General features: G+C 61.4%; 100 protein-coding genes and 1 other RNA gene (2 of these 101 only partly in view). 52 read left to right on the top strand and 49 right to left on the bottom strand.

Features of this window, described 5'->3' with window-relative positions; genetic code table 11:
• Positions 1–2187, bottom strand: the 5' portion of a protein-coding gene (locus CD351_RS05500; protein ID WP_234027242.1) for a marine proteobacterial sortase target protein. The gene continues 66 nt to the left of window position 1, outside the view; only the first 2187 of its 2253 coding nucleotides appear in the window; its start codon is at positions 2185–2187; the stop codon falls past the left edge of the window.
• A gap of 207 nt (positions 2188–2394) precedes the next feature.
• Between CD351_RS05500 and CD351_RS05505 the strand changes: the two genes are divergently transcribed.
• Complete coding sequence (locus CD351_RS05505; protein ID WP_234027243.1) at positions 2395–3123, top strand: helix-turn-helix transcriptional regulator; 729 nt, start codon at positions 2395–2397, stop codon at positions 3121–3123.
• A 93-nt stretch (positions 3124–3216) separates the two neighbouring features.
• On the opposite strand, the gene rpoH is transcribed toward CD351_RS05505, so the two are convergent.
• Both rpoH and CD351_RS05515 read right to left on the bottom strand, forming a co-directional pair.
• Complete coding sequence (gene rpoH / locus CD351_RS05510) at positions 3217–4113, bottom strand: RNA polymerase sigma factor RpoH (RefSeq protein WP_111991670.1); 897 nt, start codon at positions 4111–4113, stop codon at positions 3217–3219.
• 132 nt (positions 4114–4245) lie between these two features.
• Complete coding sequence (locus tag CD351_RS05515) at positions 4246–5199, bottom strand: RluA family pseudouridine synthase (RefSeq protein WP_111991671.1); 954 nt, start codon at positions 5197–5199, stop codon at positions 4246–4248.
• Positions 5200–5215: 16 nt separating this feature from the next.
• On the opposite strand from CD351_RS05515, the gene CD351_RS05520 reads away from it, so the two are divergent.
• From CD351_RS05520 to CD351_RS05545, 6 genes are all read left to right on the top strand, one after another.
• The gene (locus tag CD351_RS05520) at positions 5216–5611 is read left to right on the top strand and encodes a Mov34/MPN/PAD-1 family protein (protein WP_111991672.1); all 396 of its coding nucleotides are present in this window, start codon (positions 5216–5218) and stop codon (positions 5609–5611) included.
• 155 nt (positions 5612–5766) lie between these two features.
• On the top strand, positions 5767–6420 hold the full coding sequence (locus CD351_RS05525; RefSeq protein ID WP_111991673.1) for a histidine phosphotransferase family protein: 654 nt from the start codon (positions 5767–5769) through the stop codon (positions 6418–6420).
• Between the two features lie 41 nt (positions 6421–6461).
• Complete coding sequence (locus tag CD351_RS05530) at positions 6462–7181, top strand: N-acetylmuramoyl-L-alanine amidase (RefSeq protein WP_111993613.1); 720 nt, start codon at positions 6462–6464, stop codon at positions 7179–7181.
• The gene (locus tag CD351_RS05535) at positions 7178–8116 is read left to right on the top strand and encodes a DUF4350 domain-containing protein (RefSeq protein WP_111991674.1); all 939 of its coding nucleotides are present in this window, start codon (positions 7178–7180) and stop codon (positions 8114–8116) included. Before CD351_RS05530 ends, CD351_RS05535 begins: the two co-directional genes overlap by 4 nt.
• A gap of 7 nt (positions 8117–8123) precedes the next feature.
• An RNA gene (gene rnpB, locus CD351_RS05540) (RNase P RNA component class A) lies at positions 8124–8552 on the top strand.
• A gap of 39 nt (positions 8553–8591) precedes the next feature.
• The gene (locus CD351_RS05545) at positions 8592–9416 is read left to right on the top strand and encodes a hypothetical protein (protein WP_234027244.1); all 825 of its coding nucleotides are present in this window, start codon (positions 8592–8594) and stop codon (positions 9414–9416) included.
• A gap of 87 nt (positions 9417–9503) precedes the next feature.
• Here CD351_RS05545 and CD351_RS05550 read toward each other — a convergent pair whose 3' ends face one another.
• The 3 genes from CD351_RS05550 to CD351_RS05560 form a co-directional block, all read right to left on the bottom strand.
• A complete protein-coding gene (locus tag CD351_RS05550) occupies positions 9504–13028 on the bottom strand; it encodes an autotransporter domain-containing protein (protein WP_111991676.1) in 3525 nt (1174 codons plus the stop codon).
• A gap of 233 nt (positions 13029–13261) precedes the next feature.
• Positions 13262–14572 (bottom strand): UDP-glucose/GDP-mannose dehydrogenase family protein, encoded by a 1311-nt coding sequence (locus tag CD351_RS05555; RefSeq protein WP_111991677.1) that lies wholly within the window; start codon positions 14570–14572, stop codon positions 13262–13264.
• Between the two features lie 64 nt (positions 14573–14636).
• Positions 14637–15443, bottom strand: coding sequence for a metallophosphoesterase family protein (locus tag CD351_RS05560; protein WP_111991678.1), 807 nt, complete (start codon positions 15441–15443; stop codon positions 14637–14639).
• Between the two features lie 381 nt (positions 15444–15824).
• Between CD351_RS05560 and CD351_RS05565 the strand changes: the two genes are divergently transcribed.
• Positions 15825–16736: a TorF family putative porin gene (locus CD351_RS05565; protein ID WP_234027245.1), complete on the top strand. Its 912-nt coding sequence runs from the start codon at positions 15825–15827 to the stop codon at positions 16734–16736.
• A gap of 153 nt (positions 16737–16889) precedes the next feature.
• Positions 16890–17327 (top strand): VOC family protein, encoded by a 438-nt coding sequence (locus tag CD351_RS05570; protein WP_111991679.1) that lies wholly within the window; start codon positions 16890–16892, stop codon positions 17325–17327.
• Positions 17328–17358: 31 nt separating this feature from the next.
• Here CD351_RS05570 and nhaA read toward each other — a convergent pair whose 3' ends face one another.
• Positions 17359–18615 (bottom strand): Na+/H+ antiporter NhaA, encoded by a 1257-nt coding sequence (gene nhaA, locus CD351_RS05575; protein WP_174214248.1) that lies wholly within the window; start codon positions 18613–18615, stop codon positions 17359–17361.
• A 96-nt stretch (positions 18616–18711) separates the two neighbouring features.
• Between nhaA and CD351_RS05580 the strand changes: the two genes are divergently transcribed.
• The 5 genes from CD351_RS05580 to CD351_RS05600 all read left to right on the top strand — a co-directional run bounded on the left by CD351_RS05580 (position 18712) and on the right by CD351_RS05600 (position 24941).
• Positions 18712–20139, top strand: a complete 1428-nt coding sequence (locus tag CD351_RS05580) for a glycosyl transferase family protein (RefSeq protein ID WP_111991681.1) — start codon at positions 18712–18714, stop codon at positions 20137–20139.
• Positions 20139–21332 carry a hypothetical protein gene (locus tag CD351_RS05585; protein ID WP_111991682.1) on the top strand — a complete coding sequence of 398 codons (1194 nt, stop codon included), beginning with the start codon at positions 20139–20141 and terminating at the stop codon, positions 21330–21332. The genes CD351_RS05580 and CD351_RS05585 overlap by 1 nt, the downstream gene beginning before the upstream one ends.
• Before the next feature lie 81 nt (positions 21333–21413).
• Positions 21414–22328, top strand: a complete 915-nt coding sequence (locus tag CD351_RS05590) for a sulfite exporter TauE/SafE family protein (RefSeq protein ID WP_111991683.1) — start codon at positions 21414–21416, stop codon at positions 22326–22328.
• The gene (locus CD351_RS05595) at positions 22328–23101 is read left to right on the top strand and encodes a TIGR02186 family protein (RefSeq protein WP_111991684.1); all 774 of its coding nucleotides are present in this window, start codon (positions 22328–22330) and stop codon (positions 23099–23101) included. The genes CD351_RS05590 and CD351_RS05595 overlap by 1 nt, the downstream gene beginning before the upstream one ends.
• A 160-nt stretch (positions 23102–23261) precedes the next feature.
• A complete protein-coding gene (locus CD351_RS05600) occupies positions 23262–24941 on the top strand; it encodes an ATP-binding protein (protein WP_111991685.1) in 1680 nt (559 codons plus the stop codon).
• Between the two features lie 12 nt (positions 24942–24953).
• On the opposite strand, the gene CD351_RS05605 is transcribed toward CD351_RS05600, so the two are convergent.
• The 5 genes from CD351_RS05605 to CD351_RS05625 form a co-directional block, all read right to left on the bottom strand.
• Positions 24954–26732, bottom strand: coding sequence for a TIR domain-containing protein (locus CD351_RS05605; protein ID WP_111991686.1), 1779 nt, complete (start codon positions 26730–26732; stop codon positions 24954–24956).
• Positions 26733–26756: 24 nt separating this feature from the next.
• Complete coding sequence (locus CD351_RS05610; RefSeq protein ID WP_111991687.1) at positions 26757–27494, bottom strand: 7-carboxy-7-deazaguanine synthase QueE; 738 nt, start codon at positions 27492–27494, stop codon at positions 26757–26759.
• 192 nt (positions 27495–27686) lie between these two features.
• Positions 27687–28607, bottom strand: coding sequence for a serine hydrolase (locus tag CD351_RS05615; RefSeq protein WP_111991688.1), 921 nt, complete (start codon positions 28605–28607; stop codon positions 27687–27689).
• Positions 28608–28618: 11 nt separating this feature from the next.
• The gene (locus CD351_RS05620) at positions 28619–31516 is read right to left on the bottom strand and encodes a valine--tRNA ligase (RefSeq protein ID WP_111993615.1); all 2898 of its coding nucleotides are present in this window, start codon (positions 31514–31516) and stop codon (positions 28619–28621) included.
• 53 nt (positions 31517–31569) lie between these two features.
• Positions 31570–32238 carry an enoyl-CoA hydratase/isomerase family protein gene (locus CD351_RS05625; protein WP_162627625.1) on the bottom strand — a complete coding sequence of 223 codons (669 nt, stop codon included), beginning with the start codon at positions 32236–32238 and terminating at the stop codon, positions 31570–31572.
• A gap of 133 nt (positions 32239–32371) precedes the next feature.
• On the opposite strand from CD351_RS05625, the gene CD351_RS05630 reads away from it, so the two are divergent.
• From CD351_RS05630 to CD351_RS05645, 4 genes are all read left to right on the top strand, one after another.
• A complete protein-coding gene (locus CD351_RS05630; RefSeq protein ID WP_111991690.1) occupies positions 32372–33484 on the top strand; it encodes an MlaE family lipid ABC transporter permease subunit in 1113 nt (370 codons plus the stop codon).
• 3 nt (positions 33485–33487) lie between these two features.
• On the top strand, positions 33488–34363 hold the full coding sequence (locus CD351_RS05635) for an ABC transporter ATP-binding protein (protein WP_111991691.1): 876 nt from the start codon (positions 33488–33490) through the stop codon (positions 34361–34363).
• 62 nt (positions 34364–34425) lie between these two features.
• Positions 34426–35373: an MlaD family protein gene (locus CD351_RS05640; RefSeq protein ID WP_111991692.1), complete on the top strand. Its 948-nt coding sequence runs from the start codon at positions 34426–34428 to the stop codon at positions 35371–35373.
• Positions 35374–35384: 11 nt separating this feature from the next.
• Positions 35385–35999: an ABC-type transport auxiliary lipoprotein family protein gene (locus tag CD351_RS05645; protein ID WP_111991693.1), complete on the top strand. Its 615-nt coding sequence runs from the start codon at positions 35385–35387 to the stop codon at positions 35997–35999.
• Here CD351_RS05645 and CD351_RS05650 read toward each other — a convergent pair.
• Genes CD351_RS05650 through crcB form a run of 5 tightly spaced genes read right to left on the bottom strand, consistent with a single transcriptional unit; the run spans position 35996 to position 39216 of the window.
• Entirely contained in the window at positions 35996–36694 is a 699-nt protein-coding gene (locus CD351_RS05650) for an ATP12 family chaperone protein (protein ID WP_111991694.1), read from the bottom strand. The genes CD351_RS05645 and CD351_RS05650 overlap by 4 nt on opposite strands.
• Complete coding sequence (locus CD351_RS05655) at positions 36691–36945, bottom strand: hypothetical protein (RefSeq protein WP_111991695.1); 255 nt, start codon at positions 36943–36945, stop codon at positions 36691–36693. The genes CD351_RS05650 and CD351_RS05655 overlap by 4 nt, the downstream gene beginning before the upstream one ends.
• Positions 36942–37601, bottom strand: a complete 660-nt coding sequence (locus tag CD351_RS05660; protein WP_111991696.1) for an HAD-IA family hydrolase — start codon at positions 37599–37601, stop codon at positions 36942–36944. The genes CD351_RS05655 and CD351_RS05660 overlap by 4 nt, the downstream gene beginning before the upstream one ends.
• Positions 37598–38803, bottom strand: coding sequence for an RluA family pseudouridine synthase (locus CD351_RS05665; RefSeq protein ID WP_111991697.1), 1206 nt, complete (start codon positions 38801–38803; stop codon positions 37598–37600). The genes CD351_RS05660 and CD351_RS05665 overlap by 4 nt, the downstream gene beginning before the upstream one ends.
• A complete protein-coding gene (crcB, locus tag CD351_RS05670) occupies positions 38800–39216 on the bottom strand; it encodes a fluoride efflux transporter CrcB (RefSeq protein ID WP_111991698.1) in 417 nt (138 codons plus the stop codon). The genes CD351_RS05665 and crcB overlap by 4 nt, the downstream gene beginning before the upstream one ends.
• Positions 39217–39423: 207 nt before the next feature.
• Between crcB and rpsU the strand changes: the two genes are divergently transcribed.
• From rpsU to gatB, 6 genes are all read left to right on the top strand, one after another.
• Positions 39424–39630 (top strand): 30S ribosomal protein S21, encoded by a 207-nt coding sequence (gene rpsU, locus CD351_RS05675; protein WP_034952298.1) that lies wholly within the window; start codon positions 39424–39426, stop codon positions 39628–39630.
• Positions 39631–39820: 190 nt separating this feature from the next.
• On the top strand, positions 39821–40423 hold the full coding sequence (locus CD351_RS05680) for an FKBP-type peptidyl-prolyl cis-trans isomerase (RefSeq protein ID WP_111991699.1): 603 nt from the start codon (positions 39821–39823) through the stop codon (positions 40421–40423).
• A 40-nt stretch (positions 40424–40463) separates the two neighbouring features.
• A complete protein-coding gene (gatC, locus tag CD351_RS05685) occupies positions 40464–40766 on the top strand; it encodes an Asp-tRNA(Asn)/Glu-tRNA(Gln) amidotransferase subunit GatC (protein WP_111991700.1) in 303 nt (100 codons plus the stop codon).
• 16 nt (positions 40767–40782) lie between these two features.
• Positions 40783–42264: an Asp-tRNA(Asn)/Glu-tRNA(Gln) amidotransferase subunit GatA gene (gene gatA / locus CD351_RS05690; protein ID WP_111991701.1), complete on the top strand. Its 1482-nt coding sequence runs from the start codon at positions 40783–40785 to the stop codon at positions 42262–42264.
• Entirely contained in the window at positions 42261–42425 is a 165-nt protein-coding gene (locus CD351_RS05695; protein WP_234027246.1) for a glutamyl-tRNA amidotransferase, read from the top strand. Before gatA ends, CD351_RS05695 begins: the two co-directional genes overlap by 4 nt.
• The gene (gatB, locus tag CD351_RS05700; RefSeq protein WP_111991703.1) at positions 42418–43914 is read left to right on the top strand and encodes an Asp-tRNA(Asn)/Glu-tRNA(Gln) amidotransferase subunit GatB; all 1497 of its coding nucleotides are present in this window, start codon (positions 42418–42420) and stop codon (positions 43912–43914) included. Before CD351_RS05695 ends, gatB begins: the two co-directional genes overlap by 8 nt.
• Before the next feature lie 43 nt (positions 43915–43957).
• Here the strand turns inward: gatB and CD351_RS15680 are convergent, their stop codons facing one another.
• The gene (locus CD351_RS15680; protein WP_162627626.1) at positions 43958–44662 is read right to left on the bottom strand and encodes a hypothetical protein; all 705 of its coding nucleotides are present in this window, start codon (positions 44660–44662) and stop codon (positions 43958–43960) included.
• Positions 44663–44746: 84 nt separating this feature from the next.
• Between CD351_RS15680 and CD351_RS16015 the strand changes: the two genes are divergently transcribed.
• Complete coding sequence (locus tag CD351_RS16015) at positions 44747–44878, top strand: hypothetical protein (RefSeq protein ID WP_255413045.1); 132 nt, start codon at positions 44747–44749, stop codon at positions 44876–44878.
• A gap of 28 nt (positions 44879–44906) precedes the next feature.
• On the opposite strand, the gene CD351_RS05705 is transcribed toward CD351_RS16015, so the two are convergent.
• The 5 genes from CD351_RS05705 to CD351_RS05725 all read right to left on the bottom strand — a co-directional run bounded on the left by CD351_RS05705 (position 44907) and on the right by CD351_RS05725 (position 54744).
• Positions 44907–47273, bottom strand: a complete 2367-nt coding sequence (locus tag CD351_RS05705; RefSeq protein ID WP_111991704.1) for a TonB-dependent receptor — start codon at positions 47271–47273, stop codon at positions 44907–44909.
• A 197-nt stretch (positions 47274–47470) separates the two neighbouring features.
• Entirely contained in the window at positions 47471–48850 is a 1380-nt protein-coding gene (locus CD351_RS05710; RefSeq protein ID WP_111991705.1) for an NAD-dependent succinate-semialdehyde dehydrogenase, read from the bottom strand.
• Positions 48851–49019: 169 nt separating this feature from the next.
• Entirely contained in the window at positions 49020–49322 is a 303-nt protein-coding gene (locus CD351_RS05715; RefSeq protein ID WP_111991706.1) for a hypothetical protein, read from the bottom strand.
• Between the two features lie 178 nt (positions 49323–49500).
• Positions 49501–52350 (bottom strand): pitrilysin family protein, encoded by a 2850-nt coding sequence (locus CD351_RS05720; RefSeq protein ID WP_111991707.1) that lies wholly within the window; start codon positions 52348–52350, stop codon positions 49501–49503.
• Positions 52351–52512: 162 nt separating this feature from the next.
• Positions 52513–54744, bottom strand: coding sequence for an acylase (locus CD351_RS05725; protein WP_111991708.1), 2232 nt, complete (start codon positions 54742–54744; stop codon positions 52513–52515).
• 221 nt (positions 54745–54965) lie between these two features.
• Here CD351_RS05725 and clpB point away from each other — a divergent pair, with 221 nt between their 5' ends.
• The 3 genes from clpB to CD351_RS05740 all read left to right on the top strand — a co-directional run bounded on the left by clpB (position 54966) and on the right by CD351_RS05740 (position 63622).
• Complete coding sequence (clpB, locus tag CD351_RS05730; protein ID WP_111991709.1) at positions 54966–57542, top strand: ATP-dependent chaperone ClpB; 2577 nt, start codon at positions 54966–54968, stop codon at positions 57540–57542.
• Positions 57543–57984: 442 nt separating this feature from the next.
• Positions 57985–61461 (top strand): TonB-dependent receptor domain-containing protein, encoded by a 3477-nt coding sequence (locus tag CD351_RS05735; RefSeq protein ID WP_111991710.1) that lies wholly within the window; start codon positions 57985–57987, stop codon positions 61459–61461.
• A 163-nt stretch (positions 61462–61624) separates the two neighbouring features.
• Positions 61625–63622: a S9 family peptidase gene (locus CD351_RS05740; protein ID WP_111991711.1), complete on the top strand. Its 1998-nt coding sequence runs from the start codon at positions 61625–61627 to the stop codon at positions 63620–63622.
• Positions 63623–63767: 145 nt separating this feature from the next.
• Here CD351_RS05740 and CD351_RS05745 read toward each other — a convergent pair whose 3' ends face one another.
• Positions 63768–64325, bottom strand: a complete 558-nt coding sequence (locus CD351_RS05745; protein ID WP_111991712.1) for a hypothetical protein — start codon at positions 64323–64325, stop codon at positions 63768–63770.
• A 270-nt stretch (positions 64326–64595) separates the two neighbouring features.
• Between CD351_RS05745 and CD351_RS05750 the strand changes: the two genes are divergently transcribed.
• On the top strand, positions 64596–67544 hold the full coding sequence (locus CD351_RS05750) for a TonB-dependent siderophore receptor (RefSeq protein ID WP_111991713.1): 2949 nt from the start codon (positions 64596–64598) through the stop codon (positions 67542–67544).
• 142 nt (positions 67545–67686) lie between these two features.
• Here CD351_RS05750 and CD351_RS05755 read toward each other — a convergent pair whose 3' ends face one another.
• From CD351_RS05755 to CD351_RS05765, 3 genes are read right to left on the bottom strand one after another with little or no spacing between them, the layout of a single operon-like run.
• Positions 67687–68595, bottom strand: coding sequence for a class I SAM-dependent methyltransferase (locus tag CD351_RS05755; RefSeq protein WP_111991714.1), 909 nt, complete (start codon positions 68593–68595; stop codon positions 67687–67689).
• Between the two features lie 2 nt (positions 68596–68597).
• Entirely contained in the window at positions 68598–70319 is a 1722-nt protein-coding gene (locus CD351_RS05760; protein ID WP_111991715.1) for a putative 2OG-Fe(II) oxygenase, read from the bottom strand.
• Positions 70301–71032 (bottom strand): 2OG-Fe(II) oxygenase family protein, encoded by a 732-nt coding sequence (locus tag CD351_RS05765; RefSeq protein ID WP_111993616.1) that lies wholly within the window; start codon positions 71030–71032, stop codon positions 70301–70303. The genes CD351_RS05760 and CD351_RS05765 overlap by 19 nt, the downstream gene beginning before the upstream one ends.
• A gap of 152 nt (positions 71033–71184) precedes the next feature.
• On the opposite strand from CD351_RS05765, the gene CD351_RS05770 reads away from it, so the two are divergent.
• Together CD351_RS05770 and CD351_RS05775 are read left to right on the top strand one after the other, a co-directional pair.
• A complete protein-coding gene (locus CD351_RS05770) occupies positions 71185–72354 on the top strand; it encodes an acetyl-CoA C-acetyltransferase (protein WP_111991716.1) in 1170 nt (389 codons plus the stop codon).
• A gap of 30 nt (positions 72355–72384) precedes the next feature.
• The gene (locus CD351_RS05775; protein ID WP_111991717.1) at positions 72385–73170 is read left to right on the top strand and encodes an SDR family NAD(P)-dependent oxidoreductase; all 786 of its coding nucleotides are present in this window, start codon (positions 72385–72387) and stop codon (positions 73168–73170) included.
• A gap of 107 nt (positions 73171–73277) precedes the next feature.
• On the opposite strand, the gene CD351_RS05780 is transcribed toward CD351_RS05775, so the two are convergent.
• The 4 genes from CD351_RS05780 to CD351_RS05795 form a co-directional block, all read right to left on the bottom strand.
• Complete coding sequence (locus tag CD351_RS05780; RefSeq protein ID WP_111991718.1) at positions 73278–74168, bottom strand: M23 family metallopeptidase; 891 nt, start codon at positions 74166–74168, stop codon at positions 73278–73280.
• Positions 74169–74232: 64 nt separating this feature from the next.
• The gene (locus tag CD351_RS05785; protein WP_111991719.1) at positions 74233–74346 is read right to left on the bottom strand and encodes an enoyl-CoA hydratase; all 114 of its coding nucleotides are present in this window, start codon (positions 74344–74346) and stop codon (positions 74233–74235) included.
• Positions 74347–74377: 31 nt separating this feature from the next.
• Entirely contained in the window at positions 74378–74491 is a 114-nt protein-coding gene (locus CD351_RS05790; RefSeq protein ID WP_007163261.1) for a hypothetical protein, read from the bottom strand.
• Between the two features lie 29 nt (positions 74492–74520).
• Positions 74521–74634, bottom strand: coding sequence for an enoyl-CoA hydratase (locus CD351_RS05795; protein ID WP_111991720.1), 114 nt, complete (start codon positions 74632–74634; stop codon positions 74521–74523).
• Positions 74635–75097: 463 nt separating this feature from the next.
• Between CD351_RS05795 and CD351_RS05800 the strand changes: the two genes are divergently transcribed.
• Entirely contained in the window at positions 75098–75967 is an 870-nt protein-coding gene (locus CD351_RS05800; RefSeq protein ID WP_111991721.1) for a crotonase/enoyl-CoA hydratase family protein, read from the top strand.
• 56 nt (positions 75968–76023) lie between these two features.
• The gene (locus tag CD351_RS05805) at positions 76024–76524 is read left to right on the top strand and encodes a MarR family winged helix-turn-helix transcriptional regulator (protein ID WP_111991722.1); all 501 of its coding nucleotides are present in this window, start codon (positions 76024–76026) and stop codon (positions 76522–76524) included.
• A 113-nt stretch (positions 76525–76637) separates the two neighbouring features.
• Here CD351_RS05805 and CD351_RS05810 read toward each other — a convergent pair whose 3' ends face one another.
• From CD351_RS05810 to CD351_RS05840, 7 genes are all read right to left on the bottom strand, one after another.
• Entirely contained in the window at positions 76638–77639 is a 1002-nt protein-coding gene (locus CD351_RS05810; protein ID WP_111991723.1) for a type II secretion system F family protein, read from the bottom strand.
• Between the two features lie 19 nt (positions 77640–77658).
• Entirely contained in the window at positions 77659–78630 is a 972-nt protein-coding gene (locus CD351_RS05815) for a type II secretion system F family protein (protein WP_111991724.1), read from the bottom strand.
• A gap of 150 nt (positions 78631–78780) precedes the next feature.
• Positions 78781–80064, bottom strand: coding sequence for a pilus assembly protein CpaE (locus CD351_RS05820; protein WP_111991725.1), 1284 nt, complete (start codon positions 80062–80064; stop codon positions 78781–78783).
• Between the two features lie 2 nt (positions 80065–80066).
• On the bottom strand, positions 80067–80711 hold the full coding sequence (locus CD351_RS05825; RefSeq protein WP_111991726.1) for a CpaD family pilus assembly protein: 645 nt from the start codon (positions 80709–80711) through the stop codon (positions 80067–80069).
• A gap of 23 nt (positions 80712–80734) precedes the next feature.
• Positions 80735–82426 carry a type II and III secretion system protein family protein gene (locus CD351_RS05830; protein ID WP_234027247.1) on the bottom strand — a complete coding sequence of 564 codons (1692 nt, stop codon included), beginning with the start codon at positions 82424–82426 and terminating at the stop codon, positions 80735–80737.
• 92 nt (positions 82427–82518) lie between these two features.
• The gene (cpaB, locus tag CD351_RS05835) at positions 82519–83619 is read right to left on the bottom strand and encodes a Flp pilus assembly protein CpaB (RefSeq protein ID WP_111991728.1); all 1101 of its coding nucleotides are present in this window, start codon (positions 83617–83619) and stop codon (positions 82519–82521) included.
• Between the two features lie 98 nt (positions 83620–83717).
• Positions 83718–84209: a prepilin peptidase gene (locus CD351_RS05840; RefSeq protein WP_234027248.1), complete on the bottom strand. Its 492-nt coding sequence runs from the start codon at positions 84207–84209 to the stop codon at positions 83718–83720.
• A 151-nt stretch (positions 84210–84360) separates the two neighbouring features.
• On the opposite strand from CD351_RS05840, the gene CD351_RS05845 reads away from it, so the two are divergent.
• The 3 genes from CD351_RS05845 to CD351_RS05855 all read left to right on the top strand — a co-directional run bounded on the left by CD351_RS05845 (position 84361) and on the right by CD351_RS05855 (position 86741).
• Positions 84361–85371 (top strand): alpha/beta fold hydrolase, encoded by a 1011-nt coding sequence (locus CD351_RS05845; protein ID WP_111991730.1) that lies wholly within the window; start codon positions 84361–84363, stop codon positions 85369–85371.
• The gene (locus CD351_RS05850) at positions 85371–86495 is read left to right on the top strand and encodes an FAD-binding oxidoreductase (RefSeq protein ID WP_111991731.1); all 1125 of its coding nucleotides are present in this window, start codon (positions 85371–85373) and stop codon (positions 86493–86495) included. Before CD351_RS05845 ends, CD351_RS05850 begins: the two co-directional genes overlap by 1 nt.
• A gap of 69 nt (positions 86496–86564) precedes the next feature.
• On the top strand, positions 86565–86741 hold the full coding sequence (locus tag CD351_RS05855) for a YegP family protein (RefSeq protein WP_111991732.1): 177 nt from the start codon (positions 86565–86567) through the stop codon (positions 86739–86741).
• Between the two features lie 71 nt (positions 86742–86812).
• Here CD351_RS05855 and rnhA read toward each other — a convergent pair whose 3' ends face one another.
• Genes rnhA through ispH form a run of 3 tightly spaced genes read right to left on the bottom strand, consistent with a single transcriptional unit; the run spans position 86813 to position 89265 of the window.
• Positions 86813–87256, bottom strand: a complete 444-nt coding sequence (gene rnhA, locus CD351_RS05860) for a ribonuclease HI (RefSeq protein ID WP_111993617.1) — start codon at positions 87254–87256, stop codon at positions 86813–86815.
• A 17-nt stretch (positions 87257–87273) separates the two neighbouring features.
• The gene (gene thrB, locus CD351_RS05865; protein WP_111991733.1) at positions 87274–88257 is read right to left on the bottom strand and encodes a homoserine kinase; all 984 of its coding nucleotides are present in this window, start codon (positions 88255–88257) and stop codon (positions 87274–87276) included.
• A 24-nt stretch (positions 88258–88281) separates the two neighbouring features.
• Positions 88282–89265: a 4-hydroxy-3-methylbut-2-enyl diphosphate reductase gene (gene ispH / locus CD351_RS05870; RefSeq protein WP_111991734.1), complete on the bottom strand. Its 984-nt coding sequence runs from the start codon at positions 89263–89265 to the stop codon at positions 88282–88284.
• Positions 89266–89394: 129 nt separating this feature from the next.
• Between ispH and CD351_RS05875 the strand changes: the two genes are divergently transcribed.
• From CD351_RS05875 to tatC, 9 genes are all read left to right on the top strand, one after another.
• Complete coding sequence (locus tag CD351_RS05875) at positions 89395–90042, top strand: hypothetical protein (RefSeq protein ID WP_111991735.1); 648 nt, start codon at positions 89395–89397, stop codon at positions 90040–90042.
• A 160-nt stretch (positions 90043–90202) separates the two neighbouring features.
• Entirely contained in the window at positions 90203–91954 is a 1752-nt protein-coding gene (gene argS, locus CD351_RS05880; protein WP_111991736.1) for an arginine--tRNA ligase, read from the top strand.
• A gap of 20 nt (positions 91955–91974) precedes the next feature.
• A complete protein-coding gene (locus CD351_RS05885) occupies positions 91975–92643 on the top strand; it encodes an SPOR domain-containing protein (protein ID WP_111991737.1) in 669 nt (222 codons plus the stop codon).
• Positions 92644–92776: 133 nt separating this feature from the next.
• Positions 92777–93799, top strand: coding sequence for a beta-N-acetylhexosaminidase (nagZ, locus tag CD351_RS05890; protein WP_111991738.1), 1023 nt, complete (start codon positions 92777–92779; stop codon positions 93797–93799).
• 68 nt (positions 93800–93867) lie between these two features.
• Positions 93868–94653: a ScpA family protein gene (locus CD351_RS05895; protein WP_234027283.1), complete on the top strand. Its 786-nt coding sequence runs from the start codon at positions 93868–93870 to the stop codon at positions 94651–94653.
• Positions 94650–95327 (top strand): SMC-Scp complex subunit ScpB, encoded by a 678-nt coding sequence (scpB, locus tag CD351_RS05900; protein ID WP_111991740.1) that lies wholly within the window; start codon positions 94650–94652, stop codon positions 95325–95327. Before CD351_RS05895 ends, scpB begins: the two co-directional genes overlap by 4 nt.
• An 89-nt stretch (positions 95328–95416) precedes the next feature.
• Positions 95417–95656, top strand: coding sequence for a twin-arginine translocase TatA/TatE family subunit (locus CD351_RS05905; RefSeq protein ID WP_111991741.1), 240 nt, complete (start codon positions 95417–95419; stop codon positions 95654–95656).
• A 43-nt stretch (positions 95657–95699) separates the two neighbouring features.
• The gene (gene tatB / locus CD351_RS05910) at positions 95700–96101 is read left to right on the top strand and encodes a Sec-independent protein translocase protein TatB (protein ID WP_111991742.1); all 402 of its coding nucleotides are present in this window, start codon (positions 95700–95702) and stop codon (positions 96099–96101) included.
• Positions 96102–96110: 9 nt separating this feature from the next.
• A complete protein-coding gene (tatC, locus tag CD351_RS05915) occupies positions 96111–96959 on the top strand; it encodes a twin-arginine translocase subunit TatC (RefSeq protein ID WP_111991743.1) in 849 nt (282 codons plus the stop codon).
• Between the two features lie 102 nt (positions 96960–97061).
• Here the strand turns inward: tatC and CD351_RS05920 are convergent, their stop codons facing one another.
• From CD351_RS05920 to CD351_RS05930, 3 genes are all read right to left on the bottom strand, one after another.
• Positions 97062–97283, bottom strand: a complete 222-nt coding sequence (locus CD351_RS05920) for a hypothetical protein (RefSeq protein ID WP_234027249.1) — start codon at positions 97281–97283, stop codon at positions 97062–97064.
• Positions 97284–97504: 221 nt separating this feature from the next.
• Complete coding sequence (locus CD351_RS05925; protein ID WP_111991745.1) at positions 97505–99148, bottom strand: amidohydrolase; 1644 nt, start codon at positions 99146–99148, stop codon at positions 97505–97507.
• An 8-nt stretch (positions 99149–99156) separates the two neighbouring features.
• Entirely contained in the window at positions 99157–100062 is a 906-nt protein-coding gene (locus CD351_RS05930) for an NAD(P)-dependent oxidoreductase (protein WP_111991746.1), read from the bottom strand.
• A gap of 147 nt (positions 100063–100209) precedes the next feature.
• Between CD351_RS05930 and CD351_RS05935 the strand changes: the two genes are divergently transcribed.
• From CD351_RS05935 to CD351_RS05950, 4 genes are all read left to right on the top strand, one after another.
• Positions 100210–101463 carry a threonine ammonia-lyase gene (locus tag CD351_RS05935; protein WP_111991747.1) on the top strand — a complete coding sequence of 418 codons (1254 nt, stop codon included), beginning with the start codon at positions 100210–100212 and terminating at the stop codon, positions 101461–101463.
• Between the two features lie 247 nt (positions 101464–101710).
• Positions 101711–102556, top strand: coding sequence for an arginyltransferase (locus CD351_RS05940; protein ID WP_111991748.1), 846 nt, complete (start codon positions 101711–101713; stop codon positions 102554–102556).
• A gap of 4 nt (positions 102557–102560) precedes the next feature.
• Positions 102561–104828, top strand: coding sequence for an autotransporter assembly complex family protein (locus CD351_RS05945; protein WP_111991749.1), 2268 nt, complete (start codon positions 102561–102563; stop codon positions 104826–104828).
• Positions 104828–109039 (top strand): translocation/assembly module TamB domain-containing protein, encoded by a 4212-nt coding sequence (locus tag CD351_RS05950; RefSeq protein WP_111991750.1) that lies wholly within the window; start codon positions 104828–104830, stop codon positions 109037–109039. The genes CD351_RS05945 and CD351_RS05950 overlap by 1 nt, the downstream gene beginning before the upstream one ends.
• Positions 109040–109069: 30 nt before the next feature.
• On the opposite strand, the gene CD351_RS05955 is transcribed toward CD351_RS05950, so the two are convergent.
• From CD351_RS05955 to CD351_RS05965, 3 genes are all read right to left on the bottom strand, one after another.
• On the bottom strand, positions 109070–109852 hold the full coding sequence (locus CD351_RS05955) for a lysozyme (protein WP_234027250.1): 783 nt from the start codon (positions 109850–109852) through the stop codon (positions 109070–109072).
• Between the two features lie 109 nt (positions 109853–109961).
• Positions 109962–110630 (bottom strand): TrkA family potassium uptake protein, encoded by a 669-nt coding sequence (locus CD351_RS05960; protein ID WP_111991751.1) that lies wholly within the window; start codon positions 110628–110630, stop codon positions 109962–109964.
• Positions 110620–111921 (bottom strand): TrkH family potassium uptake protein, encoded by a 1302-nt coding sequence (locus tag CD351_RS05965; RefSeq protein ID WP_234027251.1) that lies wholly within the window; start codon positions 111919–111921, stop codon positions 110620–110622. The genes CD351_RS05960 and CD351_RS05965 overlap by 11 nt, the downstream gene beginning before the upstream one ends.
• A 161-nt stretch (positions 111922–112082) precedes the next feature.
• Here CD351_RS05965 and CD351_RS05970 point away from each other — a divergent pair, with 161 nt between their 5' ends.
• From CD351_RS05970 to CD351_RS05980, 3 genes are read left to right on the top strand one after another with little or no spacing between them, the layout of a single operon-like run.
• Positions 112083–112289, top strand: coding sequence for a helix-turn-helix transcriptional regulator (locus CD351_RS05970; protein ID WP_111991753.1), 207 nt, complete (start codon positions 112083–112085; stop codon positions 112287–112289).
• Positions 112286–112960, top strand: coding sequence for a hypothetical protein (locus tag CD351_RS05975; protein ID WP_162627627.1), 675 nt, complete (start codon positions 112286–112288; stop codon positions 112958–112960). The genes CD351_RS05970 and CD351_RS05975 overlap by 4 nt, the downstream gene beginning before the upstream one ends.
• Positions 112961–112992: 32 nt before the next feature.
• Positions 112993–113652 carry a hypothetical protein gene (locus CD351_RS05980; protein ID WP_162627628.1) on the top strand — a complete coding sequence of 220 codons (660 nt, stop codon included), beginning with the start codon at positions 112993–112995 and terminating at the stop codon, positions 113650–113652.
• Between the two features lie 104 nt (positions 113653–113756).
• Here CD351_RS05980 and glnA read toward each other — a convergent pair whose 3' ends face one another.
• Positions 113757–115175, bottom strand: coding sequence for a type I glutamate--ammonia ligase (gene glnA, locus CD351_RS05985; protein WP_111991756.1), 1419 nt, complete (start codon positions 115173–115175; stop codon positions 113757–113759).
• 87 nt (positions 115176–115262) lie between these two features.
• Positions 115263–115343, bottom strand: the end of a protein-coding gene (locus CD351_RS05990; protein WP_007163302.1) for a P-II family nitrogen regulator. Its footprint extends 258 nt past the window's final position; only the last 81 of its 339 coding nucleotides appear in the window; its start codon lies off the right edge, out of view — the gene reads right to left on this strand; its stop codon occupies positions 115263–115265.

Genomic DNA, 115343 nt, shown 5'->3' on the forward strand with positions numbered 1-115343 from the left:
GCCCCCAAGCGCGCCTGCCAGAAGAAGCAGGAGGCCAAGGGCAAGGGTGAGGACATATCCGGTCGAGGTGTTCGGCAGTTCGAGCCGCTGGCGTTCTTCCTCGCTCATCGCATCGGCCAGCGTGTCCCAGTCTGCCGCGTTCGCCATGCGCCCGCCGAACAGGTGGTCAAAGTCCCAGCCTGCCGGGAGCAGCAGCGGCAATTCCTCGCGGGTAAGCGTCGCGCCTTCGGGCCGTGTCGGCGTATCGTCCACCGCGACAAGGCTGGTGCGGCTGGTGACGAGGTGGAATGCCATGCCCAGCTCCTCGATCGAGGTGTCGGCGCGTTCGTGCGTCGTCTCGCCAGACCAGCGCTCTGCCTCGACCTCGGCAATCCGGCGCGAGGCCCAGAGCTTGGCTACGACATCGCTATCGCTTGCCTGAGTGAGCTCGATGCTGCGTGACCACCGGACGCCTTCGATCATGCCGCTTACTCTCAGCGTGCCGCCGAGATGCCGGGTGCGACCCAGCAGAACCAGCGGCTCGCCTGCGTAAAGGTCAGGCAGATCGCGCGGGGCGAAGTCTATGTTCCCGCCCTCGACGCTCGCAGTCAGGCCGACAGCGACGGGCAGCGAGAGCCGGTCCAGCAGGCGCTTCATCTGGTCCTCGGCCTCCTCGCCCATGCCGACATGCGTGAAGGTTCCGCGTCCCTGCTCCGCCATGCGGCGCATGAGATAGGTGTTCGGGGCAGAGCCGATGCCGACCATGAAGATGCGGCTGTCTTTCCGGTTGCGGCTGATTTCCTCCATCATCTCCGCCTCGTTCGAGAGCGATCCATCGGTAAGGAAGATCACCTGCCGCACCCGCTCATCGGGAGCGCGGCCGCGCAGAGCCGCGCGCAAGGCGGGCAGCATTTCGGTTCCGCCGTTGGCCATCAGATTGTGCGTAAACGTCTTTGCCGCTGCGATGTTGTCGCCGTTCGCCGCGACAGCTCCCGGGAATAGCTCGCTCATCGTGTCATCGAAGCGGATGATGTTGAACCGGTCCTGGGGTCGCAATGTTTCGAGCGCGTAGAGCAGGCTGCGACGCGCGGCTGGCATGCTGTCGCCAGCCATCGAGCCTGAATTGTCGATCACGAAGATCATCTCGCGCGGGGGAGCTTCTCCGACCCGGTCGAGCGCGGGCGGTGTAATCGTCGCCATGACATAGTCGAGCTCGCCATGGCGCTGTTTGAAGAGGCCGAGACTTGGCGTCTCACCAGCAGCGCTCCAGCGAAGCTCGAAGTCGCGATTGGCGGGTACGGCACCATCGGCGAGGGTGATCGTGCGCTTCGCCCCTGCGCTCGCGACGTTTACCTGGTGATAGGGGCTCAGGATCGCGTCGGGCGCAAAGCCGGGGTCGAGATTGACGGTGATGCTCACCGGATTGAGCCCGCTGCCTGCGCGAGCGGCCATCTCCGGGTCGGCGGTTGGCGCGATAAGGTCAGCCGAGCCAGCAAGCAGGGCGGCACGGCTCAGCGTGCCGCTCGCATTGGCGGACCCTGCAATGTAGCGAGGTCCGACGACCAGCGGCATGCGCAGCGAATAGTCTCCCGCCACCTGCGCGATGGGGGCCTGAAACTCGATCTGGACGAGCACTGTTTCTCCGGGCCCGACATTGGCGATGGAGTTGCGGAACATGTTGGGGCGGTGCTGTTCAACGAGGCCCGCTTTCTGACCGTTCGCCTTGGCTTCCTCGTAGATCTCGCGCGCTTCCTCGCGCGGCTTGATCTTGCCTTCGAAGATGCGGTCGCCGACCACCATCTTGAGCGTGTCGACCGCGCCATCGTCAGGCAGCGGGTAGAGATAGGTTGCCTCCATCCACTGTTCCGATGTGTTGCGGAAGGCTTGCGTGACAGTCACGCGGGCGATCTGGCCCGAGACATTCGCTACGATGTCCGTGCCCAGCCGCATGGCAGGAATGTCGGTCGCGACAGTTCCCGAAGAAACCGGGCGCAGGATCAGGCCGCCTTCAGAGGTGCTCGCCAGTTGCGGCGCAGGGCGCGGCTCTGGAGTGCGGCTGGCGCGCACAGCATCAACCGCTGCGTCCATGGCGGCGCCTGCGACGGAGCTATTTCCGGGGCGCGCCGACAGCGTTGAACTCGCAATCGCGAGCAGTGCCGTGATCCCGAGAATAAGCATGACGACAAGTGCGTCGCGGTCTAATGACAATGTAATTCGTCGCATGTAAGCCTCCGTTCATCGCTGTTATGTATTTCACTAGCGATGAAATGAGCCGTCCGACCATGGCCAAGCTCGGCCAGTTTCCGCCTCAGGGGCGGACGGATTGGATGGGAAAGGCGGCTTTGTGCGGATTTGTCCGGGCTTGTGCGGACAAGGGGTGAGGCGAAGGAGGAAATGATGGGGTTTGCAGGGGTAATGAGCGATTTCGACAGCGAGGAAGTCGCAACCCGGCTGCGCGAGGAGATCGCCCGCCAGCGATTGTCGCGCGCGCGCTTGGCTGAAAATGCGCGGCTTTCGATCTCGACGCTGGAGAAGACCTTGTCCGGGCGACGGCGTTTCACTCTGGCAACCGTCGTGCGTCTTGAGGAAGCGCTTGGCGCGAGCCTGCGCGATGAGGTTGCTCCGCAAGCCACCGGACCCTCACTCGCCCCCGCAGAAATGGGATCCTACGCCCGCCCCGCCGTGCGCTGGATCGAAGGCGAATACCTTACCTTGCGCGCGAGTTTCGGCGAAGAAGGCGCGGTTTACGCATATCGCACCGAAATCCGCTGGAGCGCCGCGAAGGGCCATCTGGTCTTCGCGGAAAGCAACCGGGTCGATGCCACCTTCGAGCAAGCGGGCTTCGTTTCGATGCCGCACCTTTCCGGCCACACCTATTTGATGACTTCCGAAGAGGGGCAGTACCGTATGATCATGCTTGGCAGAGCCACGCGTGAGGCGCGTATGTTCGGCCTGCTCTCGACGCTGCAGGTGGGACAGGGGTCGCAACTGGTTCCCGTGTCATGCCCGGTCGCACTTGTTCCGATTGGGCAGATCGAGGAGCCGGTATTTGGGCTGGTGCGCGAGAGCGACGAGCGCGGCGCTGAGTATCGCGGCGTGCTGGATGCGGCGTTGGAGGCAGATTATTGCCGGCTGCGGCGGTAAGGGCGAACCCGGTCCCGAACGAAAGAGGGGCCGGAAGCTTTTGCAACCGACCCCTCGAATTCAGATAATATGGACTGACGCTTACGCCACGCGTCAGGCAACTCCGGGCAGTAGACGTTCGCCCGCGATCCGCTGCATCGCTTTTTGCAGCTTTTCAAACGCGCGCACTTCGATCTGACGGATGCGTTCGCGTGACACGTCGTAGACCTGCGAAAGCTCTTCCAGCGTCTGCGGTTTTTCCGTCAGGCGGCGTTCGGTCAGGATGTGCTGCTCGCGCTCATTGAGCGAGCCCATCGCTTCCTGAAGCATTTCGTGGCGAACTTCGGCTTCCTCGGCGTCCGCGACGGTTTCGTCCTGAAGCGGGCGATCGTCGGTCAGCCAGTCCTGCCATTCGCCAGAGCCTTCCTCGCCATTGCGCATCGGCGTGTTGAGCGAGCCGTCGCCGCCCATCATCATCCGGCGGTTCATGTTGACGACTTCCTGCTCGGGCACGCCCAGATCGGTCGCGATCTTGGTCACGTCATCGGGATGCAGGTCGGAATCTTCGTAGGCTTCGAGCTGCTTCTTCATCCGGCGAAGGTTGAAGAACAGCTTTTTCTGGGCAGCGGTTGTGCCCATTTTCACGAGGCTCCACGAACGCAGGATATATTCCTGGATCGACGCCTTGATCCACCACATCGCGTAGGTCGCGAGGCGGAAACCGCGATCGGGTTCGAACTTCTTGACGCCCTGCATCAGGCCCACATTCCCTTCGGAAATGAGGTCGCTGACAGGCAGGCCATAGCCGCGGTAACCCATCGCGATCTTCGCGACGAGACGCAGGTGGCTCGAAACGAGCTGCGAAGCGGCTTCGGGGTCTTCATGTTCGGCATAGCGCTTGGCGAGCATGTATTCCTGCTCAGCGGTAAGCACCGGATATTTCTTGATTTCCGACAGATAGCGGTTGAGGCTCTGCTCTCCACTGAGCGCCGGGACAGTTGCTTTGCTCACGTTTCTTCCAACCTTTCTTTGTCGGCCGCTTTCGCCGGACCCCTGATGGGCATCCGATTCTTTGGGCCACGAGGTTACCTGTATGGCAGGCCCACTCTATATACGAGCTTTCTGCGAAAAAGGGTGCGCGTTTCATCGATTAGAACAACCAAGTTCGTCGATTAGTTCCTGCATGTCCGCCGGTAAATCCGCGCAAAACCGGAGTTCTTGGCCAAGGATCGGGTGATTGAAGCCCAACTCTGCGGCATGGAGCGCCTGTCGTGCGAATTTCAGCTGTGACAGCAGGGGCTTTAAGCCCTTCGGGGTTCTGCCATAAATCGGGTCTCCTAATAGCGCATGACCGATTGACGCACAGTGAACGCGAACCTGGTGGGTCCGGCCCGTTTCAAGGCGGCATTCGATCAATGCAGCAGCGTTCAGCCGCTGGAGAACCTTATAATGCGTGACGGCGTGTTTACCGCGTGAGGAATTCTTTGGCAGGACCGCCATTTTCTTTCTGTTGGCGTCCGATCGTCCCAGCTTTTCGTCAATTGTGCCTTGCGCCGGATTGGGGTGGCCCCCGCAAACGGCCAGATATCGGCGATGCACGCTGTGCTCGGCAAATTGCGCGGCCAGACCCTCATGCGCCTTGTCTGATTTCGCGACGACCAACAGGCCGGACGTGTCCTTGTCGATCCGGTGGACGATACCCGGACGCGCCACGCCGCCGATGCCGGAAAGCTGGCCCCTGCAGTGGTGGAGCAGCGCGTTGACAAGCGTTCCGTCCGGGTTCCCGGCTGCGGGGTGGACGACCATGCCAGCAGGCTTGTTGACGATGATCAGGTATTCGTCCTCATAAGCCACATCGAGCGCAATGTCCTGGGGTCGCGCCTCGGCCTCGGCGGCGGCAGGCACCGTGATGCGGAAATTCGTGCCCTCGGCAATCCTGGCGCTGGGCGAGCTTGCTGGCTCATTATCGACCTCGACCCGGCGCTCGGCAATCAATGCCTGAACCCGCGCGCGGCTCAGCTCGGTCGCATCGGCAAGCGCCTTGTCGAGCCGGGCGGCGGTCAGAGTTGTGCCGGTGATGATTTCTTCTGCGGGCATGGTATGGCCATGCGCGATGGCTATCGAAGTGACAAGAGAGGCTCTTGAGGCCATGCGCGATGCGGCCATCGCTGCCTATCCGCGCGAAGCGTGCGGGATCATGCTTGGCGAGGGATCGCGCATCACCGCGTTTCGCGAGACGGCCAACGTCCATTCTTCGCCCGAGACCCATTTCGAGATCGAGGCGCAGGCGCTGATCGACGCTCACCGTGAAGCGCGCACGGGTGGGCCCGAAGTGCTGGGCTATTTCCATTCGCACCCCCAAGGCCCGCCCGAACCTTCGCCGACCGACATTGCCATGGCGGCAGGCGACGGGAAGATCTGGGCGATTGGCAACGGGGAGACGATAACATTCTGGCGCGCCGCACCAAGCGTGTTCGAGCCGCTTTCCTACTCACTCACCGGGGACTAGACACGAGGCATGTTTTGGCCCCAATCACCTGCCTTCGATCATCCGCTTGTCAGCAAGTGTGGAGCCAATCTCGCACCTTCTGGCAACCTTCGCCTTTTATCCCTAGGACCGTGTAACATGCGGTCCATGTTTCAGAATACCCACGAGAAAGCTGAATGACTTCGCAAACCGATCTTGCCGCTCTCCTTTGCTCGCGGCTGTGCCATGACATGCTTTCGCCGGTCGGCGCCCTTTCAAACGGGCTTGAGCTTCTTGCCGACGAAACCGACTCCGAAATGCGCGAACGCTGCATTGAGCTGCTCGAACAGAGCGCCAAGATCAGTACGGACAAGCTCAAGTTCTTCCGCCTCGCTTTCGGCGCGGCAGGCGGCTTTGGCGAGAACGTGCCGGTCGAGGAAGCGCAGGAGGTGATCGGCGCCCTCGCATCCGATGCCAAGCGGGTCGAGGTGAACTGGGCGCTGGCCGAAAGCACGCTTCCCAAGCCCGCCGTGAAGGTAATGCTCAACTTGGCGCACATCGCACTCGACGCACTGGTTCGGGGCGGCACGCTTGATATCGGGGCCGAGAAGCGTGACGGAAACATCGAGATCGTCGCCCGCGCCGCTGGTCCCCGGATCGCTTTCGACGAAACCATCGGGCGAGCGCTTCAGGGCGAGCTTTCCGCATCCGACATATCCAGCCGGACCGCAGCTGCGCACATGATTGCGCTGGTCGCCGGTGAAATGGGCGGGGGCCTGCAATATGCGCTCAGCGACGATGCGCTGGTGCTTGGCGCGGTGCTGCCCGAACCGGAGGGCATGATAGGGTGAGTTCAGGCGCTGGCGAACCGGGGGGCGCCGAATGGCGCGACATGGAAGTGAGCGAGCTCGTCCACCGGGTCGTGCCTTCACCCAATTTCGGCGACCGCTCGTTGCCGATCAACATGCTGGTGCTGCACTACACCGAGATGAGACCGGTTGAGACCGCGCTTGAAAAGCTCACCGATCCCGAAGCGGGCGTGAGCGCTCATTACCTGATCACCGAAGAGGGAGAGGTCATACAGCTCGTCTCGGAGGAAAAGCGGGCCTGGCACGCAGGCGCGAGTTACTGGCGCGGCATCAAGGACGTGAATTCCGCCAGCATCGGGATCGAGCTGGACCATCCCGGACATACGGACGAAAACGGCGGATATCGCGGCTTTTCCGAAGCGCAGTTCAAAGCGCTTGTCCCGCTGGTGGCGCGGATCGTGAAGCAATACGACATTCCGCGGGCCAATGTCGTTGGCCATTCCGATGTCGCACCGATCCGCAAGATCGACCCCGGCGAACTGTTCCCATGGGACCGTCTCGCCGAATATGGCCTGTGCCTGCCCACGCCTCACAAGATCGAGCGCACCGACCCGTTTCACAATGCCGGGGCCTTCATCCTCGCGCTCGAGCGTTATGGCTACGACATCACCGAGGGTCGCAAGGCAATCGAGGCGTTCGAAAGGCGCTGGCGGCCCGAACGCATCGAGGGCAAGCCTGATGCGCAATTGGGGGCGATCCTCTGGCACCTGCTGCTTGAACGCGACCGGGGCGCTGCGCGGTGAAACGGATCGCGACCCTTGCCGCGGTGCTTGTTGCCATCGCGATAATCGTCGCAGGAAGCTGGCTTCTCTACACCCAGCAAATCGCCGATCCGGATTACGCTCCGGCCATCGCCGCGCCGCAATGGGAAGGTGAAAACCCGACGCTCGTCGTGGATGCCGGCCATTCGAACTTTCACCAGATCGCGGGACGGTTTGCACCCTTTGCCAAACTTGCCAGCCACGGCGGGTATCAAGTGGCTTCAACCGATGAGCCGCTGACCGCTGGCAATCTCTCAATGGACATTCTCGTCATTGCGAATGCGGGCAAGCCGCTGGAAACCGCAGAGATAGACGCAGTTGTCGATTGGGTCGAAGGTGGCGGGTCGCTGTTGCTGATCGCCGACCATGCGCCGTTTGGCGGCCATGCAAGCTCGCTGGCTGAGCGTTTCGGCGTCGGGATGGGTGATGGGTTTGTCGTTACCGGTCCGCCTGACAATGTATCGGGCACGATAGATTTTGGCGGCGAGCTTTTGGGAGATCACCCGATAACAACCGGCAGGGCCACACGGCCAGAGCGAATTGTCTCGCGCGTTCGCAGCTTTCTGGGCCAGTCACTCAGCGCTCCTGCAGGGGCGGTGCCACTCCTGCTGCTGCCCGATGATGCTGCCGAGTTTGCCAGCCGCGATGCGGTCAACGCCTATGTTGACGGTGGTGAAGAGGGCGTCGATGTATCGACGCGCGTTCAGGCGCTTGCGATGGAATACGGACAAGGGCGCATCGTCGTATCGGGAGAGGCGGCGATGTTCACCGCGCAGATCCAGCGCGGGAAGCCTGAAACCCGTATCGCCGTGACCGAGGCAGACAACGAAGCTTACGTTCTCAACATCCTCGACTGGCTGGCGCGCAGGGTGTCCGACGCGCAAAGCTTGGCAGACAGCGATTCCCCGCCTAACTAGGCGGCATCAGGGGGCTGAGGCAGCCGCGTGGTTTATACCGCGAGGAAAGTCCGGGCTCCACGAAGCAAGGGTGGCGGGTAACGCCCGCCGGGCGAGGTCTTTCGGGACCAAGCTCAGGGAAAGTGCCACAGAGAGTATACCGCCGATGGCCCCGGACCCGTTCCGGGGCACAGGCAAGGGTGAAAGGGTGCGGCAAGAGCGCACCGGGGGTCTGGTAACAGGCTCCGCATGGCAAACCCCACCCGGAGCAAGGCCAAATAGGGGCCTCGCGCCCGGCCTTTGATGGTCAGGGCAGGAGCGCTTCGCTCCGAGAGGCCCGGGTTGGCTGCTTGAGCCGCGTGGCAACATGCGGCCCAGATGAATGGCTGCCGCCGCAGCGCTGGTCGAAAGATACCGGCTGCGGAGACAGAACCCGGCTTATGACGCCCCCTGATGCACTTCAAACGCCGCCGTATCTCTGGCGAGTTTGTGGTCCATGCCCGGAACTGGCAAGCGGCCCGGCCATTGGTACATCATGAAAGAACCGACCGTGCTTCGCCCGACGACCCAGCGCCTTGCTGTGCTTGTCGCAGTGTTCGTCCAGATTGGCGCAACCTTCCTGCCGCAGCTGGGGCTGGGCGATCCGATCGGGGATCGTTCCGATAGCGTTCGCACGTTGATCACGCCGTCTGGCTGGGCGTTCGCCATCTGGGGTCCGCTGTTTCTGGGATCGGCAGTGTTCGCGATTTGGCAGGTCTTGCCGCGCCAGCGCACCAACCGGTTGCTCAACACAATTGCCTGGCCCGCAGCGATAGCGCTCGCCGCGCAGGGTGTGTGGGCGACCTATACGCAGTTCGCCAACCTCACCGCGATCTCGGCCGTCATCATCCTTGCATCGCTGACTGGATTGCTCGTTTGCCTGCGCAGATTGAGCGAGCAGGCCTGGTTGTCCGGTGCAGAACGCTGGTTCGGCGCTCTCGTGCTGAGCGCGCTTGCCGCGTGGCTTACGGCGGCGAGCATCGTCAACATCTCGGCCACCCTCGTCTATTATGGCATCGGCGGAGGTTTCGAATACCCGTTAGCCGCAGCCGCAATGGTCGCGATTGGCGGCGTGATTGCCAGCCTTGCGGTGGTGCGTTCGCGCGGGAACCCATGGTACGCGCTGGTATTCTGCTGGGCGCTGCTGGCGATCTACTTCCGCGGCGGGCAAGAGGCATCGTCGATCGCCTATGCCTGCATGTTCAGCGGCGTGCTGGTGTTGCTTGCTTTGGTGCTCGGCCTCTCGCAGTCGGGCAACCGGAAGCACTGGCTCGGCTTCTGATCCCGACTTGATCCACAAAGGAAAAGGCCGGGCCCTGCGGTGCGCAGAGCCCGGCCTTTTCGTGTGACCGGTAAGGTCGGTCGAAGCTTAGAACTTCCAGATCAGCGAGACGCGGCCCTGATCGTTCGAAAGCAGACCGCGGCCCATGTCGCTGGTGAACGAGACCTGCGCGTTGAGGTTCGTGCCGACCTCCATTTCTGCACCGGCATTCACGCTCATCCACTGGGTGTCGAGCTCGTTGGCGATGCTGAACGGCGTGTCGGACGCACCGAAGAAGTGCGCCGTCACAACGTCGGCATTGTCGGCCATTTCGCTTGCATAGGCGACCGAACCGAAGGCCCGGATGATGCTGGTCTCGCTGACGGCGATGTCGAAAGAGGCCATCGCACCGGCTTTCGCGCCAAGCGAGGTAAAGGTGCGATCTGCAACCGAGAGGCCGAAGCCACCAGCACCGATTTCGTCATAGCCACCGATGGAGCTGCGCACGTAATCGAGGCTTGCCACCGGACCCACTTCCAGACCCTTCGCGATGTCGAAGGCGTAACCAAGGCGCATGCCGCCAAAGGTCTGGCGCGCATCGGACTGGGCTACGGCATTCGCGAAGTAGCTGGCAAAGTCGCCGCCGCTAGCCCGCTCTGCGCCGAAGCGCTGGTCAGCGGTCCCGGCATAGCCGTCTGCGAACAGGCCGCCATCCGAGTAGGTCGCGTAGATTGCGACCGACTGGCTGCGGTCTGCCTCAGGCTGGAGCGGGTTCACCGTCTGGCGGCTCGACTGAATGTTCGACACGGCCACACCGAAGCTGAAGCCTTCGGAAAGGGCCATATCGACACCAACCGTCATCTCACCGGCCTGGGTCAGAGCGGTCTGTTCGAGCGCGCTCGCTCCCAGCTGGGTGCTGGCAACGCCCTGGCTGCCAAAGGCACCAAGACCATTGCCGAGCAGTCCGCCCTGCTGGCCATTGTTGAGATAGACGCCGGAGGCGCTGCCGAAGACGCCGAGCTTGCCGGTTTCGGCAGGCGTGGTGCCGTTGATGGCGTAAGCGGCATTCCCTGCAGCGCTAAAGCCGCCCGCTGCCATCGAACCGCCACGCAGCGCGAGCGTGCGCTGTGCGATCTGGCCGGTGAAGCGCTGCGAGAAGCTGTTCGCGGTGAAGGTCTGGCTGAACGCGCTGACCGGGGTCAGGGCGCCAAGCGTTGCCCCGAGCGTTTCGAACGTGGCGTTGTCGACAATCGCGAACATGTCGGCAAACTCGTTGAAGCGCGTGGCACGAATCGTGTCGAGCGCGCCGCCGAGGTTACGAAGGCTGCGATTGTTGCTGAACAGGTCACGGATCGAACGCGCGCCGATGGTGACAAGCACCTCGTTGCCTTCCACCCGGCTCGACGCGGTCAGGATCGGCGAGTTCGAGAGGAAGATCGTTTCGGCAAAGTCGCCGTCGATCTCACCTGCCGAAAGGATCGCGAATTCAGATCCATTGCGGACCCGGCGACCACGCGCTTCGAGAAGCAGGGTGCCATCGAGCACTGCAAGTCCCGAAATGTCGTAGAAGTCGTTCGAAATCCGGTTGCGCGTTCCGCCCTGGAAGTTGGCGTAAAGGCCAGCGCCGCTGGTCTGGACGTAATCGCCGTTGATGGTCATCGTGCTGACCCCGCGATTGCCGCCAGCGCTCACCAGGCCGGCTACGTTCATCAGGACATTGGTGTTGATGACACCGTTGCGGCCCGAGAGCAGTCCGCCCGCCAGCGTATACATCGGTGTGTTGAGCGTGCCGCTGATGTCCGACGTGCCGCTGAACTGTTCGACACCAATCAGCGAGGTGAAGTCGAAGCCCGACCCGAGAAGGAAGGTCGCGCGCTCATTGTCGATCACCAGCTTGTCGATCTCGACATCCATGTCGACCGTGGTGCGGCCGCGCTGGTTCAAGTGGACTTCGAAATACTGAGCCGGATTGGCAAAGGCGGTCCCGGGCGTTCCGTCGGTGTTGTTTGGAACGAAGCCGGTTGAACCCGGGCCAAGCAGGACCGAGCTTTCAGGCAGGTTGCTGCCGAAGTTCGGATCGCCAGGCTGCGGACCGAAGGGCGAGACGATTTCGGGCAGCTCCGAAATGTCGACGCCAAGGACGGTGCCGATCGAATTGCCGACTTCGAAGATGCCGTTCTCTTCACCTTCGGGAAGGCCGTTGACAAGCGTGCCGGTGCCATCGTCGATGAAGAAGCCCGGATCGAGATCCTGCGTCCAGTGGTCAGGGTCAGACCAGTTCCCGTTCCCGCGCTTGGCCGAAACGTACTTGTAGGCCGTGTTCTCGCTGATGAACTGGAAGAACGGATAGATCGGGTTGTAGAAGCTGATGTCGCCGTACGGGTTGGTCAGTCCGGCGAAGCTCAGGTCGAAGAAGCTGATGCCGCCGCTAAGGACAGCGATTGCGACAGGGAAGTCGTAAGCGACGTCGGCAATAAGCGGCGAGCCACTGTCACCGGGCGCGGTGCCGACTTCGCGTGGGAGCGCATCGCCATCGAACCAGTCGGTCGAAATGACGTCGCCAATGGTCACGCATTCAGGGCCAAAGCCGTTGAAATCGCATCCATCGAAGCCCGCAATGTCGCGATCCGGCCAGTCGAAGTCGGTGAAGTAGTAGGGCTGGGTGATACTGCCGCGTTCTGCACTCGAACCGAAGCCAGAGAACACCACATCGTCGAAATTGGCAAGCGATCCGAGCGCTCCGAGCATGTTTTCGCCAACGCGGCGCAGGAAGTCGCTACCTTCACCCGGGCCGCCCAGCGCCGTGCCGAAGGATCCGTAACCGACCTGCACAACATGCGTGAGCTCGGTCAGCGGGGTGAGCAGAATAGGAAGCGCCGGGATATCCGTGATCGGCTCATCCACAGCGATCAGGGCAATGTCTGCGAACGGGAATGGCAATCCGCCATTTTCCTGGTTCGCGGACGGGTGAATGACCACGTCGGTGCTGGTCGCAAGACCGCCTTCGGAGTAGCTCGCGCCTTCATTGACAAATGCGTTGCGCTGCGGCTCCGTGTCAGGACCGGTGCCGATCAGGATTGCGAAGGGCGAACCGCTTTCCGGCGTTCCATAGATCTCGGATGGGAAGAAGTTGACGCAGTGCGCTGCGGTCAGGATCGTACGCGGGTTGATCAGGCTGCCCGTGCAATTGAGGAAAACCCGACCATCGGAAGCGCGGCCAATAAACATCTGCACAACCGAAGGCTGCGTATCGGCGGCGTCGAATGATGCGTCGAGGCCGACATCGTCACGAACGAAAATGTCGCGATCGATATTGTCGCCTGTGGTGCCGGTGAAACTTGCGTCGAGTAGCATGTTGGGATCGAACGTAAGATCAAGCGTGCTGCGCGGTGTCAGTCGAAAACCGGCAAAACTGTCTACCGGAGCTGTCGTGCTGATCGCGGGAGCCGCGGAGCGCGGCGTCGCAGCACTCGCAACGCCAAGCGGAAGGCGATAGTCGGAAATCTCGCCCAGTTCTTCGCCGTCGAGCAAAAATTCGCCCGTTTCGCCCCCGGATGCATGCGCCGGTGCAGCTGTAAGCGCTCCGGCAAGCGCTGCGAGCCCAACGCCGGATAGGAAAGCACGATTTGTCATGATTAGCCCCTCGTTCTTGATAAGAAAGTTACCCCGAGTGAGCAGATTAGCGCTTTGTTAAGTGATTCTGAAGCCCCGTTGTCAAATATAGTTCAAATATGTTCTGTCGCATCAACGGCTTGCATTGCATGCAATGCGGCTTTGCAAATGAAAAAGCGGGACTTGGCAATAATTGCTCAAATCCCGCTCTCAGATTGTCAAAATTGCCGAACCCTCGATAGGCCCGGTTCACCTCAGTCTCGACCGATGCTCGCATAAGAGAAACCGGCGGCGCGCACGTCTTCCGGGTTGTAGATGTTGCGCAGGTCGACCAGCACCGGAGCTTTCGCGAAATCCTTTACCCGCGACAGGTCGAGCGCACGAAATGCATCCCACTCCGTCACAATCACGACAACATCGGCGTCCTTGATCGCTGCATAGGGATCATCGCACATAGTCACGGCGGGCATCAGCGGTTTTGCCTGTTCCATACCTTCAGGATCGAAGGCAGACACCTCGACGCCTGCATCGGTCAGCGTCTGAGCCACTGCGATCGCAGGGGAATCTCGCATATCGTCGGTATTGGGTTTGAACGTAAGGCCGAGCAGCGCGACCTTCTTGCCGCGTGCATCGTCACCGCCGCCAAGCGCGTCGAGCACCTTGCGCCCCATGGCGCGCTTGCGGCTGTCATTGACCTTGACCACCGCTTCGATGATGCGGGTGGGGCTGTCGTAATCCTCTGCGGTCTTGAGCAAGGCCAGCGTGTCCTTGGGGAAGCAAGAGCCGCCATAGCCGGGACCAGCGTGGAGGAATTTCGGACCGATGCGGTTGTCCATCCCTATCCCGCGGCTGACATCCTGCACGTTTGCACCAACTTTTTCGCACAGATCGGCCATTTCGTTGATGAAGGTGATCTTGGTCGCGAGGAAAGCGTTGGCTGCATACTTGATCAGCTCGCTGGTGCGCCGCGAGGTGAAGAGGATCGGCGATTCGTTCAGGAAGAGCGGGCGATAAACCTCGCGCATGACATCGCGGCCGAAATCGTCCTCGGCACCGATCACGATCCGGTCGGGGCGCTTGAAGTCGCCGATCGCAGCGCCCTCGCGAAGGAATTCGGGGTTCGAGACGACAGAGAAGCGATGCGATGTGCCCGATTCTTTGAGAATGCGCTCAACCTCGTCGCCGGTGCCTACCGGGACGGTCGATTTGGTGACTACGACCGCGTCGTTCGAAAGGCTCTCGCCGATCTCGTTCGCGACGGCATAAACGAAGGAAAGGTCTGCATGACCATCGCCTCGGCGGCTGGGCGTACCGACCGCGATGAAGATCGCGGCGGCGTCCTTGATCCCTTCGGCGAGCGAGGTCGTGAAGGACAGGCGGCCAGCCTTCACATTGCTTTCGACCAGCGCATCGAGGCCCGGTTCGTAAATCGGCATGATACCGTCATGCAGACGGTCGATCTTGCCCTGATCCTTGTCGATGCAGACCACATCATGTCCGAAGTCTGCAAAACATGCCCCGGATACGAGTCCGACATAACCTGACCCGACCATTGCAATTTTCATGGATGGCTATTCCTTATAAATCCTTGGCCTGCACAGGCTCGGTCCTGAGCCGCGGCGGCGCCTGTTACTGGGGTCGTTCCCCGTGGAAGATTTCTATCGGGCCGTTCTGCGCCGCGATCGCCTGAATGACCCGGCGTTGATCGGCCTCAAGCACGAGCGCCGTAAGCACACCTGAGCGAAAAGCGCCAGTGTCTATCCCGATCCGGTTGCCGCAATCCATGACCCGGTCAAAGATCGTGTGGCCATGGACCACAACCTTGTCGAGCGCGCCCTGGTGATTGAGAAAGCGGTCCCTGATCCAGAGCAGGTCACGGCGGCTTTGTTCGTCCAACGGTAGGGTCGGATCGATGCCGGCATGGACAAACAGATAGTCGCCGGCGACGATCATTTCTTCGAACCCGGCGATGTAGTCACGCTCCGACTGCGGGATGAGATCGGGCAACAGATCGAACAGCTCTTCCAGCGTCAGCGCATTGAACTGTTTCTTGGACAAGCCATAGCTCATGACCGTCTCACGCCCGCCATGTTTGAGGAAATGCCGCAGCACTTCGGGCTTCTCGAATGAATCGAGCAGCATCTCTTCATGATTGCCAGCAAGGACGCGGACGGATCGTTTGCCCTGCCATTCCCGAGTGTCAGATACGACGCCCGCGCTGTCGGGGCCCCGATCCACAAGGTCTCCGAGCAGGATGACTTGCGAATCGCATTCGCCGCGCCCGCGATCATCCTCCTCGATGGCATCGATCATCGCACGGTAAAGGTCACGTCGTCCGTGAATGTCGCCAATCACATAATAGCGCGTACCCGGCGGCACTGCCGGATGGCGCGGCTGTGGCTTGGGGCCGAACATCTTGCGAAGTGCATTGAACATCGTTGCGTCTTTGGTCGTCCTATCGACGATGGGTTTACATTCTTATCGCGACGCAAATCGTGCGCCGGGTCGGGGTGAATTTTCGAAAGCGTGTGCCTTTAGTCGCATACCATCTGAACGGCAACTGAGTGCGCGCCGTCAGGCACCACCGATCCCGTGCACAGGCAGAAAATTCAGCGATCCGCGCGGGGTAGAGGCCTTCCCGATATGATGCAAAAACTCCACACCAGTGTGGGATTGGGGAGACGCGCGCAATTTCTCTTGTGCTATGCAGCATAAGCGTGCACGATTGTTTCGCATTTGGCTGAGATTGCTCACAATAATACGCAACCGTCGAATGTGCAGGTGGGACGAAGCAACAACACAAACAAGGAAGTTGTCATGCTCACGTCCATCCGCGGCCTCACGGCTGCAATCCTCTCTGCGGGTGCTCTGGTTACCGCCGCGCCCGCTTTCGCTGAAACTGCCGATAATGATGGCGCTATAAGTGAAGAACTCATTGCGGCCTCCGCCGCACTCGACAATAACGGTGCGCAAGGTGCCGAGCTTGTCCTTTCCACCCAGACTGCGTCGAACGTAGATAGGGCAATCCAGCCCATCGTGGACACGGCCAGTGCCATGGCTGGCGAAAGTGGTCTGACCTTCTCCGCCAACATAGCCCTTGCGAGCGAGTATCGTTTCCGCGGGGTCGACCTGTCGGGCGGCGAACTGGCCGTTCAAGGCGGTTTCGATGTCAGCCATTCATCCGGCTTCTATGTCGGCACATGGGCATCGAACCTCGACGAGGACACCGTCGGATACGGTTCGCTTGAGCTTGACCTTTACGGCGGCTGGAGCGGCAGTGTCTCTGACGCAGTTTCTGTCGATGTTGGCTTCATCGCCTACACCTATCCTGATGCTCCGGCAGGCGACTTTGACTATTACGAGGTGTACGGGTCGCTTGGCTTCTCGCTCGGTCCGGCATCGGCCACCACCGGCATCGCCTATGCGCCGGGCCAGGATGGCCTCGATTTCGGCGGGGGGACCGATGACAACCTCTACCTCTACACCGATCTCAGCGTGGCTGTTCCGGGCACGCCGGTCTCGATTGATGGGCACCTGGGATACACCGACGGTTCGCTGACATTCACCAATGACAGCAAGGCTTTCGATTGGTCGCTTGGTGCGAGCGTCGGGCTTGGCGGGAACTTCTCGGCCAGCGTCGCCTACGTCGAGGCCGAAGGCTCGTTCCTTCCCGGCCAGTACGATTTCACCGACGCGACTGTCGTCGCAACGCTCAGCGCGAGCTTCTGACGCCGCAAGTTGTCAAAACCGGATAGCCCGCGGGTAAGCGGGAGGAACGGAGCGCGGGGCCTCGCTGGTCTCGCGCTCTTTCCGTTTGAGAAACCCGCGCCCTTGCGACAGTCTTCGGGCACCCTTAACTCGGCACGCGAAAGGACTGCTCACATGGTCAAATATCTCCATTCAATGATCCGCGTCACCGATCCGCAGGCAACGGTCGATTTCTTCAAGCTGATCGGGCTTGAAGAAGTGCGGCGCTTCGATGTCGAAGCCGGTCGCTTTACGCTGATCTTCCTCGCCGCACCCGGACAGGAAGGCGTCGCCGAGGTCGAGCTCACCTACAACTGGCCGCCCGAGGACGGCAGCGATCCCCAAGATTATGATGGCGGGCGCAATTTTGGCCATCTCGCCTACCGCGTCGAGAATATCTACGACACGTGCCAGCGGCTTGCCGATGCGGGGCACACGATCCTCCGCCCACCGCGCGATGGACATATGGCCTTCGTTAAATCGCCTGACGGCATCTCGGTGGAATTGCTGCAGGAAGGCAATCTTGAGCCACGCGAACCCTGGGCCAGCATGGAAAACACCGGAAGCTGGTAAGCCCGCGAAACGACCCTGCGACCGCCTGCGCCTAGCGGAGCGGGTCGTTGGGGTGGGTGTCCTGAGGGATTGGGCCCTGGTCGTCGCATTCCTCAGCCGGGTGGGTCGTCGTCATGCGCAGCACAATGTAGCCAAGGATCGCAGAGACTGCGGAGCCGGTAAGAATGCCAATCTTGGCTTCTTCCACCAGCAGTGGCGCGCCCGGGAAGGCAAGGCCGCCGATGAATATGCTCATCGTGAAGCCGATCCCGCACAGGATCGATATGCCCCAGATTTCTGGCCAGCTCGCATTGTCGGGTCGCGGCGCAAAGCCTGACTTGTCGGCCAGCCACACGATTGTGAAGATACCGACCTGCTTGCCCACCACCAGACCGGCGGCAATCGCGATCGGAAGCGGCGCCAGCAGCGCTTCTGGGCCCATGCCTTCCAGCGATACGCCGGCATTGGCAAAGCCGAAAACCGGTACGACAAGATACGCGCTCCACGGCGCAATCGCGTGTTCGAGGCGTTCGAGCATTGAGTTGCCATCGCGCCGTTTGAGCGGGATGGTGAGCGCGGCAACAACGCCTGCAATCGTGGCGTGGACGCCCGAATTCAGGACGCAGTACCAAAGCACGATCGACAAAAGGATGTAGGGCCAGAAATAGTCCACGCGCATCCGGTTGAGCGCAATCATCAAGGCAACCACGCCAACCGAGGCGACCAGCCACTCGGTATAGAGGCCCTGCGTATAGAACACGGCGATCACCAGCACCGCGCCAATATCGTCGACAATAGCGACCGTCAGCAGGAAAAGGCGCAAGGAGGCGGGAACCCTGTTGCCCAAAAGGCCCAGTACTCCCATCGCAAAGGCGATGTCGGTTGCCGCCGGAATGGCCCAGCCATTGAAGTATTCGCCGCCGCCGGTGACCAGAAGATAGACAATCGCCGGGACGCCCATGCCAGCCGCTGCCGCCAGCATCGGAAGACGTCGCGCAGCAGGATCTGCCAGCGAGCCTGAAATAATTTCGCGTTTTACTTCTAAACCGACGACAAAAAAGAAGATCGCCATCAATCCATCATTGATCCAATAGTGAAGGTCCTTTAGCTTCTCTATCGGGGTCCAGGGCAGTTTGCCGTAAAACAGCTCGCGATATTCGTCAGCCATGGGAGAGTTGGCGGCGATCATCGCAGCTGCTGCTACCAGAATCAGCAGGATCCCAGCCGATGCGTCGCTGACGAACAGCGCTCGCACGGGGGCAAAGACACGACGGAGAGGGTTGGTCGAAGTGGGGACGTTATCAGACATGTTGGGTGTCCCTTTTCAGAAAACCTGACAAGAGTGCAAGGTCAAACCGGGCTCGAAGGGGAGAATCGGGCCCAGTTTGCATCAAGGAGGGTCGCCTTGAGCGTTGAAAATTGGGATTTGTGGCAGTGGCTGGCAGTCGTCCAGCACGAGCTGCTTTTATTTGCGGGTGTGTTTTTTCTTATCGGTGCGCTTGATGACATCGCTGTGGACATATCATGGCTGTGGCTCAAGCTGACCGGGAGAGCCCGGACCGGCAGGGTAAATCGCGAACAACTTCAATGCAGCGAACTCTCGGCTCCGGCCGCGATCGTTATCCCTGCGTGGAATGAAGCCGACGTGATTGCAGACACGATCCAGCATATGCTGAGCGTGTGGCCCCAGCGCGCGCTCCGGCTGTATGTCGGGATTTATCGCAATGACATCGACACACTCGAGGCTGCGATGAGCGCTGCGCGCGGGGACAGTCGCCTGAGACTGGTCATTCACGATCGTGCAGGGCCGAGCACCAAGGCCGATTGCCTCAACCGCCTTTACAAGGCGATCCGCGACGACGAGGACCGAGCAGGCGAACGCTTTGCCATGGTCGTTTTTCACGACGCAGAAGACATGGTCGATCCGGCAGGTCTGGGCTTGCTGGACTGGGCTGTTGCCGATGGGGCGCATTTTGCGCAGCTGCCTGTCGAACCCTTGCCGCAGGCGGCTCGCCATTGGCTGGGTAGTCATTATTGCGAGGAATTTGCCGAAGCCCACGGGAAAGCCATGATCGTGCGCAGCGCGGTTGGCGCCGCTCTTCCCGCCGCAGGGGTCGGGTGCGGGGTAGAGCGTTCGATGCTCGACACGCTCGCCGAGCAAGGTCCGAACAATCTGCCTTTCGACCCGGTTTCGCTGACCGAGGATTACGAGCTCGGGCTCAACATCGCAGCACTTGGCGGCGAATGTCGTTTCGTGCGCGCGCGCGGCGAGGACGATTTGCTGATTGCAACGCGCGCTTTCTTCCCCTCGCAACTTGCCGATGTGGTCGGACAGAAGACGCGCTGGGTGCATGGCATCGCCTTGCAGGGCTGGGACCGAACCGGCTGGGCTGGCGGTGCAGCCGAGAGCTGGATGAGAGCGCGGGACCGTCGCGGGCCGCTCACCGCGATCGTGCTGTTTTTTGGCTACACGCTGCTTTTGCTGACCGTGTTGCTGGCGACGGCGGTGAATGCGGGCTGGACCGAGCCTGTGACACTCACACCGGCCCTAGTTGCGCTCCTTACCCTCAACCTGGGGTTCTTTATCTGGCGCGCCTTGATGCGCTTTGCCTTTACCGCGCGCAATTACGGCGTGGCTGAAGGTGTCTTTGCGGTGATGCGTATTCCGGTCACCAATGTGATCTCGATTATGGCAGGAAGACGCGCCCTGTTGGCCTATGCCCGCACCTTCGCGGGGCATAGCGCAACGTGGGACAAGACGCCGCACAGCCACCACCCGGCACAGTCGATCAAGGGACTGGCCAAGCCTTCGAAGATACCGGGAACGCGGTAATGCAGCCAGTTTCAACGAACCAGAGGCGCGGCGCGCCGCTCGTGCTGCTTTTTGTCGTTCTCTCGAGCTGGACCGCAGGTCGCAGCGCGGTCTGGGAAAGCCCCTTCGCGCTGCCCGAACTGGAACTATCGCCCGCGCAGATAATGCTGGTTGAACGCGGGCCGTTGCCGAAAAGCCAAGCGGTCAGCGTTGCGCAGCGCAGCGCCGACATGCCGGGCCGAACCATCGGTCAGACCGATGGAAAGTCCGATGCGTCGCGCGGCAGGGCACAATCGACAAGTCGGGCCGGAGGCGGTTTCGCATCGGCGTCCGAGCACACGCACATCGCCGCCGGGCATCATTTCCTGATTACGGCTGCCTTGCGACAGGACCTTTCGATCCGTGGCCTGGCCGGTGCGTCGGCTTTGGATGGCCTTGCCTCGAACAGTCTGAGCGCGCAGGCTGAACGCGCAGCTGCAATTGATGAAGCGACGCCGCCATTTCTTGCGCAAATGCCTGTGTTAACCAACCGCGCGCGCTTCGCTGATCGCTGGTCGCTCGATGCCTTCGCGTTCTTCCGGTCGGGCTCGTCCTCGCTTTCGAGCACGCAAGGCCGTGCTCCGGTCTACGGTGCGAGCCAGTTGGCAGCGAACCTTCAATATCGGCTCGCGCCATCCTCGCCTCACGATCCGCGTGGCTACGCGCGCACCTATCATGCCGTCGTCGAAGATGGAGAGACCGAGGTTGCAGCCGGGCTTTCCGCGAGGCCGGTCGCAGCGATCCCGCTTCGCACGGCCGCCGAGATGCGCGTGACGCGCAATCGCTTTTCGACCCAGCTGAGGCCCGCCGCCTATGCCGTGACCGAGATCGCGCCGCAAAAGCTGCCGCTCGACCTCGCGCTCGAAACCTATGCGGGGGCAGGCTATGTCGGCGGCGCTGCCGACACTTTCTTTATCGACGGGCAAGCCGGCGTCACCCGCGAGATGCTACGGTTCAGGGGTGGAACCACACGGCCGCTCATCTTGAGCCTTGGCGGCGCGGCATGGGGCGGGGCACAGCGCGATGCCGAGCGGCTCGACGTTGGGCCCACCATGAGGCTCGATCTGACCCTCGGGACCGTGCCAGCGCGCATTTCGGTCGATTGGCGAGAGCGGGTCGCAGGCGATGCTGAACCCAACTCAGGAGTTGCGGCGACGGTTTCGACGCGCTTCTGACCGCTCGTTTTCGAAGCGCAGGCGGGGAAGGGGTGCAAAGCTCGCTTCCAACGCCACTCCCGGTGGGCTAGTCGCACTGGCATGGATGTCTACCTGCCCATTGCGAATCTGTCGGTGAATGGCCTTTTCATCGTTTTCCTCGGAGGGCTGACGGGCATTCTTTCGGGATTGTTCGGCGTGGGCGGAGGATTTCTGACGACGCCGCTTCTCATTTTCTACGGGATTCCTCCCACCGTCGCAGCCGCTTCCGCTGCGACGCAGGTGACCGGGGCGAGCGTGTCGGGCGTGATCGCACACGGAAAGCGCAAGGGCGTCGACTATCGCATGGGAATGGTGATGGTCGGAGGCGGGGTTGTGGGTGCCTTGCTAGGCGCCGTCTTGTTCAGCCTGCTCCAGGCGTGGGGGCAGATCGATGTCGTGATCGGTGTGCTGTACGTCCTGCTGCTGGGCACGATCGGATCGTTGATGATGCGCGAGAGCATCGACGCCCTTCGCGGCAAGGCTGATGGCGCATCTGCCCAGCCGCGCAAGCGCCGCCACCACCCGCTGGTCGCCGGGCTTCCATTCCGCACCCGGTTCTATGCGTCAGGCCTGTACATTTCACCGCTCGCTCCGCTGATCCTCGGCGTGCTGGTCGGTATTCTCACCATGCTGATGGGGGTTGGCGGCGGGTTTATTCTCGTGCCCGCGATGCTCTATATTCTCGGCATGAGCGGCAATGTCGTGGTCGGAACATCGCTTTTCCAGATCCTGTTCGTGACTATGGTGACCACGATGACCCATGCGCTCACCACGCAGGCGGTCGACATCGTGCTTGCCGGATTGCTCTTGCTGGGATCGGTTATGGGCGCGCAGTTCGGGACCCAGATCGCGATGAAGGCGCGTCCCGAAATCCTGCGGATCGTTCTTGCAGCGATCGTCATCGCGGTGGCTTTGCGGATGCTTTACGGCCTCGGCGTGCAGCCCGACGAAATCTACACCGTAAGCCCACTGTGATGAGAGCGCCCAAACGCATTTGGGCTCCGCTCGCCCTCCTAATTGCCGCGCCTGTTCTGATGGGCCAGCGCGAACCCGTGCTGGTGCCCGAGGTCAGCCAGTCGCGCGTCGAAGTGAGGCAAGGTTTCACCGGCGCCAACCTGCTTCTCTATGGCGCGGTCATCGATCCAGCAGGTGCTCGATCAAGCACGCAGTACGACATCGTCGTGGTTCTGAAGGGACCGACCGAACCCATCCGCCTTCGCGAGAAAGAGCGCATTGCCGGCATTTGGATGAACGCGGGATCGAGCGACTTTAGATCCGCCCCCTCTTTCTTCGCTGTTGCCTCTTCGCGTCCGGTCGGGGAAATCGTCGACCCGCTCACCGCTGCGATCTACGAGCTTGGTACGCAGTTCATCCAGCTTAGCCCTTCCGGACAGATTGAACCGGAGGAACAGGCGCGCTTTGCAAGCGGTCTGGTCGACATGCGCCAGCGTGCGGGGCTCTACAAAGAGGATGCCGATGGCGTGCGCATCAGTGAAGGTGTGCTTTATCAGGCACGCATAGCTCTCCCTTCGAACGTCACGACCGGCGAATACACTGCAGAGACTTTCGCGATCGCCGACGGCCGTGTGCTCGCAAGCGCCACCGCGGATATCGAGGTGGTCAAGGTCGGGCTGGAGGGGCGCGTGGTTCAGGCGGCTGAACGCTGGTCGCTGTTCTATGGCTTGCTTGCCATAGCCCTGTCGCTGGGCATGGGATGGCTTGCCGGGCGTCTTTTCGCTCGCCTTTAGGCCGCTTCAAGCGCCTTTGAAAATCGCCTCTTCTGGCGGGTGGCGTTGACGCGATATTAACCCCGCTCTCCCATATCAGACAGGTCAGAAATGGGGTCGGTCTTTCTGCAATTGTCGGCCCCCAAGTTGAATCAATCCCACTGCGGATAAGGACCCTCGCATGACTGATTTGGGCAACCACGATTTCCACCAGGATGCGGACACCGCCGCAGGCCAGGCCGATCAGTACGAAGGCGAAGACAACGCAAGCCTGCCGATCGGCGTCGTGCTGGAGATTTCGGGCGCGGGTTCGCAGATTGCGCTCGATCTTCAGCGGCTCAATGAATGCATGGGTGACGATGATCCATCGATCGCCCTGGCCGGTCAGGTGGGCAGCCAGATCAAGATCCGCGTGGGTGACGCATGGCTGCTGGCCAATGTCCGCGACCAGCGCAAGGATCGCCGCGCCGCAAACGGCATTATCGCGCATATCGACTTTCTCGGCGAAGGCGCTGAAGAGAAACTGACGGGGCGCATCCACGGGTTCAAGCGCGGTGTGACGCGCTATCCGATCCCGGGCGCGATGGTCTATCCTGCGACGACCGCCGACCTCAAGCAGATCTACGCCAGCGATGGGCGTGCGAACATCACCATCGGCACCGTGTTCCCCACCCGCGACATTCGCGCTGGCCTGTATATCGACGCGATGCTCGGCAAGCACTTTGCGCTCCTGGGCTCGACCGGTACCGGTAAATCGACCAGCGCCGCGCTGATCCTGCACCGTATCTGTCAGGCCGCGCCCGAAGGTCATATCGTGATGATCGACCCGCACGGCGAGTATTCGGCGGCATTCCGTCAGACCGGGCAGATCCTCGACGTCTCGAACCTCCAGATGCCGTACTGGCTGATGAACTTCGAGGAGCATTGCGAAGTCCTCCTCACCAGTGCCGGTAATGAACGCCAGGTCGATATGGACATTCTCGCCAAGTGTCTTTTGCATGCGCGTTCGAAGAACCGACTGGCCGAGACGATGGGCAAGATCACGGTGGATTCGCCGATCCCCTATCTGCTCTCGGACCTTGGCTCCAAGCTTCAGGACGAGATGGGCAAACTCGACAAGGCGACGTCTTCTGCGCCCTATATGCGGATCAAGAGCAAACTTGAGGAGCTGAAAGGCGACCCGCGTTACCAGTTCATGTTCTCAGGGATGCTGGTTGGCGACACGATGACCGACTTCATCTCGAAGGTCTTCCGCATGCCGGGAGACGGCAAGCCGATCTCGATCATCGACGTGTCGGGCGTGCCTTCGGACATCACCTCGACCGTGGTCGCTGTTCTCAGCCGTCTTGTGTTCGATTTTGCGATCTGGGGCCGCGAGGAACGGACTCGCCCGATCCTGCTCGTTTGCGAAGAGGCGCACCGTTACGTGCCTAATGAGAAGCACGCCGATGGCTCTTCGGTGGGCCGCATCCTCAGCAGGATTGCGAAGGAGGGGCGTAAGTACGGGATCAGCCTCGGCCTTATCACTCAGCGTCCGTCAGACCTTGCGGAAGGCGTGCTGTCGCAGTGCGGTACGATCATCTCGATGCGTCTCAACAACGACCGAGATCAGGCATTCGTTCGTTCGGCCATGCCCGAGGGTTCGCGCGGCTTTCTCGATTCGATACCGGCGCTGCGCAACCGCGAATGCATCGTCTGCGGGGAGGGTGTCGCAATCCCGATCCGGGTCAATTTCGATACGCTCGAAGAGCACAAGCGACCGGCTTCGGAAGACCCGAGCTTTGCCGAGCTGTGGCAATCGGGCGGCGGCGAGGAAGAGATCGTCGACCGGGTCGTGCTGCGCTGGCGCAGTCAGGGCTAAAGTCCGCTTCGTTCAGCGGCTGGCGACGTCCGTCCTCAGCATATCGTCAAAGCCGGGGATCACGCTCCAGCGTTCCTGTGCCGGGTCATAGATCAGACTGCGCAGCGAGCGCCCGCCGGCCTCGCCTGCATTTTGGCCGTTCTCCGCGAACTGGATTTCTCCAGTGATCCCGGTGAAATCACGCGAGCGAAGCACATCAACCAGCGCCTGTGCCGTGACCGGTGTGCCATCCTCGATTTGCGCAACGGCTTGCTTCACGACCAATGCCGAATCGAACGCGACCGCTTCCTGTCGCTTGGCCGCGTCCAGTTCGCCAAAGTCCTTCTCGAAACGGCGGGAATCGGGAAGTCCGCGCACCTCTGCCGGGCTCGACACAACGTCGGTCATGTCGAACAGGCGGGTATGCTGGATATCCATCTCGCGCCCCAGATCGCGCACCGCCTTGCCAGTGTTCCAACCGCCCAGCAGGGCAGCGCGCTCTGGCTGGTCGGCGCGGTACATGTTGACCGCAAGGGCGATGAAGTCGCTCGACAGGCCGACGACCACCACCATCTTGCGTTCACTGAAGTGGCGCTGCTGAGCTGGGCGCTCAAGGCTGTCCATGATGCGGCCGCGCAGATAGGAGATGTCGTGGACCTTGTCCTCGCGCATCCACTGGTTCCATTCGGGCAGATTGTCCTTGATCCGGTCGAAGAACACCTCGCCATAGGTCTTCTCGGTCGAATTGGGGACGGATTCGTAGAGCAGCACCAGCTCGGTTCCGCTTGTCACCGTGCTGCGCGCCAGGAGCGCGAACTGCTTGGCCCGTTCATCGACGCCCGATCCGACGCGAAACAGCGGCAGCGAACTCTCGTCCCACCCGATCGCCTGTCGCGGCGCCGCAGTCGTCAGGATGATCGCCGGTTCGCGCCCGCTTTCCTCGACCACTTTGAGCACTTCGGGAGTAAGCTCGGTAATCGACGGGCCGACAATCGCGATGACATTGCGCTTTTCCAGATTGGCCTTGAGCGCCTCGATCAGTTCGGGCGCATCGCGGCCCTTCATCGCGTCGAGCGTCGCGGTCAGATGGATCACATCGATATCGCTGCCGCTCAACGCCGACGTCAGGCCAAGCCGCTGATCCTCTCCGAAGCCCTCTTCCGGATAGATGCCAAGAACGATGGGCGTCATGTCTTCGGGCGGAGGAGGAGGCGTCTTGCCGAACGGATTGAAGAACTGCGCCGCGATGACGAGCGCGGCAACGAGAGCAAGGGCCGCAGCGCCAGCAGGCACGAAGCGTTTCCACGACGCTCCGCCAGCGCTCGACGTTGCCGGAGCGGGTGTTGGTGCCGGCCGGCTGGCGGCGGCGCTCATCAGGCCCTGCATTGCGGCACCGTCCGCCGCTGCATTATCGCCTTTGGGCTGACCTGCGATCTTGTGGATCGAATCGAGGAATTCAGGCCAGTTTGCGCTTTGCGTCGGGTTTTCGCTCGCGTCCTGCAATTCGGCTGCCTGGATGCGGCGGAAACCGCGCGGGATGACGACCTCGTCGATCAGCGCGGGGACCAGCTTGTCGTCTTCTACGCCGTCTTCGGCCTCTTCCTTGACCCAGTTTGAGCGGATCGAGGTCTTGGACCAAACCACTACGATTGCTGCGGATTTCTTGATCGCCTTGTCGATGACGTCGTCGAATTCCTCACCAGCGCGAATGTCGCGATCCCACCAGACCGAATAGCCTTCCGCCTGCAAGGCCGCTGCTATGTGTCCTACGCGTTCACGGTCCTGCCGTGAGTATGAGATGAATATGTCCACCTAATTCGCCCCCTACGATGCATCTTATGTCGCGCGGCTGTCTCCGTAAAGATGGATGTGCAACCTGTCCGATAATCGGAATCCATGCTCAAGACACAGCGGTGCAAGCCATTCCTGACGGGCGCGCAAGGCCTCGCTCGTCGTCCCTTCCGCCATCAGGAAGATGCGTTTTGCCGGGATGCGGTGACGGCGTTGTAATTCCAGCACTTCGGCGACGTCGCCCGGCTCGGCTATTACGAACTTGAAGAAGGCGCGCGGATCTGCGGCGTAGTCGTCCAGACGCTCGGCGATCAGCGCCAGCGAAGCATCGTTGCCCGAATGCGCGAGCTTGGGGCTGACATTGTACTGGTCGACCCGGATGTCGATATGCGCGCTTGCCCGCGTCGTGCCGTTGGTTTCCACTTCGACTTCGATGTCAGGCAGGATCGCGAGCATGTCCGCCAGCGGCCCGCATTGCATCAGCGGCTCGCCCCCGGTGATGACGAGGCGCTTTTGTCCCAGCGCCGCGATCTTGGCCGCTGCCTTGGCGGGTGAGAGAGCGACCTGATTGGCCTTGCGCTCATACTCGATGCCATCGCGGTGGGGGCGATTGTCGCCCTCAAAACGCCAAGTATAGGCGGTGTCGCACCATACGCAGGCAAGGTTGCAACGCGACAGGCGAATGAAGGCCACCGGCGTGCCCATCCTCGGCCCTTCGCCCTGGATCGAGGCGAAGATCTCGGCCCCTCCCTTGTCATCCGTGGCGCAGATCAGATCAGCCATGTTTTCAGCACCTTATCCGAGAAGTGGACCGCATGTTACACGGTCCAGGGCGAAAACGGCCAAAGTGTAACCTTGCGCGCTAAAAGTGTAACCTTGGGCGTCTGATCGGTTCCGACGAACATCGCAAAGGAAGATGGGCATAGCTGCAAACATGCCGCTCCCTATTGCATGAATTGCCTGTGTAGGAAATTTCTACAGGCCTCGCGCTGCCAGCCAGCGGCCTCTCGCCTCGGCCAGTTCGGTCGAGGAGTTGGAGGCGGTCATGGCGGCCCATCCGCTGCCCGTGGCCGGGTCATAGACGACTTGCGACTTGTACGGTCCGTTCGAACCGGACTGCCAGCTCAGCAGATTGCCAGAGACCACACGCACGCGCCCGCCGATCGTGTAGTTCTCCTCCTCGGTGGTTGTTTGGTGGAGGCTTTCGATGCTCTCTTGCGACAGGCCTCCCGAATAGGCCCAGTCAACCATTCTCAGCAATTCAACCGGGGTCGAGACCAGACCTCCGGCGCACTTCAGGAAGGGCGGGAATGGACGCACCGGCTCGGCAGGTTCGGGCGAATTTGCAAGGACGGGCGTCCCCGCATCGAAGCGCGAAGCCGACATGCTGGCAGGCTTGAGCACTTCGTCGATTGCGACTTGCTCGATGGATTTGCCGCTCGCAGCTTCGATCACGGCCTGAACGATGATCCAGTTGCCCAGATCATAGGACCAATCGCGCTCGGCATCGATCTCTCCTGCAGCAAACCTGTTGGCCGCTTCTATCGCGGAGAGATCGGCCATGGCGATGGATGGATCAGAGCGAAAAGCCGGCAAGAGGTCGTCGGGCAAGCCGGACCGATTGGCGAGAAGGCTGCGAAGCGTGATCTCACGCGCGCCCGGTCCGGCATAGTCAGGCAACAGGTCGCTGAGACTGGAATCGAGTGACAGCCTGCCCTCGTCAGCCAGTCGCAACGCGATCAGCGTGCAGGTGTATTTCGCAAGGCTTCCGGCTTGAAACTGACTGTCCGAAGACAGCGACCGGCTCGCATACACATCGACGCGGTCATCCGGGTCGAGCCATGCCTCGACCCCGAGATCGATGTGCGCCGCCATAGCCAAAACGAGAGAAAACATGGTCGGAGGCGCTATCCCAACCGTGCCAGCGCCGCTTCGAGCCGTTCGACCTCTGCCGAATGGTGCGCGAAGTCGGCCTTGGCTTTCTCGACCGCTTCGGGCTTGGCGCGTTCGACGAAATTGGCGTTCGACAACCTGCCCTCGAGGCTCTTTGCTTCCTTTTGGCTGGCTGCGAGCGCCTTTTCGAGGCGCGATTTTTCCGCGTCGATGTCGATGATCCCTTCGAGCGGGATGACGAACACATCGCCCAGAGCCGTGACCTGCATCGCCGGGCCGTCGGGCGCGTCGCCGTGGACCACCGGGGTCAGGCGAGCGAGGCGTTCGATAGCTGCCGATGAGCGCTCGATTGTGCTGGTCGCGAGCGCGCTGGGCTTGGGCACATAGGCCGCGAGCGTTGCGCCCGGCGGGATGCCCAGCTCATTCTTGGCGCTGCGAACATTGGTGGTGAGGTCGATCACCCAGTCAATCGCGTCGGTCGCGTCCTTGCTCACCTCGGCGCGCGGGTCGGGCCATGCGGCGGTGATGAGGTCGTATTTGCGCTCACCCCCAAGATACGTGGCCTGTGCGTGCCACAGCTCTTCGGTGATGAAGGGCATGAAGGGGTGCAGCATGACGAGGATCTGGTCGAGCGCCCATCCGGCAACCTCGCGGGTTTCCTTGGCCGGGAGCGCATCGGGGTCCGAACCTTCGGCAAAGACCGGCTTGATAAGCTCAAGATACCAGTCGCAGAACTTGGACCAGGTGAACTGATAGATCGCGTTCGCCGCCGCGTCGAAACGCAGATCGGCCATCGCCGCCTCGATCTCTTCGCACGCGGCCTGAACCTCGCCGATGATCCACTGGTTCGCGGCAAGACGCGCGGTTGGAGCCTTGAGCGTGGTCGAAGCGCCGATGCCGTTCGACTGGCAGAAACGCGTCGCGTTCCAGAGTTTCGTCGCAAAGTTGCGGTATCCTTCGACCCGCTTTTCATCCATCTTGATGTCGCGGCCCTGGCTTTCCATCGCCGCCATGAAGAACCGCAGCGCGTCCGCGCCGTACTGGTCGATCAGGCCGAGCGGATCGACGACATTGCCCTTGGACTTGGACATCTTCGAGCCATCGGCCGCGCGCACGAGGCCGTGCAGATAGAGGCGCGGCCACGGGGCCTCGCCCATATTGTATTGCCCCATCATCATCATCCGCGCATCCCAGAAGAACAGGATGTCGAAGCCTGAGATGAGGAGTGAGTTGGGGAAGTGCTTGTCTAGGAGGGGCGCGTTCTCTTCCGGCCAGCCGAGCGTGGCGAAGGGCCACAGAGCGGATGAGAACCAAGTGTCGAGGACGTCGGGGTCTCGGACAAGGTATTCCCGAGGCGAGTGGTCCTCGTCGTTAAGCGCGTGACTGACCGCCTCGTCCCAGGTTTCTACTACGAAGATCCTGTCTGGTTCTATTCCGTAAAGCTCAGCAGCTTTTTTCTTTGCAGTGTGTTCATCCAGCGCAACGAAGGAAATCGGGTCGACTGTGGGCGGATAGTAAAGGTGTGATGGCTCACGTTCATCTGCCTTTGGATCACGCCCAAACCATGCCGGAATACGGTGCCCCCACCACAGCTGGCGTGAGACGCACCAAGGCTGGATATTCTCCATCCAGTTGAAGAAGGTCTTTTCCCAGCTCTTGGGGACGATCTCGATCGTGCCGTCGCGGACCTGCTCGATTGGCTTTTCGGCAAGCTTTTCCGCATCGACATACCATTGGTCGGTCAGCCACGGCTCGATCACCACGCCGCCACGGTCGCCAAAGGGCGTTGCGATCTGGCGCGGCTCGGCGTCGTGCTCGACTTCCTCGCCCTTCTTGGTCTTGGCGATGTGGGGGATGAGGTAGCCTTGTTCCTTGAGGCGCTGAACCACCAGTTCGCGCGCGCCATCAACGCCGTCGCGCTTGAAACGGTGTAGGCCGATAAATTCGTCAGGGACTAGCCCGTCCGCCGTCTGGCAGACATTCGCATCGCCATCGAGCATGTTGAGCATGTCGCCCGCCGCGATGCCCGCGCGCTTGCCGACTTCGAAATCGTTGAAATCGTGCCCCGGCGTAATCTTCACCGCGCCCGAGCCAAGCTCCGGGTCGGCGTGTTCGTCTTCGACGATCTTGATCCGTCGCCCGGTGATTGGAAGCACGACTTCCTTGCCCACGACGCTCTTGTAGCGTTCGTCGCTCGGGTGAACCGCGACCGCCATGTCGGCGAGCATCGTTTCGGGCCGGGTGGTGGCGACCTCGATGTAGTCGCGGCCATCGTCGAGCTTCACACCATCCGCGAGCGGATATTTGAAGTGCCAGAAATGGCCCGCAATCGTCTGTTGCTCAACCTCGAGATCGCTGATCGCGGTCTTGAGTTTCGGGTCCCAGTTCACCAGCCGCTTGTCGCGGTAGATCAGGCCGTCATTGTAGAGATCGACGAAGGTCTTGATGACGGCATCCGTAAAGTGCTCGTCCATCGTGAACTGCTCGCGCGACCAGTCCATCGAACAGCCAAGCCGGCGCAACTGGTTGGTGATGGTCCCGCCGCTTTCGTGCTTCCACTCCCAGACCTTCTTGACGAAGTCTTCGCGCGAGTAATTGGTGCGCTTGTCCTGGCGCTCTTCCATCTGGCGTTCGACCACCATCTGCGTCGCGATGCCCGCATGATCGGTGCCGACCACCCACAGCGCATCCTTGCCGCGCAGGCGCTCATACCGGATCACGATATCCTGCAACGTGTTGTCGAGCGCATGGCCGATATGGAGCGATCCCGTCACATTGGGCGGCGGGTTCACGATGGTGAAGGGTTCCGCATCGGGGCGCACAGGGCGGAAACCGCCGGTTTCTTCCCAGTGCTTGTACCATCGCGCCTCGATCTGGGCGGGGTCGAACGTCGTGTCGAGTGAATTGGTCATATCGCGCCGAGCCATGCCAAGCCTGTGGGTGCAGCGCAACAATTCTTAGGGGATCAGGCGAGCAGAGCGTCGATTTGTGCGTTTGCTCTGGCGCGAAGCTGGCTCTTGCAGGCCTTGAAGCCGGGCTGCGATGCGAGTTCGCTGGCTCGGGCAATCGCTATGTCCAGCAGCCTGTCGGCCTGAACGACCTCATCGACCAGCCCTGTCGCAATGGCATCGGCGGGCCCCAGCAGCTGCGAGGTGAGCGCGAGCCTGCGCCGCCATACAGGGTCGAGCCAGTGGTCGATGATCGCCTGCGGCACGGTCGAGAAGGGCAGTCCCGCTTTCGCCTCTGGCAGGCCGATCCTGTAGTCACCCTCTGCCGCGACGACCCAGTCGGAGCACAGCATCATAATCCCCCCTGCACCAATCGCGTGGCCGTTGACTGCCGAGACCAACGGGCAGGGGAGGCGGTGCATATCGGCCATCATGTGGTTGATCGCCTTGCGCGTTTCGTCGCGGGCTTCGTCGCTCAGGCTGGCGGCGACCTTGCGGTCCATCCCGCGGGTGAAATCGGAGCCGGCGCCGGTCAGGACGATGGCATTCACCTCGCTTGACGCGGCCATTTCGCGAAACCGGCGCGAGGCCTCGCGCATGATGTCTGCATGGACGGTGTTGTAGGGCGGATTGTCGAGCGTCACCAGCGTCACATCGCCGCGCTGCTCGATGCTGAAATGGGGCATGGGTCGCTCTCTCCTTCGCGCGCCTCTCATGCCTTCGATTGCCCCACCACCGACCAAATTGCCACCATGGTTGTGTGATTTAACCAACACACCGCTTGAGCCCGGCGGCAAAGTTGCGCATACGCTTGAGGCAATGGACGGCGGCGCTCAATTCACGCTTCACGACGAGGAAGGCGGCGGAACGACGCTTGCGCTGTCGGGCCGGCTGCTTGTCTCCACCATCGGAAAGGTTGAGCGCGAACTCAGTCGCCTGGGTGACGAAATCGGCCGTGTGGATGTGTCCGAGGTCGAGGAAATGGACACGGTCGGCGCCTGGGTCGTTTGCCGCTTTGCAGGCCATCGCTCCGCCGAAATCACCGGAGCCACCCCCTCGGCCAAACGTCTGCTCGAAGCGGTCGAGGCGGCATCTAGCGATGTTGAGATCACCCCTGACCGTACGCCCGTGTGGGAGCGTGTGCCGCTGGCTATGGGTGAAAAGGTCTATGCCGCGCGTTCTGGCATTTACGGGGTCGTCGGATTTTTCGGGCAGATCCTGATCGGATTTGGCAGCCTGCTTCGCCATCCGTCGACCTTCCCGCTGAAAGCAACCGTGCGCCAGATGGAGATGGTCGGCGTGGCGGCCCTGCCGATCATCGGGCTGATGAGCTTCCTCATCGGTATCGTCATCGCGCAGCAGGGCGCGGTTCAGCTGGCGCAATTCGGGGCGGAGACGCTGACCGTCAACCTCGTCGGACGCATCACGCTGCGCGAACTTGGCGTGCTGATGACCGCGATCATGGTCGCAGGGCGTTCGGGCAGCGCCTTTGCCGCGCAGATCGGGACGATGAAGCTGACCGAGGAAGTGGACGCGATGCGCACCATCGGCATTTCCCCGATTGAGCGGCTGGTTATCCCGCGCATCCTCGCCTGCACCTTCATGATGGTGGTGCTGGGCTTTTATGCCTCGATCGTCGGCATTATCGGCGGCGCGGTGGTGGGGCACCTTTCGCTCGGCATTCCGTTCTTCACCTTTCTTGAGCGCATTCAGGAAGTGGTGCCGCTGCACGATGTGTGGGTCGGCCTTGTCAAGGCGCCGGTCTTCGGGCTGATCGTCGCTCTTGCAGGGTGCTATCACGGCATGCAGGTAAAAGGGGATTCCGAACAGGTCGGCATTCGCACGACGATGGCCGTGGTGTCAGCAATCTTCGCCGTCATCGTCCTCGACGCATTCTTCGCGGTGTTCTTCACCGAAATCGGCTGGGGCTGAGGCATGGCAGACAAACGCAACATGACCGTCCAGCACAACGCCCAGCTTCACCCCGAAGACCACGACCGCTTTGCATCGCATCCGCCCATCGTGGTCGAAGGGCTGGTCAACAAGTTCGGCGATTTCGCTGTGCATGACGGGCTCGACCTGACGGTCCAGCGCGGGGAAATCCTTGGCGTGGTCGGCGGATCGGGGACCGGCAAATCGGTTCTGATGCGCTCTATCATCGGGCTTCAGACGCCCACGGCTGGCCGGATCGAAGTGCTCGGCCGCTGCATCACGGATGGCGACCCCGATGAAAATATCGGTGTGCGCTGCCGCTGGGGCGTGCTGTTTCAGGGCGGGGCGCTGTTTTCCACGCTGACCGTCGGCGAAAATGTCGAAGTGCCGCTTAAGCAGTTCTACCCCGAGCTTTCCGACGATCTTCGGATGGAAATCGCGCGCTACAAGGTGCTTCTATCAGGCCTGCCGGAAGATGCGGTTGCCAAATACCCGTCAGAGCTTTCGGGCGGGATGAGGAAACGCGCTGGCCTTGCCCGCGCGCTCGCGCTCGAACCCGAGCTGCTGTTTCTCGATGAGCCGACGGCGGGTCTCGACCCGATCGGTGCGGCCAAGTTCGACAGACAGACGCGCGAATTGAAGGAGACGCTGGGTCTCACGGTTTTCCTGATCACGCACGATCTCGATACGCTTTACGAAATCTGCGACCGGGTGGCCGTGCTGGCTGATAAGAAGGTGATCGCGGTCGGGACAATCCCGGAATTGCTCGAAACGCGCCATCCGTGGATCGACGAATATTTCAACGGCCCGCGCGGTCGCGGAGCAATGACCGCGCACCGCCTGAACGCCGGACGCCGCGCAGCCGATTGGGGGGATTAATCCAGTGGCACTTGCACAACAAATTGGACAGGCGCGCCTTTGCGCGTTCATAGGGTAGCGCGATGGAAACGAGAGCCAATCACCTCTGGGTCGGCGCAGTTACGCTCGTACTGCTTGCGGCAATGGCGGCGTTCATTGTCTGGATTGCCCGGTTGAACCAGGGCGACGTCAACGAATATGACATCTTCTACGCGCAGTCGGTTTCCGGCCTCGCACAGGGTAGCCAGGTCGCGTATGCAGGCGTTCCCGTCGGTCAGGTGGTCGACATTGCGCTGTCCGAGGATGATCCTGAATTCGTGCGCGTTCGCATCCGGGTGCGTGACGAAGTGCCGATCCTGATCGGAACCACGGCGACGATCCAGTCGAGCTTTACCGGCGTTTCGACGATCCTGCTCGATGGTGCGCGCGGCGGCGCTCCTTCGATTACCTGTGACACCACCGCATGTCCCGAAGGCCGCCCGGTGATCCCGCCCAAGGATGGCGGCATCAACGCGCTTCTAAACAACGCGCCGCTCTTGCTTGAGCGGCTGGCCACGCTGACCGAGAACCTCAACATTCTGCTGGGCCCTGAAAATCAGGAGAACCTGCGCGGTATCCTCGCCAATTCGAACCGTCTGACAGATGAGCTTGCCGATGCAGCACCGCGCCTTGAGGGCACTTTTGCCGAATTCGAGATTGCGCTGCGCGAAGCGGGCGAGGCGCTCGATGCGTTCGAGCAGGCGACCCGCTCGACCGATCAGCTGATCAATCAGGAAGGTCCGGCGCTGGCAGAGGAACTACGCGGAACCCTGCGCAGCGCCAACGACGCCGCAGCCGCGCTTGCGGCAACGCTCGAAGACACGCGGCCAGCTGCGCGCCAGCTTCGCGAAGGCACTTTACCAGCGGCAGAAGCCACCTTGCGCGACCTGCGCAACACCAGCCGCTCGCTTCGCGCGATTACCGAACAGATCGAAACGCAAGGGGCAGGTTCGCTGCTCGGGGGACAGGCGCTGCCTGATTATGAGCCATGAGAACTGCGAAAATGATCAAACCGGCCTTCACCCTATCCGCGCTTGTCGGCGCAAGCCTTGCGCTCTCGGCATGCGTGAGTGTTGGCGGGTCAGAACCGCCCGATAGCCTGCTCAGCCTGACGCCGACCGCCATGGCTCCCGCTGGCTCGGGCGCGTCGCACAACCGCGCAGGTAACGAAACCTCCGCCATCGCGGTGCTCACCCCCGAAGTCCCCGCAAAGATCGACGTGCAGCGCGTGCCTGTGAACGTGTCCGACACCGAGATTGCCTACCTGCAGGAAGCGGTCTGGGTCGAAAAGCCCGCGCGCCTGTTCCGCCGCCTGTTGGGCGAGACGCTGCGCACGCGCGGTTCAATGCTGGTGCTCGATGGCGAGGATTCGCCCACGGTCGCCACGCGATACCTGCGCGGCAGCCTCATTGAGATGGGCTATGATGCGCCCACCTCGTCGGTTGTGGTGAGCTTCAACGCGGTCCTGACCAGCGACGATGGCACGGTCACATCGCGGCGGTTCGAAGCGCGCGAGGAGGGGGTTCTGGCCGAAGTGTCTGCGGTCGGTCCGGCGCTCAACCGCGCGTCGAACACGCTCGCCGGCGAAGTCGCCGACTGGGTGATTTCAAAGCCTTAATCGGCCACCGCAAGCCGCACGAATTCGCGCGCTTTCAGGAACGCAGCCTCGCGCCGAACGCGGCGTTCCTCGGCTTCTTCGTCGCGGCCCCAAAGCTCGGCCTGCCATTCTTCTTCAAGGCTCGCCGCCTGCCACAGCGCCAGCGCGTCGGCATCAGGCTCGCTCGCTTCGAGCGCGACCATCAACGATGCGGCAAGCGATGTCATCGCCTCGATCCCGGAAAGCGCAAACGGCGTTTGCTGGCCGAGAGCTTCGCGCAACTTCGCCAGCGTCGCCTCGCTCTGCGGACGGTGGACGATGCCGCTCACCCGGACAAGTTCGATCCCGTGGCGCTTTTCGAAGCGCGCTGCGATCGGCTCCCATATCTCCTGCTGACGGGAATAAAGCGGTTCGTCCGGATCGGCGCGATAGAGCAGCGTGTCGGTGTCGCCATAGGTGAGAACCTTGTCGGCATGCGCAGCGGGATTGTCCGCCACGATGTCGAGCGCGTAATCCGCCATGTCGCGAAAGGGCAGCGATGCGGGGTCGATCTTATCCCCTTGCGCATCCCACTCTGCCGCCAATGCGCTGGCGAGCGCCTGCGTCGGCACGATCTGGCCGGCGCCTTTCTGCGTTCGCAGCCCGCGCCCGTCGAGCGTGACCTGCCACCCACCCGGAGCCTGCTGGGTGTCGACTGACTTGTAAAATCGCTTCACGGTTTATCCATGCCTTCGGGCAGGTGGGTGTCGCGGGCCTTGAACCGGCGCGCTAGAAGCGGTGGGCCGAAGAAGAACGCGATCAGCCCTGCGACTGCTAGCCCCACGCCCAGCCAGTAGGGCGCAGGCACCACTGCGCGGGCAATCGCAATGCCAAGCAGCACCGCGCCGATCGAGGCAAAGCGGGTGAGTTGCAGGTAGACGTAGCGCTGCTGCGCGCGCTCACGCTCTTCATCGGTGTAGGTGCTCATGAAGGCCGCTCCAATTCTTCGCGCAGCGCCGCAACATCGCGCACCACCACGTCGGCACCACTCGCTTCGAGTTCTTCGCTGGTGTGATAGCCCCATGCGACGCCGATCGCGCGCACCCGGCCAGCGCGGGCCATCTGCATGTCGAAGCTGGTATCGCCGATCATCACGGCATTTTCGGGCTCTGCCGCTGCTTCGAACAGAGCGGCTTCAAGCATCGCAGGATGAGGCTTGGACGGATGGCGGTCGGCAGTCTGGAGCGAGACGAACAGGTCGGTGAGACCGTGCGTTGCAAGGCAGGCGGCAAGCCCGCGATCCGATTTGCCCGTGGCGACGGCGAGGCTCCAGCCGTCTTTGTGAAGGTCACGCAGCAGGTCGGCGATCCCGTCATAAAGCGGCTCGCTCAGCAAGCCTTCCTCACGACGGGCGCGGAAGGAGGATTTATAGAATTCGGTCAGGTCGCGCTGCTTGCCCACGTCCTGTTCGGGCGCGAGTTCGCGGATTGCAACCGGCAGGCTCAGCCCGACAAGGCGGCGCACCTGCGCGGGGTCTGGTTCTGGCAGCCGCGCCTTCTGGAAAGCGTGCGCCATCGCCCAGAGGACATCGGCCTGCCCATCGACAAGCGTGCCGTCGCAATCAAAGACGGCGAGGCGCGTCACCTGCTGCGACCCTTCGGCTTGCCTGGCGCTTTGCCCTTGGCCGGCGCTTTGCCCTTCGCGGGAGCTTTCGCCTTCTTCTTCGCCGTCACCTTCGACGTCGCGCGTGTGCGGCGTTCGCCCCGGCGGTCCTTGCGGAATTGCTTGGCGTGTCGGCGGGCGGCCTGCTTTTTCTCCGCAGGCGTGCGTTCGGGCGCTTCGTCGCGGACGGGCGAGGCATCGCTGAGCGAGATATCGAAACCGAGCGATTCCATGCTGGCGGCAAAGTGTTCGGGCAGGTCGGCAGTCACATCGAGCTTGCCGCCCGCGCCTTTCTGTTCCGGCGTGCCGATGATGAGTCGGCGCGCGTGGAGGTGCATCTTGCGGCTGATCGCGCCGGTCAGGAAGGCATCCTGCCCGCCATATTTGCCATCGCCGACAATCGGGTGGCCGATCGCTGCCAAGTGGACGCGCAGCTGGTGCGTGCGACCGGTCAGCGGCTCAAGCTCGACCCATGCCGCGCGCGTGCCCGCCCGCTCGACCACGCGGTAGCGGGTTTTGGCGATCTGGCCGCCTTCCTCATCGACATGCATTTTCTCGCCGCCCGTTCCCGGCTGCTTGGCGAGCGGGGCGTCGATGGTCCCCTCGCGCACTTCGGGCACACCCACGACGAGCGCCCAGTAAACCTTGCGCGCGCTTCGGCCTGAGAATTTGCGCGAATAGGTTGCCGCGCTCCCCGGTGTGCGCGCAATAAGCAGCACGCCCGACGTATCCTTGTCGAGCCGGTGGACGAGGCGCGGACGCGGAGCGTCCTCCTCCTCATCATCGACAAAGGCATCGAGCAGCCCGTCGACATGCTTGGTCGTCTTGCTGCCGCCCTGCGTTGCGAGGCCCGGCGGCTTGTTCAGCACGATGGCGCTGGGTGTTTCGCGGATCACCATGGCGTGTGCCTCGGCAATCTCTTCCTCGGTCAGCGGACGGCGCGGCTTGGGGCCGCGTTTCTGGTCCTCACCGCCGGGCGGAACGCGCAGAACCTGTCCGGCCTCAAGCCGATCCTCAGGCTTCACCCGCCCGCCATCGACGCGCACCTGACCGGTCCTTGCCCAGCGCGAGATGGTCGCAAAGCCGATCTTGGGAAGGTTGCGCTTGAACCAGCGGTCCAGGCGGATGCCGTCGTCATCTTCGGAGATGGTGAACTGGCGTACTTCGTTAGCGGATTTGTTCATGATGAACTCTGCCCCATGACAAGACCGATGATGAAAGCGGCCATTCCGGCGATGACCGAAACGCCGACATAAGCGAGGGCGGGCAGATAGGCAGCGCGGTGCATCATGGTCACCATTTCCGCGCTGAAGGCGCTGAAGGTGGTGAAGCCGCCAAGCAGGCCCACGCCGACCAGCAGCCGTAGCGTCTCCCCCGTTTGTGCGCCCACACTGGCCCGCGCGAGCCAGCCGAACAGGAGGCCCATGGCAAGGCTGCCAATCACGTTGACGGCAAGCGTTGGCCAGGGAAATGTTGCACCGTGGGGCGCCATATGCGTAACCAGCCGTCCCGCCTGATAGCGGCCGACGGCACCGATCCCGCCGCCAAGGGCGACGTAAAGCGATGCAAGGGCTGGGGAGAGTGAAGCTGTGCTCATGAGCGGCCTGCATTAGCGGGAAGGTTGCCGCGCCGCCACAGTGAAAGCACTCTGAGCCTTGCCATTTTCACCACGCGGCGTTATGTGCGCCTCAGTTTTCGCGTGAACCTGCAAGGATTCGCGCCGTTTCCAGCGTCAAATTTACGCGCACTCCCGCAAGGCAAACGGCGGGCTCAGGCGCTTTTTGAAATGAGGTAATAGTCGTTTATGCAAATCATCGTTCGCGATAACAACGTCGATCAGGCCCTTCGTGCGCTCAAGAAGAAGCTGCAGCGTGAAGGTGTATATCGCGAGATGAAGCTGCGTCGGCACTACGAAAAGCCGAGCGAAAAGCGCGCCCGTGAAAAGGCTGCTGCCGTTCGCCGTGCACGCAAGCTTGAGCGTAAGCGTATGGAGCGCGACGGCATCAAGTAAGATGTCGCGAGGGGCAACGGCTTTGTGCCGATGCCCTTCAGCCAAAGCGGGAACCGGTTTTGCGCCCGGAAGGGCCGAGCCGAAAACAAGCGCGAAACGCTTGAAACCCGCCACCGGATAAGCCATCAGGGCGCGGACAGTCTCCGCGCCCTTTTGCTTATGGGGCGCCTGCTTTCTTCAGGGATCATCAATGGCCGAAATTACCCGCGTACCGCTTCAGCCCGTTGCCAAGGGCTCGCTGACCAAAATCTGGCTCGGCGTTGTCGTCGCGCTGCTGGTGGGCGCAGGCCTCGCTTTCGCAGCGGTGCCCAAGGGGTTCAGCATCGACACGCTGGTCGCAGGCGAAGGACCTAATCCTGAGCAGGGCGACATGGTCTTCGTGAAGTATAAAGGCTCGCTCGCCTCCACCGGCGAAGTGTTCGACGAATCGCAGGACATCCCGCTCCCGATCGAAGGCGTGTTTCCCGAAGGCAGCCCGTTCCCGGTCGAGCCTGATTCCACCATCGAAGGCTTCTACCAGGGCCTTCAGCAGATGCAGAAGGGCGGCAAGTACGAACTCTATATCCCGTCCGACATGGCCTATGGCGCAGAACCGCCTCCCGGCGCGCCGATCCCGCCGAACGCAGACCTCGTGTTCGAGATCGAAGTGGTCGACATCATGAGCCGCGAAGTGTTCGACAGGAACCTCACCATCCTGCAACGCGCTATGCAGGGCGGTCTTGGGCAGGGCGGCCCCGGAGGCCCGCCGGAAGGTCAGGCGCAGGACGTGCCGGGCGCAGTACCACCGCAATAATCTTGAACCGGGTGATTTGAACCCGCCGAGGAAAACACAGATGTCGGTTGATAAACAAACCGTCGCCAAGATCGCGTCACTGGCGCGCATCAAGATGGGCGATGAAGAACTCGAACGCATGGTGCCGGAACTCAACGGCATCCTCAATTGGGTGGAACAGCTGGGCGAAGTGAACGTCGAGGGCGTCGAGCCGATGTCGGCTGTCATCCCCAACACGCTGCGCCTTCGCGACGACGTGGTCGATGCCGATCCCAAAACGGGCGGCGGCAAGCGCGACGAAGTGCTGGCCAACGCACCGGCTGCCGAGCACGGCTTTTTCGGCGTACCAAAAGTTATCGAATAGGTTGACCTGAACAAACATGACTGACCTGACCAAACTGGGCGTCAAAGCCATCCGCGACGGTGTTGCCGGCGGAGACTTCACCGCGCGCGAAGTGGCTGAAAGCTTCAACGCCGCGGTCGCCAGCGCTGCTGAACTCAACGCCTTCATCGTGACCACGCCCGACCACGCACTCGCCGCTGCCGATGCAGTGGATGCCAATCGCGCGAAGGGCGAGGAACTGGGCGCAATGGGCGGCGTGCCGATCGGTATGAAGGACCTGTTTGCCACGCACGGCGTGCAGACCACCGCCGCGAGCCACATTCTCGAAGGCTTCAAGCCCCAGTACGAAAGCACCGTCTCGCAGAACCTGTGGAATGCGGGCGCGGGCATGCTGGGCAAGCTCAACCTCGATCAGTTCGCGATGGGTTCCTCGAACGAGACGTCGTACTTCGGCAATGTCGCCTCGCCGTGGCGTAAGGAAGGGGCCAATGCAGCCATGTCGCCGGGTGGCTCTTCGGGCGGTTCGTCCAGCGCGGTTGCCGCACGCATCGCGCCTGCCGCAACCGGCACCGACACCGGCGGCTCGATCCGCCAGCCCGCGGCCTTCACCGGCATCTGCGGGATCAAGCCCACCTATGGCCGCTGCTCGCGCTGGGGCGTGGTGGCGTTTGCGTCGTCTCTAGACCAGGCAGGCCCGATGGCGCGCAGTGTAGAGGATTGCGCGATCATGCTGGGCAGCATGGCGGGCTTCGACCCGAAGGACGCGACCAGCCTGAAGATGGACGTGCCCGACTGGGAAGCCGCGCTCAGCGCAGACCTAAAGGGCAAGCGTGTCGGCATCCCACGCGAATACCGCATGGACGGCACCGACGAGGCGATCCTTGCCTCGTGGGAGCAGGGCAAGGCGTGGCTCAAGGATGCGGGCGCCGAGATCGTCGATGTCTCCCTGCCACACACCAAATATGCGCTCCCCGCCTACTACATCATCGCGCCTGCCGAAGCGTCCTCGAACCTCGCGCGTTATGACGGTGTGCGTTACGGCCTTCGCGATCTGCCTGAGGGCGCAGGCCTCCAGGACATGTACGCCGCCACCCGCGCCGAAGGGTTCGGCGACGAGGTCAAGCGCCGCATCCTGATCGGGACGTACGTGCTCTCCGCAGGGTTCTACGACGCCTATTACAACCAGGCACAGAAGGTCCGCGCGCTGGTTGCCCGCGATTTCGAGCAGGCATTTGCGACATGCGACCTGATCCTCGCGCCGACGACGCCGACCGCGAGCTTCCCGCTTGGCAGCCTTAGCGAAGACCCGCTGACGATGTATCTGAATGACGTCTTCGCCGTTCCCGCATCGCTCGCTGGCCTTCCGGCCATGAGCGTGCCTGCGGGGCTCAACCCCGACGGCCTGCCATTGGGCCTGCAACTGGTCGGCAAGCCCTTCGACGAGCAGACCGTGCTCGATGCAGGGCTGGCGATCCAGCAGCGCGCAGGCTTCGATCATGCGCCGGAGAAGTGGTGGTGACCATCGATCTCCCGCTCATTCTGGCCGGGATCGGCATTATGCTCGCCGTCCCGCTTACCTTCATGGTCGCGAACTGGGTGCGCAAGAATGTCGACCACGGAGAGGCGCGGTTCGGGCCTGATGGCAAGATGATTTCTGACAAAGAGACAAACGATGAGTGACTATCGCATCCAGGGCGCAACGGGCGAGTGGGAGGTCGTGATTGGCCTTGAGGTCCATGCGCAGGTGACTTCCAAGTCGAAACTGTTTTCGGGTGCCAACACCGAATTCGGCGCGGAGCCGAACAGCCAGGTGAGCCTCGTCGATGCGGCCATGCCCGGAATGCTGCCCGTGCCCAACCGCGAGTGCATCCGTCAGGCGGTGCGCACCGGCATGGCGATTGAGGCCGAAATCAACCAGTGGTCACGCTTTGACCGCAAGAACTACTTCTACGCCGATCTGCCGCAGGGCTATCAGATCAGCCAGCTTTACCACCCGCTCGTGGGTGAGGGGCAGTTGCTGATCGAAGCGGACGAAAAGACCGGCATTCCCGAAGACAAGATCATCGGGATCGAACGCATCCACGTTGAACAGGACGCGGGCAAGCTGATGCACGATCAGCACCCGACCATGTCCTATGTCGATCTGAATCGTTCGGGGGTTGCGCTGATGGAAATCGTCTCGCGCCCTGACATGCGCTCGCCTGCCGAAGCCGGGGCCTATGTGCGCAAGCTGCGCTCCATCCTGCGCTATGTCGGATCGTGCGATGGCAACATGGAAGAAGGCTCTATGCGCGCCGACGTGAACGTTTCCGTCCGCAAAGTCGGCGAGGAACTGGGCACGCGGACCGAGACGAAGAACGTGAACTCGGTGCGCTTCGTCATGCAGGTCATCGAATATGAGGCGAACCGTCAGGTCGATGTGCTGGAAAGCGGCGGCACGGTTGACCAGGAAACGCGCCTATTCGACGTCGCGACCGGCACGACGCGCACGATGCGTTCCAAGGAAGACGCGCATGATTATCGCTACTTCCCCGATCCCGACCTGCTGCCGCTGGTGCTGGAAGACGACTTCCTCGAAGAATGTCGCGCTTCCCTCCCTGAACTGCCCGATGCCAAGCGCACGCGGTATGAGAGCGAGCTTGGCCTCACGCCTTACAACGCGCGCGAGCTGACTGCCGAGGTCGAAACCTTTGCGCGCTTCGAAACGCTGCTTTCGGCCACGGCCAGCGCCACGGGCAAGGACGAAAAAACGGTTGCGACGCAGGTTGCGAACTGGGCGCTTTCGGTCGCGCCGGGCGTTATCAAATCGCTCGGCGACGAAGCCAATGTCGAACACGCCACCGCCGAGCGTCAGGCCGCTATCCTCGCAATGCAGGACAAGGGCGAGATCAGCGGCGGTCAGGCCAAGGAAATTTTCGAGATCGTGCTCACACAGGGCCGCGAACCCGCCGAAATCGCCCAGACCGAGGGCCTCAAGCAGGTCAGCGATACCGGCGCGATCGAGGCCGCCATTGACGATATCCTCGCCAATAACGAGGACAAGGTCGAACAATATCGCGGCGGCAAAGACAAGCTCTTCGGCTTCTTCGTCGGCCAGACGATGAAAGCGATGCAGGGCAAGGCGAACCCGGCGGTGGTCAACCAGATTCTCAAGGACAAGCTGGGCTAGGAATTCTCCGCGAAGTTTCTGAAAGCCAGCTGATTCTCATACTTCATTGAGTGTTGAAGTTCGACTCCACTACGTATGTGATCGACTCATTATTCGCATTCAAAACACGGAGCCTCGCGCCTCTATAGGCGATGAATTCTGATTCAGATAAATCGTATTCCGCTTCGTTTGAAAATGCAGGCCTCGCAGTGCTTCCAGAAAACTCGCGATAACTAATTCTAATCCGGTTCCCTACTCTACCACTGTAAATCAGTGTTTGCTGAAAATTGTTCGCGGAAACAATGGGTCGCTTTTCAAACCTGTACGAAAACTCGCTATCGCAATTCGCACTAGTGATGCCATATGTACTTGGACCAACCGCGCATGTTTCCTGCTTATTCTTGGCGAAACGTATACTTTGCGGAAGGACATTGCTGCCGAATAAATTTCCGGTAGTTATAACTCGTCCGAACTCAGAAGGACTGCCAGCACCGCCGAAGGTAGTGTAGATATAATTCTCATCTTCGCCAATCTGAGGATAGAATCCCGGACTTAGCACTACTCCTCGAATATTGTTCTCACGATTCGTCACCGCTCCATTTGTTGTAGTGGCGGTGCCTTGTTTTACCATCTCTTCGCCAATCGACGCGGTTTGCTCTGAACCGATTTGAGGGAAACTGATTTGGCGGGTCTCAGGAACATAATTCGTCTGGATTGTTGTGCAGCCGACAATACTGAGCATACACAGCGTAGCAAAATAGACTTTCATTAGACCCTCCTGTTTTCTCGAGCAGCGATATGGGCTTAAGTTTGAAAGTCAAATTAAAATAGCGGGTTATCGAATGCGCTTTTCGTGACTGCAGTTCAGTTGAAGCCCACCGTTTTGGCGGGCCGAACCTTCCTCTACATCGTCAGCGATGACAACTTCTCGTCCAGCCAGCGTACGCTGCTAATGAAGTTCGAGTGGGTGGGCGCGGGCCGCTGAACACTGCGCGCGCCCACTCAATTCGTCTTCAGTCGCCGAAGCGCGCGGTCAGCTGGATGCCGTAGAATCGCGGCTCTGCCGGGATGAAGGTCGGCACACCGAACGCGCCGCCCGTATTGCCCGCATCGAGCAGGTAATCCTCGTCAAAGGCGTTGCGGATGAAGCCGGCGATTTCGTAGCGCTCATCGGCAAAGCTGAGGCCTGCGCGCGCGTTGACCAGCGTCACGCTGTCCTGCGAGATCAGCGGGTTGTTGGGCACCTCGAAGAAGATGCGGCTGCGATGCGTGACGCTGGGCGTTGCGAAGAAACGCATGCCGTTGCCAAACTCGTAATTTACGCTGAACCCGCCCGATGCCTGAAATTCGGGCTGGAGGCGGAAGCGCGCGCCGCTGAAGGCGGGCGAGAACGCGCCGTCTTCGTCGATGCCGCCGTCGATATAGCCGAAATTGCCGAAGGCCTGGAACCAGTCGGTGAGATCGACGGCAAGCTCGGCCTCGACACCGAGGTTGCTCGCGCTGCCCGCGCTGGCGGTTTCGAAGGCGCCGGTCGGGTTGCCGTCGGCATCGACCTGCGCGATCGAAACCTGGAAGTCGTCATAGATCTGGTAATAGACGCCCAGCGAGCCTGAGACCGCACCGGTCGCGAATTTGAGCCCGCCTTCGTAGTTCCAGACGGTCTCTTCTGCGATGATGTTCGGGTTCGGAATCACATTGCCGACCGCGTCGCGTGCGGCGTTGAGCTGCACGACCGGCGAGCGGCGACCTTGCGAGATGGTGGCGAACACGTTCACGTCATCGGTGATGCGATAGAGCGCGTTGAAGCGCGGCAGCACCGCCTGAAAGCTCTCGTCGGCGATGAAGGTCTGGCCGTTCGTGTCGATCTGGCCCGGAATGAGCGGCGCGCCGGAAAGCACTGAATTCGGGATGTCGGCAAAAAAGCCCGAGCGGCGATATTCGTCGATGAAGCGCGCACCAGCGGTGAGTTCAAGCGCGTCGTTCACGAACCAGGTGATGTCGGCAAAGACCGAGTAAGCCTCGTTGCGGCCCTGGTTTTCAAACACCGATGAGTACGGAATGGCGTTCACCGCGCCCATCGTCGCAAGGCCCGTCACCGCGCTCGCCGGGACGCTGCCATCCGGGCCGACGCAAGGGATGCCCGGAATGAGCGGCGCGCCGAACAGCGAGGTCAGGCATTGCAGGTAAGTGCCCTCTTCGGTTGCAAAGGGGACGTTCTGGACGCCTTCCTCGATGAACAGGTTCCAGCCCGCGCTCGCACGCAGTTGCTGGCCCGAATAGGTGAAGCGGCCTTCGTGACTGATCTGCCAGCCATCGGCGATTTCGGTGAATTCGAGGAAAGGAGCAGCCGACCCGTCCGCGTCGAAAACCTCGCGGCTGTCGAATTCGCGGTACCCGTTGACGGTGGTGAAGGTCCAGTCGTCGCCGAACGCATATTCAGCGGTGAGGTTGAGGTCGTAGACCTCGCGGTTGAGGCCGAGCTGGTCATCGCCCAGTGCCGCCGCGCCAGCCGGATTGCCGCCGAGGTTCGCATCCTCGAACGCGTTGTCCGCACCGCCCGGTGCCCCGGCAAATGCGGGGAAAGTGCCCGAGAGGAACGGCGTGCCGCCATTCCTCTGCTGATCGTAAGTGCCGATCAGATCGACGGTGAGGTCTGGTGTCGGGGTGTAGCGAAGCGAAGCGCGCACGCCGAGCTGGTCCTGCGCGTAGAGCTCTTCTTCCTGATTGGGATTGAGATTCTCCACAAATCCGTCACGGGTGCGCCATTCGAAAGCGACGCGCCCTGCGAGCACGTCCGAGCCTGCATTGATGAAACCGCCGAGCAGCGTCTGGTCGAAATTGCCGTATCCGCCGGTGATCTCACCCGAGAACCCCTCGCGCGGGCGGGCCGACACAAGGCTGATCGCGCCCACGGCCGATGCGGTGCCGAACAAGGTTGCCTGCGGGCCCTTGATCACCTCGACACGCTCAAGATCGTAGATTGCCTGATACGAACCGCGCGAACGCGAGATGTCGACGCCGTTGTAATAAAGCGTGACGCGCGGGCCCTGCTGCGAGGAGCCACTGTCCGAGGTGATGCCGCGAATGACGACGCCGGGATTGTTGGCGCTTTGCTCCTGAATCAGCAGACCGGGGACGTAGTTCGAAAGCTCGTCAAGGTCGGTGATGCCAAGCTCCTCGATCCGCTCACCACTGGTGGCCGAGATCGTGATCGGCACGTCGAGCGCGCGCTGTTCGACCTTTTGCGCGGTGACGATGATGGTGTTGCCGGACTGGCCGCTTTCCTCGCTCTCGCTGTCGGGGCCGGACTGGGCGAGGGCCGGGGTAAGGGGAAGAGCGATTGAGGCGAGCAATGCGCCGCGCAGGAGTGAAGTGTTCATCAGGATGCAAGTGCCTTTTGTGAAGGGTAAGAAAGGTACTTGCAGGGCGCTATGCGCACCGTGTGACACACCAAAGGCCGCATGGTTGCAGTTCGATGACCCGGCCGGAAATGGCGATCATTGTTGCGTTGCAGCAACAAAAAGGCCGCCGGAAGCATCACGCTCCCGGCGGCCCTGATCCCATACTTCAACAGCAGTTAGGCTGCGCCGACGAAGATCGACTTGATATTGGCAAATTCCTTGACGCCAAAGCCGCCATGTTCGCGGCCATAGCCTGAATTCTTCACTCCGCCGAACGGCATGGAGGGGTCGGCAACGCCATAGGTGTTGATGAAGATCATGCCGGTGTCGAAATGCTTCTTTGCCATCTTGATCGCGCGGTCCGTGTCGCGTGACAGGATGCCGCCGCCAAGGCCGTAACGGCTGTCATTGGCAAGGCGCATCGCGTCTTCATCATCCTTGGCGCGGATCACGCTGGCGACGGGTCCGAAGATTTCGTCATCATAAGCGGGCTGGCCGGGGGCGACATCGGTGAGGACGGTCGCGGGATAATATGCGCCGGGGCCATCGGGGATTTCACCGCCACAAGCGATTGTCGCGCCGTTTTCGACCGACTTTTCGACCTGTCCCTGAACGTCTTCGCGAAGGTCGGTGCGAGCCATCGGACCCATGTCGCTGTCATCGGAATTGGGGTCGCCGATCTTGATCGCCTTGAACCGGTCGACGAATTTCTCGACGAACTCGTCATAGACGGCGTCGGTCACGATGAAGCGCTTTCCATTGATGCAGGTCTGGCCATTATTGTAGAGGCGCGCGCGGGCACACACTTCGGCTGCCTTGTCGATATCGGCGTCTTCGAAGACGAGATAGGCATCGTTTGAACCCAGCTCCAGCACGAGCGGCTTCAAGACCTTGCCCGCTTCCTCCGCGACATGCTTTCCGCCGCCGTCCGATCCGGTCAGCGTCACGCCGCGCACCTTGTCATGCGCAATGATCGCATCGGAGGTGTCGTGGTCGATGACGAGCACGGTGAAGAGGTTTTGGGGCAGGCCACCCTTCTCGAAAATCTCCGCGATCTTGAGCCCGCTGCCGGTGCAGTTGGACGCGTGCTTCAAGATCACACCGTTGCCGGTCATAAGGTTGGCGATTGCGTAGCGGATCACCTGATAGGCAGGGAAGTTCCACGGCTGGATGCCATAGACAACGCCGATCGGTGAATAGGTGACGATACCGCGGCCTGCATTGCTCGGGTCGCGCTGTTCGTCGGCGAGTTCGCTGGGGCCGTGCTCTGCGGTATAGTCGCAGATCGAGGCGCACAGTTCGACTTCATCGCGGCTGTCGCCGATCAGCTTGCCGACCTCGTCGGTCATCAGCTGGGCGAGCTCTTCCTTGTTGTCGCGCAGCGCCTTGGCCAGTGCACGCAGCACGTCGGCGCGCTCCTCGAGGCTTTTAAGTTTCCAGCTCTCGAACGCCTCGTGGCATGCGTCGACCTTCGCGCAGGCCTCTTCGCGCGACATCTGCTGATATTCTTCGAGGGTTTCGCCAGTGGCGGGATTGATCGTCTTGATACTGCTCATCAGGGGCCTTTCGGGGGGAATTTGGGGTTCGAAAGGGTAATGAGCGGCAGACGGGCTTCGTTCCCAAATGCTTTTTAAATGGCTTTGACGCGCGGCACGAAAAAGGCCGCCGGGGCGCTAACCCCGACGGCCTTTCTGCAATCTGATTGCGAGCTGGTAAGCGGTCAGCTTACTGCTTTTCGCCCGTCAGCGGCATCGCGCCGAATGCGCCAGCATTGACGTTGCCAGCAAGCTTGCCGCCTTCGACGGTCGCTTCGCAGTCGAGCGTCATCGGCATCGGCACGGTCATGTTCATTTTCCAGGTGAGGGTGTTGCCGTCGATCTTGCCGTCTTCGACATCCATCGAGCCCATGCCACCGGCCATGTTGCCCGAGAAAGTGCCATCGCCATTGTCGACAACGGTAAAGGTGCCCGACTGGTCGCCCATGGGGCTTTTGACGGTGGTTGCGTAGGAACCGGAAACTTCAGACATCGATTTGTCTCCCAATTGAAAATCACGGCCACCGGACCCTCGTGGCCGGGCGGCGTTGTGCGCCGTTTTACACGTCAGCTTGCCGTGTTCAACCACTATCGAGCGCACAAAAAAGGGGTGCGGAGCCTCGTTTCCAAGGCCCCGCACCCCTAATCCTTCAAAGCCGTAGCGTCGGCGCTTATTCGGTGCCTTCCATCTCGCGTGTTTCGACCGGAAGCCCGAGCTGTTCGAGCTGCGGCGCGACCACTTCGGCGTCGCCAACCACGATCCATACGAAGTTGCCAGCGTTCAACGCGGCGCGTGCAGCCGCATTGAGGCTGTCGGTGGTCTGCGCCGTGTATTTGGCGACAAGCCCTTCGTAATAATCGTCCGGACGGCCATAGAGCGCGTTGCTCTGCATTGCGCTCAGCACCGCGCCCGAAGTTTCGAAGCGGCCCGGAAGTTCGCCGATCTCGCTTGCAACATTGCGGGCAAGCTCTTCATCGGTGACGCCATTGGTGGTCAGGAATTCTTCGGTTTCGCGGATCATCTCCGCAACCGAATCGCCTGTACGGTCGGCCTGAACGCCGCCCGAGATCGCGTAGACCACCGCGTTTTCACGCGTCTGCGGCCCGCCGCGAACACCGTAGGACCAGCCCTTCGTCTCACGCAGGTTCATGTTGAGACGCGCGAGGAAGTTGCCGCCCAGCGAGTTGTTGGCGTTGGTGAAGTCGATATAGGCCGGATCGCTCCCATCCAGCGGCGTGATCTGCGCCCCAAGGATAAAGCTCTGCGGTGAGTTTGGACGATTGATCAGCACAATCCGTCCGCCCTCGCTCGCATCGGGAAGGGTGGAGAAGTCTTTTTCACCCTTGGGCGTGGCTGGCGGGCTCCAGTCGCCGAACGCGGCGTTAAGCTGTTCGACCACTTCTGCCATCGGCAGGCTCGACACCACGAAAACTTCACCGTTGTCAGGCCTGATCCAGTTGTACTGGAAGCTGACGAGGTCCTCGCGCGTGAGGGCCTGAATGCTCTCGATCGTGGTGACGCCGCCATAGGGCGTGTCCTCGCCGTAAAGCTCGACGCCCAGAGCGCGCTGGGCGATGCCGCCAGGCGAACGCATCTGCGCACGGATGCCGGTGACGGTCTGCGCCTTCACGCGGTTCAGATCGCTTTCGTTGAAAGCAGGCTCACGAATGATCGAGGCGAACAGGTCGAGCGACGGGGCAAGGTTGGCCGACAGCGCCGAAAGCGTGAAGGTCGAACGGTCATCGCCGCCACCGGTCGAGATGTTGACGCCCAGCCGCTCGCGCTCTTCGGCGATCTGCTGGCTGGTCATGCTCGCCGTGCCTTCGTCGAACAGGCCAAGCGTCAGCCCTTCGAGCCCGCGCATGGTCGCAGGGTCAGCCGCGCTGCCTGCGTTGAACGACAAGGTCACGTAAGTTGCCGGGACAGCGTCGCGCTGCGCGTAGGTAAGTTCCATGCCGTTGGCGAGCGTGGTGCGCATCAGGTCCGGGAAGTCGAGCGAAGGCACGCTGTCGATCGCCGGGGCCGGACGTTCCATCGAAACGGTCAGCTCTTCAGAAGCGCGGTCGCGCTCGGATGTGTTCGCTTCGGCGGCGACGCTGGCTGCCTCTTCGTATTCGGCATCGCGCTCACCCGGTTCGAGGATCAGGGTGAAAGCGGGCTTGGTCATCCATTTCTGCATCGCGGCCTGCACGTCGGCAGGCGTGATCGAGGCGAGAAGGCCGAGCTGTTCAACGGCGAAGCCGGGATTGTCGGCAAGCACCTCACCGCGGGCAAGGGCAACCGCCTTGCCGCCAAAACCGCCGACCTGTTCGAGGCCGCGGATCGTGCCTGCAAGGTTGGAAGTCGCCGCGCGGCGCACTTCGTCTTCGGTCGGGCCTTCGACGATGAATTGAGCGACGAGCTGCTTGAGGCGCGCTTCGAGCGCCGAAAGCTCGACGCCATCCTTGAGCGTTGCGCCGACGCTGATGAGGCCGACGCGCTGGAAGTCGAAATTGCCAGCCGAGACGCCGACGGCAAGCTGTTCGTCGCGAACAAGCACTTCGTCGAGGCGGCTCGACAAGAGACCGCCGAGAACCTGCGTGCCGACATTGAGCGCGGTTAGGTCTTCACTCGTAATGCCCGGAGCGGGCCAGTACATGCTGATCGAGGTCGCTGCGACCTGATCGCGCATGACGGTTCGCACCGGCTCGCTGAGCGTCGGGATATCGGCAGCTGCGGGCGTGTTGACCGGGCCGCGAGCGATCGGGCCGAACCACTTTTCGACCAGCGGGCGCGCTTCGGCGGCGTCGATGTCGCCGGCGAGCACGAGGGTCGCGTTGTTGGGGCCGTACTTGTCGCGGAACCAGCTGCGCACATCGTCCATCGAAGCTGCATCGAGGTCGGCCATCGAGCCGATCACCGAGTGCTGGTACGGGTGGCCATCCGGGAAGATGGTTTCGAGAATTTCGTAGAAGACGAGACCGCCGGGCTGGTTATCGCCCTGACGCTTTTCGTTCTGCACGACGCCGCGCTGGTTATCGAGCTTGCCTTGCGTCACCGCGCCGAGCAGATAGCCCATGCGGTCGCTTTCCAGCCACAGCGCGCGCTCAAGCGCGGGGCGCGGCACGGTCTGGAAATAGTTGGTGCGGTCGAAATTGGTGGTGCCGTTGTAATCGGTCGCGCCCATTTCCTGCAGATACTGGAAATAGTCGTTCGGCGCGTTTTCCGAACCGTTGAACATCAGGTGTTCGAACAGGTGGGCAAAGCCGGTCTTGCCTTCGGGTTCGTCCTTCGAGCCGACATTGTACCACACGGCAACGCCGACGATCGGCGCCTTGCGGTCTTCGTGCACGATGACGGTGAGGCCGTTTTCGAGCTGGAATTCCTCATACGGAATCTGGACTTGCGAAACGAGTTCTTCGAGGTCGCCGGCGCTGGCTTCGCTCGCATCCATGTGCGCTTCGGCCATGGCCGGAGTAATTGGTGCCGCGATCGCGACGCTTAGCGCCGCAAGACTTGCGGCTGCAAAACGGATATTCATTGATGTGCTCCCCTAATCAGGTCTCTTCCAGTTGTGACACGCGCGCGGTTGTGCGCCGCGAAGGCTTTTCGATCAAGCCTTTAACGCCCGTGAGAATAGCCGCGCTTCGATGAAGCGTCGATGAGCGCTGATGAGCGCCGAGCACGGCGCGCGCGCGCAGGCCTATCGAGCGTTGGAGACGCGGCGCGTGCTGGTGGCGTGAGCGCGCACATCCTCTTCCCAGAACCGCACCGGCTTCAACTTGTGATCGACGTAAAGCTGCATCTGGTCGGTGTAGTGCGGGCTTTCGGGCCGGGTCGTTGCAGCGCCGAAGGGCTGGATGCTTTCAGACCTCACACGGCCACCATCGGCAGGCCATTCGACCCACTGGATGAAGCTGTCGCCGTGAATGAGGCTGAGCCGTCCGTCCTCGTCGACCTGCCATGTGGTCGAGGCGCGCAGCGTGTCCGATCCGCCGTCCAGCGGCAGGTCCACGTCGCCCTGCCGCAGCCGGAGAAGCTCGCTCATCGGAGGGTCGATCCGGCCAAAATGCTCCATCAGGTGCTCGCGCTTCTCGCGCAGATATTCCGCCACATCGGGCAACTCGTCGCCGTTCTTGTTGTTGTATTCTGCGCTCATGAAATCGCGGATCATCAGGAGCGCCAGCGCGTCTGCCGGGCCGACATTGTCGGCGGTGAAGTCCCATGACAGCAGCAGGTCGCGCGCTTCGGCAAGCTCGCCGTCGACCTCTAGCGTTTCGAGCGCGTCGAACATTTCCGCGACATAGCCTTCGCGCTCATAAGCGGTGTCGTACTTGATCCGCTGAAGCTCAGCCCTTGTGAGTGGACCTTCGGTTTCCGACAACAGCTTGTAGGCTCGCCGCGACCGGTTGGTCTGCTTGAGCTCGATCCCCAGCACAGGCGAAAAGTCTGCCGGATCAAGATCGCTGCCTTCGCCTGCGGCGGTGAAGGGTTCGTTATTGGCGTTGTAGATCCAGCCCGAGGCCGGATTGATGAGCTTTGGAATACGCTCATATTCGACCGGGCCGTTCCAGATGAGGTCCGAGCGCGTCCCGTCGAGGATACCGCGCCAGTTGGCCTTCACATCCTCCGGGCGGTTGGGGATCGCGGCGTTGTAGACATAGGCGATGTTGCCCTCGCGGTCGGCGTAGATGAAGTTGGTGGACGGGATCGCCATGCGCGCCATCTGCGTCTGCCATTCCTCCAAGTTCGATGCCTTGTTGATGCGGTAATAGGCGTCGAGCTGATCGATGCTGCCCATGCCGCCATACCGGATCGCGAAGTAACCGTTGTCGTTCTTGATGACCGGGCCATGCGCGCTGCGATAGATCGTGCGGCTGACGGGCAGGGTGATCGGACCCATCTTGACCGGCAGGGTGAAGCTGATCTCCTGCAGCTCGCGCCATTCGCCGTCGAGCATATATTGCGTGCCGTCCTCGTTCACCTCCAGCTTGTAGACGTCGGCCATGTCGGGGCGGTTGACGGTGTTGGTCCAGCCAAGGTTTTCGTTATGGCCAAGGAAAGGGTAGGGCGATCCGGGGAAATTCGCGCCGGTAAAATGCCAGCCCTCGCCCGATTGCACGCCCAGTTCATACCACGCGACCCCGCCGCGCAGCGGCTGGTGAGCGTTGGAGATGAGCGTGGTCGGCCCTCCCGAACGTTCCGGTGTCACCGCCCATGCGTTCGAGCCAAGGTGATCGGCTTCCTCGCCCCATGGCAGGACCAGTCCATGCCGCGCCTGTCCGCCCGGTTCGGCTTCGTCGACTGGGGCAGAGCTGCCGGGCGAATGGCCGCCGCGCGGGAAGCCGGGAATGTCGGGGCCAAATTCGCGGCGTAGTTCTTCGCCTGCGACCAGCGGACCGATGACATTGCCAAGACCGTAAAAAAACGGTTGGCGCAGTGCGAAACCTGCCGCGATGTCGATGCCATTGACCGGGAACAGGTTGCCAAGCTTGACCTCGTCCGGGTTCTCCTCAGCAAACTGGTTCAGGCCAACTGCATACGCTTCGAGCAGCGCGCGCGTATCGGCGGGAAGGCCGGGATATTCACGCTCCGCCGTGCCGCGCGCATCGACGAGGTGGTAGGCGAAATCGAATTGCGCGCCGTCCTCACCCGCAATCGCGCCATAACGCCCGCGGCTCATTGCGATAACGTCCTGAAGCGTGAAGAAATCGTCTTCGGAATGAGCGATGGCAACGCCGTAAGCGACATCGGCATCGGTCTCGCCATAAATCATCGGCACGCCGTATTCGTCGCGCACGATCTCGGCGGAATACTCGCGATATTCGGGCGCTTCGGCGGTGAGCGCGGAAAACGGTTCCCACGTTGCCAGATAGACAAACGCCGCAACCAGCACGACAACCAGCGCAAGCGCGCCGCGTTTAAGCCATTTCATCGCTCAGATATCTCCACTCTCTCTTGACGCGACAATCGCGAGGGGAGAACCCTTCGTCAAGGAGTAGCGGGATTGAGGCGAATTTCAGGTGCCTTGCAAAGGGGCTTGAAGGGCCTACCTAGCCAACTAATACACCTGAGCGGAAGACTTATCGCCGAAGGTCCTTGTGTTGCCAAAATGCAACACTACATTTCAGGGGTAATCCGAATGAGGGAACGTCCATGAATCTCGAAAAATTCACCGACCGCGCAAAAGGCTTTCTGCAGAGCGCGCAGACCGTTGCGATCCGCATGAACCACCAGCGCATTACGCCGCTTCACTTGCTCAAGGCACTGCTTGAGGATGAGGAGGGCATGGCTGCCGGTCTGATCCAGCGCGCGGGCGGCGAGGCTGGCCTTGCGGTCAGCGCGGTCGATATCGGCCTTTCCAAGATCCCGCAGGTCACAGGCAGCGGCGCACAATCGACGCCGGGTCTCGACAATGATGCGGTGCGCGTACTCGACAGCGCCGAACAGCTGGCCGACAAGGCGGGCGACGGTTACGTCACGGTCGAACGGCTGCTGACCGCGCTCGCGCTCGCCTCTGGCCCGACGGGCGAGGCGATGAAGGCGGCGAGCGTCACTCCGCAAAGCCTCAACGCTGCGATCGAGGACCTGCGCGGTGGTCGCAAGGCCGACAGCGCGAATGCCGAGAGCAATTACGACGCGATGGAAAAGTTCGCCCGCGACCTCACGCAGGCCGCGCTCGATGGTAAGCTCGATCCGGTCATCGGCCGCGACGAGGAAATCCGCCGCACGATCCAGATTCTTGCACGCCGGACCAAGAACAATCCGGCGATCATCGGTGAGCCCGGTACGGGTAAGACCGCGATTGCCGAAGGCCTCGCGCTGCGCATCGCCAATGGCGACGTGCCAGACAGCCTGAAGGGCCGCACGCTGATGAGCCTCGACATGGGCGCTCTTATTGCGGGCGCCAAATATCGTGGCGAGTTCGAAGAACGGCTCAAGTCGATCCTCGACGAAGTGCGCCATGCCGATGGCAACATCATTCTTTTCATCGACGAGATGCACACGCTGATCGGTGCGGGCGCGAGCGAAGGTTCGATGGATGCCTCGAACCTGTTGAAGCCTGCCCTGTCTCGCGGCGAACTTCATTGCATCGGCGCGACCACGCTCGACGAATACCAGAAATATGTCGAGAAAGACCCCGCGCTCCAGCGGCGCTTCCAGCCGGTCTATATCGAGGAGCCGAGTGTAGAGGACACGGTCAGCATCCTGCGCGGTATCAAGGACAAGTATGAGCTTCACCACGGTGTGCGCATCACCGACACGGCAATCGTTGCCGCGGCGAGGCTTAGCGACCGATACATTCAGAACCGCTTCCTTCCCGACAAGGCGATCGACCTGATGGACGAGGCGGCTTCGCGCATCCGTATGGAAGTCGAATCCAAGCCCGAGGAAATCGAGGCGCTCGACCGCCGGATCATCCAGCTCAAGATCGAGGAATCCGCCCTCAAGAAGGAGGACGATGCGGCATCGAAGGAGCGGCTTGCCAATCTGTTGAAAGAGCTTGCCGAGCTTGAACAGGAATCGTCCGAGCTCACGACCCGCTGGCAGAACGAACGCGACAAGATCGAAGCCGAAGGCAAGATCAAGGAAGAGCTCGACGCGGCCAAGCTGGAACTGGAACAGGCGCAGCGTTCAGGCGACCTCGCGAAAGCCGGCGAACTTTCCTACGGCACGATCCCAGATCTTGAGAAAAAGCTCGCCGCTGCCGAAGACCTGACTGAAAACGCGCTGCTGCGCGAGGAAGTGACCGAAGAGGACATTGCAAGCGTCGTCTCGCGCTGGACCGGCATTCCCATCGACAAGATGATGGAAGGCGAACGCGAAAAGCTGCTTGAGATGGAAAGCATCATCGGCAAGCGCGTGATCGGGCAGTCGCAGGCAATTGAGGCGGTCTCCAAAGCTGTCCGCCGCGCGCGTGCAGGGTTGCAGGACCCGAACCGACCGCTCGGCAGCTTCCTGTTCCTCGGGCCCACCGGTGTCGGCAAGACCGAGCTGACCAAGGCGCTCGCCGAATTCCTGTTCGACGACGACCAGGCGATGGTGCGCATCGACATGAGCGAATTCATGGAGAAGCACTCGGTCGCCCGCCTGATCGGCGCCCCTCCGGGCTATGTCGGATATGACGAGGGCGGGGTGCTGACCGAAGCGGTGCGCCGCCGGCCCTATCAGGTGGTGCTGTTCGACGAGGTCGAGAAAGCGCACACCGACGTTTTCAACGTGCTGCTTCAGGTGCTCGACGACGGACATCTGACCGACGGGCAGGGGCGCAAGGTCGATTTCTCGAACACGCTCATCATCCTAACGTCGAACCTTGGCAGCCAGCATTTGTCGAACCTCGGCGATGACCAAAAGGTCGCCGATGTCGAGGATCAGGTGATGGATGTGGTGCGCGGGCATTTCCGGCCCGAATTCCTCAACCGTCTGGATGAGATCATCCTGTTCCACCGTCTCGCGATGGAGCACATGGCTCCGATCGTCGAAATTCAGGTCAAGCGCGTGCAGAAGCTGCTGAACGATCGCAAGATCACCCTTGAGCTTACCGACGCGGCGCTGCGCTGGCTGGGGCGGGTCGGTTACGATCCGGTCTATGGCGCGCGGCCATTGAAGCGCGCGGTCCAGCGGTACTTGCAGGACCCGCTCGCCGAAATGCTGATCCAGGGCAAGGTGACCGATGGCGTCACGCTCAAGGTCGATGAGGGTGACGGGGCTCTCGAGATCACAGCGGTCTGATCAATCGGGTGCGCAATGCGCGCGGGGGCGGGATGGCGCCTCCGCGCTCGCATTGGAGCGGCGCGTTAATCTCGCGGTGTATCGCCCTTGCGTCAGGGCGCAACGATATGACCGCAATGTGACAAATTCTAAGCCCGCGGTGGAAAATTGCGTCGAATGGGCTCTGTTTATTCCATTATTATGTTGCGACGCAGCATTTTTAACCGATGCGAATTTGGCTCTGTGTGATTCCCGCAACACTGGCCGAGATTCTGGCCAAAAACCGCGTTGTAACCTGAACGTCTCATTTACATTCGCCCCTTTGCTAAGGCACACAAGTGACACCGCAGGGGCTGAGCTGCGCAAAATTCGGGGAATCGTTTCGGCGTGCATAGGGTAAGTGCGCGCCGGTCGAGTGGATTATGGCGCGGTCTGAGCTTCGGTTGTCGCAACTGGAGTGATCATGAAGAAGTTTCACAGCAATTCGATGAAGGCGCTCGCCTTCTCCGCATCGGCCATCGCGTTTGTGGTTGCCGGTCCTGTCTACGCGCAGGAAACGAACGAGGACGAACAGGAAGAGCCCGATGGCGTGACCACTGGTCAAGGCCAGGACGTCGAGGTCACGACCGGTTCGCAGGGTCAGACGAACGATAACCGCATCACCGTTACCGGTTCGCGTATTGTTCGTGACACCTACAGCTCGATCTCGCCGCTTCAGGTTCTCTCGACCGAGAACCAGCAGGCAGTCGGTGCATTCGACCCCGCGCAGATCCTCCAGCGCTCGGAAGCGGCCGCCGGTACGCAGATCGACGCAACCTTCCAGGGCTTCGTTCTCGATAACGGTCCGGGTTCGCAGACGATCAACCTTCGCGGTATCGGTGCAGGCCGTACCCTCGTTCTCGTTAATGGCCGCCGTCTCGCACCTGCCGGTGTGGAAGGCGCTCCGACGGTTCCTTCGATCAACCTCATTCCAGCAACGCTCGTTGACCGCTACGACCTGCTGACCGACGGTGCTTCGTCGGTTTACGGTTCGGACGCTGTTGCCGGTGTTGTGAACGTCATCCTTCGCAAGGACTTCGACGGTCTTGAACTTCAGGCCAACGGCGACATCAACCCGCAGGGTGCCGGTGAAGACTACTCCGTCAGTGCTGCATGGGGCTTCAGCACCGACCGCGCCGTTTTCGGCATCGGCGCTGAATACCAGTTCCGCGACGAAGTGCAGGCCATCGACCGTGACTTCCTTCGCGGTTGTACGAACAACCTCGAAGAAGACGAGGCAGGCAACATCCTGCGTCTTGGCATTGCCGACAACGCTGTTGTTCGGGATCGTACCCCGGGCGTCTCGGTTTCAGAGAGCGAATGTATCGTTTCAGGTATCTCGGGCCGCATCGCCATTCCGTTCACCCGACTCGGCTCTGTTTACTTTCCCGCAAACGGCAACATCGCCAACATTCCGGGTCTGAACTTCGGCGAATCGACCGGCTTCTCGGGCGTTGACACCGACTTCAACGGCGACGGCATCCGCGACGTCGACTTCCAGAACGTCAACATCAATGCGAGTGAAGCGGAGCTTTTCCGTACTTTCATCTCGCAACAGGAGCTGGTGAACGTCTTTACCTATGGTGAGTACACCTTCCCTGGCGAAGCGAACATCACGCCGTTCTTCGAAGCGCAGTATACCCGCGCAGAGATCACCAACACCGGTGCAGGTAACCCGCAGATCTTCCCGTCGGTGCCTGACACGAACGCTTTCAACCCTTGTAACTTCGTGACCGCCAACGGCGCGGATTGCCGCGCTGCTGACAACGCATTCCAGGTTGCCAACGATCCGACGTTCTTCGACACTCGTGCTCCGCTGGGTGGTGGCTTCCCGCTGCCAGTGACGCCGATTGCCGCTATCCGCGGTGATCGTAACAACTTCGAAGTGACGCAGGAGCAGTATCGCGGTGTTCTGGGTGTTCGCGGCGACCTTCCCTTCATCGGATCGAGCTGGACGTTCGAAGCTGCGGGTGTCTACTCGCGTTCGGAAGGTTTCTCGACCCGCCAGGGTATTCGTGAAGACCGTCTTGCGCTCGCTATCGGTCTTGATCCGACGGCAGACTTCGACGGCGACGGCGTCATCGATAACGATGGCGACGGCATTGCCGACGACTACAACCAGAACATCGACTTCTTCGAGTTCTTCGGTGATCCGCAGGTCATCGGCGCTTGTAATGTGGGTGGCCTGTCCAACCCCGATCTCGCAGCGCCTGACCTGAATACCGCTGGTTGTGTTCCAGTAAACCTGTTCGCACCGAGCATTCTGACCGGCGCGATCGGTGATTTCGCAACCCAGGCCGAACGCGATTATGTTTTCGACGATCGCACATTCGACACCACCTATGAGCAGATCCTCGTTTCCGGTTACATGACCGGTGATCTGTTCGAGCTGCCCGCTGGCCCGGTCGGCGTGGTGCTCGGTGGTGAGTGGCGCGAGGACAAGATCAACTCGACACCGAGCCTCGGTGCTTCGAACGGTCTGTTCTTCGGCTTCTTCGCTGACGGCGGTGCATCGGGTTCCAAGTGGATCCGCGAACTGTTCGGTGAGGTCGACATTCCTCTGATGGCTGGCGAAACCCTGGTTGAAGAGCTCACGCTTAACATCTCGGGCCGTCTTACCGACGAAGAATTCTACGGCACCAACGGTACTTACGCGATCAAGGGTGGCTGGCGCCCGGTTCCCTCGCTTCTCTTCAAGATGAGCTACGGCACCTCGTTCCGTGCGCCGAACCTGCGTGAAAACTTCCTGCGCGGCCAGTCGGGCTTCGTAGGCATCTTCGATCCTTGCGCTGTTCCAGACGACGCATTCATCGATGGTGCTTATGATCCCACGCTCGACCAGCGTCAGGACTTCGTGCTTCAGAACTGTCTGCGCGAAGGTCGTGACCCGACCACCGCCGGCATTGATGCTGAAGGTCTGAACACCCTCCAGGTGGTCAGCGGCGAAGTGACGCAGGGCGGTTCGCTGGACATCGAGCCGGAAACCTCGCGTTCGATCACCACCGGTTTTGCGTTCGAAGAGAACTGGCCGAGCGGTTTCGACTTCGCGCTGAACGTCAATTACTACGACATCAAGATCAAGGACGCGATCATCGAGCCGTCCGCCGCCTTCATCGTCGGCGACTGCTATCTTCGTGAAGAGGTCAACGAGCGCAGTGAATTCTGTGACCGTATCGACATCAACAACGATGATCGTCAGCTGATCCGCGGCGTGCGTGCAGGCTTCCTCAACCGTGACGAGGAATCGGTACGTGGTCTCGATATCAACGCAACGATGGGCTACCCGCTCACGATTGGAAATGAAGTCTTCGACCTCACGTTGAACCTCGTGGCGAACAAGCTGATCGAACGTCGTAACTTCCAGACCACTGAAACCGGCGACATTCTTGAGCAGGACTTCAAGGGTGAATTCGGCTTCCCCGAGTGGACAGGCCGTCTGACCGGTGCAATCGACTGGAACGACTTCCGCTTCACCTACCAAGTCCGTTACATCGACTCGGTGAACGAAGATTTCCGTGACGAAGTTCTGCTCAACGGTGTTCTCGTCGACCGTCCGTTCGGTGACGCGTTCAACAACGTTTCGCCAAACAGCGACCAGGGCTTCAACACGGCATTCTCGCCAACCTGCCTTGGCGCAGGTGGTCCGAATGGCAACGTGGCTGGCAACGGTCAGTTCTGTCGTCCGATCGGTACCGCAGAAGAGTACTTCGAACACACCGCTTCGCTTCGTTGGGACAGCGGCGACTACCGAGTGATCCTGGGTGTCCGCAACCTGTTCGACACGGCTCCGCCGCAGGTGTCGTCGCGTTCGGGCGTTCTCGAGATCTCGAACACGCCGCTGGGTAACGGCTACGACCTCAACGGTCGCGAGTTCTTCGCCCAGCTTCTGGCTCGCTTCTAAGCATCAGAAAAATAAGCGTAATTTAGCTATGAAGAGCGGCCTCTCGGCACTTGCCGAGGGGCCGTTTTTCTGTTTAGTCTCACCTGTGCGAGTCTGCCGATTTGGAGGTGACGTGGGCGCGTACAAAGGGGTCCCTTGGAAATCGAATGAGAGAGTTCGCACCATGAAATTTGTTAAAGCACCGCTTACGGCGGCTTTGCTCGGCGTGTCCACGCTCGGGCTCAGTGTCGCTGCTCCCATCGAAACGCAGGCCACGTCTGCCGTCCCGATTGATGTCTGGGCGCTACGTGATGTGGTCAACCAGGTGTCCATCTCGCCGGACGGTGAGCATCTACTGGTTCACATCAACCCGACACGCGACGGCGATTACCTGCTGCAGATCTTCAAGACTGACGATCTGACGACACCGTTCCGCACGCTTGCCGCCGATCCGATGGAGATCACCAGCGCGACATGGGTCAGCGACACGATGATCTTTGGCGGTGCGTGGCAGATCAAGCGCGAATCCGTTCGCCGCCAGGAAGACGACACGCGCAATTACGCTTCCTATTTCTACGATCTCAAGGCGAACAAGTTCTCCCAGATCGAAGGCAATTTCTCGATCGTCAATCGCCTGCCGAACGAACCGGACCACATCCTGATCGCGTCCGGCGCTCCGGTAGATGGCGGGCTTGGGAATGACCCTTCCGCCGCGTTCCGTCCGCGTTCCTATTACAAACTCAACCTCAAATCCGGTTCGCGCGAACTGGTGATGCGCGGCACGCGTAAATACGCGCAGGTCACTTTCGACAATAACGGCAACGCACGCACGGCCGTCGGCATCGACAGCGACAACAAGATCAAGCAATTCTACCGCAAGCCGGGCGAGAGTTCGTGGAGCCAGTACGGTGACGTCGTCGACCAGGATGACCCCAAGAACCTCTACAAGATGCTTGCCGGGTTCCACGGAGTTGCCGGGTTCCACCATGAAAATCCGCAGCTTGGTTATGTCATCGACAACCGCAACGGTGCCGACAAGGCGTCGCTCTGGCTCTACAATTTCGAGACCGGCGAATTTGTCGAAGAGATGTTCAAGACCGAAAATGCCGACGTCATGGGCATCGGGATGCATTCGATTCCCGGTAACGAGAAACTGTCATTCGTCATATATCCGGGCGCAAAGATGGAGCGGCACTACTTCGACGAGGAAGAAAAAGCTCTCTACGAAGCTCTGCAGCAGCAGATCCCATACGCCCACCAAATGAGCATCTCCAGCCGTTCCTATGATGGGCGCAGCATGGTGGTCTTCAATAACGGTCCGCGTGATCCCGGATCGTTCTGGCTGGTTCGCAATGGCCAACTGGCCAAGCTCGGCAGCCGTAATCCGCTCATCAATCCCGAGCAGCTTTCGGATGTCGAGTTCATCCGTTACCCGGCACGCGACGGTCTGATGATCCCCGGTTACGTCACCAAGCCTGCGGGCGAGGGACCGTTCCCGCTGATCGTTCTGCCGCATGGCGGACCGGCAGTGCCCGAAGTCGTCACATACGATGAGTGGGGCCAGCTTCTGGCAAGTCAGGGCTACATGGTCTTGCAGCCCGGCTATCGCCAGACGGTCGGTTGGGGCCAGAAGCATTTTGACCTTGCCTATCACGAGCATGGCGGGACAATGCAGGACGACAAGGATGACGGTGCCCTGTACCTCGTCGAGCAGGGTCTGGTCGATCGTGACCGTATCGCCATGTTTGGCTGGTCCTACGGTGGGTACGCGGCGCTTGTCGCAGCGGCGCGCGAGGACAACATCTACCAGTGCGCCATCGCAGGGGCTGCGGTTTCGCGTCCTGAAATCTGGTACAATGACGTGATTTCAACCCGCACGCCAAAGGCGCTGGACGAATGGTTCAAGGGGCGCGGTGTCTATGTCGGAACCAACCCTTACAAGGAAGTCGACAAGGTCAACATTCCGCTTCTGATGGTCCATCCAGAAGATGACAGCCGCGTGCTGTATTACCACTTCACCGACTACAAGAAGGCATTTGAGGAGGCTGGCAAGACGGGTGAGTTCATAACGCTTGAAGACGCCGACCACTTCTACCGGACCCTGATGTACACGCACCAGCAGCAGTTCTACACCAAGATGCTGGACTATCTGGCCAACGATTGTGGGCCGGGCGGTCTTTAATATGACACGCTGACGCAGCGCGTCAGTCCAACAAAAGAAGGGGCCCGATCGCAGCGCGACCGGGCCCCTTTGTTATGAAGTAAAGTGCTGAAGTTCGGCAGCAAACCGCCGGGCCGCCGGCTCAGGCGATGCCGGACCCTTCAGCTTATTGAACGCGCCGTCCCTTGACGCCGCGCTGGCCGTTGATCCTCACGAAATAGGTCCCAAGAGCGGCGTCCTTGAACACCACGTTGTCGCCTGCTTTGATCTCACGCTGGCGACGTGGGACGTTGTTCATTTCCCATACGGCGCCTTCTGTGGTGGTGAAGCGAACCTGACCGCTGCCGAAATACCGAACGCTCTCGATCGTGGTCTCGAACAGTTCGTCTTCTTCCTCGTCTCCGCCGAAAATGCCGATATTGGGGAGCGAGAAACCGAACAGCGAGCGGCGTGTCTCACGCACATCCTCGCGGTCGACCACCTGCACTTCGCCGGTTTCGGTCGCAGCGACGATCCCGCCCACCGCGCTGTCGAAACAGGCGAGACGCGCGGCATCCTCGGTGATGATCTGACAAGCCTTGAGGCGATCGACATAGTCGCCCGAACCTTCTCCGCCACCGTCTTGAGCGCTGGCGGGTATCGCTGCGCAAACGGCAAGCACCGCGCTTGCACAAAAGAGCAAGTGACGGGGGGCAGACGGGGTCTGTTTGGTCGAAAAAGCCATCAAATTTCTCCCGGAGAATGGCTTGGCAACATGGCACGTGCATAAGCACTTCATGTCAATGTGGCTGATTTATCGATGAAACGCCCTGTAAGAAAGACCTAACACATCTGACTGTAGCGAGAATGCCACAGGTGCCGGTGAACCGGAACCTTGTGGAAGAAGCGCAATTGCGATTTGCGCGCACAATGTCCTAACCCACCAAACATGCGGGCACTTGCCCGTAGAAGAGAGTTGCCTGCCATTTTGGCAGGTTAATCCAAGGGGAATACAATGAACCGCTTTAGCAAGGGCACCCTTCTGGCTGGTACGGTCCTGGCAACTGCCGTGACCGCGACGCCTGTTTACGCCCAAGACAATGATAGCAGCGAAGAGAACTTCATCGTTGTTACCGGCTCGCGCATTCAGCAGCGCAACGTCGAAACTGCCGCTCCGGTGGCCGTCGTCGACGCTGAGGAATTCCAGCTGACCGGTGATGTTAACGTTGAAAACGTGATCAACGCTCTGCCGCAGGTTATTCCGGGCACGACCGGTAACTCGAACAACCCGGGTAACGGTACCGCATCGCTCGACCTTCGTGGTCTCGGCGAAACCCGTACCCTGGTTCTCGTCAACGGCCGCCGCTGGGTGTCGTTCGACACCAACCAGGTCGTCGACCTTAACACCATTCCCAACTTCCTGATCGAGACGGTCGAAGTTGTGACCGGTGGTGCTTCGGCCGTTTACGGTTCGGACGCTCTGTCGGGCGTTGTGAACTTCAACCTCAAGAAGGTTGAAGGCGTCGAAATGGGCGGCCAGTACGCCATCACCGAAGAAGGCGACGGTCGTCGTTACCAGCTCTACGGTGCAATCGGCACGAGCTTCGACGATGGTCGCGGTAACGCAACCGTCTACGCCGAATACACCAATCGTAACCCGATCTTCCAGGGCGACCGCGACTTCTCGTTCTTCTCCATTGGTGGTGAAACCTTCGGCCTCGATCTGCTTCAGTTTGGTTCGTCGACCGTTCCGCAGGGCCGTATCAATACGCCCGGCACGACGACCATCAATGCCGCTGGCGACACGGCACCGCTGGCTCAGGGTCTCGTCATCGACGACGGTATCTTCGACACGGCAGGCAGCCCGCGTCCGCGTGCTGGCGACACGTACAACTATGCGCCCGTCAACTACCTTCAGGTCCCGCAAGAGCGCTACCTGCTCGGTGGTTATGCCGACTATGAATTCACGCCGGGCCACAGCTTCTACACTGAAGTTGCCTTCGTGAATAACCGCGTTGCACAGGAACTGGCTCCTACGCCCGTCACCGGCACGTTCAACGTCGACATCGCGACCGTGTCGCAGTTCCTCGACGCAGCAACGATCGCTGAACTCAACACGCTCGACCAGCGCGAAGCAGACGCTAACGCACTGCGCGTTGCAAACGGCCTCTCGCCGCTTCCTGCTCCGCAACTCGGCGTTGTCAGCACCTTCATTCAGCGTCGCGTCGAAGAAACCGGTCCGCGTAACTCGCTCGACGAGCGTAACGCATTCCGCGTACTTGGCGGCGTGACCGGTGAGATCGCCGAAAACTGGAACTACGATGCGTATTACAGCTACGCTCGTACCCGGAACGCGAACGTCCAGGACGGTAACATCTCGCGCTCAGCGTTTCAGGCTGGCCTTGACGGCACCGGTACGCCGATCAACATCTTCGGCCTCGGCACTCTGACGCCGGCTCAGGTGCAGGCAATCTCGATCCGGGCGCAGAACGGCGACGTCTCGACCATGGAAGTCGCATCGGCTTCGATCTCGGGCTTCCTGGGTGAACTCACCGCAGGTGCCGGCGACATCGGTATCGCCGGTGGTTACGAGTATCGCAGCGTTGGTTCGCAGTTCATTCCTGACACTGCACTCGCATCGGGTGACGTTATCGGCTTTAACGCTGGTAGCCCGACCGAAGGTGGCTACGACGTGCACGAGCTCTTCGCCGAGCTTTACGTTCCGATCTTCGACAACGGCACTCAGCGTCTCGAGCTGACCGGTGCAGCCCGTTACTCCGACTACTCGCTTGACGCAGTGGGCGGTGTGTGGACCTATGCTGGTGGCGCCGAATTCGACGTCATCCCGAGCGTGAAGCTCCGTGGTCAGTACCAGCGTGCCGTTCGTGCTCCCAACGTGGGCGAACTGTTCGGTGGTCAGGCCATCGGCTTCCCGGGTGCAACCGACCCTTGCGGTGACCCCGCATTCCTCGGTGCCAATGCCGGCGCCGACCAGGTCTGCATCGCCACCGGCGTCCCTGCCGGTAACGTAGGCAACGCGAACGCGATCCAGCTGAACGCACAGATCCCGGCGCTGTTCGGTGGTAACCCGAACCTCGAAGAGGAAACCTCGGAGAGCTACAGCTTCGGTATCGTTCTTCGTCCGGAATTCATTCCGGGTCTGACGATCACGGCCGACTACTTCGACATCGTGATTGAAGACGCGATCAACATCGCTGGCGGTTCGCTTCAGGGCCTTCTGAACCTTTGCTACGGCGAAGTTCAGGACGCTTCATCGGCAGTCTGTCAGCCGTTCGTCGGCGTTCGTAACGGCGACGGTGCGATCACTGTCGACAACCCGCCGCTGGTTGCCAGCCTGAACGTTGCTGAAATCGGTACTTCGGGTGTCGACGTTGAAGTCAATTACCGCACCACGGTTCCGTTCGCGCTCTTCTCGGGCGATGGCGAATCGGGTCTCGACTTCTCGTTCCTCGGAACGTGGACCGACGAATTCTTCATCCAGCCGGTCGCAGACCTGCCGACGGTGAACGAATGTGCCGGTCAGTTCGGCGGTGCCTGCTTCAACACGGGCGATCCGACCCCGTCTTTCCGCTGGGTCTCGCGCCTGAGCTGGAACGATGGTCCGGTGACCACGTCGCTTCGCTGGCGTCACATGAGCGGTGTTGACGATGCCGATCCGGGCACGGACTTCACCCAGTTCAACGGTGCAGAGCGTATTCCGTCATACGACATCTTCGACCTTACATTTGCGGTTGAAGCTTCGGAGAACCTGACGTTTACCGCCGGTATTCGTAACCTGTTCGACAAGCTTCCGCAGGTGCCTGAGTTCGACGCAAACGGAACCGTAACGAACGATCCGACCGGTCTTCTGCTTGGTGACAACCAGGAACAGGCGAACACCTTCCCGAGCACCTATGACGTGCTCGGCCGTGACTACTTCATCTCGGCTGCGTTCAGCTTCTAAGCAAACGCGCTCAGATAAGAGCCAAAAAAAGGGGCGGCGAACTTCGGTTCGTCGCCCCTTTTGCTATTGCCGATGAGGACTGACCCGGACCGCACGGGGCGGACGTGGCTCGCCTTCCATCGGAAGCGAGCCGTGAAGGCGATCAGCGAATTGTCAGAAAATCGGCCAGTGCGCGCCCCGAAGGCTCGGCGACTGGCTCAGTCGACCGCACGGCGAGGCCGCAAGCTTCGAAAGCGTTTGCAAGGCTGGTCCGATCATCGGCCCGTGAGCAGGCGCGGGAGAGCGATTGGATGCGGCCAATCTCGTTGTCAGCCTGTACGCGGATTTGCGCGACAGTCTCTAGCGCAGCCTCGATCCCCTGCCGCTGGCCGATCAGGCAGGCGCGCCTGATCGCCTCAGGGATTTCCCATGCTGGACTGCTTTCACCGAACTGCGCTGCACCCAGCCTTGCAAGCACGCTTGCCACCTGGGCGCCAACCGGCGGTCCGGCGCCCGGCGTTTTGAGCGCCCGGGTCACAGCTTCGACTACCTTCTTTTCATCGAGCGCCCATTCAATTTCGGCACGTCGCTGGCGATTGTGTTCGAGGATCGGGCCGTCGCCGCGATGGACCATCAGGCCCACTGCACCGCCTTGTGAGAGCACCCGCGCGATTTCGGCTGCCACTTTGGCCGTGTGGCCATATTCGAACCCGAACTGGCTCACCACCGCCTCGAACGAGCCATCCTCGAAGGGCAAGTCCTCCATCGCCACGCTGCCGCGCGTTTCCACGCCTTCGGGAGGCGCCGGCAGGGTCGGTGCGAGGTCGATGCCGGTCAACGACAGGTCGCTGCGCGCATCCTTCATCCAGCCCAGCACGATCCCGTTACCTGTCGCGAGGTCGAGCACACGTGCGCCCTCGGGCAGGTCCTGGGCGAAGCCGCGCCATGCCGCCCGCTGCGCATCCTCGATTGCGGCCCAGCGTTGCGGCAGGCAGCCGGTCGCTTGCATCGATCCGCTTTGTGCCGTGTTATGCGCCCAGAAGTCGCCCCACGCTTTTGCATCGTCAGTCATGGTCAGAACCTGTAGCCGGACGCGGTCACGACGTCGAACGCGACGGTCATTCTTTCCGCCGATCCGAAACTGGTCGTCCCGTGATAAAGCGTGGAGGGGAAAAGAGCGAGGTGGCCTTGCTGCGGCTCGATCGACCGGATCGGTGGAAGGTCGAGGTCAAGGTCGGGGGGAGGGCGACCCACTTCGAGCCAGCCCTTCTGCCCGGCTTGATGCGCCTCTTCCGGCACGACGAGATACAGCGCGGAAGATACGATACCCTGCGGGTGGATGTGGGCGGTGTGGTAATCCCCGCCGCCGGTAAGGCGCACGGACCACGATCCTGCGAGCGCCCAGCGCGTCTTGCGGTGCCGCAGCAGCGGATGGGTATCGTCAAGCGGAGCGAGCTCGGCCCTGTATTCCTCAAGCGTTGTCCGAATGGCTTCGTGCAGTTCCGCCAGCAATGGCTCGGTCCGGTGGAACAGGATGCCGCGCGTCTGCGTCCCGCCGCGCAGGCTCTGGCCAAGCGGCATGGCAGAGCCGGCGTGAAGCTCGCGCAGTTCGGCAACCGCATCTTCGACGAGCCCTTCGCGCCCGACCAATGGGCGAAGCTGGACAAGGCCATCCTGCTCATGCAGCCACACGGCGCGTTCATCGCCCGCCATGCGCCACGCGATACCGCGCAAGGCCCAGGCGGAGATGCTCCAAGGATCGCCCTCAAGCGCGCGGTTCAGCAATGCCTCGGCGCGCTCGGCATCGCCTGCACGAATGCGGTGGCGCGCCTCGTGAAGCGAGCGGATCGGCGTGTCGAGGGAGAGGTCGGCAAAGAGACGCTCGGCCCGTTCCCACTCGCCTGCCGATCCCGCGTGAACCGCTTCGAGAAGTGCGAAATGCGGCTCGTCCGGAAAACGCTCTCGCGCCTCTGCGGCGATATCGGCGGCCTGGCTCGCATGGTCGAGCCCGGCCAGGGTCTCGGCATGGGTTGCCGGGATGTTGGGGTCCTGCGGCGCGCGTGCGGCAGCGGCGCGGAAAGGCGAGGTAAAGTCACTTTCGCCCGCCGCCAGTTTCAGGCCGGATAGGAAAGACAGGGCCGCGATAAAGCCCGGGGCCTGCGCGCAGATCTGTTCGGCGACCACGCGCGCGCCGGCAACATCGCCAGCGACATCGAGTGATTGCGCCTTGCCAAGCCACAGATCGGCATCGCCCGAATTCACGGCAAGCGCGGCGTCGAAGCGGGCCAGCGCGTCGGCCTCCCCACGCTCCAGCGCCACACGCGCACGCCCATGGAGCGCGCGCGGATGGTGCGGGTCGGCGGCAAGCGCAGCGTCATACCAGCGCGCGGCCTCTGCCGGTTCGCCCAGAGTGCGATGGGAGAGAGCGCGCACTCTGCCATATCGGGCCACGCCGCGGCCAACCTTTTCGTACTTCTCCAACAGCTCGGTCACGTCGCGGTGCCGGCCCAGACGCTGCAAGGCGATGGCGTGGTTGATCGCGTAATCCAGCATGCCGGGCGCCAGCGCGCGCGCGGCCGCAAAATGCGCCTCCGCCGCCTGCGGATCATCCGCTTTCATCGCGAGATCGCCCGCTGCATCGGCTAGCGCTGCGTCCTTGGGGTGATCGCGTCGGGCGGCCTCCGCTATGGCGCGCGCGCCTGCGACATCGCGGCTTTGCATCGCCATGCGGATGCGCACCATCGCCTCCGCCGGGGTCAGGCCGCCCGCCGCATTCGTCATTGCGTGCGTAGCCATCCCGTGACTGCGATCCGCCCGATCGGGGCAAAAGGCGGGACGTAGCTGACGAGGTGCGATTGCGGCACCTTGAACAGGTTCAATGCGTTGAAACGCGGCCGGAAGCCTTCGATCACGTCGCCCTCATCGTCGAGAAACATGAGATAGCCGCCCCAGTCGGGATGCCAGTCTGGCGGCGCGAAGTTGAGGACGTAGGCGACCTCCCATCCTTCGGCGACATGGCTGTCGATGTGGCGGCCAAGATAGTGGTTGGGCGCGAACAGGGTGGCCTGTCCATCGGCTTTGATAAGACCGTCGATCCCGGTGATGTCGCGCGCCAGCTGGATGAAGTCGGGCGCGTTGATGTGTTCGAGCAGGATTTCGTGCGCGCTGCCTGGATCCCAGCTTTCCTGTATGGCGGTGAGGATCGGGTAATGCGCGAAGCGGAAGCCGTATTCGCCGCGCGCCGTGTTCTGCTGCGCTTCCATCGCGGCGGCGTTGACGCGCTGTTGCCCTTGCGGTGTCTGCACCTCTTCCATGCGAAAGCTCTGGCGGTTTTCGTCGCCTGCGCCGGTGGCCATCCCCCAAGGCGTGCCTTTGGTCAGCACGGTCAGCACTTCGCGCGCGGTTTCGGGGGTTAGGACGTCGCGCACCTGCACGCGGCCTGTTTCGGCAAAGCGAGCCGCAAGAGCGGCGCGATCGAGCGCGGGATTGAGTTCGAACAGTGTCTTCATGTCTTCCATCGCCCTAGCGAGTGGCGCAGGCCCCGTGCAAGCGCACTGACGCAAATCAAACACCGATATGAGCGGTTGATTTGCAGCAAGGCCTTGCATAGGTGAGTTGCGAAGAGCAACGTTTACGTAAACGGGAAGAGAGAGCCCCTATCATGACCACAGCCTATATCGTCGACGCCGTTCGCACCGCAGGTGGACGCCGCGGCGGCCGCCTTGCCGGGGTTCACCCGGTCGACATGCTTGCAAAATCGCTGGACGCCATCGTTGATCGCTCCGGCATCGACCCGGCGGCTGTCGACGACGTCATCACCGGCTGCGTTAGCCAGGCGGGCGAGCAGGCGATGCAGGTCGGGCGTATGGGCGTCTTGTCCTCGAAGCTTCCCGATAGCGTTCCGGCAGTGACCATCGACCGCCAGTGCGGCTCCTCGCAGCAGGCGATTCAGTTCGCAGCGCAGGCCGTGATGAGCGGGACGCAGGACGTCGTCATCGCGAGCGGCGTTGAAAGTATGACCCGCGTGCCGATGGGCACCAACGCGACGCTGCACATGAAAGAGGGGCTGGGCCATTACAAATCGCCCGGCCTCGAAGAGAAGTTTCCCGGCATCCAGTTCAGCCAGTTCATGGGCGCCGAAATGATCGCCAAGAAGCACGGCTTTACCAAGGAGCAGCTCGACAGCTTTGCTCTCGGAAGCCACACCAAGGCGAAGATGGCGACCGAAACCGGCGCATTCGAAAACGAGATCGTTCCGGTCGAGATCGAAACGCCTGAAGGCACCGAGATGCACACCATCGACGAAGGCATCCGCTTCGACGCGACGCTCGAAGGGATTGCCGGGGTCAAGCTAATCTCGCCTGATGGCATTGTGACGGCCGCAAGCGCGAGCCAGATTTGCGACGGGTCGAGCGCGGTGCTGGTGGTTTCGGAAGAAGCCCTGAAGCGCCATGGCCTCACCCCGATGGCTCGCATTCACAACCTCACCGTTACGGCGGGCGATCCGGTCATCATGCTCGAAGAGCCGCTGTTCGCGACCGACAAGGCGCTTCAGCGGGCAGGGCTGAAGATCGACGATATCGACCTGTACGAAGTCAACGAAGCGTTTGCTCCCGTGCCGCTCGCCTGGCTCAAGCATACCGGTGCCGACCCGGAGAAGCTCAACATCCATGGCGGCGCGATTGCGCTTGGCCACCCGCTTGGCGCGTCGGGCACCAAGCTGATGGCGACGCTCGTTCACGCGCTCAAGCGTCACGACAAGAAATACGGCCTGCAAACGATGTGCGAAGGCGGCGGTGTGGCCAATGTCACCATCGTTGAAAGCGTTTAAGACACCCCAATCTCGAGAGGATTTTTGAACATGGAAGTAAGTGCAAACACCCCTGCCGTCGTCACCGGCGGTGCATCGGGCCTCGGCGCGGCCACCGCGCGCGCTTTGGCGGCGAAGGGCGCTAAGGTCGCGATCTTCGACATGAACGAAGAGAAGGGCGAGGCGATGGCTGCCGAGATCGGCGGCATCTTCTGCAAGGTCAACGTGACCAGCGACGAAGACGTCGACGCAGGCTTTGCCAAGGCCCGCGAAGCGCATGGTCAGGAGCGCATCCTCGTCAACTGCGCAGGGATCGGCAACGCGATCAAGACCGCCAGCCGCGACAAGCAGTCGGGCGAGATCAAGCACTTCCCGATCAGCGCGTTCGATTTCGTGATCCAGGTAAACCTCATCGGCACCTTCCGTTGCATCGCCAAGTCGGCAGCCGGCATGATGACGCTCGACCCGCTGAGCGAAGACGGCGACCGCGGCGCTATCGTCAACACCGCTTCGGTTGCTGCCGAAGATGGTCAGATGGGCCAGGCGGCTTATTCGGCATCGAAGGGCGGCGTTGTAGGGATGACCCTGCCGATCGCGCGCGACCTGATGCGCGAAGGCATCCGGGTGAACACGATCCTTCCGGGCATCTTCGAAACCCCGTTGATGAATGCCGCCCCGCCGCAGGTGAAGGAAGCGCTCGCCGCGAGCGTTCCGTTCCCCAAGCGCCTCGGCAATCCGGAGGAATATGCGAAACTCGCCATGTGCATGATCGAAACGGGGTACTTCAATGGCGAAGACGTGCGCCTCGACGGTGCGATCCGCATGGCGCCGCGTTGATCGCCGAGAGCCTTCGCGTTTCCTGATGGGAGCGCAGTCGCAACCAGAAAGGCCCTCGCCTATGCGGGGGCCTTTCGTTTTGAGAATTCCGTCAGCAGGCCTCTTGCCTACAGACAATCGCCGCGTGCGAAGTACCGCCCGTCAAACCGCATCACGACCGGCAGGGACGCGCCGTCACCGACATCGGTCTGGGCGTGAATATGCAGGTGCGGCTCCTCGGTGTTGCCCGAATTGCCGACCACGCCGATCGGCTCGCCGATTGCAAGCATTTCGCCGACCTCGACGCCGACGCTTCCTCGCTTCAGGTGAGCGAGCATGACCAGCGTTTCTTCGCACCGGATCGTCACCCGATTGGCTCCGTCGAGCCGGCGAAAGCGGTGGCCGGCGAGGTTGTCGGGCTGGTCGTTCACCGCCTCAACCACCTCGCCTGCACACGGTGCGCTGACTGGTGCGCCGAACACGCCATAATCTTCAGGACCAATCGGTTTTGGGTGCCAGCTAAACGCTGAGATGGTGCGCGTGCCGTTTGGCGCGATCTTCACGAAATCAACCGAGTGCTTCTCATACGATGCTGCGGTCTTTTCCCCTTCGACATAATGCAGGTTCAAAACGAGATTGCTGCCTGCCGAAAGCGCGCAAAATCCTGCGCCGCTGGGGAGCGGCGAGGCGAGTTGAATGCTCGCGCCTTGTGGCTCAATCCGGCCCGTTATTCCCGACCACAACAGGAAGCCGCCCAGCGCGGCCATCGCGCCCGCTGCCAGCACGCTGCCAAAGGCAGGCTGAGAGGTCGGCTCGCCTACGCGCCGTTGCCATTTGCGGATCGCTGCGAGCGTTATGATGATGCCTATCGGGGCGAGCGCCCAGCGCGGTGGCCAGATCCATAGCCCGGCAACATAAAGTCCTGCGCAAAGGAGCAGGCCTGCAACGATGGTGAGCGCGCTGAGCAGGCCGCTGGTGCGGGGGCCGAACGCCAGCCAGACCGCGATGCAGGCGAGCAAAGCGGTCTGGACAATCAGTGCGATGAGGACCAGCGCGGGTCTCCTTGAAAAAGCTTGGACTGGGTCAGGCGATCAGGGTCGGGCTAGCGGGGATGATAGCGTAAGCAAAAAGGATCGCCGTGACGCTGACCGAAATTGCGGCGGCGAAGAGGTTTTTCGAAGCGTTGGCGGCGAACATGAGAATGGCTCCTTTGAGGGTAACTGTTGGTTCAGGCGATCAGGTTGGGGCTTGCGGGCACGATGGCGTAAGCGAAGAGGATGGCCGACACACCGAGCGAGATTACAGCGGCGAAGAGGTTGTTGGCGTTGTTGGCGGCGTACATGTTTGGTCTCCTGGAAGAAGTTGGGTCGATCAGACCATCAGGTTGGGGCTTGCGGGGATGACGGCGTAGGCGAACAGAACCAGCGAAGTCGTGACCGAGATGGCTGCTGCGAAAAGGTTCTGAGCGGTGGTTGAAGCGAACATTTGAATTCTCCTTGGTTGTCTCTTTGGCATTGTGCGGTGTGTTTCCGCTTGATGCCCAGCACGTTGCAGGAGGTGTGCCAAACTTGAAAAACGGCGGAATTTCGGGGTTTTGCGATTTGGGCGCGTGTCACCCGATTGAGTGACATGCGCAGGGTTGGGAATTTTTCCCAACCATTGGGAGTGGTGTATCCGGGTCGCGCGAATGACCGTGTCCGGCCCGCCGATCCGTCCGGCTTTCCTACAGATCGCTCACCGCGCTACAGCCGGAAGAAAGCCCGCCCGGCGATCACCTCTGACCCCGCGCAACCGCCCGATCGGAAAGTCACACCTTGCCACGTGGAATGTCACACCTATGCTGCTCCAAAGCGGCGCAAAGCCGGGGAAAATCCGGGCCGCGCGCGGGGGAACGCGTTTTTTCAAAGCACCCCCTTGCGTGGTCCAAGTCCGATGGAGAGGAACCTGAATGAGCACCACCCAGATCATCGTCGACAAGGCCGATGGCATCGCGACCATCACGCTGAACCGGCCCGACAAGATGAATGCCTACACCCGTACGATGGGCGCAGAGATCATCGCGGCGATGGACGATATCGATGCCGATGACAGCGTGCGCGCGGTGATCTTCACCGGCAGCGGCGAGCGCGCCTTTTGCGCCGGTGCAGATCTGACGCCCGAGGGTGGGGGACAGGTGTTTGCAAGCGGAGACGAGGTGGAGAGCCTGTCGGACGAGCGGGTCCGTGACGGCGGGGGACTGCTCACGCTGCGGCTGTTCGAAAGCAAGAAGCCGCTGATCAGCGCGTGCAACGGCGTTGCCGTGGGCGTGGGCGCGACGATGCAGCTGGCGATGGATATAAGGCTGGCGAGCTCGACTGCGCGCTATGGCTTCGTGTTCGCCCGCCGAGGGATCGTGCCCGAAGCTGCGTCGAGCTGGTTCCTGCCGCGGCTGGTAGGCATCGCACAGGCGCTGGAGTGGTGCTATTCGGGCCGGGTCTTCGATGCCGAAGAGGCGCATAAAGGTGGTCTCGTGCGCTCGGTCCATGAGCCCGACGATCTGCTGCACGCGGCACAAGGCCTCGCCCGCGAGATTGCCGACAACACCAGCGCGGTGTCGGTCGCGATGACGCGGGCGATGATGTGGCGCATGCTGGGCGCGGATCAACCGATGGAAGCCCACAAGATCGACAGCCGCGCGATCTACTCCCTGAGCCGGGGCAAGGACGCCAAGGAAGGGATCGCGAGCTTCCTCGAAAAGCGCAAGGCGATGTATCCTGGCAAGGTCAGCGAGGACATGCCCGAATTCTACCCCTGGTGGGAGGAGCGCCCGTACGAGTAAGTCGCGCTCAATGCGTGACTTGCCTGCACAGTGGTTTCATGGGAAACCGCTTGGCCATGGACGACATCACCTCACCGCCAGAACAAGCGGCACACACTGCAGAATACCAGCTTTCGGCCTTCCTGCCGTATCAGCTCTCGATCGCGTCAAACGCGGTGAGCGCGCTCATTTCCGAGCGGTACCGCAAGCGTTTTGGGCTCAAGGTGACCGAATGGCGGGTGATGGCGGTGCTCGGCGATGCGGGGCTTCGCGGGGAGTTCCTGACCCAGCGTGACCTCACAGAGGCGACCTTGATGGATAAGGTCGCGGTCAACCGGGCTTGCAAGGTGCTCGAAGAGCGCGGACTGATCGCGCGGGCGACCAACGAGAGCGACGGGCGCTCGCACCTGCTTGAACTGACCGGGGAAGGGCAGGGCATTCACCGCGAAGTGATGCCGCTTGCCAAGGCGACCGAGCTTGAATTGCTCGAAGGGTTGTCGCCCGCAGAGGAGAACACGCTTCGCAAGATGCTGGAGCGTGTGCGAAGACGCGCTGCCGACCTCTCGCAGGGCGCCTGAACCACGGGCTAAGCGCAAGCAAAAACGGGGCCGATCCGCGCCTGATGGATCGACCCCGTCTAAGGTTTCAGCTTTCCTACAAAAGGTCCGCTCCGTTACTCGATGGCCGAGCCTTACTCCTTCGTCACCAGCGTATCGGTGATCGCACAGGCCGCCGGTCCAAGGATCACGATGAACAGCACCGGAAGGATGAACAGGATCAGCGGAACGGTCATGATCGCCGGCAGACGCGCTGCCTTCTCTTCGGCGCGCATCATGCGTTCGTTGCGGAACTCAGCCGAAAGAACGCGCAGGGCAGAGGCAAGCGGCGTACCGTAGCGTTCGGTCTGTACCATGGTGGTGACAACACCCTTCACCGCTTCGAGATCGACACGGTAGGCAAGATTGTTGAAGGCCATCCTGCGCTCGTTGAGGAACGAAAGCTCAATCGCGGTCAGGGCAAATTCGTCGCCGAGTTCGGGATAGGCGCGGCCCAGCTCCTTGGCGACGCGGTTGAAAGCGGCGTCGACGGTCAGGCCGGCCTCGGCGCAGATGACGAGGAGGTCGAGCGCGTCGGGAAGGCCCTTCTGGATCTCCTTGGTGCGCTTGTCGGCCTTGTTCTTCAGGAAGAGCTCAGGGCCCTTGTAGCCCAGGAACAGGCAGCCAGCCATCGCGAGGAACTTGTAGAAGTCGCTCTTGATGTCGAAAACGTTGAAGTAATAGATCGCGAAGAAGCCGACGATGCCGAACACGACCGGCAAGACGGCGCGCAGGCCGATGACGATGACCGCGAGTTCCTTGTTGCGATAGCCGGCATGGGCGAGCTTCTGCTGCACCGCCTGGAGCTGGCTTTGCTCAAGGACGTTCATCTTGCCAAGGCTGCTCTTGACCTTGTCGGTCGTATCGGACTTGCGCACGAGGCTGGCGCGCTTCTTGGTGCCCGAGGTGACGATGCCCGCCTTGAGCTCGTCGCGGCGTTCATTCAGCGCTTTGACGCGCTTGGCCATCGGGTCCTTGATCGTGATCGCGGCATAGATCGCCATGATCACGGCAAAGGCTGCGAGACCTGCCAGGAGCGTGCCGACAAGGACAACGTCAAAGCCGAGCAGAGTGGGTCCGGATTCTTGATTCAGCATGATACTTCTCGTCTCCGGATCAGATCTCGAAACTGACCATTTTGGCCATGATGAAGATGCCGATGCTCATCCATACAAGGCCTCCAAGACCCGTCACCATCAGGCGTTCCTCGACGAAGAAGCCGCCGATATAGGACGGGTTCACCGAGTAGATGAGACCGAACACGATGAAAGGCAGCGAGCCGACGATATAGGCCGAAGCTTTGGATTCCGAGCTCATCGCCTTGATCTTGAGCTTCATCTGCGTGCGCTTGCGCAGTACGTCGGCGAGGTTCGACAGCGTCTCTGCGAGGTTACCACCGGTCTCGCGCTGGATTGCGAGGGTGATGGTGAAAAAGTTGAACTCCGGAATGCCGAGGCGGTCTGCGGTTTCCTGAAGCGAATCTTCCATCGTCTTACCGATCTTGATACGCTCGACGATGCCCTTGAATTCAAGGCCGACCGGGCCGGGGACTTCTTGTGCAACAACCGCCAGCGTCTCGGTCACGGGGAGGCCCGAGCGCAGGCCGCGCACGAGCAATTCGATGCCGTCTGCAAACTTTGCGTTGAAGTCGTTGGTGCGCTTCTTGATGAAGAAACTGACGACGAGGTGCGGCAGGCCAAGGCCCACGAATGCGCCAGCGGCAAGCGACAGGAACGGGGCGCCGGTCTGGATAAAGAGCAAGACGCCGACGACCAGAATGATCCCGAGCGTCGCATAGAGATATTGCGAAACGGTCCAGCCCTTGCCGGTCCGGTCGAGCCGCACTTCGAGCGCTTCCGTGCGTGAACCGGAGCCAGCGACCTTGTGGGTCTTCGGCTTGCGAGCGGCGATCGCTTTCTTGAACTGCGATTCAACCTTCGCATCGGTGCTTTCCGAGTGACGGTAGCGAAGCGCTTCAAGGCGGCGTTTCTGCGCTTTTCCCGCGCCCGAACCGGTGACGAGGATGTACCCGACCACCAGAGCCGAAAAGATCACCAGCGTGATCAGCAGGGTCTGAATGATTTCCATGTCTCTCGTGTCCTGCCTTCTCGTGACGCCTCGTCACGCATGTTTGTCAGTTCATCGCGCCGCCCAGGTGGACGACCTGTCAGTTGCCGATCGGGCTTGACTGGATGAGGCTCGCGGGGTGGCGCGAGCCTCGTCAGCCTCGAGCATCACCTATTCGGTGGGCTCTGCCTCTTCGGACTTGTCCTTCTTCGCGAGGAGCGACTTGAAGTCGAAACCGCCAAGCAGCGACTTCTTCTCTTCCGTCACCGAGGAAAGATCTTCCTCGCTGGCGCCCATCACGCGCTCGGCAATGCGCTTGACCGCGCTGGTCGCCTTCGAGTTCTTGTTTGCCTCGACAAATACCTGACCCAGCTTTGCCGCGTTCGATGCCGCTTTCACGTCATAAGGAATGACAAAGTCGATCTTGCGCTCGATCGAGGCTTCGAAATCGGCCTTGCTGATTTCGGCAACACCCGGCTGGACCTTGTTGGCGACAATCATCGGGTGAGCGTGCGCTGCGTTGGTCTTGAGCCATGACAGGATGCGGATCGTGTCGCGCGCCGAAGCCAGCGTGAGTTCGCAGGTCAGAAGGACCAGGTTCACATCGGCCAGAAGGTGCGGGAAGTTGATCAGCATGTTGCGCGGCAGATCGATGACAGTCATCTCGAACGCCTGGCGGAATTCTTCCTCCAGCTGCACGAAAGCCGAACCATCGGTCATCAGCGGTTGGCTGATGGGTGCCTCTGCCGACAGGATCGACAGGTTGTCGCTGGCGCGGATCATGGCGCGCTCGATGAACAGACCGTCGATACGGCTTGGATTGTCGATTGCGTCGGTGAGGCCGCGACCCGGCTCCAGATCCAGCGCAAGTGCGCCGGTGCCGAAGTGAACGTCGAGGTCGAGCAGCGCAGTTGGAGCGCTGTGCTCCTCGCTGAACAGCCAGGATAGCGACGTTGCGATCGTCGAAGCGCCGACCCCGCCGCGCGTCCCGACCACTGCGGTCGAGATGTGACGCTTTACCGCCTCGCCGTCACCGCCCTTGGGCGAGGTGAAGACAGCAAGCGCTGCGTTGAGGGCATCGTGGACAGCCTGTGCGTTAAGAGGCTTGAGCAGGTAGTCGTGAATGCCGCTGGCGAGAAGGTCGCGGTAGAGGCGCACGTCGTTGACCTGGCCGATCGCGATCACGACCGTGCCTGGCTCGCACACTTCTGCAAGAGCGTTGATGTCGTTGAGCGGATCGCCGCTTTCCGACAGATCGACGATCAGGATTGCCGGCGATGCGCTGACGGACAGCGACTGGATCGCGTTGCGAAGACCGCCTTTGTTGCACTTTTCAGGCGGCCAGCCCATTTCAATCACGACCGGGCGCAGGACATCAAGCGCTGCGTCGTCGCAGATATAGGCTGCGAAGGGATCGCGATTGCCGGGAAGGCCCGATTTCCATGGAGCGTTCATTATCAGTTACCTCCGCCTTGAGCGTTTTGTAGACCTTCGGCTCCGGTCGGCGTGGCCTCGCGATAAGTCTGGATGGCGCGGTTGCTGGTCGCGATGAGTGTCTCACCCGAACCCGTCTGCCCCTCAAGAAGGTCTTCCGGATTGGCTATCATGGCCGCCATGTTGGAATTGATCGCACAGCCGTAACCCGGGCTGGATGCATTGTTGTAATTCATGTCCGATTTGGTCGACCAATCCGGGCAACCCGGCACGGACGCATCGCTGCGGGTGATGACCACGCGAGCCTGTCCGGGGGCAAGCGTACCCGACGTGGTTGGAGCGACTTCGGTGACGATCAGGCCGTATCGACCGGCCAGCTCGTTCACGGCTTCGGCGACAGCCGGGTTGCTCGACGGGTCCTCAATCGCGACACGGTCACCGTAGCGGAGATCCATCGTCTCGAACCAGCCATTGAGACGCTGTTGTTCGGAGATCGACAGGCCCGAGCGGTTGGTGTTCACGTCCATCGCGAAGTTGGTGCGTTCCACGACCGGCTGCTTGAGGCTGTAGAGCGAGGTGTTGGTGGCCATTCCACCGCAACCCGCGACTGCGAGCCCGAGCGAGAGGGCAACAGCGCCCATCAGTTTGCTGTTCTTTGCAAGTTTCATTGATTGAACCTTTCGCATTGGGCTTAAAGATCGAAGCCGGGTGTGACGGCGTCTGCCTGGCGTTCGCGACCACGGTTCGAACGGTCATCCGCGCGGCGCTGTTGCGGCTGAGGGACTGACGGGACGATCGCGGCCGGATCGGCCTGGCTGATGTTGGGATTGGGAGCATCGGGCTCGGCCGCTGTCGGGCCGGGGCGACGTTCGCCGCTGACGCCATCATTGTCCTTATAGCCGATGAACTGCTCAAGTTCGTTTGCCGAGTGATAGCCATCCGTCGGCAGAGCGATGTCGCTCGCGTTGACCGGCTTCACCAGATACGGCGTCACAACGATCACCAGTTCGGTCTCACCGCGGCGGAAGTCGCGGCTGCGGAACAGGTTGCCCAAAATCGGCACATCGCCGAGGCCGGGGGCCTTATCGAGAGCGTTCTGAGCGTTGTTGCTCAGAAGGCCGGCGATCATGAAGCTCTGACCCGAACCAAGCTCGACCGTCGTTTCGGTGCGGCGAATGGTGAGCGCTGGCACCTGGAAGCCGTTGAGCGTGACTGCGCCCTGCGAAGACAGCTCGGAGACTTCCGGACGGACGCGGATCGAGATCCGGCCATTCGAGAGAACCGTCGGCGTGTATGCGAGGCTCACACCGAAGTTGCGATACTCAATAGCGACGTTGCCAAGCCCTTGCGAAATCGGGATCGGGAATTCACCGCCTGCGAGAAAGGTCGCGGTCTCACCCGAAAGCGCAGTCAGGTTTGGCTGCGAGATCGTGGTGATGAGGCCGAGGCGTTCCGACAGATCGAGCGCGCCGATCGCGTCGAGGCCGAACAGGCGACCAAGGCCTGCAATCGTGGTTCCTCCGGTGTTGGAATCGATCCCGGGGCCGGTGAATGTAAGCGGATTGCCATTTGCGTCGAGCAGGAACTGCCCTTCAACGCCGGTCACGGCACCCGTTACCGGGTCAAAGATGGGCAGCCCGGCACGCGGGTTGGGGAAAGGGCCAGCGACCGGGTTCTGAACGCCCGCACCGACGCCCAATGGGCCGTTGCGGGGATCGAATCGACCCGTACCAAGCGAGCGTCCGGTGCCTACGCCGCCGCGGAAACCGCCGGTCGATGCGTCGACAGTCGTGAGGTTACCGCTGACAGCACGAACAAGGCTGCGGCTCACTTCGGCAAACTTGACCTGCAGGTTCACCTGAAGCGGTGTTGCCGTCTTCAGACGCGTGATCACGTTGGCCTGTTCACCAAGGAACGCGGTGACAAGGCGCTCTGCCTCGGCAGCGTCCTCGGGCGCAGCAACAGTGCCGGTAAGCAGCACGGTGTTGGTGCCCATCGTGGCGACGTTGACCTGTGCTTCAGGCATCGCGAGGGCGAGCATCTGGTCGATGCTGCCGATGTTCGAGCCGACGCGTACATTGGCGGAAAAGATCACTTCACCGCGAGCATCGCTTGCGTAGATCGTCGTCTCGCCGCCAGAACGTCCGAAAACGTAAAGCTGACGCTGCGACTTGATCTGCACATCGGCAACGTTTTCGTTGGCGACAAACACGTCGGCCATGGTGCCGGGCACCTGGACCAGCTCGCCGCGACCGATCGAGATTACGATCTCATCGCTCGGACTCACGACCTGCTGAGCGGTGGCTGTGCCGGTCGGCGCAGCTGCCAGAGGCAGCGCGGCGATGCTAGCAAGCAGCGCTTTTGCAAAGGACTTGGCTTTCATTGTCTGGGCCCCCGTGGATTTCCCTGATTGGCGTTCGGTCTTTTCAGCCGAAGCGCTCACATTTTTGATTGCGATGCGCATGGTCATTTCCCTCAGCGAATGATCGTCGAGGCAGCGGTTGGAACAACCTGACCTGCTTCGCCGACGCCTTGCGCAGTGGACGATCCGACTGCGCGGCTGGCTGAACCGACCGGCACTTCGCTGGTTGCCTTGCCGCGGGTAACGCGGACTGATGGGCCAGTGTAAACCGGCGCGCCGTTAACCGTGGATGCAACACCGGGTGCAGGCGGAGTGACGCGAGCCGGGCCACCATCGTTCTGCGGAGGGATGCTGCTGCGCTGGAAGCGCGAGACGTCGCCGCCGGTTGCAAAGGTCGAGCCCTTGTCCACGGGCTGACCCATGGCGGTGCGAAGGATACGCTCTTCTTCTTCAGGCGTAGCGTCGTCTGGAATTTCGAGATCGCCCGAGGCAATCGCGCGCTCAAGTTCGGCCTGGTTGTCGGCAATCGAACGCAGCACGAGAGTGAGCTGTCCGATCGTCTGGGCAACCGCGACCTTCTCAGCGATCTGCGGCGTCACTTCGAGTGTGACGGTACGGAACGCGCGAACGGCGGTCTTGCCTTCTTCGTTGGTAACCTGTTCGGTCGTCTGGTCGGTTGCAAGAACGCGGAGGTTACGAAGAACGGTTTCGGCTGCGTTGAGTGGGCGACCTTCGCCCGTCACGGTCTGGGTAAGAACCACGTCGACGCGGTCACCCGGGAAAACAAAGCCGGCAACGCCGGTCTTGGCCGACACAGGAACGGTAACAGCGCGCATACCCGGGCCGAGAGCCGCAGCGAGGAAGCCACGGTCGCCAGGGCTGACGAGCGAGCCTTGGGTCACCGGCTCACCGGCGGTAACCGGGAAGCGGACAACCGTGCCGAGCAACTGGCTCATGTCGGATTCGCCTTCGATGAAGTAGGCGTCCTGCACCAGCTCTTCAGGCCAGCGCTGATAACCCATGGCATCAGCGGTGATGATGGTACCGGCGGGCAGCGCACGGTTGGCGACCAGTACCTTGGGACCTGTCGGTTCCTGTACTGCTGCTTCCGCGCTTGGCGCTGCATCGCCTGCGAACATGCTCCGGGCAAGGATCGCGCTACCAATCGCAACGACCAGTGCACCAAGCAACAGAACCAGTTTCTTCCTATCCATGGCTAATAAGCCCCCTCGTGTCAGCCCTGAGAAATTGCGGGCAGGTATGGTTGCAACCGATAAGTCCTAATTGGTTAAGATCGGGTTCACGGGCGATCTCACGCAAATGCGGGAACCGAGATCAGTTTCGGGTAGAGAACCAGAAGCGCTCCGCCTGCGATGGCGACCCCGTAGGGCAGCACTCCGCGGGTCTTGGGACGCAAAATCATCAGGCGCAGGACGAAGAGCACGGCCATCACGCCGCCGCACAGCGCCATGTACCAAAGCATGCCGAGGTAGCTCATCGGAGTGAACCAGAGCGCGAGCGCGCCCAGCAGCTTGATGTCGCCGCCGCCAAGAATGACGATATTGAGCCGGTAACCGATATACGCGACACCAACGAGAATACCGCAGACGACCAGCGCAAACCCGATTTGCCAGGCCACATCCGGCCACAGCGACAATCCGCTTGCCCACCAGAAAACAGGCGCACCCGCCGCAATTGCGATGTTGAGCCAGTTGGAAATGGTCCGCGACCGAATGTCGGTGAACGCCGCAATCAGCAGTGCAATTGCCAAGGCAATCAGCAGTCCGTAGTGAATAGTCGTCATCAGCATATGGCCCCCGAAGGTCGGAAGTTCGCGAAAGCCGGGACTTCCCCGTTTGCGGTTCCTCTTCGAGGGTGGGTGCTACAGGCGAGTGCTTACCAAATAGTAACCATGATCTTCGGCGACCCGGTTGGGGAACAGAGCGATTAGCAAAATGAGCGATGCAGCAATCAGCGATGAAAACATGAGTGCAGAAGGTGCTATCGACAGACGCTCTATCCCGCCTGCTGCGAGCGAGAGCAATTGGCAGGCTGCCGATGGACATAGCTTGCGCCGGATAGATTGGCCCGGCGCATCGAACGATGCCGCGTCGTCCGCGCGCGGCTCGCTGCTGTTCATGCCGGGCCGCGGCGACACCTATGAAAAGTATCTGGAGAGCCTTGAAGAATGGCACCGCGCCGGATGGCGCGTGACCGCCGCAGACTGGCGGGGGCAAGCGGGCTCTGGCCGTCTCGGAGGCGACGCGGTTACCGGTCACATCGACGACTTCACCACCTGGACCCGCGACCTGGTGGAACTCTGGGATGGCTGGAAGAGCGAGGGTGCCGGCCCGCATGTGCTCGCCGGTCACTCGATGGGCGGTCATCTTATCATGCGCGCTCTGGTCGACGGCGATATTGCTCCCGATGCAGCAGTGCTGTCCGCGCCGATGCTGGGCATGGCGGGACCTAAGCTTCCGCTGCCACTGCTTCACAATGTCGCAAAGGTGATGACCAAGGTCGGCGACCCGTTGCGACCGGCATGGAAATGGAGCGAGAAGCCCGGTGAGCTTCCGAAGGACCGGGTGAACCTGCTCACCCACGATCCCGACCGCTACGAGGACGAATCGTTCTGGCGCACCGTGCGACCCGAACTGGTCATGGGCCCGGCAAGCTGGGGCTGGGTCGAGCGCGCGTATGATTCGTGGCGCAAACTCGAAGAACCCGGCGCGATGGAGGCGGTGAAGACGCCCGTGCTGATCGTCTCAACGTCGAATGACAAGCTGGTCAGCCACGCTGCGAATGTCCGCGCTGCATCGCGGCTGCCCAATGCAAAGCTCGTCAGCTTCGGCAAGGAAGCGCACCACGAAATCCTTCGCGAAGTCGATCCTGTTCGCGACCGGATGATGAGCGAGATCGCAAAATTCCTCGACGAGTTCGCGCCTGCCGGGGATCCAGCGCGCTGATGAACGACACGATTTATGATTTTGCAATTATAGGCGCCGGGATGGCCGGTGCCAGCATCGCGGCTGAACTCGCCGAGCATGCAAAGGTGATCGTGCTCGAAGCGGAAGATGCCCCCGGCTATCACTCCACCGGCAGATCCGCTGCATTCTGGGAAGAGTGCTATGGTGGGCCGGGCGTGGTCCCATTGACACTGGCATCGGGTGAATACCTGCGAGAACACGGCTTCCTGTCTCAGCGCGGCGCACTTTATATCGGGCGCGCCGAAGACCGGGCGCAAATGGACAGCTTCGTGCGGCAGTTCGACGGCACCGGCGTCTCGATTGAGCGCCTCAGCGGAGAAGCGGTGCGCGCACGCGTCCCGCAATTGCGCAAGGAATGGTGCGATGCGATTTACGAAGATCCTTGCGCCGACATCGACGTTGCCGGTTTGCACCAGCACTATCTCAAGGCGTTGAAGACCGCCGGTGTCACATTGGAATGCCGGGCTCGTATCAGCGCGTTTGAGCGACAGGCGGGCGGTTGGCGTATCTTCAGCGAAAGCGGCGAAAGCTGGCGCGCAGCTGAGATCGTCAATGCGGCTGGCGCGTGGGCCGATGTCATCGCGAAGCGCGCCGGAGCACGGCCGATTGGAATTGAACCCAAGCGCCGAACCGTTGCTCAACTGCGCGTCGCGCCCGCCGCTTGCGATGACCAACCGCTGGTCCTCGACATCTCAGGCGGCTTCTACTTCAAGCCCGACAACGGGCGTCTCTGGCTCAGTCCGCATGACGAAGTGCCATCTGAACCTTGCGACGCTGCGCCCGAGGAACTCGACGTTGCACGCGCAATAGACCGGTTCGAACGTGCGACCACTTGGCAGATCGAAGCGGTTGAGCGCCGTTGGGCAGGCCTTCGAAGCTTCGCGCCGGACAGGCTCCCAGTTTACGGTCGCGATCCTGAATGTTCCGGCTTTGCCTGGTTCGCAGGGCAGGGCGGCTTCGGCATCCAGACCTCGCCTGCCGCCGCGCGACTGGGCGCGCAAATTCTGCTGGACCTGCAGCCCGATGAACTGACCAGGGGGATTGACCGCACACGGTACTCGCCTGCGCGATTTTCCGAGTTGAAAGCGCGCCTCACGGGGTAGCCAGCGTGAAAGTGATCTGTAAAAAGGGTCGATGAGTTTCAACACTACCTAAGAGAGGGGAAACCATACATGGCTCACAAGTTCGAAATCTACAAAGACAAGGCCGGCGAGTTCCGCGTGCGCTTTAAGTATAACAGCGAAGTGATGTTCTCGACCGAAGGCTATTCCTCGAAGGACAGCGCCAAGAACGCGATCGCGTCGATCCAGAAGAACGGTCCAGGCGCGCCGGTCGAAGACAACAGCTGAGCCTTTAGCGCTTTTGAGCTTCAAGCGGGCGTGCCATCAGATCGATGGCGCGCCCGTTTTGCCTCGCGCTCTTATTCGCCGCGAGCGATCCGGTCCGCTTCGTCGCTGGCAAGCTGGTCGACGCGTTCGTTTTCAGCGTGGCCGTTATGTCCCTTGACCCAGTGCCATGACACTTCATGCCGCGCAGCGACGTCGATCAGGTCGTGCCACAGATCCGCGTTGCGCACAGGCTTCTTGCTCGCATTGACCCAGCCGCGCTTCTTCCAGCCGTGCACCCATTTCGTGATCCCGTCGATCACGTATTTGCTGTCTGAATAAAGGTCGACCTTGCAGGGCTCGATCAGTGCCTTCAGGCCTTCAATCGCAGCGGTGAGCTCCATACGGTTGTTGGTGGAATCAGCCTCGCCGCCCGACAATTCCTTCTCGTGCTTGCCCAGCCGAAGCAAAGCGCCCCATCCGCCGGGGCCCGGATTGCCCTTGCAGGCGCCGTCGGTGAAAATCTCGACATGTTTCATGGGACGGCTTTGCCCGATCATCTGACACCTTCAAACAGCGAAGCGCCGTTTTTGTCGTAAAATTCTAGCCTCCGAGCGAAATCCATCGGGTCCTTGCGCGTAACCAGCGCATCTGCCGGCGTTGAAATCCAGTCTTCGGCCCGGCTGGTGACGAAGCGAATGGCCGCACCGCGAGCGAGAACCGGCAGGCATTCGCGCTCCTGATCGCTCAGGGGCCGAACGCTTTCATACCCTTCCATCAGGGCATCGGCGACGGCCTGGCGATATTCGCTGCCGTCGCCGCTGAAGCTCCACGCGGCGTGAGTGACGGCGAGATCGTATGCGAACGCGTCTGTTGCCGAGAAATAGAAGTCGATCAGCCCGCTCACATGTTCGCCAAGCATAAGCACGTTGTCGGGAAACAGGTCGCAGTGGACGACGCCGCCTGGCAGATCGCCCGGCCACGCTTTTTCAAGCGCTTCAAGCTGCACCTTCAGGATCGAGGGAAGGGCCGGGTCGATCTCTGCCAAAGCCGCGTCACCGCAGCGTGCTGTGATTTCGCTCCACGCTGCGAGGCCCATGTCATTCGCGCGTGTCTGGCCGAAGTCTTTGACAGCGAGATGGTTCTGCCCAAGCGCGCGACCAACCGAGCGTGCCTGACCAGCGGTAGGATGATCCACGGAAACGCCGGGCAGATATTCGATGAGCGCAATCGCCTTGCCATCGAGATAGCGAAAACTCGCGCCTTCGCGGTCGTGGATGGTCCGGGGCACCGGGCAGCCTTTGGCGGCGAGGTGATCCATCAGGTCGAGGAAAAACGGCAGGTCCGAAAGTTCGATCCTGCGCTCATACATGGTGAGGATAAAGCGCGTGTTTGTGCCGGATGTGCCGGTTGTTTCGATCAACCAGTTGGAGTTCGAAACGCCTTCGGCAATGCCCTTGGCACTTATCAGCTCGCCAACATCATAATGCGCGATGAGATCGGCAAGATCCTCTGCGCCAAGATGGGTGTAGACCGCCATGGCTAGCGAGCGCTCACGAATGTCCTATTCGGTCAGCTGTCGCGGCAGCTTGAAGACCATCTGCTCTTCAGTGTGCGTGATGGTCCGCTCCTGAATCGGCCTCAACCTGGCGAGGGCATCGACGACTTCGCGGACAAGCACTTCAGGCGCGGATGCCCCTGCTGTTAAACCGATCGTGTCAATCCCGTCGAGCCACGCCGGGTTGATTTCCTCTGCGCGCTGGATGAGCTTGCCGGGAGTGCCCAGCCGTTCGGCCACTTCGACCAGCCGCAACGAATTGGACGAGTTGGGAGCACCCACGACCAGAACCAGCTCGCAATCCCTCGCCAGTTCCTTGACCGCCGCCTGACGGTTCGATGTCGCGTAACAGATATCTTCTGCCTTTGGTCCCTTGATATTGGGATAGCGCCATTCGAGCGCTTCGATCACTTCGCGCGTGTCATCGACCGAAAGCGTCGTCTGCGTGAGGTAGGCAAGCTCTTCATCCGAATCGAACGGCAGCTTGTCGACGTCTTCAATGTTCTCGACCAGCGTCATCTGGCCAGGCTCCACCTGACCCATCGTCCCGATCACTTCAGGATGGCCCTGATGCCCGATAAAGATGATGTGGCGGCCTTTTTCCAGCTGGCGCTCAGCCTGGCGGTGAACCTTCGAAACCAGCGGACAGGTCGCATCGACATAGACCATGTTGCGGCGCTCTGCTTCGGCAGGCACGGACTTGGGTACACCGTGCGCGCTGAACACGACCGGCGCGTCGGTCGGCACTTCGTCGAGTTCCTTGACGAAGATCGCGCCCTTGGCTTTCAGCCCTTCCACGACGTATTTGTTGTGGACGATTTCGTGGCGCACATAGACCGGCGCACCGTACCTCTCGAGCGCCTTTTCGACGATCTCGATCGCCCGGTCCACGCCCGCGCAAAAACCGCGTGGTGCGGCGATCAGGAGGTTGAGCGGCCTGGCATCGACTGTGCCTGTCGCAGGCTTGGTATCGGGCAATGGAGCGTTCATAAGACTGCCACTAGCGCTTTGCGGCGCGGCTCGCTAGGGCAACGTGAGTTTGCCATGTTCTGGCCAACAAAATTGGGCGCGGTCCGGACGGCCGCGCGAGAGTGACAAATTTCGAGGGATCACCTGTATATGACGTTTCGCACCCGTGTTCTGCCTGCCATCGCACTCGGCGCCGCACTTGCAGGCTGCTCGAGCGAAGGTGAGCTGGTGGTTGACCAGGGCGTTGGCATTACCTCGGTGCTGACCCGTTGTCCCGCTGTGGGCATCCCGGATTACACTGGCGACGTGACCACATTCCGTGCAGCCGATCCGACGCTGGCCAATCTCGACGTCTCTGCTTCGATCACGAACCTGCGGTCCACATGCGATGATTCGAGCGAGCGCGTCTACACCGAAGCTACCTTTGATGTCCGCGCACGCCGCAGCGACGTGCGCGGTGCACGCACGGTGACGCTACCATACTTCGTGACCGTCCTTCAGGGCGGCAGTGCGGTCGTGACAAAGCGCGTGGGCGAAGTGACGCTGAACTTTGCCGACGGACAGGAACGCGCTCAAAGCAGTGCGCGTGCCGGATCATTCGTCGATCGCACGGCGGCATCGCTTCCCGAGGATATCCGCGAACGCATCACCCGCCGACGACGGGCCGGCGATCCCGAAGCTGCGCTCGACCCGCTGGCCGAACCGGAAGTACGCGCAGCCATTGCGCGCACGCGTTTTGAGATGCTGATCGGTTTTCAGCTGACCGAAGAGCAACTCGCTTATAACGCGACGCGTTAATCTTCGCGTTCGCCCATCCGGGCGAACTCCTCGCTAGACCTGCTTCGCTTCGTTACGCAGCCGCTGCGGACGCCCAGTCAGGCTTGCGACGCCTCTGGCGTCGAATCCCTTGCATTGGTCCTTTGTCCCTCCTTCCCTTTGCGCTAACGGCGCATGCGAGATGACCGACATGACAACTCTTTACGCCGCCTACGCCGGGACGATCCAAAACGCGCTTGACGCGCTTGTCGCAGACGGGACGCTGCCTGAGGGCACGTCCTTTGCGAATGTCACGCTTGAGCCGCCGCGCGATCCTTCGCATGGCGACCTTGCGACCAATGCCGCGATGGTGCTGGCAAAGCCTGCCAAGACCAATCCCCGCGCATTGGCCGAAGCGATTGCGGCGAAACTTGAAGCCGATCCTACGATTGTGAGCGCCGAAATCGCGGGACCTGGGTTTCTCAATCTGCGGCTCGACCCGTCAGCCTGGCTCGGAGAACTTGAGACGATCATCAGGCTTGGCGACGATTATGGTCGCTCGACCATGGGTGCCGGAACGACGGTCAATGTCGAATATGTAAGCGCCAACCCGACCGGCCCCATGCATATGGGCCATTGTCGCGGCGCGGTGGTGGGCGATGCGCTGTCCAGCCTGCTTGAGCTGGCGGGGCATAATGTCACGCGCGAATATTACATCAACGACGCTGGCGGTCAGGTCGACACGCTCGCCCGGTCAGCGCACCTGCGCTATCGCGAGGCACTGGGTGAAGATATCGGCGAGATACCGGAAGGATATTATCCGGGCGATTACCTCAAACCGATTGGCGAATATCTCGCGCAGGAACTGGGCGACAAGCACCTCGACACACCTGAAGAAGAGTGGCTGCCATACTTCCGCGCCGAAGCGGTCGAGAAGATGATGGACCTCATCAAGTCCGATCTTGCCCTGCTTGGCATCCATCATGACGTCTTTGCATCCGAAGCCGCGCTTCATGCTGCGGGTAAGCCGGATGAGGCGGAAAAGTGGCTGCGTGAACACGGCCTCGTCTATGATGGCGTGCTTGAAGCGCCCAAGGGCAAGGCCCCGCCTGAGGATTGGGAGCCGGTTGAATTGCCGCTTTTCCGCTCGACGCAATTCGGCGACGATCAGGACCGCCCAATCAAGAAGTCGGACGGCAAGTGGACATATTTCGGCGCGGACCTTGCCTACCACATGCAAAAGGCCGCCGATGCCGATGAGCTGATCGATATTTGGGGTGCGGACCATGCCGGCACGGTCAAGCGGATCAAGGCGGCAGTTGCTGCTCTGTCGCAAGGGCAAGGCAATCCGATCCCGTTTGACGTCAAGCTCGTCCAGATGGTTCAGCTGATGCGCGGCGGTGAGCCGGTCAAGATGTCAAAGCGTTCGGGCAATTTCATCACCATCGCCGACATGGTCGAGGAAGTCGGCAAGGACGTGGTGCGTTTCACTATGCTGACCCGCAAGCCGGAAGCGCAGATGGAATTCGACTTCGCCAAAGTGGTCGAGGCATCGAAGGACAATCCAGTCTGGTACGTTCAGTACGCTCACGCCCGGATTCAATCGACAATTCGCAAGGCTGCGGATGAAGAGGGCGTTACGCCTTCGCTCGACGCTCTTGGCCAGCTGGGTCAGGAAGAGCTGGCGCTGATCCGGCGTGCGGCACAATTCCCTCGCGAGGTGGAAGCCGCGGCCAAGGCGCGCGAACCTCACCGGATCGCGTTTTACCTTTATGACCTCGCGACCGACCTCAATTCGTTCTACAGCCTCGGTAACACTGAGCCTGAAAAGCGGTTCATCCTGAAACATGATAAGGGCTTAACCGCAGCGCGCCTTTTCCTCGCATCGGCAATCGGGCAAGTGCTGCGTAATGGCCTCCGCGTTCTTGGCGTGGAAGCCGTCGACCGAATGTAAAAGGACGCGTGTGATCAGTGATGATCGAAGCCGAATATGAAGAGATAGAGGACGGCACCGACCAGCTCGACCTTTCCGACGACGACAGTCTGCCCTGGCTGGAAGCGGAGGAAGAGGACGATGCAGCCGGGGGCGTCGACACACGTCAGGTGGTCGGCTTCGCTTTGTTCATGCTTTTCCTTCTCGTCGTCATAGTCGGCAGTTTCTGGTATTTAGGCGGTCGCCAGAGCGGTGGCGAACAGGTCGCCGATGGCAGCATCATCGCAGCACCGGACACGCCGATCAAAGAGCGACCGGAAGATCCAGGCGGCAAGGAATTCGACGGAACCGGCAATGTCGCGCCCGTAGTTGGAGAAGGCGGCACAAGCGAAGGTGTGATGGCCACGCAAGAACCAGCCGCGACGGCTGGCGGTGCCGATGGCGAGAACGCCCGGCAGGCTTTCGCGACGACCAGCGGTGTCGGCGTACAGCTTGCCGCCTATTCGTCTCGCGCACGGGCCGAACAGGGCTGGAATGACATTACCCGCCGCACCGATGCACTTTCCGGTTTCCGCTACAGGATTGAAGAGGGCGTGGTAGACATCGGTACGGTCTATCGCTTGCAGGCAGTTGCGGGTGATCGGGCAGCGGGCGATGCGCTTTGTGCAGCGCTAAAAGCCGATGGAATTGATTGCCAGGTCAAACCCTGAGGCTCCCTTACATTGCGGTCTTGTCGCAATCTGGCCCGATTCCGGCACTTTCCCACGAGATTTCCCCGCTAATTCACCAATACGGATGGTTAGCGCGCTTGCCTGATCGCACACGCGCTGCAAGGCTTATGCAATGATTCCGGCGATATTCGGATGTTCTGGACCTGAACTTACCGCAGAGGAACGCGCGTTCTTCCGCGAGGCTGATCCTGCGGGCTACATTCTGTTCGGGCGCAACTGCCTCGATCCTGAGCAATTGCGCAAACTGACCGACGATCTGCGCGATATCCATGGGCGCGATCGTTTGCTGGTTTCGATCGATCAGGAAGGCGGGCGCGTGGCTCGGCTGCGACCTCCGCAATGGGCTTCCTATCCATCGGGCGAAGCGTTCGACAAGCTTTACAAGGTCGCCCCAGCCAGCGCTATCGAAGCGGCAAGGGCAGGCGCCAAGGCAATGGGGCTGGAGCTTTCGGCGATGGGGATCACGGTCGACTACCATCCGCCCCTCGATTTGAGGCAGTCGGGCGCGCACGACGTGATCGGGGACCGGTCGCTTGGTGCCGATCCGATGCAGGTCGCTGCAATTGGCAGAGCAATCCTCGAAGGTCTCGCCGCTGCGGGCGTCACAGGCTGTATCAAGCACATGCCGGGCCATGGCCGCGCGATGGCCGATTCGCACAAGGAAATGCCAGTCGTTGACGCCGATGCCGACGCGCTGGCTGCGGATATTGCACCGTTCAGGAGCCTCAATTGGGCTCCCATCGGTATGACCGCGCACCTCAAATTCCCGGTCTGGGACGCCGATAACCCCGCGACGCAATCCGAGGTGATAGTCCGCGACATTATTCGCGGTGAAATTGGTTTCGACGGTCTTTTGCTCACAGACGATATCGACATGGAAGCGCTTGAGGGCACCATCCCTGAGCGTTCGGCGAGAGCGCATGCAGCGGGCTGCGATATCGTGCTCAATTGCTGGGCCAAGATGGACGACATGGCCGGCATCTGTGAAGTGCTGCCCACGATGTCGGGCCAGACGACAGCGCGCCTTGACCGCGCGCTCGAAGGCACACGCCTTGCAGATTGCATCGCGGATGAAGCAGCCGACCTTCTTGCCAAGCGCGATGCACTGCTGGCCCTCGCTGAGGAGGCCGCATGACCATCGAGAACGACGATGGCTTCATGCTTTCAGGCGACGCTGCCGGGGCGGGTGAGCCCACGGCCGAAATGCCCGACGGTTGGGTAGATGAAAACGGCAAGCAAGGCGCGAAACAGGGCGATGATGCACTCTATCTCGAGCTTGATGGCTGGGAAGGCCCGCTCGATCTGTTGCTCGACCTTGCGCGGCGTCAGAAGGTTGATCTTCGCCAGATTTCCATCCTCGCGCTGGTCGACCAGTACCTGAACTATATCGAGCGCGCTCAGGGCCTGAGGCTGGAACTGGCGGCAGACTACCTCGTGATGGCTGCCTGGCTGGCTTACCTCAAATCGGCGCTGTTGCTGCCCAAGGAAGAACAGGAAGACCCGAGCCCCGAGGAGCTCGCACTGCGCCTTCAGTTGCGACTTCAAAGACTTGGCGCGATGCGCGAGGCCGCGGCTAGGCTCATGGGCCGCGATCGGATCGGACGCGACATCTTTGTTCGCGGCGCGCCGGAGGGACTTCGGACTGATCGCAAGACATTGTGGCGCTCGGATGCCTATTCGCTGATCCAGGCTTACGGACAAGTCAAGGCGCGTACGGCGCCGCGCATCTACCACGTGTCAGACCGTCCGGTCATGACACTGGACAGCGCGCTGGACCGGGTCTCCGCGATGCTGGGCGTGACACTGGACTGGATGGATATTCGCGACTTTCTGCCGAAACATGCCGCGCCTGCGCTGCGCAAATCGGCGCTTGCATCCAGCTTCGTCGCGGCGCTGGAGCTCGCGCGATTGGGACGGGCTGAGATTGCGCAGGAAGAGGCCTTTTCACCGCTTCGCATTCGCAGGCTTAAGGCAGCGGCAAGCGCATGAGCGAGGAAACGGACGATGTGCCCGACGAAATCGAACGCGGGCTTGAGGCGACGTTGTTCGCTTCCGAAGAGCCGCTATCTGTGGATCAACTCGCAGCGCATCTGGGCGATTGCGACAAGTCGCTGATCCGGGAGAGCCTCAAAGCGCTTCAAGCTCACTACGAAAAGCGCGGCGTTCAGTTGGTAGAGCGCGGCAAACGCTGGCATTTCGAAACCGCTGCCGACATGGCGCATTTGCTCCGCCGCGAAAAAGAGCAGGTTCGCCGCCTCAGCCGTGCTGCGACCGAAGTGCTCGCGATTATCGCCTATCACGAGCCGGTAAGCCGGGCGGAGATCGAATCGATCCGCGGGGTTCAGACCAGTGGCGGGACGCTGGATGTCCTCATGGAAGCGGGGTGGATCAAGCTGGCCGGTCGCCGCGAAGTGCCCGGGCGGCCAGTGATTTACGCGACAACGCCTGAATTCCTCGATCACTTTGGCCTTGCGTCGAGGCGTGACCTGCCCGGCATTGACGAGCTCAAGGCAGCAGGGCTCCTCGATCCGGTCGACGAAGCTTTCGAGGAAGCGATGGGGGATTCTGGCGAAGAAAGCCCCGATGACGAGAATGACGGCGAAAGTTGCAGCGCCGCACAAGATGCCGGCGAAAGCGATGAGGAATGCTCCGCTGCGGGTTGACCACGTTTGCTGACTGGCGCAGCGCGGGCTTCATCCCTATATTGGTCGAGAAAAACCCCCTCTAACGAGGCAATCAAGAGAGAATTCGCATGGGCGGTATTGGAATCTGGCAAATCCTCATCGTGGCGCTCGTCGTCCTCGTCCTGTTCGGACGCGGCCGGATCTCTGAGATGATGGGCGATTTCGGCAAAGGGATATCGAGTTTCAAGAAGGGCATGAGCGAGGAGGAGAGCGCCAGTTCGACACCCAATGCTCAGATCGAAGCGCCTGCCAAGGACGTGACCCCCGCCGATACCAAGACGAGCGAGAAGACTGACTCGGCAAGCTGAGTTCCCGACGCTCTCACGCCGCACGGAGCGGTAAAGGCTATCCATGTTCGACATCGGCGCCGCTGAATTACTGGTGATCATTATCGTCGCGGTCCTCGTGATCGGGCCGAAGGACATGCCGCACGCCATGCGCACAGCTGGCCGCTGGATCGGAAAGGTGCGCAAGGTGTCCACTCACTTTCGAACAGGCATCGACGCGATGGTCCGCGAAGCCGAGCTTGAGGACATGGAGAAAAAGTGGAAGGCGCAAAACGAGGCGATCATGAAGCGGTCCGCCGCCAGCGCCGAATCTGCCAATGGTGAGCCAGTGATGACCGGGCCGCCGCCTGCGACTGAAACTCCTCAGTCCGTCTCAGCCGAAAGCGCTGCGCCAAAAGCAGCAAGCGATGCTGTCGAAGACGTCCAGCCTGAACCTGCGCCTGGCGCGGCAAAGCCGAAGGACTAGCGCAGCGCGATGGCATTCGAGATCAAGGATATCGACGAGACACGCGCTCCCCTGCTCGATCATCTGATTGAGCTTCGCACCCGGCTCGTGCGCTCGGTATTCGCGCTGTTGATTGGCTTTGGGATCTGTTTCTATTTTGCAGACCCGATCCTGGGTTATCTGGTGCAGCCTTTGAAGGAGGCGTTTCCCGAAGGTGAGGGGCAGCTGATTTTCACCAAGCTGCCGGAAATCTTCTTCGTCGAGCTCAAGGTCGGTCTGTTTGCAGGCTTCATGGTCAGTTTCCCGATCATTGCCAATCAGCTTTGGGCTTTTGTTGCCCCTGGCCTTTACGCGAATGAGAAAAAGGCTTTCCTGCCTTTCCTTGTCGCGACCCCGGTCTTGTTCATCGGAGGGGCGGCGCTTGCCTATTACGTGGTGATGCCCACTGCTTTCCGGTTCTTCCTGGGTTTCGGTGGCGAAGCCGGCGGACTGTCGATCCAGGCTCTACCTACGGCTGGCGACTATCTCAGCCTCGTCATGCAGTTTATTCTGGCATTCGGGATAACGTTCCTGCTTCCCGTGCTGCTGATGCTGCTTCACCGCGCTGGTATCGTCACGCGTGCCCAGCTTGCCGGAGCTCGCCGCTATGTGATTGTCGGCGTGGTGGCGCTTGCTGCCATCGTCACACCGCCCGATCCGGGTAGCCAGGTGATCCTCGCAGTGCCGTTGCTGGTGCTGTTCGAGGGATCGCTGTTGCTCATGCGTGTGCAGGAGCGGACGATGAAGCGGGCTGCCAAGAACTCCGATACTGCGAAGCCGGAAAAAGGTGAGCCGGGCAACATTGCAAGCGGTGACGATTCAAGCGTCACGGCGGACTAGCAACGCTCCAGACCCGTATACCCGGATAAAAGAACACGCGCCGCCCTCTTGCGAGGGCAGCGCGTGCCGGGACTCAAGACCAAGTCAGAACGTTACACGTAGTCAGGGGCTGACGGGATCGTCGTTGTCATCGCTCGCAGCGACAACAACGCCAACCAGTGCCGCTGCGCCGAGCAGGCCGAGCAGCAGGGTGGAGGCGCCGGCGGCAACTTCACTTTCGCCTTCGACAGGCGCGCTTGCGCGTTCGAATGCGACCTGTGCAATGGCTGGGGATGCCGCGAGCGACGCGGCAGCGGCGGCAAGGGCGAGAGTACGGAACTTCATAAGGCAGTCTCCTTTGCGCATTGGCACCAAGCTCTTGCACTGGCTGAGCAATCTCCCGTGCCGGAGCGGGTCGTGTTACGTCCGCGACGCGACTGGCAGGACCAGCCGGGTTGCACAAACGCGCATGACCCGCGCCACTTCCTTCGAGGAAAGTGGTGACTAGATTATGAAATAAGCTCGAAAAATCAATGGACTACGTGTCAGTACGTAGTGCGTAATGGTCAGCGCGAGTGCACGCGCTTGCCTGCAAGATAGACTTCACGCACTTCGGTCTCGCGAATCTCGCCAGGCGATGCGAGCATCGGATCGCGGTCGACAAAGATGAAATCCGCGCGTTCGCCAACCACCAGTCGCCCGAACCTGCCATCAGCAAAACCTGCATATGCGGCGTCGGAGGTGAAGCCGGCGAGGGCCTGTTCGCGGCTCACCGCTTCCTGCGCGCGCCAGCCGCCGAAGGGCCGGCCATTCTCATCGGTACGGCTGATCGCCACCGCTATTCCGGCGAAAACATCAGCAGGCTCGACAGGCGCGTCGGACCCGAATGCGAGCCTTCCCCCGACCTCCAGGATGCTGCGCCACGCATAGGCACCGCCGAGGCGCCCCTCGCCCAAACGCGCTTCGGCCATGAACATGTCGCTGGTCTGGTGAAGCGGCTGCATCGAGGCGATCGTGCCGTGCTCACCGAAGCGCGCGATGTCGTCCACATCGACGATCTGCGCGTGTTCGATACGCCAGCGGCGGTCGCCCTTGTAGCTCTCGGACAGTTCCTCGATCGCAAGCAGCACGTCCGCGTTTGCAGCGTCGCCAATTGCGTGGACGGCGGTCTGGAAGTTGTCGAGCGCAGCGCGGCTCATACGGTTGCGCAACTGGGCGGGCGAGGTGATGGGAATGCCGCGCGTGGCTGGCTCGTCGGTATACGGCTCTTTCAAGGTCGCACCGCGCGACCCAAGAGCTCCGTCCACATAAAGCTTGATGCCGTTGAGCCGCAGCTTGTCTTCGTAAAGCCACGGCGTCGGTCCCGGGCCTCCGATCAGTTCCATCGCTTCGGGTGAATTGGCGTAGGCCATGATCCGAATTCGCAGATCACCACGATCTGCCGAGCGGCGGAAAGTCATCCAGTCAACAACGGGGGTGCCCATATCGGCGACCGCGGTGATGCCGTTTTCGAGCAAACGCTGCTGGGCCATGGCGAAAGCGGCGTCGCGATCTTCGGGTCGCGGCGGCGGTACGAAGCTGTCTACGAGCGAGCTTGCATTGTCGATGAAGACGCCGGTCGGATTGCCATCAGCGTCGCGAATGATCCGCCCGCCGTCAGGGTCTTGCGCTTCGGCGGTGATGCCAGCGCGTTCCATTGCGAGGCTATTGGCCCAGTTCGCGTGATTGTCTGCACGTTCCAGCCATACAGGGCGGTCGGAGATTATCGCGTCAAGTTCCGCAGCGGTTGGAAATCGGCCAAGGCCCCATTTTTCCTGGTTCCAGCCGCGCCCGAGGATCCACGGGCGTCCCGGATTGTCTTCAGCAAACTCGGCAACCCTGGCGAGCGCTTCTTCAAGGCTGTTCGTGTCTGACAGGTCGAGGGTCAGCGCGGCAAAACCGATATCCATCACGTGGACATGAGCATCGATCAGGCCCGGCAGCATTACCTGACCCTCGCCGTCCATCGCAAATTCGATGCCTTCCGGGCGTTCGTCACCGCGTTCAAGGACGTGGGTGATGACTCCATCGTCGTCAAATGCGAGGCCGGTAAAGCGCTTGACCTCGCCTTCTTCGTCGATTGTCACACCATCAACATTGTAGATCAGCGTGTCGGCAAATGCGGGTGCTGCGACCAGGGCAACGCCGGCTGCGAGAAGCGTGCGGATCATGGATACTCTCATTTCGTATCGGAAGATTTGGGATAGCGAGTGACCAGAGCGCTGGTGTCGAGCCGATTGCCACCGGCGGCTTGCACTTCGGAATAGAATTGATCGACGAGCGTCGTGACCGGCAGGTCGAATTCGTGCTTTGCCGCTTCTTCGAGCGCAATCGCCAGATCCTTGCGCATCCAGTCGATGGCGAAACCGAAATCGAATTCGTCCTTGACCATGGTCGGCCACCGGTTTTCCATCTGCCAGCTTTGCGCTGCCCCGCCGCTGATGGCTTCGAGCACTTTGCCGGTATCAACGCCGGTCGCCTGCGCCAGCCGGACGCCTTCGGAAAGGCCTGCGAGAACGCCAGCAATACATACTTGGTTGATAGCTTTCGCAGTCTGGCCCGCACCAGCCCCGCCAATATGCACGATGCGCGCGGCATAAGCCTGCATGACAGGCTCTGCCAAAGCCATCGCCTCGTCAGAGCCGCCGCACATGATCGAGAGTTTGCCGTTCTCCGCCCCCGCTTGTCCGCCCGAGACAGGCGCATCGACGGCATGAAGACCCATCCGGTCACACTCATCCGCGATGCGACGAGCCAGACCCGGCGAGACGGTCGTGTGATCGACAAAGGTTGCCCCGCGCTTCATCGCCGCGAGCACACCGCTTGCGCCGAACAACACCGATGCGACATCGTCGTCGTTGCCCAGACATGCGAGGACCACGTCCTTGTCTTTCACCGCGGTGGCTGCGTCGCTTTCGACGGGGGCATGCAAGCCTTCGTCACCCAGGCGATCGCTCCATTCCTCCGCTTTAGCAAAACCGCGATTGTAGCCGGTTGCCTCGTGGCCAGCGCGGACGAGATGGCCCCACATAGGGCCACCCATCACGCCGAGTCCGAGAAATGCGATCCTCTTGGAAGCAGTCATGTGCGCGTGCCTAATCGCAATCCTGCCCAATGCCAATCCGTTAGCGCGGCAAAGCGGAATTGCTGTGGGATCCAAGCAATTCTTGTCGGCAAACCTGCCAATTCGAATTGCCCTTACGGCAATGTGGGCCTAACCCTGCCGCCCATTATGAACGCACCAGATAAAAGCATCAAAGCCACGGCCACACCGGCCGACCTCACTCTCGACGATGTGCGCGCGGCGGCTGCGCGCATTGAAGGTTCGGTAGTGAAGACGCCGATGATGCACTCCATCACGCTTTCGGAAATTACCGGGGCGGATGTCTGGCTGAAGTTCGAAAACCTGCAATTCACCGCGGCATATAAAGAACGCGGCGCTCTCAATGCGCTGTTGCTACTGACTGACGAACAGCGCGAGCGCGGTGTGATCGCGGCCTCCGCGGGCAATCATTCGCAGGGGCTTTCCTATCATGGCACCCGGCTCGGCGTTCCTGTCACCATCGTCATGCCCAAGACCACGCCGACCGTGAAGGTCATGCAGACCGAAAGCGTGGGTGGCAATGTGGTGCTGCACGGCGAAACTTTCGACGAAGCCTATGGCTATGCGCGCCAGCTCGAAAAGGAGCGCGGGCTCACTTTCGTTCATCCCTTCGATGATCCCAATGTTGCAGCGGGCGCCGGAACGACCGCGCTAGAGATGCTGGAAATCAAGCAGGATTTCGATTGCTTCGTCACCCCCATCGGCGGCGGCGGCCTGATCTCGGGCATGGCGACGGTGGCCAAGGCGATCAATCCCGATATCGAGATTGTTGGCGTTCAGGCTGGACTGTTTCCAAGCATGTTCGACCGCTTCAAGGGCGAAAGCCACGATTGCGGCGGCGACACGCTGGCGGAAGGGATCGCGGTCAAGAACCCGGGTGAATTTACCTCGCAGGTGATCAAGGAACGGGTCGACGACATTCTGCTCGTTGACGAACCGAGCCTTGAAAAGGCGGTCTCGCTTCTCCTCCAGATCGAAAAGACGGTGGTCGAGGGGGCTGGCGCTGCTGGCCTCGCAGCGGTGCTGGAAAATCCTGAGCGCTTTGCCGGAAAGACCGTTGGTCTCGTCCTTTGCGGCGGGAACATCGACACGCGCCTGCTTGCGAATGTGCTGCTGCGCGATCTTGCACGTCAGGGACGCCTCGCGCGTTTGCGTGTGACCTTGCAGGATCGCCCCGGCGCGCTCTTCAAGGTCATGCGTCTGTTCGACGAGCACAATGTCAATATCATCGAGATATACCATCAGCGCATCTTCACCACGCTCCCGGCCAAGGGGCTCATCACCGATATCGAATGCGAGGCGCGCGATGCCAGTCAGGTCGAGAGGCTGGTCTCCTCGCTGCGTGACACGGGGTACCAAGTGCAGGTGGTCGAGCTGAATTAGCGGCGTACCAAAGCTGCCCCATTTCGTGACGCAGATCGGAGAACTTGTGAATCATTGCTCCGATCTTGCGCATTTTGATAGTCAGTCTTGTGCAAAGTAACCCAATTTTCACTCTGATTTGTGGTTAAGGGTCTTTTACCGGCGGGACCGAAAAGGCATAAGAATGTCTTAATAAAGACATCGCTGATTCTCCATTCGTGCGGGAAATCCCCACGGGTGAACCATCGCAAGAGGACCCGCCAGACCCGTGACGGCCCCGATCCGCTTTCCCCGTTTCTTCGTGACGAGCCCCGCTCCGTGCCCCTATCTTCCGGGACGACAGGAGCGGAAGGTCTTCACTGAATTAAAGGGCGCGCATGCGGATCAGCTGAACGAGGCGCTTGGCCGGATCGGCTTTCGTCGCAGCCAGACTGTCGCCTATCGCCCCAGCTGCCTCGATTGTCAGGCCTGCGTTTCGGTGCGCGTGGTTGCCGGGGAATTCAGGCCGTCGAGCACTCAGAAACGCGATATCAAGCGCAATCGCGACCTGATCGTGACCGAATGCCGCCCTTGGGCGACCGATGAACAGTTCGAGCTCCTGACCAAGTATCTGTCGGTGCGCCATCCCGATGGCGGAATGTCGACGATGGACGAACTCGATTATGCCGACATGGTCGAACATACGCCTGTCACCAGCACACTGACCGAATATCGCGAACCCACAGAAAGCGGCGAACCGGGCCGCCTTGTCGGTGCCTGCCTGACCGATCGCCAGGGCGATGGCCTTTCGATGATCTATTCGTTCTACGATCCCGATCATGAAGGACGCGCCGGGCTCGGCAATTACATCATCCTTGACCATATCAAGCGAGCCGCAAGCACCGGCCTGCCTTATGTATATCTGGGCTACTGGGTCGATGGCAGCCCGCGCATGCAGTACAAGGTGCGTTATCGCCCGCTCGAACGCCTTACCCGCGAAGGGTGGCAGCGCATGAACAGCGAAGAGCAAAGCCGTCTGATTGCCGCAGCTACGGCACCGCGCAGCAATAAGGCGGGAACAATTAACGGCCCCCGGGGTAAAGACGGACAACCCGTGAAATTCCCGGCGAGCTGATTTATTGCGCTTATTCCTGCTCGATCTGGCCCTTGCGGCTGGACTGACTGCATCCGGTGTCTCGGCCGCCGGGCAGGATAGTGCAGCCTCAGCCGGTTCAACCGACACGCAACAAGCTCAAAGTGAACCACGCGCGCGCCCTCAAGTTCGGGAGCCGCGAACACTCGATGATCTTATCCCGCAAGACGCGACCGACGATGCCGAAGACTGGGCAGCGCGAGGCACCGGGGCAACCGATGCCCGGTCGGACGACCCTGCACCCGAAGTACCGTCCGAAGAAAGATCGAGCGGCGAGTTGGCAACCGATCTGTCGACTGACCCCGCTGCGCCCTTTGACCTCGAAGCGGCATTGGATGCCCTCACGATCCGGGAACCCGAACGCCTTGATCCTGATCCGGAGCGCCCTTCCTTCGCAGAGATAAGGGCGCCCAACCTCGTCGAGCTGCCCCCGCTCACCGAATATGAGGTAAGCGATGAGCTCACTCTCGCTTTTCCGACGGACGAGGTCGACTTCCCAGAGCGGCGCGAGTTCATAGAGCGGTTTGCCGCGCTCTCCGCAGTCGAAGCGCTCGACTCCGATGAAGACACGGTTCCCCAACTGGCCGCACGAGCTCGCTCGGACCAGGAACTGCTCGACCAGGTCTTGCGCACATATGGCTATTACGACAGCGAGATCATCCGCCAGCTTTCAGGTGGACGGCGCGGTTTTGCCGATGAGGAGGGCGATGAGGCAGAGCGGCAGGTAGACCTCGAACCAAGAGTTCGCTTCGACATCCTGCCGGGGCCGCGCTATTCCTTTGGCGAGATCGATCTTGGCGAATTCGACCAGCTCGCGCAGCCCGATCAGACGAAACTGCGGGATGTCTTTGCCATCCGGTCCGGCGATCCGCTTTACGCCGACCGCATTGTCGAGCGTGAAAATGCGCTTAGAGTGGCCTTCGGCGAGAACGGCTACCCCTTTGCCGAAATTGACGAACCGCGTCTCCTGATCGATCACGCCCGCGATCAGGGCGATCTCACCGTACCTGTCCAGCCGGGCGGCAAGTTCGTTTTCGGCGAGATCGTCAGCGACGATCCCAGCTTCCTTTCCTCCCGCCATTTGCAGCGTATCGCGCGCTTCGATCCGGGCGATGTCTATCAGACCAGCATGCAATCTGACCTGCGGCGCGCGATCCTTGCGACCGGTCTTGTCTCCAGCGTTGCGATCACCCCTCGCGAAACCACCGAACCGGAGAGCGGTGATCCGGGCGAGGTCGCTCTCGATGTGGCGATGGAACGGGCTCCGCTACGCACCCTGTCCGGAGCTATCGGCTATGGAACCGAGGACGGGATCAAGATCGAGGCCGGGTGGGAACACCGCAACCTCTTCCCGCCTGAAGGGGCACTGAGGCTGCGCGGTATTCTGGGCACGCGCGAACAGCTTGCCAGTGTCACGTATCGCCGCAACAATTTCCGCGATCGCGATCAGGTGCTCACCATCGATGCCTATGCGAGTGACATCGAGACCGAAGCTGTCGATGCCCGCACGGTCGCTCTTCGCGGCGCGTTCGAGCGGGTGTCGAACCTTCTCTTCCAGAAGCCACTAAGCTGGCAGGTCGGTGCAGAAGTGCTCTACACCGATGAGCGCAACCGCATAACCAACGGCATCCAGCGACCGCGTCAGGAATACCTGATCGGCAGCCTGTTCGGCAGCGCCACGATTGATGCGACCGACGACCTGCTCGACCCGACAGAGGGTTTCCGCCTCACCGGCTTTGCCGCGCCCGAGGTCTCGCGCACATTGGGCGAGGAAAGCTATTATGTGCGCGCCCGCGTCGATGCGAGTTACTACCGGTCTGTCGGCGAACATGTTGTTGCAGCGCGCTTCGCGGCGGCCTCCATCATCGGTGCCAACGCTTTCGAGCTCGCTCCTTCGCGCAGGCTTTATTCGGGCGGCGGCGGATCGGTGCGCGGTTACGGCTTCCAGGCGATTGGCCTGCGCAACGAGTTCGGCGAACCGCTTGGCGGTGGTTCGCTCCTTGAAGGGGCAATCGAAGCCCGGATCCAGACCGGTTTTCTCGATGGAGCGGTAGAAGTCGTACCCTTCTTCGATATCGGCTCGATTTCGCGCGATGCGCGCCCCAATTTTGATGTCGTGCGCGCCGGCGCGGGCATCGGTGTTCGCTACAAGACCAGCTTCGGCCCCATCCGCGTCGATGTCGGCGTGCCTCTTAACCCGAACGAATTCGATGCTCCGGTGGTTGTCTATGTCAGTCTGGGGCAAGCGTTCTGATGGCAGACGAAGACGAGATGGTGGCCGAGGCTCAAGCGCCTGAGCGCAAGCGAAAGCGGCGCTGGGCGAAGCGTGCGGGGTGGGTGATCGCCATCCTGCTGTTGCCGCTGGTTCTCATCGCGCTGCTTCTTGCAACGCCCATCGGCAAGCGCTTCGTCGCTGACCAGATCGCACAGGTCGCACCGGCGTCGGGCCTCCGGTTCGAAGTCGGCAGGATCGAAGGCGATATATATGGCGAATCGACCCTGCACGATGTGACGCTGTTCGACCCGCAGGGTGCCTTTCTCACCATCCCGGAAGTGGAGCTGAGCTGGCGACCGCTCAGTTGGCTGTGGAGCGGTATCGACATCCGCGAGTTGACCGCGCGGCGCGCCCGGCTTGAGCGTTTGCCCGAATTGCTCCCCGGCGACCCCGACGCGCCGCTGCTTCCCGATTTCGACATTCGGGTCGACCAGCTCGAGATCGACAATCTCACCCTCGCACCAGGGGTCGCAGGTGAACGCGCTCAAAGGGTGGATTTCGAGGCCGAGATCGACATTCGCTCCGGGCGTGCACTTGTCGATGCCGAGGGCCGCTTCGGGCCCGAAGACCGGATCGAACTGTTGCTCGATGCAGAGCCGGATGGCGACAAGTTCGATCTTGCGCTCGATTACCGCGCCGCCGCCGATGGACCGATTGCGGCCATCGCAGGCCTCAGCGCTGCCTACGATGCGCGTATCGCCGGGGAGGGGACCTGGACGCACTGGCTGGGTCACGCGCTGGTCATGCGTGAGGACGGTGATGAGCGCACGCGGGTCGCCGGATTTCAACTGACCAATGATGCCGGCACCTACGCTGCGCTTGGTCAGGCGTCGCCGCGCTTGCAGAGCGGCACTCTTCTTGCCCGCGCGCTCGGCGATGCCGCGTCGATCGCGCTTTCAGGCACGCTGGAGCAGAGCGTTTTCGAAGGCGAGATTGCCGCCGTCACCCGTGCGCTCGATCTTCGCGGTGATGGAGCGTTGGACCTTGCCGGCAACCGGGCGGAGGAGTTCGCCGCCAACGCTCGGTTGCGCGATCCCGATTTGCTCGGAGAGACGGCGCGGTTTGAAGGCGCGCGGCTTTCGGCGGTGCTGGACGGCCCGTTCCGCGACCTCGTCGTCGATCATGAATTGACGGTCCAGACGCTTGATCTGGCAGGCACTGCGGTGATGACCGGTCTCGTGCAGACCGGCACCGCGACATACAATGGCGACGCATTCCTCGTCCCGATGAATGTCGAGGCCGACCGCGTTGAGACCGGCATCGAGCTGGTCGATCCGCGCCTAGTCAATGGCTCGCTGACCGGGCTTCTCAGCCTGCGCGACGGGCGGCTTGAGGCGGACAATGCGCGTCTGGCTTTCCCCGATCTGCTCGCCCAACTGACGCTGCGAGGGGACACGGGGCAAGGCGTCTATGCGCTCGCCGGTCCCGTCACTGCGAGAGGTCTCGCGATCGACGATGTTGGCCGAGTGACAGCGCAAGCGAGGCTGGTCGCAAGGTTCGGCACTTCGATCCCGTGGAATGTGCGCGCAGCTCTTTCGGGACGTCTGGCGGACGTTACCAATGCCACGATCGCCAACCTTGCGGGTGAAGAGGTACGCTTTGAAGGCGCGCTCAACATGGGCGCGGGCAGCCCCATTGCCCTGCGCGACGTAGTGCTCTCAAGCGCGCGCCTTGACCTTGCGCTCGACAGCCAGATCGTGGGCGAGCGCACTCTGCTCGAAGGATCGGGCGAGCATGTCGAATACGGCGCATTCACCTTCGATGCCGAACTTGCGGGTGACGGCCCGCGCGCGCAGCTGGTGCTTGCCGATCCGCTCCCGGCAGCGGGATTGACCAATGTGCGGCTCGACATCGCGCCCGAGGATGATGGTTTTGCGGTCGATGTAGCGGGCGGCTCGCTGCTCGGACCATTCGACGGAGCGCTGGGGATTGAGCTACCCGCCGGCGGCCCGACCCGTATCGCTGTCCGCAACCTTTCCGTGTCGCGCACCAATGTGTCCGGAGCGATTGCGCTCGCTGACAATGGGGTGGCAGGCAATCTCGACGTTAGCGGCGGGGGCCTTGCCGGGAGCATCTTGCTGACACCCGGCAACACCGGCGCGCAGGGTTTCGAGCTCGACATCGAAGCGCGGCAGGCCCGCTTCACCGGGGATATCCCGATCGCGATTGCCTATGCCGACATCAATGCAAGCGGCGCGTTCGACGAGGCCACCAGCCGGATCGAGGCGGATATCGAGGGGACGGGGTTTGAGTATGGCGCGCTCAGCATCGCTGCATTCAACGCGACCGGCGAGATCGTCAATGGCAGCGGCACAATGCAGGCCTCGATCGCCGGGCGGCGCGCCGACCGCTTCGCTCTCAAGTTCGATGGCCAGTTCGCGCCTGAGCGTATCGCTGTCATCGCCCAGGGCGAGTATGGCGGGCGACCGATCACCATGCCGCGCCGCGCGGTGCTGACCCCGCTGGAGGATGGCGGATACCGGCTTGCGCCCACCCAGATCGGGTTCGCGCGCGGTTACACGATCCTCGAAGGCACGCTTGGCGGCGAGCGGACCTCGCTCGAGGCGAGCATGGCGAGCATGCCTTTGCGCCTCGTCGATCTGGCCGGCAGCGAGCTTGGTCTTGGTGGCCGGCTGTCGGGCGTGATCTCGTACAATCAGGTCGGCAACGCTCCACCGACGGGCAGCGCGCGGGTGAAGATCGATGACTTCACGCGCTCCGGGCTGGTGCTGTCCTCCCGGCCAATCGACGTGTTCGCGGTTGCCAACCTGTCCCCGCGCGAGCTGGCCGTGGGAGCGCGCCTCCTTGAAGGGGAGCGGCGGCTTGGCAGCCTCGAAGGCCGCGTAACCGGTTTGCGGTCCGGCGGCGATCTCGCCAGCCGCATCATGCGTGGGCGGCTCGATGCAGCTCTGGGCTATGATGGCCCGGCACAATCGCTGTGGCGGCTTGCGGGGATCGAGACCTTCGATCTTACCGGACCCGTCAGCGTCGATGCGAGGGCAACCGGCACGCTTTCCAATCCGAGCATCACCGGCGACCTCGCCAGCGACGATCTGCGCCTGCAGAGCGCGATCTCGGGCACGGACATCACCGGCGTGAGCGCGCGTGGACGCTTTGCCGGATCGCGGCTTGAGCTTACGCGCTTTACCGGTTCGACCAGCGGCGGCGGCTCTGTCTCGGGCAGCGGCTTTGTCGACCTTGCCGGTATGTCTGCCACCAGAGGGCCGCAGATCGACATCCGTGCGGCTGCATCGCGGGCGCGGTTGCTCAACGGCAACGGCCTTGATGCGACGATCACCGGCCCCTTGCGCATCGTTTCGGACGGGACCGGCGGCGCGATTGCCGGAAGGGTCCGCGTCGACCGGGCGAGCTGGGCTCTGGGCATCGCTGCTGAAGACATGCGCCTGCCGACCATCGCCACGACCGAGATCAACCGCCCCGACCAGGTGGCAGCGCGCAGCACCGGCCCGACTAGCCAGTGGCGCTACCTGATCGATGCGAGCGCGCCGAGCCGTGTTGCGGTCGATGGGCTGGGGCTCGACAGCGAATGGGGCATCGATATCGCGCTGCGCGGAACGGTCGACGACCCGCGCATGGGCGGCGAGGCGAGCCTTGTGCGCGGGGCCTACACCTTTGCCGGGACCCGTTTCGAGCTGACCGAGGGGCGGATCGAGTTCGATGCCGATCTGCCCATCGATCCGCGCCTCGATATCGAGGCGCAGGCGAGCGCCAATGGTACCGATGTCACCATCGACATCACCGGCAATGCGCAGACACCCGAAATCGCGTTCTCCTCCACTCCCGCATTGCCTGAAGAGGAGATCCTCGCCCGGCTGTTGTTCGGCGGGTCGGTCACGTCCCTTTCGGCAACCGACGCCATCCAGCTCGGTGCGGCCCTCGCCGCGTTGCAGGGCGGCGGCGGAGGGCTCGATCCGATCGGTCAGCTGCGCCGTTCCATCGGGCTCGACCAGTTGCGCATCGTGTCGGCTGATCCGGCGCTTGGCCGGGGAACGGGCGTTGCGCTTGGCAAGAACCTTGGCCGGCGCGTCTATGTCGAGCTTGTCACCGACGGGCAGGGTTATAGCGCCACGCAGCTTGAATACCGCATCACCAGCTGGCTTGCGCTTCTGGGGACGGTTACGACCATCGGGCGCGACAGCGTGCTTGCCGAGATCAGCCGGGATTACTGAGCTGGGTCAGCGGCTCGCGCACGGGCCGGGTCAGCGGCTCGCATAGAGCTTTGCTTCCTCGGCGCGCCTGCGAACCAGTCCTTTCAGCACCCGCCCGCCTGCATGCTTCCAGCGCGCGAACTCGGCGATTGCTCCATCGTAATCGCCCGCAACGTGCTTCTTCGTCAGCGTCGCCTTGTGGATCGCGCCGGTGTTGTAGTGAAAGCTCACAAGCGCATCGAACTGGCCCTGCGTCGTCGGAGCGCCCGCAATCGCAAGTGCAACTTCGGCGGCGTATCGTTCGAGATCGCGGGCGAGGCGGGCATCGCACTGGTCCTGCGTCCACACGGTGTGAGGGCCGATCCGCTCGCCAAGGCCGGCACCGTTCTGGTCATCGAGCCCCGTCGCACCCCAGCCGATCGTCCAGGGTTCGCCGCCTGTACCGGGGTCGGGATACGCGCCCACCAGCCCATCGCGGCGCAGACGAGCGCAGCCTTCGAAACGCTTGATAAGAGCGATCCCGGCGTCTGAGATACGGCGCGGGTGAGGGCGATCGGTTCGTCGTATGTAAGGAACGGATGGACCGCATGTTACACGGTCCAGGGGGAAAAGCGCCGAAGTGTCACTGTCGGGGCCATTTGTGTCACCTTGTACCGGAAAAGTGTCACGTTCGCCGCGTGAAGTGTCACTGATGTGGCGCTGGGCTGCATCGATCGCATTGTCGAGCGCATCGACCTCGGATTGACGAAAGACGCGCCCGCGCAAGCGCCGCACCGCATCGAAGATGAGCTTGCGGTTGAGACGGCGGCGCGGATCGGTGGATTTGGCAGTCATGGGCTTGGACCTCGTTGCAGTTGGAAACCGAGGTCGAGCTATTAGGCACATGACGCCCAAGTAGGAAAATGGTTTGGCATCGCCGCGTGGGGAGTGGCCGGAGAGGCGGCTACTCCGAAACGAGCGCCGAGAACGCCTCTATCTTGGCGATCCGGCCCGATACGACCAGTTCGTCATCGGGCATGATCAGCGTGTCGGGCGTTGCGTGAATGAAATCCTCGCCCTCGCGCTTTACGCCCACGACCGTAACGTCATGCTTCTTGCGGCATTCACTTGTGACGAGCGGCAGGCCGATGATCGCCGGCGGAGCCTTGAGCCGGGCGATGGCGAAGTGATCATCGAACGCGATAAAGTCGAGCATGCGTTCATTGACGAGATGCGCCACGCGCTCGCCCATGCGTTGTTCGGGGAAGACCACATGCGTTGCCCCGATGCGTTCCAGGATCGCTGCGTGCTTCTCGTTGGTTGCCTTGGCCCAGATGTTTGCAACGCCCAGTTCCGACAGAGCCAGGACGGTCAGCACGCTTGCCTCGATATCGTTTCCGATGCCGACGATGGCTGCCTCGAATTCGGCAGCGCCCAGATCCTTGAGGGTGCGCGAATGCGAACAATCGGCTTCGACCACCTTGGTCAGGACCGAAGCGAAATCCTGCACTCTGCCCGGATCGGTATCCGCGCCCATGACGTCGTGCCCCATGCGTTCGAGCGTCTCTGCCACCGCGCCGCCAAAACGGCCAAGACCAATGACGATAACGGGGCGTTTTCCTTTAGCCGACAATCGGGTTCTCCTCTGGATAGCGGTAGGTTCGCGAACCGCTTCCCAATGCAAGCGCTGTAGCCACCGTTATGGTTCCCACGCGGCCTACAAACATCAGCGCGGTGATGACCAATTGCGCACTTGGCGGAAGGTCGCCGGTGATGCCCATCGAAAGGCCAACGGTCGAAAAAGCGGAAATCGTTTCGAACAGGACCCGCTCGAATGCGAGGTCGGTGATCGAGACGATGTAGAGGGTTGCAAGGAAGATCAGCGATCCGGCCAGCACGGTCACGGCAAGCGCCTGGCGTTCGATATGCGAGCCGAAGCGGCGGTCGAAAATGCCCGAATCGCGTTGGCCACGAATCTCGGAGATCACGACCGCGATAAGCACGACGAATGTGGTGATCTTGATCCCCCCGGCGGTGCCCGCACTGCCGCCGCCGATGAACATCAAAAGATAGTTCACCAGCACCGTCTGATCGCGAAAACTGCCGACATCTAGGCTGTTGAAACCAGCCGTGCGCGGCATAACCGAATGAAACGCGGCGTTCAGCGCTTTTTCGCCCAGTGTCATCGGGCCGAGCGTATCAGGATTGCCCCATTCCATACCCAGCATCGCGACAAAGCCTGTCGCCAGCAGCACTGCGGTCGCAAGAAGCGTGATCTTGGTATGGAGCGTGTAGTTCGACCAGCGCAGCTTTTCGGCGCGCAAATCCTGCATAACCGGAAATCCAAGCGCGGTGATGATGACCGCAAGCATGATCGGCGAAAGGATCACCGGATCCCCCTGAAACCCCATGACGCTGTCGGAAAAGCTCGAAAAACCGGCATTGTTGAACGCGCTGACCGAATGGAAGATGCCGTGCCACAACGCAGAGGAGAACGCGAAATCGTGCGTGAGGTGGAAGCGCATCGTGAGGATCGCTGCGACCACCACTTCGATTGCCAATGTGATGGCAAGCACCAGCTTGATAACCGACACAGCATCGCCGCGCTCGATCCGGTTCCGCTCGACCTGCGTTGCCATGCGTTCGCGCAGGCCAAGCCCTCGCCCCAGCATCAGGCCGAACAAGGTCGCAGCGGTCATGATGCCGAAGCCGCCGATCTGGAACAGGACGAGGATCGTGATCTGTCCGAACATCGACCAGTAAACCGGCGTGTCGACCACGATCAGCCCGGTGACGGACACGGCAGAGGTGGCGGTGAAGAAGGCGGTGAGCAGCGGCGCGGCGTTTCCATCACTGGTCGCGACCGGCAGGCTGAGAAGCGCTGTTCCGACCAGAATCAGCGCCAGAAAAAGGAGCGGTATCAATCGGATCGGATCGCGCAGCATCGTGTGCGCAAACAGACCCGATATAGGCCCAAGTCAAGCAATTTGCGCAAGGGCTGTAAAGAGCTCTTGACTGTAAAGACCTCTTGTCAGTAAAGAGCTCTTTACAGGCTCGAATCACCAGCGGGCTCGAAGGGTCACTTTTGGAAAACCGTCTTAAACATCATCGGGAGGCTGAAGGCTGGAGCCAGGGCGAACTTGCCCGGCGGCTGGGCGTCTCGCGGCAGACGATCAATGCGGTCGAAACCGACAAATACGATCCCTCGCTTCCGCTGGCGCTTCGCATGGCGAAACTTTTCCAAGTGAGCGTGCCTGACCTGTTTATCGATCACTGGGAGCCGGACGCATGATGGAGAGCAACACGATGTCGGACGAACGCGGGACAATGCAGAAAATCGCGAAGATGCTGGGACCGTCCGTCGGTATCGGGGTGTTTGTTGGTCTTATCGCGGGGTTCTATGTCGGTTTCAGCGACATCGACCTGTGGGCGTTGACCGACACCTTGCCAAGCGACAACACGGTCTACGTCTCCGCGTTGCTGGCGTTCGCATATATCTGCGGCGGGATAGCGGCATTTGCGGCGGTTTCCTTCCCCAGGCACCTGCACAAGCTCCTTGAAATGGAGGCCGACGATATCGCCGATCAGCCCGAGTTGTTCCGCTGGCAGGGGGCAAGCGCGATGCAGTTCGGTTTCGCAATCGGCACGCTGATCCTTGCAGAACCGTTCGGACTGCTCGCGCCGGGGATCGCATTCGGAATCTTCGCCATGTTCGTCATCCTTGGCATCGCGTCCTATCGCAAAAGCTGGGTGATGATGGACGAGCTCATGCGCGCCGCCGCCAGCGAGGCGACGGTCATCGGTTACTACCTGATCCTTATCGTCGGCGGCGGCTGGGCGGTGCTGGGCCACCTTGGCATCGCGGCCGGACCTGACTTCCTTGATATCGTCAACATCCTGTGGGGCATGATCATCCTCGCAACCCTCTGGACCTCGACCCGCCGCGGCATTGTCGGCGGATGAACTCACACAACGGCAAGGCGCAGGAAACGGATATGACAGCTATGACCAATCCTGAAGAACCCAAGAAGAAGCGCTCCTACTGGTACTCTCTTGCCGCGTGGGTGCTGTCGGGAGCGGTCGCTGGCTATATCGGCGCAGACCTCATCACTGGCGGCGCGAATGGCGAGATGATCGACATCAACATCTCGCAGATTGTCGCCATCCTGATCGGGTTCATCCTCGTCCTGTGCACTGTGATCGTCGGCGTCGGCTTCACCTTTCCCAAGGCGGGGATCGCGATGAAGATGTTCGAGGACATCGAGGAATGGGAAGACGAGCGCAGCATGATGGGGCTCAGCGCCTTTGGCGGCGGTGCGTGGGGCGGCGCGTTGATCGTCCTCGCTCTCGCCGAGCCGCTTGGCCTCTTGGGCAGCCCGGTGCTGCTCGCCGTGATGGGCGTGCTGCTCATTGGTTTCGTCTACAGCTCGTGGCGCCTGCTGCGCGAATATGACGAGCTGTGGCAGGGCGTGAATGCCGAGACTTGCACCTACGGCATGTATCTCATGCTTCTGATTGGCGGGACGTGGTCGGTGGTCGCGCATCTCGGGTTTATTAGTGCGCTCGCACCGCTCGACTGGATCTCGCTGCTGACCGCAACCTGCCTCGTCGGAGCGATCCTCGCGACCCGCAAGCGGGGCATGCTGGAGGACTGAAAAGTCTTAAGCACCAAAAGGAAAGGCCGCCCGGTTTCCCGAACGGCCTTCCTTGCATCCAAGGGTATGGATCTTGGGTGTCTTGCGAACTCCGGTGCCTTGTATCAGCTTGAATAATACATGTCGAATTCAACCGGACTCGGTGTCGTTTCGAGACGCAGCTGCTCTTCCCACTTGAGTTCAGCGTAAGCTTCGATCTGGTCGACCGAGAACACATCGCCCTTGAGCAGGAATTCATGGTCTTCTTCCAGCGCTTCGAGCGCTTCGCGAAGTGAACCGCACACGGTCGGCACTTCGGCGAGTTCTGCCGGCGGCAGGTCGTAGAGGTTCTTGTCCATCGCATCGCCCGGATGGATCTTGTTCTCGATCCCGTCGAGACCGGCCATCAGCAGCGCCGAGAAGGCGAGGTAGGGATTGCAGATCGCATCGGGGAAGCGGAACTCGACGCGCTTGGCCTTTTCGCCCGCGCCATACGGAATACGGCACGATGCCGAACGGTTGCGAGCCGAATAGGCCAGCAGAACGGGCGCTTCGAAACCGGGCACCAGACGCTTATACGAATTGGTCGTGGCGTTGGTGAAGGCGTTGATCGCCTTCGCGTGCTTGATGACGCCGCCGATATAATGGAGGCAGGTTTCCGACAGGCCGGCATATTCGTTGCCCGCAAAGGTCGGATTGCCGTCTTTCCAGATCGACATGTGGGTGTGCATGCCCGAACCGTTATCGTCCTTGATCGGCTTTGGCATGAAGGTCGCGGTCTTGCCGTAAGCGTGCGCCACCTGCTGCACGACATACTTGTAGACCTGCACCTGGTCGGCGGTCTTCGTCAGCGTCGAGAAGGTGATGCCAAGCTCGTGCTGGGCAGCGGCCACCTCGTGGTGGTGCTTGTCCATGTCGAGGCCTATTTCCATCATCGTGGAAACCATTTCGCCGCGGATATCCATCGCGCTGTCGACTGGCGCCACCGGGAAATAGCCGCCCTTGGCGCGCGGGCGGTGGCCCATATTGCCGCCGCCAAATTCGGTGTAGTCGGTGCCGGTGTTGGTCGGCAGCTCGATATCGTCGATGCGATAGCCTGAGCCTGCGTAGCCATCTTCGAAACGCACATCGTCGAACATGAAGAATTCAGGCTCTGGCCCGACATAGATGGTGTCGCCGATGCCGGTCGATGCGAGATAGGCTTCGGCACGCTTCGCGGTCGAGCGCGGGTCGCGGGCGTAAAGCTGGCCGTCCGAAGGCTCAACGATGTCGCAGAAGATGCTGAGCATCGGGGTTTCGGAGAAGGGATCGGGATAAACCGCATCCATATCCGGCTTCAGGATCATGTCGCTTTCGTTGATGACCTTCCAGCCTTCGATCGACGAACCATCGAACATCAAACCGTCTTCCAGCGCATCCTCGTCCATGACCTTTGCCGCCATGGTCAGATGCTGCCACTTGCCCTTCGGGTCGGTGAAGCGAAGGTCCACCCATTCGATGTCGTTGTCCTTGATCTGTTTTACGACGTCTTTCGCACTAGCCATGGTGTATTCTCCAGCATTGGTATGTTTCGTTCGAGAGGTGCGCCCGTGGGTTCCCATCAGGACGCGGAAAGTAAGAGCCTTTAGCGGTCAGATCGCATCGTCGTCTGTTTCGCCCGTGCGAATGCGCAGGGCGCGCTCTATGGGCGAGACGAAGATCTTGCCATCGCC

Source organism: Erythrobacter sp. KY5 (assembly GCF_003264115.1).
Taxonomy (GTDB): Bacteria; Pseudomonadota; Alphaproteobacteria; order Sphingomonadales; family Sphingomonadaceae; genus Erythrobacter.

Excerpts from the sequence above, each read along its gene's own strand:
- CD351_RS05750 (WP_111991713.1), top strand. The coding sequence starts at position 64,596 with ATGAACCGCTTTAGCAAGGGCACCCTTCTGGCTGGTACGGTCCTGGCA.
- CD351_RS05720 (WP_111991707.1), bottom strand. The coding sequence starts at position 52,350 with ATGAATATCCGTTTTGCAGCCGCAAGTCTTGCGGCGCTAAGCGTCGCG.
- CD351_RS05710 (WP_111991705.1), bottom strand. The coding sequence starts at position 48,850 with ATGAGCAGTATCAAGACGATCAATCCCGCCACTGGCGAAACCCTCGAA.
- CD351_RS05545 (WP_234027244.1), top strand. The coding sequence starts at position 8,592 with ATGCCCGGAACTGGCAAGCGGCCCGGCCATTGGTACATCATGAAAGAA.
- CD351_RS05975 (WP_162627627.1), top strand. The coding sequence starts at position 112,286 with ATGATGGAGAGCAACACGATGTCGGACGAACGCGGGACAATGCAGAAA.
- CD351_RS05665 (WP_111991697.1), bottom strand. The coding sequence starts at position 38,803 with ATGAACAAATCCGCTAACGAAGTACGCCAGTTCACCATCTCCGAAGAT.
- CD351_RS05610 (WP_111991687.1), bottom strand. The coding sequence starts at position 27,494 with ATGGCTGATCTGATCTGCGCCACGGATGACAAGGGAGGGGCCGAGATC.
- CD351_RS05760 (WP_111991715.1), bottom strand. The coding sequence starts at position 70,319 with ATGGCTACGCACGCAATGACGAATGCGGCGGGCGGCCTGACCCCGGCG.
- CD351_RS05570 (WP_111991679.1), top strand. The coding sequence starts at position 16,890 with ATGGTCAAATATCTCCATTCAATGATCCGCGTCACCGATCCGCAGGCA.
- CD351_RS05705 (WP_111991704.1), bottom strand. The coding sequence starts at position 47,273 with ATGAACACTTCACTCCTGCGCGGCGCATTGCTCGCCTCAATCGCTCTT.
- CD351_RS05680 (WP_111991699.1), top strand. The coding sequence starts at position 39,821 with ATGGCCGAAATTACCCGCGTACCGCTTCAGCCCGTTGCCAAGGGCTCG.
- CD351_RS05795 (WP_111991720.1), bottom strand. The coding sequence starts at position 74,634 with ATGTTCGCTTCAACCACCGCTCAGAACCTTTTCGCAGCAGCCATCTCG.
- CD351_RS05830 (WP_234027247.1), bottom strand. The coding sequence starts at position 82,426 with ATGAAAGCCAAGTCCTTTGCAAAAGCGCTGCTTGCTAGCATCGCCGCG.
- CD351_RS05585 (WP_111991682.1), top strand. The coding sequence starts at position 20,139 with ATGCAGCCAGTTTCAACGAACCAGAGGCGCGGCGCGCCGCTCGTGCTG.
- CD351_RS05630 (WP_111991690.1), top strand. The coding sequence starts at position 32,372 with ATGGACGGCGGCGCTCAATTCACGCTTCACGACGAGGAAGGCGGCGGA.
- crcB (WP_111991698.1), bottom strand. The coding sequence starts at position 39,216 with ATGAGCACAGCTTCACTCTCCCCAGCCCTTGCATCGCTTTACGTCGCC.
- CD351_RS05820 (WP_111991725.1), bottom strand. The coding sequence starts at position 80,064 with ATGAACGCTCCATGGAAATCGGGCCTTCCCGGCAATCGCGATCCCTTC.
- CD351_RS05555 (WP_111991677.1), bottom strand. The coding sequence starts at position 14,572 with ATGAAAATTGCAATGGTCGGGTCAGGTTATGTCGGACTCGTATCCGGG.
- CD351_RS05530 (WP_111993613.1), top strand. The coding sequence starts at position 6,462 with ATGGAAGTGAGCGAGCTCGTCCACCGGGTCGTGCCTTCACCCAATTTC.
- gatC (WP_111991700.1), top strand. The coding sequence starts at position 40,464 with ATGTCGGTTGATAAACAAACCGTCGCCAAGATCGCGTCACTGGCGCGC.
- CD351_RS15680 (WP_162627626.1), bottom strand. The coding sequence starts at position 44,662 with ATGAAAGTCTATTTTGCTACGCTGTGTATGCTCAGTATTGTCGGCTGC.
- CD351_RS05615 (WP_111991688.1), bottom strand. The coding sequence starts at position 28,607 with ATGTTTTCTCTCGTTTTGGCTATGGCGGCGCACATCGATCTCGGGGTC.
- CD351_RS05520 (WP_111991672.1), top strand. The coding sequence starts at position 5,216 with ATGGCTATCGAAGTGACAAGAGAGGCTCTTGAGGCCATGCGCGATGCG.
- gatB (WP_111991703.1), top strand. The coding sequence starts at position 42,418 with ATGAGTGACTATCGCATCCAGGGCGCAACGGGCGAGTGGGAGGTCGTG.
- rpsU (WP_034952298.1), top strand. The coding sequence starts at position 39,424 with ATGCAAATCATCGTTCGCGATAACAACGTCGATCAGGCCCTTCGTGCG.
- CD351_RS05885 (WP_111991737.1), top strand. The coding sequence starts at position 91,975 with ATGATCGAAGCCGAATATGAAGAGATAGAGGACGGCACCGACCAGCTC.
- CD351_RS05595 (WP_111991684.1), top strand. The coding sequence starts at position 22,328 with ATGAGAGCGCCCAAACGCATTTGGGCTCCGCTCGCCCTCCTAATTGCC.
- CD351_RS05800 (WP_111991721.1), top strand. The coding sequence starts at position 75,098 with ATGAGCACCACCCAGATCATCGTCGACAAGGCCGATGGCATCGCGACC.
- CD351_RS05855 (WP_111991732.1), top strand. The coding sequence starts at position 86,565 with ATGGCTCACAAGTTCGAAATCTACAAAGACAAGGCCGGCGAGTTCCGC.
- CD351_RS05775 (WP_111991717.1), top strand. The coding sequence starts at position 72,385 with ATGGAAGTAAGTGCAAACACCCCTGCCGTCGTCACCGGCGGTGCATCG.
- CD351_RS05840 (WP_234027248.1), bottom strand. The coding sequence starts at position 84,209 with ATGACGACTATTCACTACGGACTGCTGATTGCCTTGGCAATTGCACTG.
- CD351_RS05805 (WP_111991722.1), top strand. The coding sequence starts at position 76,024 with ATGGACGACATCACCTCACCGCCAGAACAAGCGGCACACACTGCAGAA.
- CD351_RS05725 (WP_111991708.1), bottom strand. The coding sequence starts at position 54,744 with ATGAAATGGCTTAAACGCGGCGCGCTTGCGCTGGTTGTCGTGCTGGTT.
- nagZ (WP_111991738.1), top strand. The coding sequence starts at position 92,777 with ATGATTCCGGCGATATTCGGATGTTCTGGACCTGAACTTACCGCAGAG.
- CD351_RS05810 (WP_111991723.1), bottom strand. The coding sequence starts at position 77,639 with ATGCTGAATCAAGAATCCGGACCCACTCTGCTCGGCTTTGACGTTGTC.
- CD351_RS05850 (WP_111991731.1), top strand. The coding sequence starts at position 85,371 with ATGAACGACACGATTTATGATTTTGCAATTATAGGCGCCGGGATGGCC.
- nhaA (WP_174214248.1), bottom strand. The coding sequence starts at position 18,615 with ATGTCTGATAACGTCCCCACTTCGACCAACCCTCTCCGTCGTGTCTTT.
- CD351_RS05715 (WP_111991706.1), bottom strand. The coding sequence starts at position 49,322 with ATGTCTGAAGTTTCCGGTTCCTACGCAACCACCGTCAAAAGCCCCATG.
- CD351_RS05600 (WP_111991685.1), top strand. The coding sequence starts at position 23,262 with ATGACTGATTTGGGCAACCACGATTTCCACCAGGATGCGGACACCGCC.
- thrB (WP_111991733.1), bottom strand. The coding sequence starts at position 88,257 with ATGGCGGTCTACACCCATCTTGGCGCAGAGGATCTTGCCGATCTCATC.
- tatC (WP_111991743.1), top strand. The coding sequence starts at position 96,111 with ATGGCATTCGAGATCAAGGATATCGACGAGACACGCGCTCCCCTGCTC.
- CD351_RS05550 (WP_111991676.1), bottom strand. The coding sequence starts at position 13,028 with ATGACAAATCGTGCTTTCCTATCCGGCGTTGGGCTCGCAGCGCTTGCC.
- CD351_RS05765 (WP_111993616.1), bottom strand. The coding sequence starts at position 71,032 with ATGAAGACACTGTTCGAACTCAATCCCGCGCTCGATCGCGCCGCTCTT.
- CD351_RS05505 (WP_234027243.1), top strand. The coding sequence starts at position 2,395 with ATGAGCGATTTCGACAGCGAGGAAGTCGCAACCCGGCTGCGCGAGGAG.
- CD351_RS05930 (WP_111991746.1), bottom strand. The coding sequence starts at position 100,062 with ATGACTGCTTCCAAGAGGATCGCATTTCTCGGACTCGGCGTGATGGGT.
- CD351_RS05755 (WP_111991714.1), bottom strand. The coding sequence starts at position 68,595 with ATGACTGACGATGCAAAAGCGTGGGGCGACTTCTGGGCGCATAACACG.
- CD351_RS05745 (WP_111991712.1), bottom strand. The coding sequence starts at position 64,325 with ATGGCTTTTTCGACCAAACAGACCCCGTCTGCCCCCCGTCACTTGCTC.
- CD351_RS05955 (WP_234027250.1), bottom strand. The coding sequence starts at position 109,852 with ATGACTGCCAAATCCACCGATCCGCGCCGCCGTCTCAACCGCAAGCTC.
- gatA (WP_111991701.1), top strand. The coding sequence starts at position 40,783 with ATGACTGACCTGACCAAACTGGGCGTCAAAGCCATCCGCGACGGTGTT.
- CD351_RS05845 (WP_111991730.1), top strand. The coding sequence starts at position 84,361 with ATGAGCGATGCAGCAATCAGCGATGAAAACATGAGTGCAGAAGGTGCT.
- ispH (WP_111991734.1), bottom strand. The coding sequence starts at position 89,265 with ATGAACGCTCCATTGCCCGATACCAAGCCTGCGACAGGCACAGTCGAT.
- CD351_RS05825 (WP_111991726.1), bottom strand. The coding sequence starts at position 80,711 with ATGAAACTTGCAAAGAACAGCAAACTGATGGGCGCTGTTGCCCTCTCG.
- cpaB (WP_111991728.1), bottom strand. The coding sequence starts at position 83,619 with ATGGATAGGAAGAAACTGGTTCTGTTGCTTGGTGCACTGGTCGTTGCG.
- CD351_RS05920 (WP_234027249.1), bottom strand. The coding sequence starts at position 97,283 with ATGAAGTTCCGTACTCTCGCCCTTGCCGCCGCTGCCGCGTCGCTCGCG.
- glnA (WP_111991756.1), bottom strand. The coding sequence starts at position 115,175 with ATGGCTAGTGCGAAAGACGTCGTAAAACAGATCAAGGACAACGACATC.
- CD351_RS05560 (WP_111991678.1), bottom strand. The coding sequence starts at position 15,443 with ATGTTCAATGCACTTCGCAAGATGTTCGGCCCCAAGCCACAGCCGCGC.
- CD351_RS05785 (WP_111991719.1), bottom strand. The coding sequence starts at position 74,346 with ATGTTCGCCGCCAACGCTTCGAAAAACCTCTTCGCCGCCGCAATTTCG.
- CD351_RS05790 (WP_007163261.1), bottom strand. The coding sequence starts at position 74,491 with ATGTACGCCGCCAACAACGCCAACAACCTCTTCGCCGCTGTAATCTCG.
- CD351_RS05525 (WP_111991673.1), top strand. The coding sequence starts at position 5,767 with ATGACTTCGCAAACCGATCTTGCCGCTCTCCTTTGCTCGCGGCTGTGC.
- CD351_RS05515 (WP_111991671.1), bottom strand. The coding sequence starts at position 5,199 with ATGCCCGCAGAAGAAATCATCACCGGCACAACTCTGACCGCCGCCCGG.
- CD351_RS05625 (WP_162627625.1), bottom strand. The coding sequence starts at position 32,238 with ATGCCCCATTTCAGCATCGAGCAGCGCGGCGATGTGACGCTGGTGACG.
- CD351_RS05635 (WP_111991691.1), top strand. The coding sequence starts at position 33,488 with ATGGCAGACAAACGCAACATGACCGTCCAGCACAACGCCCAGCTTCAC.
- CD351_RS05815 (WP_111991724.1), bottom strand. The coding sequence starts at position 78,630 with ATGGAAATCATTCAGACCCTGCTGATCACGCTGGTGATCTTTTCGGCT.
- CD351_RS05740 (WP_111991711.1), top strand. The coding sequence starts at position 61,625 with ATGAAATTTGTTAAAGCACCGCTTACGGCGGCTTTGCTCGGCGTGTCC.
- argS (WP_111991736.1), top strand. The coding sequence starts at position 90,203 with ATGACCGACATGACAACTCTTTACGCCGCCTACGCCGGGACGATCCAA.
- CD351_RS05950 (WP_111991750.1), top strand. The coding sequence starts at position 104,828 with ATGGCAGACGAAGACGAGATGGTGGCCGAGGCTCAAGCGCCTGAGCGC.
- CD351_RS05655 (WP_111991695.1), bottom strand. The coding sequence starts at position 36,945 with ATGAGCACCTACACCGATGAAGAGCGTGAGCGCGCGCAGCAGCGCTAC.
- CD351_RS05980 (WP_162627628.1), top strand. The coding sequence starts at position 112,993 with ATGACAGCTATGACCAATCCTGAAGAACCCAAGAAGAAGCGCTCCTAC.
- CD351_RS05935 (WP_111991747.1), top strand. The coding sequence starts at position 100,210 with ATGAACGCACCAGATAAAAGCATCAAAGCCACGGCCACACCGGCCGAC.
- CD351_RS05895 (WP_234027283.1), top strand. The coding sequence starts at position 93,868 with ATGCCCGACGGTTGGGTAGATGAAAACGGCAAGCAAGGCGCGAAACAG.
- CD351_RS05565 (WP_234027245.1), top strand. The coding sequence starts at position 15,825 with ATGCTCACGTCCATCCGCGGCCTCACGGCTGCAATCCTCTCTGCGGGT.
- CD351_RS05640 (WP_111991692.1), top strand. The coding sequence starts at position 34,426 with ATGGAAACGAGAGCCAATCACCTCTGGGTCGGCGCAGTTACGCTCGTA.
- CD351_RS05905 (WP_111991741.1), top strand. The coding sequence starts at position 95,417 with ATGGGCGGTATTGGAATCTGGCAAATCCTCATCGTGGCGCTCGTCGTC.
- tatB (WP_111991742.1), top strand. The coding sequence starts at position 95,700 with ATGTTCGACATCGGCGCCGCTGAATTACTGGTGATCATTATCGTCGCG.
- CD351_RS05645 (WP_111991693.1), top strand. The coding sequence starts at position 35,385 with ATGATCAAACCGGCCTTCACCCTATCCGCGCTTGTCGGCGCAAGCCTT.
- clpB (WP_111991709.1), top strand. The coding sequence starts at position 54,966 with ATGAATCTCGAAAAATTCACCGACCGCGCAAAAGGCTTTCTGCAGAGC.
- CD351_RS05735 (WP_111991710.1), top strand. The coding sequence starts at position 57,985 with ATGAAGAAGTTTCACAGCAATTCGATGAAGGCGCTCGCCTTCTCCGCA.
- scpB (WP_111991740.1), top strand. The coding sequence starts at position 94,650 with ATGAGCGAGGAAACGGACGATGTGCCCGACGAAATCGAACGCGGGCTT.
- rnhA (WP_111993617.1), bottom strand. The coding sequence starts at position 87,256 with ATGAAACATGTCGAGATTTTCACCGACGGCGCCTGCAAGGGCAATCCG.
- CD351_RS05770 (WP_111991716.1), top strand. The coding sequence starts at position 71,185 with ATGACCACAGCCTATATCGTCGACGCCGTTCGCACCGCAGGTGGACGC.
- CD351_RS05875 (WP_111991735.1), top strand. The coding sequence starts at position 89,395 with ATGACGTTTCGCACCCGTGTTCTGCCTGCCATCGCACTCGGCGCCGCA.
- CD351_RS05590 (WP_111991683.1), top strand. The coding sequence starts at position 21,414 with ATGGATGTCTACCTGCCCATTGCGAATCTGTCGGTGAATGGCCTTTTC.
- CD351_RS05620 (WP_111993615.1), bottom strand. The coding sequence starts at position 31,516 with ATGACCAATTCACTCGACACGACGTTCGACCCCGCCCAGATCGAGGCG.
- CD351_RS05925 (WP_111991745.1), bottom strand. The coding sequence starts at position 99,148 with ATGATCCGCACGCTTCTCGCAGCCGGCGTTGCCCTGGTCGCAGCACCC.